Origin of the sequence: Stappia sp. TSB10GB4 (assembly GCF_900185745.1) — a bacterium.
Taxonomy (GTDB): Bacteria; Pseudomonadota; Alphaproteobacteria; order Rhizobiales; family Stappiaceae; genus Stappia.
The window spans coordinates 54,230-169,187 of sequence record NZ_FYAV01000044.1 but is presented as its reverse complement, the minus strand read 5'-3'; the positions used below and the strand labels follow the sequence as shown (position 1 = coordinate 169,187).

Annotated in this window: 99 protein-coding genes and 1 pseudogene (2 of these 100 cut by a window edge); 41 read left to right on the top strand and 59 right to left on the bottom strand. The window is 65.1% G+C overall.

The annotated features are described in order from the left end of the window. On the top strand, window positions 1-508 hold the 3' end of the coding sequence (locus TSB10GB4_RS10160) for a 4-oxalomesaconate tautomerase (RefSeq protein ID WP_186395651.1). It extends 557 nt beyond the left edge of the window; the window shows 508 of its 1,065 coding nt (coding positions 558-1,065); its start codon lies off the left edge, out of view; its stop codon occupies window positions 506-508. An 81-nt stretch (window positions 509-589) separates the two neighbouring features. Here the strand turns inward: TSB10GB4_RS10160 and TSB10GB4_RS10155 are convergent, their stop codons facing one another. Genes TSB10GB4_RS10155 through TSB10GB4_RS10140 form a run of 4 tightly spaced genes read right to left on the bottom strand, consistent with a single transcriptional unit; the run spans window position 590 to window position 5,027 of the window. After that, window positions 590-1,450 carry an amidohydrolase gene (locus TSB10GB4_RS10155; protein WP_186395650.1) on the bottom strand — a complete coding sequence of 287 codons (861 nt, stop codon included), beginning with the start codon at window positions 1,448-1,450 and terminating at the stop codon, window positions 590-592. Beyond that, window positions 1,451-3,388: a TRAP transporter fused permease subunit gene (locus tag TSB10GB4_RS10150; protein WP_208984654.1), complete on the bottom strand. Its 1,938-nt coding sequence runs from the start codon at window positions 3,386-3,388 to the stop codon at window positions 1,451-1,453. 31 nt (window positions 3,389-3,419) lie between these two features. Beyond that, window positions 3,420-4,346, bottom strand: a complete 927-nt coding sequence (locus TSB10GB4_RS10145) for a TAXI family TRAP transporter solute-binding subunit (RefSeq protein ID WP_186395648.1) — start codon at window positions 4,344-4,346, stop codon at window positions 3,420-3,422. Between the two features lie 27 nt (window positions 4,347-4,373). Next, a complete protein-coding gene (locus tag TSB10GB4_RS10140; RefSeq protein ID WP_186395693.1) occupies window positions 4,374-5,027 on the bottom strand; it encodes a TetR/AcrR family transcriptional regulator in 654 nt (217 codons plus the stop codon). A gap of 125 nt (window positions 5,028-5,152) precedes the next feature. Between TSB10GB4_RS10140 and TSB10GB4_RS10135 the strand changes: the two genes are divergently transcribed. Continuing rightward, window positions 5,153-5,884 carry a transporter substrate-binding domain-containing protein gene (locus TSB10GB4_RS10135; RefSeq protein WP_186395647.1) on the top strand — a complete coding sequence of 244 codons (732 nt, stop codon included), beginning with the start codon at window positions 5,153-5,155 and terminating at the stop codon, window positions 5,882-5,884. 117 nt (window positions 5,885-6,001) lie between these two features. On the opposite strand, the gene TSB10GB4_RS10130 is transcribed toward TSB10GB4_RS10135, so the two are convergent. From TSB10GB4_RS10130 to TSB10GB4_RS10110, 5 genes are all read right to left on the bottom strand, one after another. Next, a complete protein-coding gene (locus tag TSB10GB4_RS10130) occupies window positions 6,002-6,796 on the bottom strand; it encodes a cyclase family protein (protein ID WP_186395646.1) in 795 nt (264 codons plus the stop codon). Then, a complete protein-coding gene (locus TSB10GB4_RS10125; protein ID WP_371328888.1) occupies window positions 6,793-7,953 on the bottom strand; it encodes an SDR family NAD(P)-dependent oxidoreductase in 1,161 nt (386 codons plus the stop codon). The genes TSB10GB4_RS10130 and TSB10GB4_RS10125 overlap by 4 nt, the downstream gene beginning before the upstream one ends. Window positions 7,954-8,045: 92 nt before the next feature. Beyond that, a complete protein-coding gene (locus TSB10GB4_RS10120; protein ID WP_186395644.1) occupies window positions 8,046-9,227 on the bottom strand; it encodes a thiolase family protein in 1,182 nt (393 codons plus the stop codon). 9 nt (window positions 9,228-9,236) lie between these two features. Further along, entirely contained in the window at window positions 9,237-9,668 is a 432-nt protein-coding gene (locus TSB10GB4_RS10115; protein ID WP_186395643.1) for an organic hydroperoxide resistance protein, read from the bottom strand. Next, complete coding sequence (locus tag TSB10GB4_RS10110) at window positions 9,665-10,477, bottom strand: aspartate/glutamate racemase family protein (RefSeq protein ID WP_186395642.1); 813 nt, start codon at window positions 10,475-10,477, stop codon at window positions 9,665-9,667. The genes TSB10GB4_RS10115 and TSB10GB4_RS10110 overlap by 4 nt, the downstream gene beginning before the upstream one ends. A 274-nt stretch (window positions 10,478-10,751) precedes the next feature. Here TSB10GB4_RS10110 and dctP point away from each other — a divergent pair, with 274 nt between their 5' ends. The 11 genes from dctP to TSB10GB4_RS10055 all read left to right on the top strand — a co-directional run bounded on the left by dctP (window position 10,752) and on the right by TSB10GB4_RS10055 (window position 22,237). Then, window positions 10,752-11,744 carry a TRAP transporter substrate-binding protein DctP gene (dctP, locus tag TSB10GB4_RS10105; protein WP_244570878.1) on the top strand — a complete coding sequence of 331 codons (993 nt, stop codon included), beginning with the start codon at window positions 10,752-10,754 and terminating at the stop codon, window positions 11,742-11,744. 162 nt (window positions 11,745-11,906) lie between these two features. Continuing rightward, entirely contained in the window at window positions 11,907-12,869 is a 963-nt protein-coding gene (locus tag TSB10GB4_RS10100) for a C4-dicarboxylate ABC transporter substrate-binding protein (RefSeq protein ID WP_208984652.1), read from the top strand. A gap of 89 nt (window positions 12,870-12,958) precedes the next feature. Then, window positions 12,959-13,456: a TRAP transporter small permease gene (locus TSB10GB4_RS10095; RefSeq protein ID WP_186395639.1), complete on the top strand. Its 498-nt coding sequence runs from the start codon at window positions 12,959-12,961 to the stop codon at window positions 13,454-13,456. Between the two features lie 4 nt (window positions 13,457-13,460). Continuing rightward, window positions 13,461-14,777: a TRAP transporter large permease gene (locus tag TSB10GB4_RS10090; protein ID WP_186395692.1), complete on the top strand. Its 1,317-nt coding sequence runs from the start codon at window positions 13,461-13,463 to the stop codon at window positions 14,775-14,777. Between the two features lie 77 nt (window positions 14,778-14,854). Continuing rightward, a complete protein-coding gene (locus TSB10GB4_RS10085) occupies window positions 14,855-16,489 on the top strand; it encodes an ATP-dependent acyl-CoA ligase (protein WP_186395638.1) in 1,635 nt (544 codons plus the stop codon). Between the two features lie 138 nt (window positions 16,490-16,627). Beyond that, window positions 16,628-18,277, top strand: a complete 1,650-nt coding sequence (locus TSB10GB4_RS10080; protein WP_186395691.1) for an AMP-binding protein — start codon at window positions 16,628-16,630, stop codon at window positions 18,275-18,277. Beyond that, on the top strand, window positions 18,274-19,509 hold the full coding sequence (locus TSB10GB4_RS10075; RefSeq protein ID WP_208984650.1) for an acyl-CoA dehydrogenase family protein: 1,236 nt from the start codon (window positions 18,274-18,276) through the stop codon (window positions 19,507-19,509). The genes TSB10GB4_RS10080 and TSB10GB4_RS10075 overlap by 4 nt, the downstream gene beginning before the upstream one ends. 14 nt (window positions 19,510-19,523) lie before the next feature. After that, entirely contained in the window at window positions 19,524-19,892 is a 369-nt protein-coding gene (locus TSB10GB4_RS10070; protein WP_186386023.1) for a hypothetical protein, read from the top strand. A gap of 71 nt (window positions 19,893-19,963) precedes the next feature. Then, entirely contained in the window at window positions 19,964-20,719 is a 756-nt protein-coding gene (locus tag TSB10GB4_RS10065) for an SDR family NAD(P)-dependent oxidoreductase (RefSeq protein WP_208984648.1), read from the top strand. A gap of 39 nt (window positions 20,720-20,758) precedes the next feature. Next, window positions 20,759-21,268, top strand: a complete 510-nt coding sequence (locus TSB10GB4_RS10060) for a flavin reductase (protein ID WP_186386025.1) — start codon at window positions 20,759-20,761, stop codon at window positions 21,266-21,268. Window positions 21,269-21,442: 174 nt separating this feature from the next. Beyond that, window positions 21,443-22,237, top strand: a complete 795-nt coding sequence (locus TSB10GB4_RS10055; protein ID WP_186395636.1) for a cyclase family protein — start codon at window positions 21,443-21,445, stop codon at window positions 22,235-22,237. Between the two features lie 51 nt (window positions 22,238-22,288). On the opposite strand, the gene TSB10GB4_RS10050 is transcribed toward TSB10GB4_RS10055, so the two are convergent. From TSB10GB4_RS10050 to TSB10GB4_RS10030, 5 genes are all read right to left on the bottom strand, one after another. Continuing rightward, window positions 22,289-22,789, bottom strand: coding sequence for a MarR family winged helix-turn-helix transcriptional regulator (locus TSB10GB4_RS10050; RefSeq protein WP_244570877.1), 501 nt, complete (start codon window positions 22,787-22,789; stop codon window positions 22,289-22,291). After that, a complete protein-coding gene (locus TSB10GB4_RS10045) occupies window positions 22,782-23,261 on the bottom strand; it encodes a MarR family winged helix-turn-helix transcriptional regulator (RefSeq protein ID WP_186386028.1) in 480 nt (159 codons plus the stop codon). The genes TSB10GB4_RS10050 and TSB10GB4_RS10045 overlap by 8 nt, the downstream gene beginning before the upstream one ends. A gap of 85 nt (window positions 23,262-23,346) precedes the next feature. Further along, complete coding sequence (locus TSB10GB4_RS10040; protein ID WP_186395635.1) at window positions 23,347-23,826, bottom strand: thioesterase family protein; 480 nt, start codon at window positions 23,824-23,826, stop codon at window positions 23,347-23,349. Then, window positions 23,823-25,382: an indolepyruvate oxidoreductase subunit beta family protein gene (locus TSB10GB4_RS10035; protein WP_186395634.1), complete on the bottom strand. Its 1,560-nt coding sequence runs from the start codon at window positions 25,380-25,382 to the stop codon at window positions 23,823-23,825. The genes TSB10GB4_RS10040 and TSB10GB4_RS10035 overlap by 4 nt, the downstream gene beginning before the upstream one ends. Next, window positions 25,379-27,541 carry an indolepyruvate ferredoxin oxidoreductase subunit alpha gene (locus TSB10GB4_RS10030; protein ID WP_186395633.1) on the bottom strand — a complete coding sequence of 721 codons (2,163 nt, stop codon included), beginning with the start codon at window positions 27,539-27,541 and terminating at the stop codon, window positions 25,379-25,381. The genes TSB10GB4_RS10035 and TSB10GB4_RS10030 overlap by 4 nt, the downstream gene beginning before the upstream one ends. 244 nt (window positions 27,542-27,785) lie before the next feature. On the opposite strand from TSB10GB4_RS10030, the gene TSB10GB4_RS10025 reads away from it, so the two are divergent. The 10 genes from TSB10GB4_RS10025 to TSB10GB4_RS09980 all read left to right on the top strand — a co-directional run bounded on the left by TSB10GB4_RS10025 (window position 27,786) and on the right by TSB10GB4_RS09980 (window position 41,888). Beyond that, window positions 27,786-29,300 carry an aldehyde dehydrogenase gene (locus tag TSB10GB4_RS10025; protein ID WP_186395632.1) on the top strand — a complete coding sequence of 505 codons (1,515 nt, stop codon included), beginning with the start codon at window positions 27,786-27,788 and terminating at the stop codon, window positions 29,298-29,300. A 43-nt stretch (window positions 29,301-29,343) separates the two neighbouring features. Further along, window positions 29,344-30,714: an aminotransferase class III-fold pyridoxal phosphate-dependent enzyme gene (locus tag TSB10GB4_RS10020; protein ID WP_186395631.1), complete on the top strand. Its 1,371-nt coding sequence runs from the start codon at window positions 29,344-29,346 to the stop codon at window positions 30,712-30,714. 170 nt (window positions 30,715-30,884) lie between these two features. Beyond that, a complete protein-coding gene (locus TSB10GB4_RS10015) occupies window positions 30,885-31,979 on the top strand; it encodes an NAD/NADP-dependent octopine/nopaline dehydrogenase family protein (RefSeq protein ID WP_186395630.1) in 1,095 nt (364 codons plus the stop codon). Window positions 31,980-32,038: 59 nt separating this feature from the next. Next, window positions 32,039-32,983 (top strand): 3-hydroxybutyryl-CoA dehydrogenase, encoded by a 945-nt coding sequence (locus TSB10GB4_RS10010; RefSeq protein WP_244570881.1) that lies wholly within the window; start codon window positions 32,039-32,041, stop codon window positions 32,981-32,983. Between the two features lie 194 nt (window positions 32,984-33,177). Further along, entirely contained in the window at window positions 33,178-34,626 is a 1,449-nt protein-coding gene (locus TSB10GB4_RS10005) for an APC family permease (RefSeq protein ID WP_186395628.1), read from the top strand. Window positions 34,627-34,778: 152 nt separating this feature from the next. Continuing rightward, complete coding sequence (locus TSB10GB4_RS10000) at window positions 34,779-36,452, top strand: aldehyde dehydrogenase (protein ID WP_208984646.1); 1,674 nt, start codon at window positions 34,779-34,781, stop codon at window positions 36,450-36,452. 33 nt (window positions 36,453-36,485) lie between these two features. Then, window positions 36,486-38,012, top strand: a complete 1,527-nt coding sequence (locus TSB10GB4_RS09995; RefSeq protein ID WP_186395627.1) for an ABC transporter substrate-binding protein — start codon at window positions 36,486-36,488, stop codon at window positions 38,010-38,012. A 99-nt stretch (window positions 38,013-38,111) separates the two neighbouring features. After that, entirely contained in the window at window positions 38,112-39,191 is a 1,080-nt protein-coding gene (locus TSB10GB4_RS09990) for an ABC transporter permease (RefSeq protein WP_371328887.1), read from the top strand. 3 nt (window positions 39,192-39,194) lie between these two features. Continuing rightward, window positions 39,195-40,046 (top strand): ABC transporter permease, encoded by an 852-nt coding sequence (locus tag TSB10GB4_RS09985; protein WP_186395626.1) that lies wholly within the window; start codon window positions 39,195-39,197, stop codon window positions 40,044-40,046. Between the two features lie 3 nt (window positions 40,047-40,049). Next, window positions 40,050-41,888, top strand: coding sequence for an ABC transporter ATP-binding protein (locus TSB10GB4_RS09980; RefSeq protein ID WP_186395625.1), 1,839 nt, complete (start codon window positions 40,050-40,052; stop codon window positions 41,886-41,888). Window positions 41,889-41,933: 45 nt separating this feature from the next. Here the strand turns inward: TSB10GB4_RS09980 and TSB10GB4_RS09975 are convergent, their stop codons facing one another. The 3 genes from TSB10GB4_RS09975 to TSB10GB4_RS09965 form a co-directional block, all read right to left on the bottom strand. Continuing rightward, entirely contained in the window at window positions 41,934-43,226 is a 1,293-nt protein-coding gene (locus tag TSB10GB4_RS09975) for an FAD-binding oxidoreductase (RefSeq protein WP_186395624.1), read from the bottom strand. Window positions 43,227-43,300: 74 nt separating this feature from the next. Beyond that, entirely contained in the window at window positions 43,301-43,723 is a 423-nt protein-coding gene (locus tag TSB10GB4_RS09970) for a RidA family protein (protein ID WP_186395623.1), read from the bottom strand. 100 nt (window positions 43,724-43,823) lie between these two features. After that, window positions 43,824-44,963, bottom strand: coding sequence for a tyramine oxidase subunit B (locus TSB10GB4_RS09965; protein WP_186395622.1), 1,140 nt, complete (start codon window positions 44,961-44,963; stop codon window positions 43,824-43,826). Window positions 44,964-45,184: 221 nt separating this feature from the next. Between TSB10GB4_RS09965 and TSB10GB4_RS09960 the strand changes: the two genes are divergently transcribed. Then, window positions 45,185-46,246: an AraC family transcriptional regulator gene (locus tag TSB10GB4_RS09960; RefSeq protein WP_186395621.1), complete on the top strand. Its 1,062-nt coding sequence runs from the start codon at window positions 45,185-45,187 to the stop codon at window positions 46,244-46,246. 84 nt (window positions 46,247-46,330) lie between these two features. On the opposite strand, the gene TSB10GB4_RS09955 is transcribed toward TSB10GB4_RS09960, so the two are convergent. Further along, window positions 46,331-47,824 (bottom strand): MFS transporter, encoded by a 1,494-nt coding sequence (locus TSB10GB4_RS09955; RefSeq protein WP_186395620.1) that lies wholly within the window; start codon window positions 47,822-47,824, stop codon window positions 46,331-46,333. 100 nt (window positions 47,825-47,924) lie between these two features. Here TSB10GB4_RS09955 and TSB10GB4_RS09950 point away from each other — a divergent pair, with 100 nt between their 5' ends. Then, complete coding sequence (locus TSB10GB4_RS09950; protein WP_186395619.1) at window positions 47,925-48,479, top strand: TetR/AcrR family transcriptional regulator; 555 nt, start codon at window positions 47,925-47,927, stop codon at window positions 48,477-48,479. 30 nt (window positions 48,480-48,509) lie between these two features. On the opposite strand, the gene TSB10GB4_RS09945 is transcribed toward TSB10GB4_RS09950, so the two are convergent. The 4 genes from TSB10GB4_RS09945 to TSB10GB4_RS09930 all read right to left on the bottom strand — a co-directional run bounded on the left by TSB10GB4_RS09945 (window position 48,510) and on the right by TSB10GB4_RS09930 (window position 52,466). Further along, on the bottom strand, window positions 48,510-49,793 hold the full coding sequence (locus tag TSB10GB4_RS09945; protein ID WP_186395618.1) for a TRAP transporter large permease: 1,284 nt from the start codon (window positions 49,791-49,793) through the stop codon (window positions 48,510-48,512). Continuing rightward, window positions 49,790-50,260, bottom strand: coding sequence for a TRAP transporter small permease (locus TSB10GB4_RS09940; RefSeq protein ID WP_186395617.1), 471 nt, complete (start codon window positions 50,258-50,260; stop codon window positions 49,790-49,792). The genes TSB10GB4_RS09945 and TSB10GB4_RS09940 overlap by 4 nt, the downstream gene beginning before the upstream one ends. A gap of 138 nt (window positions 50,261-50,398) precedes the next feature. Beyond that, complete coding sequence (locus tag TSB10GB4_RS09935) at window positions 50,399-51,391, bottom strand: TRAP transporter substrate-binding protein (protein WP_186395616.1); 993 nt, start codon at window positions 51,389-51,391, stop codon at window positions 50,399-50,401. Window positions 51,392-51,716: 325 nt separating this feature from the next. Further along, window positions 51,717-52,466 carry a GntR family transcriptional regulator gene (locus TSB10GB4_RS09930; RefSeq protein WP_244570876.1) on the bottom strand — a complete coding sequence of 250 codons (750 nt, stop codon included), beginning with the start codon at window positions 52,464-52,466 and terminating at the stop codon, window positions 51,717-51,719. Window positions 52,467-52,586: 120 nt separating this feature from the next. Here TSB10GB4_RS09930 and TSB10GB4_RS09925 point away from each other — a divergent pair, with 120 nt between their 5' ends. The 4 genes from TSB10GB4_RS09925 to TSB10GB4_RS09910 all read left to right on the top strand — a co-directional run bounded on the left by TSB10GB4_RS09925 (window position 52,587) and on the right by TSB10GB4_RS09910 (window position 56,611). After that, window positions 52,587-53,711, top strand: a complete 1,125-nt coding sequence (locus TSB10GB4_RS09925) for a cupin domain-containing protein (RefSeq protein WP_186386051.1) — start codon at window positions 52,587-52,589, stop codon at window positions 53,709-53,711. 14 nt (window positions 53,712-53,725) lie between these two features. Then, entirely contained in the window at window positions 53,726-54,637 is a 912-nt protein-coding gene (locus TSB10GB4_RS09920; RefSeq protein WP_186395615.1) for a fumarylacetoacetate hydrolase family protein, read from the top strand. A gap of 187 nt (window positions 54,638-54,824) precedes the next feature. After that, window positions 54,825-55,856: a carbon-nitrogen hydrolase family protein gene (locus TSB10GB4_RS09915; protein WP_186395614.1), complete on the top strand. Its 1,032-nt coding sequence runs from the start codon at window positions 54,825-54,827 to the stop codon at window positions 55,854-55,856. Continuing rightward, a complete protein-coding gene (locus TSB10GB4_RS09910; RefSeq protein WP_305849840.1) occupies window positions 55,853-56,611 on the top strand; it encodes an Asp/Glu racemase in 759 nt (252 codons plus the stop codon). The genes TSB10GB4_RS09915 and TSB10GB4_RS09910 overlap by 4 nt, the downstream gene beginning before the upstream one ends. 130 nt (window positions 56,612-56,741) lie before the next feature. Here TSB10GB4_RS09910 and TSB10GB4_RS09905 read toward each other — a convergent pair whose 3' ends face one another. The 11 genes from TSB10GB4_RS09905 to TSB10GB4_RS09855 form a co-directional block, all read right to left on the bottom strand. Continuing rightward, the gene (locus TSB10GB4_RS09905) at window positions 56,742-57,167 is read right to left on the bottom strand and encodes a MarR family winged helix-turn-helix transcriptional regulator (protein WP_186395613.1); all 426 of its coding nucleotides are present in this window, start codon (window positions 57,165-57,167) and stop codon (window positions 56,742-56,744) included. 78 nt (window positions 57,168-57,245) lie between these two features. Next, window positions 57,246-57,704 (bottom strand): nucleoside deaminase, encoded by a 459-nt coding sequence (locus TSB10GB4_RS09900; RefSeq protein WP_244570875.1) that lies wholly within the window; start codon window positions 57,702-57,704, stop codon window positions 57,246-57,248. Window positions 57,705-57,759: 55 nt separating this feature from the next. Further along, window positions 57,760-58,134, bottom strand: a complete 375-nt coding sequence (locus tag TSB10GB4_RS09895) for a multidrug efflux SMR transporter (RefSeq protein WP_186395611.1) — start codon at window positions 58,132-58,134, stop codon at window positions 57,760-57,762. A gap of 54 nt (window positions 58,135-58,188) precedes the next feature. Then, on the bottom strand, window positions 58,189-58,509 hold the full coding sequence (locus tag TSB10GB4_RS09890) for a multidrug efflux SMR transporter (protein WP_186386056.1): 321 nt from the start codon (window positions 58,507-58,509) through the stop codon (window positions 58,189-58,191). A gap of 2 nt (window positions 58,510-58,511) precedes the next feature. Next, window positions 58,512-59,147, bottom strand: a complete 636-nt coding sequence (locus TSB10GB4_RS09885; RefSeq protein ID WP_186395610.1) for a DsbA family protein — start codon at window positions 59,145-59,147, stop codon at window positions 58,512-58,514. Window positions 59,148-59,721: 574 nt separating this feature from the next. Further along, the gene (gene glp, locus TSB10GB4_RS09880) at window positions 59,722-61,116 is read right to left on the bottom strand and encodes a gephyrin-like molybdotransferase Glp (RefSeq protein ID WP_244570874.1); all 1,395 of its coding nucleotides are present in this window, start codon (window positions 61,114-61,116) and stop codon (window positions 59,722-59,724) included. Continuing rightward, complete coding sequence (locus TSB10GB4_RS09875; RefSeq protein ID WP_186386059.1) at window positions 61,035-63,500, bottom strand: arsenate reductase (azurin) large subunit; 2,466 nt, start codon at window positions 63,498-63,500, stop codon at window positions 61,035-61,037. Before TSB10GB4_RS09875 ends, glp begins: the two co-directional genes overlap by 82 nt. Before the next feature lie 14 nt (window positions 63,501-63,514). After that, window positions 63,515-64,033 (bottom strand): arsenate reductase (azurin) small subunit, encoded by a 519-nt coding sequence (locus TSB10GB4_RS09870; RefSeq protein ID WP_186395609.1) that lies wholly within the window; start codon window positions 64,031-64,033, stop codon window positions 63,515-63,517. Between the two features lie 162 nt (window positions 64,034-64,195). Further along, window positions 64,196-65,443: a sigma-54 dependent transcriptional regulator gene (locus TSB10GB4_RS09865; protein ID WP_186395684.1), complete on the bottom strand. Its 1,248-nt coding sequence runs from the start codon at window positions 65,441-65,443 to the stop codon at window positions 64,196-64,198. Further along, window positions 65,430-66,860: an ATP-binding protein gene (locus tag TSB10GB4_RS09860; RefSeq protein ID WP_186395608.1), complete on the bottom strand. Its 1,431-nt coding sequence runs from the start codon at window positions 66,858-66,860 to the stop codon at window positions 65,430-65,432. The genes TSB10GB4_RS09865 and TSB10GB4_RS09860 overlap by 14 nt, the downstream gene beginning before the upstream one ends. 3 nt (window positions 66,861-66,863) lie before the next feature. Continuing rightward, the gene (locus TSB10GB4_RS09855; RefSeq protein ID WP_186395607.1) at window positions 66,864-67,712 is read right to left on the bottom strand and encodes a PhnD/SsuA/transferrin family substrate-binding protein; all 849 of its coding nucleotides are present in this window, start codon (window positions 67,710-67,712) and stop codon (window positions 66,864-66,866) included. 560 nt (window positions 67,713-68,272) lie between these two features. On the opposite strand from TSB10GB4_RS09855, the gene TSB10GB4_RS09850 reads away from it, so the two are divergent. The 4 genes from TSB10GB4_RS09850 to TSB10GB4_RS09835 all read left to right on the top strand — a co-directional run bounded on the left by TSB10GB4_RS09850 (window position 68,273) and on the right by TSB10GB4_RS09835 (window position 73,138). Further along, on the top strand, window positions 68,273-69,178 hold the full coding sequence (locus tag TSB10GB4_RS09850; RefSeq protein ID WP_371328885.1) for a Tat pathway signal protein: 906 nt from the start codon (window positions 68,273-68,275) through the stop codon (window positions 69,176-69,178). Between the two features lie 237 nt (window positions 69,179-69,415). After that, the gene (locus tag TSB10GB4_RS09845; RefSeq protein WP_186386064.1) at window positions 69,416-69,619 is read left to right on the top strand and encodes a hypothetical protein; all 204 of its coding nucleotides are present in this window, start codon (window positions 69,416-69,418) and stop codon (window positions 69,617-69,619) included. 68 nt (window positions 69,620-69,687) lie between these two features. Then, window positions 69,688-70,962 (top strand): ATP-grasp domain-containing protein, encoded by a 1,275-nt coding sequence (locus TSB10GB4_RS09840; RefSeq protein ID WP_186386065.1) that lies wholly within the window; start codon window positions 69,688-69,690, stop codon window positions 70,960-70,962. Window positions 70,963-70,975: 13 nt separating this feature from the next. Continuing rightward, a complete protein-coding gene (locus TSB10GB4_RS09835; protein ID WP_186395605.1) occupies window positions 70,976-73,138 on the top strand; it encodes a hypothetical protein in 2,163 nt (720 codons plus the stop codon). 11 nt (window positions 73,139-73,149) lie between these two features. Here the strand turns inward: TSB10GB4_RS09835 and TSB10GB4_RS09830 are convergent, their stop codons facing one another. The 10 genes from TSB10GB4_RS09830 to TSB10GB4_RS09785 all read right to left on the bottom strand — a co-directional run bounded on the left by TSB10GB4_RS09830 (window position 73,150) and on the right by TSB10GB4_RS09785 (window position 84,415). After that, window positions 73,150-73,380, bottom strand: coding sequence for a hypothetical protein (locus tag TSB10GB4_RS09830; RefSeq protein ID WP_208984636.1), 231 nt, complete (start codon window positions 73,378-73,380; stop codon window positions 73,150-73,152). Window positions 73,381-73,674: 294 nt separating this feature from the next. Further along, complete coding sequence (locus TSB10GB4_RS09825) at window positions 73,675-74,577, bottom strand: alpha/beta fold hydrolase (RefSeq protein ID WP_208984634.1); 903 nt, start codon at window positions 74,575-74,577, stop codon at window positions 73,675-73,677. Between the two features lie 8 nt (window positions 74,578-74,585). Further along, a complete protein-coding gene (locus TSB10GB4_RS09820) occupies window positions 74,586-76,328 on the bottom strand; it encodes an alpha/beta fold hydrolase (protein WP_186395603.1) in 1,743 nt (580 codons plus the stop codon). Next, entirely contained in the window at window positions 76,321-77,100 is a 780-nt protein-coding gene (locus TSB10GB4_RS09815; RefSeq protein ID WP_208984625.1) for a GNAT family N-acetyltransferase, read from the bottom strand. The genes TSB10GB4_RS09820 and TSB10GB4_RS09815 overlap by 8 nt, the downstream gene beginning before the upstream one ends. Then, the gene (locus TSB10GB4_RS09810; protein WP_186395601.1) at window positions 77,093-78,193 is read right to left on the bottom strand and encodes a M14 family metallopeptidase; all 1,101 of its coding nucleotides are present in this window, start codon (window positions 78,191-78,193) and stop codon (window positions 77,093-77,095) included. The genes TSB10GB4_RS09815 and TSB10GB4_RS09810 overlap by 8 nt, the downstream gene beginning before the upstream one ends. 1 nt (window position 78,194) lies before the next feature. Next, window positions 78,195-79,481, bottom strand: a complete 1,287-nt coding sequence (locus TSB10GB4_RS09805; protein WP_186386072.1) for an HgcAB-like fusion protein — start codon at window positions 79,479-79,481, stop codon at window positions 78,195-78,197. Then, a complete protein-coding gene (gene cpaM, locus TSB10GB4_RS09800; protein WP_186395600.1) occupies window positions 79,474-80,136 on the bottom strand; it encodes a corrinoid protein-associated methyltransferase CpaM in 663 nt (220 codons plus the stop codon). Before cpaM ends, TSB10GB4_RS09805 begins: the two co-directional genes overlap by 8 nt. 71 nt (window positions 80,137-80,207) lie before the next feature. Beyond that, window positions 80,208-81,644 (bottom strand): AmmeMemoRadiSam system radical SAM enzyme, encoded by a 1,437-nt coding sequence (amrS, locus tag TSB10GB4_RS09795; RefSeq protein ID WP_186395599.1) that lies wholly within the window; start codon window positions 81,642-81,644, stop codon window positions 80,208-80,210. Window positions 81,645-81,684: 40 nt separating this feature from the next. After that, the gene (locus TSB10GB4_RS09790; RefSeq protein WP_186395598.1) at window positions 81,685-82,992 is read right to left on the bottom strand and encodes a coproporphyrinogen-III oxidase family protein; all 1,308 of its coding nucleotides are present in this window, start codon (window positions 82,990-82,992) and stop codon (window positions 81,685-81,687) included. A gap of 46 nt (window positions 82,993-83,038) precedes the next feature. Next, window positions 83,039-84,415 (bottom strand): radical SAM/SPASM domain-containing protein, encoded by a 1,377-nt coding sequence (locus TSB10GB4_RS09785; protein ID WP_186395597.1) that lies wholly within the window; start codon window positions 84,413-84,415, stop codon window positions 83,039-83,041. A gap of 448 nt (window positions 84,416-84,863) precedes the next feature. Here TSB10GB4_RS09785 and TSB10GB4_RS09780 point away from each other — a divergent pair, with 448 nt between their 5' ends. Then, window positions 84,864-85,733, top strand: coding sequence for a DMT family transporter (locus TSB10GB4_RS09780; protein WP_208984623.1), 870 nt, complete (start codon window positions 84,864-84,866; stop codon window positions 85,731-85,733). 13 nt (window positions 85,734-85,746) lie between these two features. Here the strand turns inward: TSB10GB4_RS09780 and TSB10GB4_RS09775 are convergent, their stop codons facing one another. The 3 genes from TSB10GB4_RS09775 to TSB10GB4_RS09765 all read right to left on the bottom strand — a co-directional run bounded on the left by TSB10GB4_RS09775 (window position 85,747) and on the right by TSB10GB4_RS09765 (window position 91,070). Next, window positions 85,747-88,848, bottom strand: a complete 3,102-nt coding sequence (locus tag TSB10GB4_RS09775) for an efflux RND transporter permease subunit (RefSeq protein ID WP_186395595.1) — start codon at window positions 88,846-88,848, stop codon at window positions 85,747-85,749. A 10-nt stretch (window positions 88,849-88,858) separates the two neighbouring features. After that, on the bottom strand, window positions 88,859-90,022 hold the full coding sequence (locus TSB10GB4_RS09770; protein ID WP_186395594.1) for an efflux RND transporter periplasmic adaptor subunit: 1,164 nt from the start codon (window positions 90,020-90,022) through the stop codon (window positions 88,859-88,861). An 85-nt stretch (window positions 90,023-90,107) separates the two neighbouring features. Beyond that, window positions 90,108-91,070 (bottom strand): zinc-binding alcohol dehydrogenase family protein, encoded by a 963-nt coding sequence (locus TSB10GB4_RS09765; RefSeq protein WP_186395593.1) that lies wholly within the window; start codon window positions 91,068-91,070, stop codon window positions 90,108-90,110. 90 nt (window positions 91,071-91,160) lie between these two features. Here TSB10GB4_RS09765 and TSB10GB4_RS09760 point away from each other — a divergent pair, with 90 nt between their 5' ends. Beyond that, the gene (locus tag TSB10GB4_RS09760) at window positions 91,161-91,604 is read left to right on the top strand and encodes a MarR family winged helix-turn-helix transcriptional regulator (protein WP_186395592.1); all 444 of its coding nucleotides are present in this window, start codon (window positions 91,161-91,163) and stop codon (window positions 91,602-91,604) included. Window positions 91,605-91,619: 15 nt separating this feature from the next. Here the strand turns inward: TSB10GB4_RS09760 and TSB10GB4_RS09755 are convergent, their stop codons facing one another. After that, entirely contained in the window at window positions 91,620-92,561 is a 942-nt protein-coding gene (locus TSB10GB4_RS09755; protein WP_186395591.1) for a LysR family transcriptional regulator, read from the bottom strand. 127 nt (window positions 92,562-92,688) lie between these two features. On the opposite strand from TSB10GB4_RS09755, the gene TSB10GB4_RS09750 reads away from it, so the two are divergent. The 3 genes and pseudogenes from TSB10GB4_RS09750 to TSB10GB4_RS09740 all read left to right on the top strand — a co-directional run. Next, complete coding sequence (locus TSB10GB4_RS09750; protein WP_186395590.1) at window positions 92,689-93,234, top strand: carboxymuconolactone decarboxylase family protein; 546 nt, start codon at window positions 92,689-92,691, stop codon at window positions 93,232-93,234. A 66-nt stretch (window positions 93,235-93,300) separates the two neighbouring features. Continuing rightward, complete coding sequence (locus TSB10GB4_RS09745; RefSeq protein ID WP_186395589.1) at window positions 93,301-93,786, top strand: nuclear transport factor 2 family protein; 486 nt, start codon at window positions 93,301-93,303, stop codon at window positions 93,784-93,786. Window positions 93,787-93,814: 28 nt separating this feature from the next. Beyond that, window positions 93,815-94,195, top strand: a pseudogene (locus TSB10GB4_RS09740) (pyridoxamine 5'-phosphate oxidase family protein); the annotation flags it as partial. A gap of 382 nt (window positions 94,196-94,577) precedes the next feature. On the opposite strand, the gene sigJ reads toward TSB10GB4_RS09740, so the two are convergent. From sigJ to TSB10GB4_RS09725, 3 genes are all read right to left on the bottom strand, one after another. Continuing rightward, window positions 94,578-95,465 carry an RNA polymerase sigma factor SigJ gene (gene sigJ / locus TSB10GB4_RS09735; protein WP_186395588.1) on the bottom strand — a complete coding sequence of 296 codons (888 nt, stop codon included), beginning with the start codon at window positions 95,463-95,465 and terminating at the stop codon, window positions 94,578-94,580. Beyond that, on the bottom strand, window positions 95,455-95,916 hold the full coding sequence (locus TSB10GB4_RS09730) for a carboxymuconolactone decarboxylase family protein (RefSeq protein WP_186395587.1): 462 nt from the start codon (window positions 95,914-95,916) through the stop codon (window positions 95,455-95,457). The genes sigJ and TSB10GB4_RS09730 overlap by 11 nt, the downstream gene beginning before the upstream one ends. 289 nt (window positions 95,917-96,205) lie before the next feature. Next, on the bottom strand, window positions 96,206-96,592 hold the full coding sequence (locus TSB10GB4_RS09725) for a cytochrome b/b6 domain-containing protein (protein WP_186395586.1): 387 nt from the start codon (window positions 96,590-96,592) through the stop codon (window positions 96,206-96,208). Between the two features lie 850 nt (window positions 96,593-97,442). Here TSB10GB4_RS09725 and TSB10GB4_RS09720 point away from each other — a divergent pair. Next, on the top strand, window positions 97,443-99,620 hold the full coding sequence (locus TSB10GB4_RS09720) for a P-loop NTPase fold protein (protein WP_186395585.1): 2,178 nt from the start codon (window positions 97,443-97,445) through the stop codon (window positions 99,618-99,620). A 243-nt stretch (window positions 99,621-99,863) separates the two neighbouring features. Here the strand turns inward: TSB10GB4_RS09720 and TSB10GB4_RS09715 are convergent, their stop codons facing one another. Next, window positions 99,864-101,045 (bottom strand): MFS transporter, encoded by a 1,182-nt coding sequence (locus TSB10GB4_RS09715; protein ID WP_186395584.1) that lies wholly within the window; start codon window positions 101,043-101,045, stop codon window positions 99,864-99,866. On the opposite strand from TSB10GB4_RS09715, the gene TSB10GB4_RS09710 reads away from it, so the two are divergent. Beyond that, window positions 101,016-102,014, top strand: coding sequence for a LysR substrate-binding domain-containing protein (locus tag TSB10GB4_RS09710; protein ID WP_244570873.1), 999 nt, complete (start codon window positions 101,016-101,018; stop codon window positions 102,012-102,014). The genes TSB10GB4_RS09715 and TSB10GB4_RS09710 overlap by 30 nt on opposite strands. Window positions 102,015-102,362: 348 nt before the next feature. Beyond that, entirely contained in the window at window positions 102,363-102,869 is a 507-nt protein-coding gene (locus TSB10GB4_RS09705) for a ClbS/DfsB family four-helix bundle protein (protein WP_186395583.1), read from the top strand. Window positions 102,870-103,336: 467 nt separating this feature from the next. Here TSB10GB4_RS09705 and mgtA read toward each other — a convergent pair whose 3' ends face one another. The 8 genes from mgtA to kdpB form a co-directional block, all read right to left on the bottom strand. Then, entirely contained in the window at window positions 103,337-105,880 is a 2,544-nt protein-coding gene (gene mgtA, locus TSB10GB4_RS09700) for a magnesium-translocating P-type ATPase (protein WP_186395582.1), read from the bottom strand. A 29-nt stretch (window positions 105,881-105,909) separates the two neighbouring features. After that, a complete protein-coding gene (locus TSB10GB4_RS09695) occupies window positions 105,910-106,611 on the bottom strand; it encodes a VIT family protein (RefSeq protein ID WP_186395581.1) in 702 nt (233 codons plus the stop codon). Window positions 106,612-106,801: 190 nt separating this feature from the next. Continuing rightward, a complete protein-coding gene (locus TSB10GB4_RS09690; protein ID WP_244570872.1) occupies window positions 106,802-107,260 on the bottom strand; it encodes a PTS sugar transporter subunit IIA in 459 nt (152 codons plus the stop codon). A 58-nt stretch (window positions 107,261-107,318) separates the two neighbouring features. Continuing rightward, a complete protein-coding gene (locus TSB10GB4_RS09685) occupies window positions 107,319-108,011 on the bottom strand; it encodes a response regulator transcription factor (RefSeq protein WP_186395580.1) in 693 nt (230 codons plus the stop codon). Then, entirely contained in the window at window positions 108,011-110,728 is a 2,718-nt protein-coding gene (locus TSB10GB4_RS09680) for a sensor histidine kinase KdpD (protein WP_186395579.1), read from the bottom strand. Before TSB10GB4_RS09680 ends, TSB10GB4_RS09685 begins: the two co-directional genes overlap by 1 nt. 54 nt (window positions 110,729-110,782) lie before the next feature. After that, a complete protein-coding gene (locus tag TSB10GB4_RS09675) occupies window positions 110,783-111,334 on the bottom strand; it encodes a potassium-transporting ATPase subunit C (RefSeq protein WP_186395578.1) in 552 nt (183 codons plus the stop codon). Window positions 111,335-111,350: 16 nt separating this feature from the next. Beyond that, on the bottom strand, window positions 111,351-113,033 hold the full coding sequence (gene kdpA, locus TSB10GB4_RS09670) for a potassium-transporting ATPase subunit KdpA (protein WP_186395577.1): 1,683 nt from the start codon (window positions 113,031-113,033) through the stop codon (window positions 111,351-111,353). 125 nt (window positions 113,034-113,158) lie between these two features. Continuing rightward, window positions 113,159-114,958, bottom strand: the 3' portion of a protein-coding gene (kdpB, locus tag TSB10GB4_RS09665) for a potassium-transporting ATPase subunit KdpB (RefSeq protein WP_186395576.1). 273 nt of this gene lie beyond the right edge of the window; only the last 1,800 of its 2,073 coding nucleotides appear in the window; its start codon lies off the right edge, out of view — the gene reads right to left on this strand; it ends in the stop codon at window positions 113,159-113,161.

Below are 114,958 nucleotides of genomic sequence, written 5' to 3'. Positions count from 1 at the left end.
CGAGGGCATAGCCTGCACCTTGATCGACAACGGCATGCCCGTTGTCGTCCTCAGGGCCGAGCATCTGGGCATCAGCGGCTACGAGACGCGCGAAGAGCTGGAGGCGAACGCGGATCTGCGCGCCCGTCTGGAGCGTATCCGCCTTGCCGCCGGCCCGCTGATGAACCTCGGCGACGTTGCCGAGAAAAGCGTGCCGAAGATGACGATGGTCGCCCGGCCGAGCAACGGCGGTACGATCATGACGCGGACCTTCATCCCCCACCGCTGCCATGCCTCGATCGGCGTGTTCGGCGCGCTCAGCGTGGCGACCGCCTGCCTCCTGCCGGGTTCGCCGGCACACGCCCTGGCCTCGATCCCCGAAGGAGACCGCAAGGCGTTGCGCGTGGAGCACCCGACCGGACAGTTGGAGATCGTCGCCGCCATGGACGAGACCAGCGGTGAGATCCGCGAGGCGGCCTTCGTGCGCACCGCGCGCAAGCTGTTCGACGGCCGGGTCTTTCCACGCTGACCTACTGGAGAGGGAGAGGACGGACGCGGCGGTGCTTTCCGTCTTCTCCCGCTTTTTGCCTCCTCGCGGGTCTTGCAGCCGTCAGGACCAGTACAGCCGCGTCGGATTGTCCACCAGAAGCGCCTGAAGCTGCGCGGGTTTTGGCGCGATGATCTGCAGAAGATCGACCAGCGCGCCGTCGTCCGGCATGTCCTTCTTGATGTTGGGGTGCGGCCAGTCCGTGCCCCAGAGAACGCGGGCGGGAAAGCTCTCCACCAGAAGCTGCCCGTATCGTGCCGCGTCGTGGAAGGGCGGTCCGGTGCGCGAGACGCGCTCGGAGCCGCAAACCTTCACCCAGAAGCGTTCGTCTTCCATCAGGTCGAGGAGAAGCCGGAAGGCAGGCTGGTCGACACCCGCGCTGGCGTCGATCCGTCCCATGTGATCCACGACCATCGGCAGGTCGAGCGTCTTCAGGAACGGCGCCAGTTCTTTCAGTCTGTGCGCGTCGAAATGGACGACAGCATGCCAGCCGAGCGGGACGACCTTGGCGACGATCGCCCGGATCGCGGCAAGATCGGCGGGAGCGCCGAGATGAGCCACGAAGTTGAAGCGAACGCCCCTCACGCCGCCCTCGTGCAGTTCCTGCAGGTCTTCCTCCGTAACGTCACGCTCGACCATCGCGACGCCGCGATAGCGGCCGCCGGCCGCGGCGATGGCGTCCAGCATCGCGCGGTTGTCGGTGCCATGGCAACTCGCTTGCACCAGCACCGACCGCTCGATCCCGAGATGTCGATGGAGGGCGAAAAGCGTCTCCTTCGGCGCGTCGATGGGAGTGTAGGTCCGCGACGGGGCAAACGGGAAGCGGGCCGCCGGGCCGAACACGTGGCAATGGGCGTCGCAGCTCCCGGCGGGCAGCACGATTTCGGGCTTCTTCGGATTTTGGTGAAACGGCAAAGCAGTCATTTATGGTCTCTGGTTGCGGGGAAGCCGAGGGTCGGGCCTGGCCGCGGTGTTTGCGCTCCTGAAGACGGCGCCGACGAGCACCGCGAGCCCGACCGCGCGAGCGGCCAGGGTGAGCGCGTCGGTGGCGTCGACTGCCGTCGGCCATGCGACCAGAAGGGCACCTGCGGCGAAAGCGATCCTTTCGAGCCCGCTCAGGGGCCGCACGAGCCAGCCCGCGAACGCCACCGAGAGGCCGGCGATTGCGAGGGTGGCGAGCACGATCGAAATGGCGATTTGCATGCCGGTGCCGGTCATCAGGAGGCCGGGCATGGTCACGAAAGCAAAGGGCACCAGCAGCTTCACGAAGCCGAGGCGCATGGATTCCACCGCTGTGGCATTCGCGTCGGCGCCGGCGATGCTTGCCGCCGCATAGGCCGCAAGCGCCACTGGCGGTGTGATTGCCGAGACCAGCCCGAAATAGAAGATGAACATATGCGCCACGATCGGCGGCAGTCCGAGCCGCGTGAGCGCGGGTGCCACGAGGACAGCCAGAAGCAGATAGGCCGCCGATGTGGGCAGGCCCATGCCGAGCACGAAGGAGGCAAGCGCTGTCAGCAGCAGGATCGCCCACAGATTCGCCCCGCCCAACTCGACGATGAGGCTTGAGAGCATCAGGCCCATTCCGGTCAGGTTGAGCACCCCGATGACCACGCCTGCGGCGGCGACCGCCGCAACGATGGGGAGGGTTGCGGTCAGCGTGTTGCGGCAGACCAGGGCGAGGTCCAGCGGCCCCATCCGTGTCTCCTTGCGCCACGGGCTGATCAAAAGGGCGAAGGCAAGGCAGTGGACGGCCGCCTGGGTGGGCGTCATGCCGCGCATGAGCAACACGACGAGAGCGATCAGCGGCAGGAGGAGATATCCGCGCCGCGCCAGCGTCTCCCACAGAAACCGCCACCCGCCGGACGTGTCGCGCTCCAGCCCCAGCCGGCCGGCTTCCAGCCGGACCGCGATCAGGAGAGCGAGAACGTAGAGCAGGCCCGGCACCAGCGCTGCAAGGGCGATCTGCTGGTAGGGCACGCCGATCATTTCGGCCATGAGGAAGGCCGCCGCTCCCATGATCGGCGGCAGGATCTGTCCCGCCGATGAGGCGGCCGCCTCGATCGCGCCGGCGAGCGTCGGCGAATAGCCGACGCGCTTCATGAGCGGGATGGTGAAGGTGCCGGTGGTGACCACATTGGCCACCGCGCTGCCGTTGATGGTGCCGAGCATCGCGCTCGAGAGTGCGGCAGACAGACCGGGGCCGCCCTGCACGCGCCCGGTCACGCCACGCGCGATGTCGACGAATACCTCGCCGGTGCCCATCTTCATCAACAGCGTGCCGAGCAGTGCGAACAGGAAGATGTATTCCACCGCCACACCCATGGGCACGCCGAAGACGCCTTCGGTGGACAGGAACAGCGTGGAGGCGAGGCGCGAGATGTCATAGCCGCCATGGCCGTATTTGCCGGGAATGAGATACCCGAAATAGGCATAGGCAAGGGAGACGGCGGACAGCACCACCAGTGCCCGACCGAGGGTGAGGCGCACGAGGACGATCACGACGAGAAGCAGCGTGAGAAAGATGATCTCGTCCGTGCGGGTCGCGATCGCCCCGCGCATGATGATGTCCAGATAGGAATGCCAGAGATAGGGGCCCGGCAGGAGGGCCCCGGCCGCCAGCACATAGCATGCGATGCGGCGATAGCCGGGGCGCATGCGCAGCGCCGCCCCGGCAAGTCCCGCCGCCGCCACACCCGAAAAGAACAGGGAGCGCAGGAGCAGTGCCGTTATGCCGCCGAAATAGGCGCCATAGACGACAAGGCCGGTGACCGCCAGCGCAAGCAGCGTGTAGACGATCGAGACCATTCCCGCTTCCCGCTTGCCGGTCAGATACCACGGCACCCGGAGCTTGCTCATCATGTCGGCCATCGCAGGATAAAACCGGCCGGGACTAGCGGCGTTCATCGAAGTAGCGCTGCGCGCCCGGGTGAAGCGGGATCGGCGTGTTCGGCGCCGTTTCAAGCGCGATGGCGGCCGCCTGCGGGTGCACCTGCGCCAGGGTGTCGAGATGATCGAAGACCGCCTTCGTGATGCTGTAGATCGTCTCTTCCGGCACGCTCTCGCTGGTGAAGAGGGTCGCGGGGTCGTTGATGGCGATCACCGGCGCGTCCTGGCCGCTATAGGTGCCGGCGGGGATCTCATAGGGCTGGTAGAAAGGGTAGCGTGCGACAAGATCTGCCAGCCTCTCGGTTTCCACGGAGATCAGCCGCATGTCACGCTGGGCGGCGAGATCGATGAGAGCCGCGGTCGGGGCCCCGGCGAGCACCACCGTGGCATCGAGCGTGCCGTTCAGGAGGGCGCTGGTGCCTTCGGTGTAGGAAAGGAACTGTGCGGTGCCCGCGTCGAAGACGCCGTAGGCTTCCAGGATGCGCTGGGCGAGAACGGCGGCATTTGATCCGGGAGGGCCGAGATTGATCCGCTTGCCGGCAAGGCCTTCGATCGTTGCGATGCCGGACCCTGCGGTGGTCGCGATCTGCAGAACCGCCGGATAGAGATAGGCCATGGCGGAGACCGGCAGCGCCTGCTCGAAGGGGCCTTCGCCGACGGAGGCTTCGTAGAGCGTGGAGGACGAGGAGAAGCCGAACGTCATCTGGCCGGCGGCGACCCGGCGGATGTTTTCCACCGATGCGCCGGTAACCTCGGCGCGCGCGGTGGTGCCTGTCATGTTCTGGTTGAGCAGATCCGCCACGCCGGCTCCGATCACGTAGAAGAGCCCGCCGGTGCCTCCGGTGCCGATGGAGATGCGTTCTTGCGCCACCGCCGGACCGGCAATTGCAGCGGCAAGTCCCGCCGCAAGCACTGTCTTGAGAAAATCCATGAAACCCTCCCTTGCTGTGTGATGTTCTTATTCGGTCGCCTGACGCGTCTCCTCAGCCAGGCCCCGGAAGCTCGCATAGCTTGCGCCGACGAGTTGATTGATCGCCGCCTCGTGGTCGCTGCCGTCGACCTCTCCGTCGGAAAGCCGAGTCACGCGCTCCGGATTGATGAGGGCGTAGTAGAGGCCGCCGAGCAGGAACTGGCTGCGCCAGACGAGCCCCTCGTGCGACGCACCCGGCACGCATTCGCCGATCGCCTCCAGAAAGGTCCGGCTCATCGCATCGAAGGCGTTGGCGATGATTGCGCGCGCATCCTCATTGCCTTCGGCGGACAGGACGGCGCGCATGCGGGTGAACTCGGCTCCTCCGCCGTCGTGATCGGAGGACGAGGAATAGGCCGGCACGATGTAGGCCCTGAGGATCGCCATCAGGCGTTCGTCCGGATTCTGGACGCGCCTTGCTTCTCCGAGCAGTTCCAGGCGGCGGCGGTTCATCGGCGCGGTGTGGCGATCGTAAATCTCGCGCAGGAGATTCGCCTTGGAGCCGAAATGATAGGTGAGGCTTCCCACGTTCACGCCGGCGGCCTTGGCAATCTCCCGCATGGAAACGGCGTTGTAGCCATTGCGGGAGAACAGCTTCACCGCAGCTTCCAGCAGCGCCTCTCGGATGTTTCCCTGTCGCATCTTCAATCTGACTTCTTGACCAAATTTCTTATACAAATGTACAAATAGAATGTTCGAGTCAACAGCCATTCCGATGGCGCATGGCTCCTGCTGACACAAACCCAATCCGCACGGGGCCTTTGCTCATGACCGAGACCGCTGCCACAGCCGCCATAGCCCGCGAAATCGCGCCAAAAGGTCGCCTGCGCGTCGCGCTCAACCATGGCAACGTCGTCCTGGTGCAGCGCGGCGGTGCGGATGGGGAGGCGCGCGGGATTACGGTTGACCTTGCGCGCGCATTGGCCGGTCGGCTCGGCCTCGACGTCGAATTCGTCCATTTTCCGCGCGCGGGCGACGTGACGGACAACGCTGGTGCCGATATCTGGGACGTGTGCTTTCTGGCCGTCGATCCCCAGCGGGCGGAGCAAATCGCCTTCAGCGCGCCTTATGTCGTGATCGAAGGGTGCTACCTCGTTCCAGACGGGTCGGTCGCGGCAACGGCGGCGGACGTCGACCGGCTGGGACTACGGATCGGCGCGGTGCGGGGCAGTGCCTATGCGCTGCACCTGGCGCGCATCGCTAAGGGCGCGCAGATCGTTGCATTCCAGGACTTCACCGAGGCGGCCGAGGCGCTGGCGGACGGTTCGATCGACGGCTTGGCCGGTGTGAGACAGGCCATGGAGCAGCATGCAGCGTCCACTCCCGGGCACCGGCTGCTTGAGCCTCCTTTCATGGAGATCAGGCAGGCCATGGGCGTTGTGGCGGGGCGCCCGAACGCGGCGGAATTCGTTCGCCAGTTCATTGACGAGATGCGCGCGAGCGGCCGCGTCGCCGAGGCGGCGAAGCGGCACGGCATCGAGGGCGTGACCTTGCCATGAGCCTGCGGCTTCAGCTTTTGCTCCGCGTGCCTGGAGCAGGCGCAGTCGCGGCAGGACCTTCACGACCAAGGGCTTGTGATGTGCGGCCGCGACCGACCGCCAAGGCACGTCAGAGTGTCAGCCGTTCGACCTTTCCCCACTGACGAGAGCGAGCACGCGCAGCGGGCTGCCCGACCCGTTCAGGATCTTGAGTGGCGCAGTGATCAGGGTCGCGCCGGTTGGCGGCAACTGATCGAGGTTGCGCAGGCATTGCAACCCGTATCGACCGGCACCGTGCAGGAAGTGGTGCGCCGGATGGGGCGGATTGAAATGCGCGGCCTGGCCGGCATCGGTGCCGATGGTCTCGGTGCCGAAGCCGAGGATGCCGCGCTCCTCCACCAGCCATTGCATGACCTGCGGGTCGGGCCCTGGCGTATGCGCACCATCCGCTCTCAGATTGGCATAGTCTTTCGCGCTGCGCTTGGACCAGTCAGTGCGCAGCAGTACCCAGCTTCCCCTGGCGACCTGGCCGTGAACCCGCTCCCAGGCCTCCACGGCTGCTCGCGTCAGCAGGAAGTCCGGGTCGGCCGCCGCCTCGCGCGAGCAGTCGATGACGCAGGCCGGCGCGATCATGTGCTCCACGGGAAGCGTATCGACGGCATTGTTTGGCAGGGTCCTGCCCGTGTGCCAGTGGATCGGCGCATCGAAATGGGTCCCGGTATGCTCGCTCAAGGTAATGTTGTTCCAGTACCATCCCGGCCCGTCCGCGTCGTAGCGGGATATCTGCTGGATGCGCAAGGGAGAGGCCTGTCCGAACTCGGGCGGCAGCACGATCACCGGAAACTCCGGCGACAGCGTGAAGGTGAGATCGACGAGGCGCAGCGATCCCGCTGCGATGGCCGCCGCAATGTCGTGTGGCGTGAAATCGGTCATTGTCCTGCCTGTCCGTTGCCCTGACGCGCCAACTCGTGTTCCAGTGCCTTGGGGTTGGCCTGCAACCTGCGCCGGACATCCTCCGCAACGTCCCCGACGAACACATCCTCGATGCCCCTGTCCAGGGCCGACACGATCGCCTTGGCGAGGGTCTGCGGTGCGACCTTGGGCGGCGGCACGGTCTGGAACCATTCGGTGTCGAGCGGCCCCGTGAAGAGGTTGATGACGCGGATCCCGCCGGGTCGCAGCTCCGCGCGCAGGCAGTGCGACAACGACAGGCAGGCGGCTTCCACCGCGCTGAAGGTGCCGTAGGCGGGCCAGTTGGCGAGAGCGTAGACGGAGAACAGGTTTACCCATGCGACGGCACTGTCGACACCGTCCGCCCCCCTGCCGCGCATCGCTGGACCGAAGGTCTGCGCCAGATGCACGAGGCCCAGATAGTTGTGCTCGATCTCGCTGCGGATCGTTCCGGTGCCGCGCCGGTCGAGGAGACCGCCGGGGCGGGCATATTCGGCGGTGTTGACAAGAATGTCGACCTTGCCGCCGATATCGGCGGCGAGATCCCGCACAGATCGTTCGTCGGTCACGTCAAGCGGGACGATCTCGCAGGATTGCGGCAACGCCTCGCCATCGAAGGGCTTCCATGGCTCCGCGATGCCAACATGCACCGTCGCTCCCGCGGCCGCCAGGGCCGCCGCGGTCGCCTGGCCAACCGCGGTGCGTCCGTCCGTCACCAGCGCGCGGCGAAATTTCGGGGAAGCCGTCATCTCCCGCCATTGCGGGTCGTCCGCCGCGTCGGGGGAAGCGTTGGCCGGCCTTGCGAATGCGGCGGCAAGGCCCGCCTTGTCCAGTTGCAGGGACATCGTCACCCGGTGTCCTTCCCCGCAACCGGTATGAAGGTGCGCCAACACGACGGGACCGCAGTCGAGCTTGACCAGGGCGACGCGCCAGGGCGCGCGTTCCCTGAAATAGACATCGGCAGGGACGCGCACCGTCGTCTCGGAAACGACGAGACCGCCCGTCGGGGCGTCCTCCAGCGCAAGCTCGACCGACAGGCAGACGGGACAGGCGTCGTGGGCGGGGTAACAGAACGTGCCACAGTCCCGGCAGCGCTGCAGGGCGAAACGTCCTTCGGCAGCGGCCTTGGTCAGCAGCATCCCGGACCGGCTGCGGATGACCGGGGGGAGTGCCTGGCGTCTCGTGCGCTGCAAAGGGGTCCTGCGCGCGGGTTTCTGCAACGGTTCCACCATCACGACTCTCCCGCAAGGATCACCGCCCCGGAGGAGAGGCCGCGATCGTAGTTTATCATGCCAAAACCGGATGCGAGGCCAACCCGCGCACCCGGCACCTGTGTCGGTCCGGCGGTGCCGAGCACCTGGCGCACCGCTTCGGTGACCCCGAGATAGGCGCCGGCCGCGCCGGCTTGCCCGGCCGAGAGCTGGCCGCCGGAGGTGTTGTGCGGAAACGTGCCGTCGATGGTCAGATCGTGTTGCTGCACGAAAGCGGCGCCCTCCCCCTTCCTGCAGAATCCGAGGTCTTCCAGTTGCATCATCACGATGACCGGATAGTCGTCATATGTCTGCACGAAGTCCATGCGATCCGGCCCAACGCCGGCCATCGCATAGAGGTCGTCGATGTCGGCGACCCAGCCGCCATGGTTCTGGACCATGTCGTCGAGACGGGCATTGTGCCGTTCGATGGAGCCGAGGATGCGCGCGCGCTTCACGCCGACGGATGCTGCGGTTTCCTCGCGCATGACCAGAAAGGCTTCCGCGCCGGCACAGGGCATGACGCAGTCGTAGAGATGGATCGGATCGGCAATGGGCCGGGCCGCCATGTACTGCTCCAGGGTCAGCGGTGTCTTCATCAAGGCATTCGGGTTGCGCAGGGCATTGGCGCGCTGCGCCACGGCGATGCGCCCGAGATCCTCGCGGCGGACACCGAAGCGGTTCATGTAATGGCGGGCGATCAGCGCGAAGCTCGCGTTGGCCCCGCCGGCGCCATAGGGATAGACGGCGTCCTGCGAGAAGCGAGAGAAGTGCTCCAAGGTGCGACGGAACGAGTCCACGTGGTTGGTATCGCCGCCGACACAGGCGACCACGTCGCAATCGCGCGCCTGCACCGCGCGGGCCGCTCGGCGCAGCGCCGCGATGGCGCTCGCCCCGCCAAGCGGTATGTGGTCGAGCCAGCGCACGCTGAGACCGAGATGCTGGGTCAGGCCGATGGCGGTGTCCGGGCCGACGGTGAAGCTCGACAGGCAGAAGCCGTCGAACTCGCGCGCGGAAATGCCGGAGGTTTCGGCCAAGGCACGCAGAGCGCGGGCTATCCACCAATGTGCGCTTTCTATCGAATAGCGCTCATAGGGGATCGTCACCGGCGCGGCGATCACCACTCCGTCATAGGGCGTTCTGGGGGAAGCGGGTTTGGGCATTGCAGCAGGTTACCCGTTGGCGATCGTCAGGACGACGTCGATGTTTCCGCGCGTTGCTTTCGAGAAGGGGCAACGCTCATGCGCGCCGGTCACCAGCCTTGCCGCGGTGTCATGGCCAACACCCGGCATCGCGACCACGAGTTCGACAGCGAACATGTAGCCGCCATCGACGGCGCCGACCCCCACCTTTGCCGTCACGGCCGCATCGGCCGGGACCGCGACCTTGTCGAGCCGTCCGACGAGTTTGATCGCGCTGAGGAAGCAGGCGGCATAGCCGGCAGCAAAGAGCTGTTCCGGATTGGTGCCGGCGCCGCCTGGTCCGCCGAACTCTGCGGGTATGGAGAGGGAGACATCAAGACGCCCGTCGCTGCTGGCGGCACGACCATCGCGCCCTCCGCTGGCCGTGGCCTCGGTGGCATAAACGATCTTCCCGGGCGTCATTTCTGGGAATCCTCTCGAAGGGAACGGGCAGGCGTACCTTGCGCGACAAGTTGGCGGAAGTCGTGCCTGGCGCGGTCGCCGGCAAGGCTGAAGCTCGGTCCACGGCTCGGCTCGATGCCGCTGTGCGCCCGGAGCTGCCCCCACATCTCCGCCGATTTGAGGGCCACCGCCGCGCAGTTGAGAACGGGTGCGTGGCCGATCTTGAAATTGCGTTCACCCCCGACCAGCAGGCCGGGCAGCACGCCGGCGGGCACGATCACATCGGCGCCGCGCTCCACCATCGTCCGGGCGCAGGCGGAGAACTGCGCCAGCAGCCGCTCCCTGGCAAGGTCGTCGCCGGCGAAGCAACGGTCGAAATCCTCCGGTCGGCACCCCAGGCCCGCAACGTGCTGGATCCGGCCCGCAAGGCCGTATCGTTCCGCCTGTTCGAGATGCCAGACCTCGAATGCCGGATCCAGCGTCACCAGCCCCAGGCGCCGGCCAAGCTGCGATGCAGCCAGGAGCGTGGCTTCGCCGACCCCGACCACCGGGATCCTCAGGGCCGATCGGAGCTCGTAGAGGCCAGGGTCCTGGAAATGTCCCATGACATAAGCATCGAAGCCGTCGGCTTCCGCGCCGAGGCCGGCGTCCACGGCCTGTATGGCGCAACGAAACTCCGACAGGCGGCCGAAATCTCGGTCGGGAGGGGACAAGCCGAAGACGTCGACCCGCGTGCCGGGCGCCGCGATGTCGTTGAGAAAGGTTCGAAGCGTGTCCAGGTAGGACGCACCGACCGCCTCGTCGACGAAGCTCTGCCAGAAAATGCGCATCTAGCCTCCGCTCGCCAGCAAGGCGCCTCTTTGCGGCCGTTCGCCGCTCGCGAGCCGGGGTGACGTCCCGTGCCGACCTCGCTCCAAACCGTGGTGCACGCCTGCCCTCCCGCTGCGATCGGTAGCCATAAAATTATGCATCAACATAGATTGACATATAAATCATATTGCGCCTTACTGTCAATGCGCGGCAAGGGAAAACAGATAGATGCCCGGCCGCGAAGCTCGAGGAACCAGGGGGAGCTAGGTGATGAGGAACAGTCGGTTTTCCTGCATGCTGCTGGGAGTGACAGCACTTGCCGGTGTCTTTGGATCGGGGGCGCTGACAAGCGCGATGGCCGCCGACAAGATCCGGGCGATCGTCGCTCTTCCGCTACAGATTTCAGACAATGTCGATTTCTTCGAGTACATCAAGCTCATCAACGAGCGCGGCAAGGGCATCGTTGAGATCGAGGTCGTCGGCGGTCCCGAGGTCATCCCGCAGGACCAGCAGGCGGATGCTGTCCGAAGGGGCATCGTTGACATGCGATATGGCCCGGCCACCCACAATCTGGGGGCCATGCCCGAAGCCGATGCTTTCGTCGGCTCGACGATTACGGCGGCGGAGGCTCGCGACAATGGCGGCTTCGACGTCATGCGGGATGCGTTCAGGAAGCGACTCGGCGTCGAGTTCCTCGCGCTCCTGAAGAGCGGGGTCGAGTTCCGCATCTATGTCACCCAGGAGCCGGCGCGAACCGAGGACGGCGGTGTCGACCTTGCCGGCTATCGCCTCCGCTCGATGCCGGTTTACCGCGCCTTCTTCGAGTCCCTCGGCGCGGTCCCGATCTCCGTGCCGATCGCCGATGTCTATACCGGACTGGAACGCAACACGTTCGAGGGGCTGGGCGCTGCGGCCACCGCCGTTCTCGATTTCTCCTGGGAAAACTACCTCAAGTACCAGATCGAGCCCGGTTTTCTGCAGACCGACCTCGTCGTTCTGATGAACCCCGACAAGTGGGAGAAGCTGTCTCCGGAAGCCCGGCAGATCATCGAGGAAACGTCGATCGAATACGAAAAGACGTCGAACGAGAACGTGGCGGCGGCCATCACCGACGTCGATCGGCGGGCGGCTGAACTCGGCATCCGGAAGGTGACCCTCGAGGGCGAGGCGCGGCAGAAGTTCCTGGATGCCGCATATGGCGCCACATGGGACCGTCTGAAGGCGTCGGGCTCGGAATTCCACGATGCGCTGCGGGCCACGTATTTCCGGCCAGAGAAGCTCCAATAGCCAGACCGGGTGACGCCCGCCACAGGCGGGCCGGCCATAGGGGGCGGCGGCCATAGGGCCGGCCGCATCACTCAGGTGCAAGCAGGAGGAACTCGAATGAAGACGTGTCTTGAAGCCATTCTCTCCCATCTCGGCTCAGGGTTCGGCAAGGCGCTTGCCGTCGTGCCTGCCACGATGATGGTCCTTTCCGGCGTGAATGCCCATGCCGAGCAGCAATTGCGAGCGATCGCGGTATTCCCGCCCTCGGAAAACACGACCGAGGCCTACCGGGAGTTCATCGATCTGGTGAACGAACGGGGCAAGGGCATCGTCCAGATCGAATTCGTCGGAGGTCCGGAAGTCATTCCGGCAATGCAGCAGTTCGATGCCGTACGCCGCGGCGCGGTCGACATGACCTATGCCCCTGCGAGCTACAGCATGGGCACCGTCCCGGAAGCCGGAGCGCTGGTCGGCGCCACGGTGTCGCCGCAGACAGCCCGTGACAACGGCGGCTTCGAGCTCCTGCAGGGCATCTTCCAGGAGCGGCTGGGCGTGGAGCTCCTCGGCAGGCTGGCCCCGGCAGCCAACTTCCACCTGTTCCTTGTCGAGGAGCCGAAGCGCACCGACGACGGCGGCGTCGACTTGTCCGGACTGCGGATCCGCTCCGGGCCGCTCTTCAACGCCTTCTTCGAGGATCGGGGCGCGGTCCCGATCGTCGTTCCCGTGCCGGACATCTACACCGGTCTGGAGCGCCGCACATTCGATGCTCTGGGATACTCGATGCCGGCCGTGAAAGGCTTCTCCTGGGAGCGGTTTCTCAAATACCGGATCGATCCCGGCTTCTTCCAGACCGATCTCGTGATCGTCATGAACCCGACCAAGTGGGCAGGTCTCAGCGAGGAGGCGCGGCAACTCCTCAGCGAGGTCGCTCTCGAATACGAGCAGAAGTCCCATCGCGATGTCCAGGTCCTTTCCGACCGGATCAAGCACGAGTTGGAAACCGCAGACGGGGTCAAGACCATCACCCTGGAAGGCGAGGGGGCGCGGCGGTATCTCGACTCGGCCTACGGCTCGATTTGGGCGCAGTTGGAAGCCTCGGGAAGCACGTATTACGAAGCCCTCCGCGCCAAGTTGTACGACCGCTGATGAGCCGACGCGGCCGGGGGACGCGCCCCGGCCAGCGCCCGTGTCACCCTAGCTTCCATATCCTTTCCGGGTTTCTCAACGAGGACCAGATGCATATCCGTCACGTCTATGATTGGCTGATCGTCGGGCTGGCGACACTCGCCGGCATCACCCTGGTCTTCGTCACCGGCTCCATCATTGTCGACGTGATGCTGCGCAACCTCGGTTTCTCGCCGATGCGCTGGACCAGCGCGGTCGTGGAATATGCGCTGCTGTTCGTGACCATGGCCGGGGCCCCCTGGCTGGTGCGAACGAATGGCCATGTCGCAATCACGTCTTTCGTGGCGTTGCTGCCCGAGCGCCCGCGCCGGATCGTTGCCAGGGCAGGGCTGCTGTTGTCGATCGCCGTGCTGTCCACCCTGTCCTGGAGAGCGAGCCTGCTGACCATGGAGACGTTCGCCTCCGGGACGGTGGATGTCAGGTCGATCAATATTCCGAGCTGGGTCCTCTACGCGATGCTGGCCGGCGGCTTCTGCCTGATGGCACTGGAGTTTCTCCGTCTGCTGCTGCGCGGAGAGACGTTCACCGGCGCATCGGGGGCTCATTGACATGATGCCCTGGTACGAAGCTGCTTTTCTCCTGATGGGCGGGCTGGTCGCGCTGATGCTCTTGGGCGTGCCGGTGGCCGTGGCTTTCCTTGCGATCAACGTCGTCGGCGTCGTCGTCTTCATGGGCGGGCTGGTCGGAATCGACCAACTGATCGCCAACTCGACATCCGCCGTCACGAATTTCACCCTGGTTCCGGTGCCCCTGTTCGTGTTGATGGGCGAGTTGCTGTTCCATACCGGGCTGGCCCTGCGCGTCTTCGATGCTTTCGACAAGTGCTTCGGCGGCATCCGCGGGCGGCTGTGCTACCTCTCGGTGGGCGGCGGCACGGTTTTTGCCACCCTTTCCGGATCGTCTATGGCCAACGCGGCGATGCTCGGCACCTCGCTGATGCCGGAGATGATCAAGCGCGGCTACAAGCGGTACATCATCATCGGACCGATCATGGCCGTCGGCGGGCTGGCGATGATCATCCCTCCCTCCTCGCTGGCCGTCCTGCTGGGGTCCCTCGCCCGTATCGATGTCGGCGCGCTGCTGATCGCCGGCCTGATCCCGGGGTTGCTGCTGGCCGTCATGATCGTCGCCATGATCCGGTTCCTGATCGCCATCGATCCAGAGGCAGCGCCGGGCTATGTCGCGGAACGCGCACCTGTCGGCGAAATCCTCAAGGCGCTGCTGCGCGACGTGGCGCCGATGGGGCTGGTCGTCTTCGCGGTGATCGGCATGATCCTGCTCGGGTGGGCCACCCCGACGGAGTCGGCCGCGTTCGGCACCTTGTCCGTTGTCGTGCTGGCGGCGCTCTACCGTCAACTGGCCTGGGACTCGGTCCTCAAGTCGTTGCGGGGCACGATAGCGGTCTCGGTCATGATGCTGGTGATCATTGTCGGCTCGACGACCTTCTCGCAGGTGCTGGCCTTCTCGGGCGCTTCGGCGGGGCTGATTGCCAATGCCACCAGCATGGATCTCGCCCCCTATGTGATGCTGGCGGCAATGTTCCTGGTCCTGATCGTGCTGGGGATGTTCATGGATCCGCTCTCGATCATGATGCTGACGCTGCCGATCTACATGCCGCTGGTGACGCTTTACGGCTTCGATCCGGTCTGGTTCGGGGTCGTCCTGCTCCTTGGCCTCGAACTCGGGTTGATCACGCCGCCCTTCGGTCTCCTTCTCTTCGTGATGGTCGGCGTCAGCCCTCCAGGCACCACCGTGGCGCAAGTGTCACTTGCGGCCCTTCCGTTCATCGCATGCATCCTGCTGCTGGTCCTCCTGCTCATGTTCTTCCCGGAACTGGCGCTTTGGCTGCCAAACCTCATGCGCTCTTAGAGGAGAGAGTCAGACATCGAGAAAGCCTGGCTGCGGCGCACATGCACAGGATCTGAAATCTGGAAACGGGAACCGACATGGACGAGACCCAAACGCCCTCCCGCGCCGCCAGTGCCGGGGACAGATACGCCCGGATCGCGGCGGCCTTCGCGCCGGCGGACCGGACGCTGCCGACAATCCTGCAACGTCAGGCCGAAGGCTATGCGGACCGGGTCCTGTTCAAGTCGGGTCCGACGCAGTGGACCTATGCCGAGACGGCGGCGACGGCCGCGCGCTGGGCGCAGAGGCTTGCGAACGCCGGCGTCACCGCCGGCGACCGGGTGGCGATCATCTGCGGCAATCGGCCGGAGTTTCTGCAGATCTATCTGGGATGCGGGTGGCTTGGTGCGGTGGCGACGCCGATCAACACGGCCTTTCGCGGCGCGCAGCTCGCGCATGTGCTCGGCAATGCCCTGCCGAAGCTTCTCGTGGTCGAGGTCGTGCACCGCCCCATTCTGGAGACGGTGTCCGACGAAGTGATCCCGGCGATGGTCTGGGACATCGGCGCCGAAGGTGTGCGGGGCCAGGACGGGACTGTGCTGGTGGACGATCCCGGCGACCCGACGCTGCCTGCACCAGCCCTCGGTCCGGGCGACACCGTGGCGATCCTCTACACGTCGGGCACCACCGGGCCGTCGAAAGGGGTGTGCTGTCCGCAGGCCCAGATGTTCTGGTGGGGCATCTATTCGGCGCGCGCGCTCGGCATCCAGGAAGGGGACGTCCTGTTGACGACGCTTCCCATCTTTCACACCAACGCCCTCAATGCCTTCTACCAGGCCCTGCTCAACGGCTGCACCTATGTCCTGGAGCCGAAATTCTCCGCGTCCGGCTTCTGGAGGAGCCTTCGCGAAAACCAGGCGACGGTGACCTATCTGCTCGGTGCGATGGCGGCGATCCTGCTGTCCCGGCCCGAAGCGCCCGAGGATCGGCAGCACCAGGTCCGCGTCGCGCTGGGGGGTGGGGTTCCCGAGCGTTTCCACGCAACCTTTCTGGAGCGCTTCGGCGTGCCGCTGGTGGATGGCTACGGGTCGACGGAAACCAATTTCGTCTTCGCCAGCCCTGTTCCGTCCGATCATCCCGGCAGCATGGGCTATCTGATGGACGGGGCCGAGGCCCGTATCGTCGATGGCAACGACGCGCCTTTGCCTGACGGGGAGGCCGGCGAACTGCTGCTGCGCCCGGTCGAGCCCTTCTCCTTCGCGACCGGCTATTTCAACATGCCGGACAAGACCGTGGAGGCGTGGCGCAATTTCTGGTTCCACACCGGAGACCGGGTGGTGCGTGAGCCGGATGGTCCCTATCGCTTCATCGACAGGGTCAAGGACGCCATCCGCCGGCGCGGTGAGAATGTCTCCTCATGGGAGGTGGAACAGGTCCTCTCGGGTCACCCCCTGGTGGCGGCGAGTGCGGTGTTTGCGGTGCCGTCGGAGTTTGGGGAAGACGAGGTGGCGGCCGCGCTGCAGCCGAAACAGGGCGCCGTCATCGATCCGGTCGAGATCATGCGATTTTGCGAAGACAGGCTGGCCTATTTCGCGGTGCCGCGCTTCCTGCGGTTCCTGTCCGAGATGCCGCTGACCGAAAACGGCAAGATCAGGAAGGTCGCCCTGCGCGAGCAGGGCGTAACCCCCGATATGTGGGACCGCGAGAAGGCGGGCTACCGGTTGCGGCGATAGCCCGGCCGGGCCTGAACGCACGCCAGCCCGCCAGCACGGAGCCAGCGATGCCTTCAGGCCGCGGAGCGCCCGTTGACAAAAAATTGTAAATGACTAAACATATGCTAACTCATATTTGCAGAGAGGCAAATGGCTACCATGAGCGCGCAGGGGCACGGCAGCGTCGAGGATCTGCATTCCGAACTGGCATGGGATGCGTCGGTCTTCTCGCGTTTCCAGGCGACCGCGCTTGCCAAGGGTGAGGCCGCCTTCCTGAAGGTTCTGGATGAGCCGGCGGGCGGGGATCGCGTCGCGGCGGGCGTCGTCAGCTATGCGGTCATGCTGCAACGGGTGGAAGCGTGGAAAGCCGCCTTCCGCCAGCAAGGCTACGGACGCGGGCACCGGGTGGGGCTGCTGCTGAAGAACCGGCCGGATTTTCTGGAGGCCTGGTTCGCGCTCAACGCGCTCGGCGTCTCGGTGGTGCCGATCAACTCCTATCTTCGCGGGAGCGAACTCGAGTATATCGTCGCCCATTCCGAGATGACGGCCGCGCTCGTCCTTCCGGAGCGCTCGGCGGAGGTCGTGTCTGCCTCGGTGGCAAGCGGGCGGCCGATCCCGGTGTTCTCGCCCGGTGAACAGGTCCCCGCCCCCTTCGACGGTCCGCGCGACCAGGGTGAGGGCGATGCCGCGAGCGAGTGCGCCCTGCTCTATACCTCCGGCACCACCGGTCGCCCCAAGGGCTGCGTGCTGACCAACGAGTACTTTCTCTATTCCGGAGACTGGTACCGCGATATCGGCGGGACGATGGCCCTGCGGGAGGGCGACCGCATGCTTACCCCGCTCCCCGTATACCACATGAACGCCATGGCGGTTTCGGTGATGGCCATGGTGACTGTCGGCGGCTGTCTGATCCTGCTCGATCGCTTTCGGCCCACCACCTGGTGGGATCATGTCCGCGAGACCCGGGCGACATGTCTGCATTATCTGGGGGTGATGCCCTCGATGCTGATGGGGGCGCCGGCCTCGCCGCGCGACCGGGATCACTGCGTTCGCTTCGGTTTCGGAGCCGGGGTCGACAAGCAGCTTCACGGTCCGTTCGAAGAACGGTTCGGCTTTCCGCTGGTCGAGGCCTGGGCCATGACCGAAACCGGGAGCGGCGGCGCCATCTGCGCCAATCGCGAGCCGCGCAAGATCGGAACGAGTTGCTTCGGCCGCCCCTCGGCTGACGTGGAGGTGCGCATCGTCGATGAGGCCGGAAACGACGTCGAATGCGATCTGCCCGGCGAACTGCTCGTGCGGCGGGCTGGCCCGAACCCCCGCTTCGGCTTTTTCCGCGACTACCTCAAGGACCCGCAGGCGACCGACGAGGCATGGGCAGGCGGGTGGTTCCACACCGGAGATGTGGTGTCGCGCGACCGCGATGGCGACCTGCACTTCGTCGACCGCAAGAAGAACGTCATCCGCCGGTCGGGCGAGAACATCGCCGCGGTGGAAGTGGAGACCGTCCTCAATGAGCACCCGCTGATCCGCCAATCCGGAGTGACGGCGACGCCCGATCCGGTGCGCGGCGATGAGGTGGCGGCGCTGATCGTCCTGGAGCGGCCAGGGCTGGAGCCCGAGGACCTCGTCCGCTGGGGGCTGGAGCGGATGGCCTACTACAAGGTGCCCGGCTGGATCGCGTTCGTCGATGCGCTGCCGCTGACGGCAACCGAGAAGATCCAGCGCGCCGGGTTGAAAGCCCAGGTCGAGGAACTGATGGCCAAGGGTGCCCTGCAGGACATGCGGCATCTCAAGAAGCAGCAGCTTTGACGCGCAGGATGGCGACGAGCCGGGTCAGGCCGGCGGCCAGCATGCCGCCTCGACGCGGAACGCGAAATTCAGGAGGAGATCCGATGAACAAACCCCTCGCCAAGGACGTGGCGCGACCCGTTGTCCTCTCGGAGGTTCTGGGTGAAATTCGTGCCCGGCGCGACGAGTTCGAGAGGCTGACCTATGTTCCGCGCGACATGGTCGAAAAGCTCCAGAAGCTTGGCGTCTACCGGGCCTTCGTTCCCAAGCAGCTTGGCGGCGACGAGCTGGATCCGGCGTCCTTCTGCCGGCTTATCGAGACGATCTCGGCCGCGGATGCCTCGGTCGGATGGGTTGCAAGCTTCGGCGTGTCGGCGGTCTATCTGGGAGCCTTGCCGCCTGCGACCTACGAGGCGATCTACGGCAAGGACCCCGACACCGTGTTTGCCGGCTCGATCTTTCCGCCGCAGCCGGCAGAAGAAGTCGAAGGCGGATTCGAGGTGCAGGGGCGCTGGCCCTACTGCTCCGGCTGCATGGGCGCATCGCTGATCGGCGCGGGCATTCGCGTCGAGGGAAGCAGTTCGTCAGGTCTCCCGCGCATGGCGGTCATGCCGCGCGAGAAGGTCTCGATCAAGCACACCTGGGACTCCATTGGCCTGACTGCGACCGGCAGCCACGACATCGTGGCGGACTGCGTGGTGGTACCGGAGGAGTGGACCTTCGTCCGCGGCGGCAAGGCGCAGCGCGACGAGCCGATCTTCCGATATCCGTCGATGGCGCTGGCAGCGCAGGTGCTCGCGGTCGTCGGGCTTGGAACCGCGCGTGAAGCCCTCGACTGGATCCATCGCGAGGCAACCGAGAAGCCGGCGATCACGGGGGCGCCCCCGATCGGCGCCCGGCCCTATATCCAGAACGATCTCGGCAAGGCCGAGGCAAGGCTGCGTAGCGCGCGCAGCTTCTTCTACGACGCGATCGAAGAGGCGTGGGAAGACGTCGTCGCCGGTCGGGAGCTCGATCGCGGCACCCATGTCCGCCTGCGTCTGAGCGCCACCGAGGCGGCGCATGCGGGCGCGGAAGCGACCCGAATGGCGTTCGTGATGGCCGGAACCGAGGCCCTTCGCAAGGGACATCTCGTATCGCGTTGCATGATCGACGCGGCTGCCGTGGCGCAGCATGCCTTCCTCGGTGCCGGCACCTGGACCTCCGCCGGCGCGGCGTTGCTCAGCCAGTCGACACCCCCAGGCTATCCTTAAGGAGACCAATCAGGATGACCGACCAGAAACCCATCCGCGTGCTGTTCTGCATTGCCGTCCAGCAGACCTTTTTCGAGTTGCCGTTCTCCGAGATCGGTCCTGTCTGGAAGGCGTTCGGCTCGATGATGAAGGGGATCTCCGAACTGCCCGGGGTCACGATCCTCGGCATGCTCGATGATGACGAAACCATGGTCGGCACGTCGCCGGCCGGCTTCCCCTGGACCGCCTATATCATGGCCGACGTGCCGGACCGGGAGACCGTGCGACAGGCCTGCAACCTGTTCCGCACGACCCCGGTCGGCGACACCGACTATCGGCTCTGGAAATATTGTCGTGTCGAGGCCCGGATGGGCCGGGCCCTCGAAGTGCCCGCCAATCTGTGACCGGACGGCGCTGGAATCACGATCCACATCTTGCAGGGAGCGTCGCGGGGCGGCGGGGTATCGCTATGGCAATGTCTTCTCCTGATCGGCCGCAGGTTGCCATCGTTACCGGAGCCGCTGCCGGGTTCGGAGCCGTGGTCGCGCGCACGTTCCATGCTGCGGGCAATCGCGTCGTCATCAGCGATGTCGATGCGGATGCCGCGTTCCGGCTGGCGAGCGAACTGGATCCTGACGGCGAAACCGCCGTTGCCATGCGGCTGGACATCCGCCGGCCGCAGGAGTTCCAGCAGGTGCTGGACGAGACGGTCGCGCGCTGGGGCACCGTCGAGGTTCTGGTCAACAATGCGGCCGTGACCAAAGCCCGGCCGCTGCTGGAGATCGACCCGGCCGAGTTCAACGAGGTGATGGCGATCAATGCCGGCGGCGTCTTTGCCGGCAGCCAGGTTTTCGGCCGCTATTTCAAGTCGAGGGGCTACGGCCGCATCGTCAATCTGGCCTCGCTGGCGGGGCAGAATGGCGGCACGGCGACCGGTGCGCATTACGCCGCCTCCAAGGGCGCGATCCTGACATTGACCAAGGTCTTCGCGCGGGATCTCGCGCCCTTCGGTGTCACCGTCAATGCCGTCGCGCCGGGGCCGATGGATACACCGCTGGTGCATGCCCTCGTTCCGGACGAGAAGATGCCGAGCCTGCTTGCCGGCATTCCGGTCGGCCGGCTGGGCGATCCGGAGTTCGTCGCGCTGATGATACTGCTGCTCGCGTCCCCTCAGGCGGCCTCCGTGACCGGTGCCTGCTGGGACGTCAATTGCGGCCTTTTCATGCGGTGACATCAGGCAGGCGCACAGCCTCACCGAAAGGAAGAGACCATGGAAGCGGATGCCGATACCTTCCGACAGGGCATGAGCTGCCTCGGGGCGGCCGTCAACCTGATCACCTCCGATGGGCCCGAAGGGCGCCATGGCATGACGGCATCGGCTGTCTGTTCGATCACGGACAGCCCTCCGACGCTGCTCGTCTGCGTCAACCAGAAGAACCGCTCGCACGACGTTTTCAACGGCAACGGCAACTTGTGTGTGAACGTGCTCGCCAGCCGCCACATCGAACTGTCGAATGCCTTTGCCGGGCGTACCGATCAGGACCGGTTCGCAACGGGGGCCTGGTCCACGCTGGCAACCGGCGCGCCGGTGCTGGAAGATGCCGTGGTCGCCTTCGACTGCAGGATCGTCGAACGGCGGGCCATCGGCAGCCATTCGGTGTTCTATGCGAGGGTGGTGGGAATGCTGATCTCGTCGGCGCCGGCCGAGACACTGATCTGGTTCGACCGCAAGTATCATTCCCTGACTGCGGAAGAGCCGGCTGCGCGGAAACCCGTGTAGGCGCCTCGCAGGCCGGCAAAGCCGACGCTCTCGGGCGTTGGTTGACACTGGAAGTGTATTCATAAGACTATGTATTGCCATGGAAACCATCGGGATCTGCCTTGGGGGCGGATCCGGTCCTGCACGGGCCGACCGATGATGGGGTGTCATCTGGCACTGTGGAGGACCGATCGCATGAGCGCAGCTTCGGGTGAGATTTTGCTGTCCCTCGTCGGGGCGATCGCCGGCGGGTCGATCAAGGTGGTGGACCTGACGAACACGCTCAGTCCGGACTTCCCCGTCATCGCGCTGCCACCGGAATTCGGCCAGTGCCAGCCGTTCCGTATGGAAACCGTGTCGCGCTATGACGAGAATGGGCCGGCCTGGTACTGGAACAATTTCTCGATGAACGAGCACACGGGCACCCACTTCGATGCGCCGGCGCATTGGATCTCGGGGAAGGACGTGGCGAACGGTACCGTCGATACGGTCGCGCCGGAAAACTTCGTCGCCCCCGCGGTCGTCATCGACATTTCCCGTCAGGCGGCGGCCGATGCCGATTTCGTGCTGACGCGCGCCTTCCTGGAGGATTGGGAGCGCACACATGGTCCCATTCCCGCTCGCCACTGGATCCTGCTGCGCACGGATTGGCACAAGCGGGTGGGGACGCCCGACTATCTGAATCTCAAGGACGACGGCGCGCATTCTCCCGGGCCGGACGCGGAGGCGGTGACGTTTCTAGTGAAGGAGCGCGACTGCATCGGTCTCGGCGTCGAAACCGTGGGAACGGATGCCGGCCAGGGGTTCGGGTTCGAACCGCCCCTGCCGGCGCATACGATCCTGCACGGCAACGGCCGCTTCGGCCTGCAATGCCTGCGCAATCTCGACCAGCTCCCGACATTCGGGGCGGTGATCGTCGCCGCCCCGCTCAAGATCGAAGGAGGGTCGGGGAGTCCGCTCAGGGTGATCGCGCTGACCGCCGGGCGGTGAGCCCGGTGGTGGGACCACGCGGCTTCGCCTCACTGGCGACCGCGAACCGGCTCAGGACGCGGCTTCGCCGAGATTGCGGATCATCGTCTTCAGCGTGTTGACGCAGGTTTTCAGGTCTTTCTCCGGAATCCCGGCGATCAGGCGTTGATGGTTGCAAACCATGAGCGGCCAAAGCGTGTGGAGAAGGCTCCGCCCCTTGTCGGTCAGGACAATTTCGCGGCGGCGAAGGTCCTTCTCCGAAATCTGCCGCTGAACCAGCCCGTCCGCGACCATCAAATCGATTGTCCTGCTGGCATTCGACTGTTCGATAACGGCATAGGCGGCAATCTCGTTGACGGTCAGTGTCGGGTGCATATTGAGAACGGAAAGGGTCCGCAGCACGGTACTGTTAATCCCGTGCTCGTTGAGATCCCGGTTCTGATCGAGATTCCAACGGTTCGTCACCAGGTTCAGCAAGTACGGAATGTAATTGCGCAACTCCTCTACAGTGCTGAAAGGCTCCGATGTGCTCGCGCCCGACATGTCTTTGCTGGCGCGTCCGGCCTTAGTCATTTCGGCGTCCCTGTATGCCTGAAGACAGCAATCTGAGTGTCGTAAGCGCCTTTTCCAACTCTGGCAACGGCACCTCGGCGAAACAGCGCGCTAGCGTCTCGGCGTGAAGGGCATTAGCCCTGTCGAAAAGCTCTTTGCCTTTCGGGGTGAAGTGCACGATGAAGGACCGTCGATCTTCCTGCGACATGGTCTTGGTGATGAGCCCGTCCGCAAGCAGGCGCCGGACCAGCCCGGAAACGTTGCCGCTCGTGACCTTGAGATTGGCTGAGATCTGCCCGAGGCTGATGCCGGCAGGATAGCGCTCGATCTGCGCCAGAAACTCGAATTTGGCGACAGAAATGCCGAATTGAGCGCTCAAGGCGCCATTCAATTTCGAGAAAATCTCGCTTTCCAGCGAAAGCACCGACAACCAGATCCGTGTTTCAACTCTGCTCCTGTCCAGACCCTTGCCCTCGCTGATAGTCTTGCCCACTGCGACCCTCGCATCTGTCGGGAGGTTCCGGTTCAATGCCGCCCGAATTCGGCTCCGGCATCACGTGCGATTCCGGTCCCTTACTTCATGATTTTGCATAAATAAGCAAGGCGGCACGCAGGTCTTCCGGGATCGCGGTCGGGCGATGGTTGTCAAGGCTCGTCGTGACAACCGTAAAACGTCCTCTCAGGGCCTCTTTCTCTCCGTTGAAAGCATGAAGCAACAGGTTGAAAGAGGATGTCCCCACCCGCTCGACGTCGATGGCCACGTCGAGCGTCGTGCCCATCCGGCAGGGCGCGAAGAAATCCGCATGCGCATTCACATATCCAAGACCGACGCGCCGCGCACCGATGATTTCGTAATAGTCGATGCCGAGCGCATGCTCATACCACTTCTCGATGACGACATTGAAGATGTCGAAGAACTTCGGCGTGTAGACGATGCCTGCCGGGTCGCAGTGTCCGAACCGGATTTTCGTTGCGGTCGACCAAAGTCCGTTTTTGAGGTCTTTGAGAAGAAGCGGGATCGGCCGGGAGGCGACCGGAGTTTCGAGGGGCTTGTTCATAGGAATGACTTTATGGTTGCTATCGTGCCGTCCAGTTGCTTCTGGGACGCGTCCCGGATCGCGGCTTCTCGCAGGCGTCGCGCCCAGTCTGCAGCGTCCGCGCGTCCCTCCAGGAGGGCGATCGTGGCCACGACCTTGTCGAATTTCGAGAGGCCGCGGGTATGGGTGTCGGAGTAGCCCTTGACGAGGCGCCGGCATTGGAGAACTTCCACGCCGAGCTGGTAATTGTTCGCCAGTGCGCGGGTGGCGGCTGCGAGCCAGGCATCCCGGTGCGCCGTCTCGACCTCATGGCGCAACGACCGGCGCCGGAGCCAGCGCAGGCTGCTCACGAGGTAGAGCATCAGGAACCAGCGCAAGGTGTAGGTCCTGACCCGTCGCCCCTTGCTGATCCGCCGGTCGAGCCAGGCGAAGAGGCGCGGTCGCGCTTCGATCCAGCGACCGAGCCGGGCGGGCAGGAGGCCGTTCACTTCCTCCATGCGCGGATGCATGAACTCGGTCGTCTGGAGCACCTGACCCTCCCGCAGGCCCATCTCCCGTTCGATGCGCGCTCGCCGTTGCGCGCGTGTCTTCAGGTCCGCCACGCGAATGACGTCGTCATAGGCCATGGCATTTGCCAGATACTTGGCCGCGGTCACCGTGAAGAGATGGCCCTCGCCGGCTCCCCCCGCCTCCGCGTCGGCGGCGTGCAGCCGATCGAGCAGGTCGAGATACTCGCGCCCATAGTCGAGGTCCTGATAGTCGACGACCTTGCGCAGGCCAGCTTCGGCCATCGCATGGGCGGCGTCCGGCAGGGTCTCGCGCAGGCGGGTCAGCAAAGGGAGGAAACGAGGGTCGACAGTGGCGGCCTCCGCAGGCGGCCCCTCGGGTTGCTCACCCGTCTGCGCAGGCGCCGCGCCCGAGTTGGCGCGGGTATATGCTGCCTCGAAGGTGCGGATGCTCGCTTCCACGCCTCGGCCGCCTTCGCGGATGACGGTCAGGTAATCGTCCTGGCCGAAGGGCAGGATATCGGCACCGGCAAGCGCACCGAACATCGCCGCCGAGATGACGCTGCCGTTCCTGACGGCCAGGGCGTCCATGTCGAACACGATCTCGCGCCGTGCCGTCACGCCGATCGCTTGCGAGACAGCGGACTTGTCGGCAATCCCCTCGCCGGGGGCCATTTTCTCGGTGATGGCCAGCGAGCGATGGTTGGAGGCGATCAGCGTGGTCCGGTCGGGCGTGACGATTCCTCGCAGGATCGACCGGCCCGCTTCCATGAACTCCGACGCGAGCACCACATCGACATCCCCGGGCGTCGGCATCTGGGCAAGGATGGGCCTGCGTCCGTCGAGCGGCGGCATCATCTCGACATAGTAGATAGTGGCCCCGGTCCGCTGCGCCACACCCGGTACGGATGTCGACTGGGCAACCCAGCCCTGGTTCTCGGCCAGTTTCACAATCCAGTCGGTGAGCACACCACCGCCCTGCCCGCCCATCGCCACGATGGCGATGGAGATCGGACGCTCCGTCGCCGGGCCGGCCGCCGGAAGCGTCAGCTTGACTGTGTCGTCTTTCATGTGCTGGCCGCGCTGAACTGGATACGGCGCATGGTGCGCCTCCTTTGCAGGGCCCCGATGACTGCCATGGTCAGGCTCGCCTTGAACTTGTCCCAGCGGGTCGGGTTGTGGATCACGTCGGCGCGGAAGAAGGAGGGACAGAGCACGGCAGCCTCCGCCACCTCCCCGCAATTGCCGCAGGCGACGCAGGAATTGTCGATCGAGGCGACGGGGTCGTCGCGCAGCGGGTCGTCCAACTGTTTGACCGACAGCGATGGGCAGCCCGAGAGCCGTATGCAAGCATGGTCTCCCGTGCACACATCCTCATCGACACCGAAACGCTCCTTGACCACGCGCTGGCCGCCCTTGATGGCCTTGGCGATCTGCGGCTTCACCCGGCGCTGCTTGTTGAGCATGCATTCCGACGAGGCGACGATGATCTTCGGACCTTCCTCCTTGGTGGTGAGCGCCTCCTTCAACGTGTCGCGCATCTTGGTGACGTCATAGGTCCGGTCGATCTGGCGCACCCATTTGGCGCCGATGCCGTGCAGCGCCTCGACAATGGAGTTGTTGGTGCTCCGATTTGCGTTTTGGGCGCGCGAGGAGAGAATGTCCTGGCCGCCGGTCGCGGAGGAATAGTAGTTGTCGACGATGACGAAAACGCCGTCGTGCTTGTTGAAGACGGCGTTGCCGATGCCACTGGTCAACCCGTTATGCCAGAAGCCGCCGTCGCCCATTATCGCGATCGAGCGCTTGTCGGCCTTGACGTTGAAGGCCGAGGTCGAGGCCGGGCCAAGGCCGAATCCCATCGTGGTCGCGCCGAGGTCGAAGGGCGGCAGGATCGAGAACAGATGGCAGCCGATGTCGGCCGAGACATGGTGCGTTCCCAGTTCCTCTTCCACCAGCTTCATGGAGGCGAAGATCGGTCGCTCGGGACAGCCGGTGCACAGGCCGGGTGGGCGCGGTGGTACGACGGTCTGCAGGCGCTGCACCTCGGGCAGGGCGAGCACTGGCTTCGGGTCGGGCAGGGGCGGGCGGTTGCCGAGAAGGTGCGGGTTGTTGGTTGCCAAGAACGTCTCGATCCCCTGCATCAGCACCTGGGCGGTGTAGTCGCCGCCCATCGGCAGGACATCCTTGCCGGAAACCCGCGTGTTGATGTCGCGTCGCCGCAGCACGGTATTGATGGCCTGCTCCAGGTATTCGGGCTGACCTTCTTCGACCATCAGCACCGCATCCTTGTCACGACAGAATTCGGCGACCTCCGTGTCGATGACCGGATAGGTGACGTTCATGACGTAGAGCGGAACCTTGGTGTTTCCGTAGGCATCCGAAAGTCCGAGATACTGAAGTGCGCGGATGACGCTGTTGTACATCCCGCCCTGCATCAGGATGCCGATCTTCCCTTCGCTCGGGCCCATCCACTCGTTCAGCTTGTTGTCGCGCACGAAGTCGATGGCGGCGGGCAGGCGCTTGTGGATCTTCTCCTGCTCGTGCTCGTAGGCCGCCGGCGGCAGAACGATGCGGCTGAGATCCCGCTTGGGATTGTTGAGGGCGTCTTTCAGCGTGAAGACCGGCTTGACGTTGCCCTTGGCGACGAAACTGCCATGCATGTGGCAGGTTCGCACCCGCACCTCCAGCATCACCGGCGTGTTGGAGGCTTCCGAGAGCTGGAAGCCCTTCTCGATCAGGTCGACGATACAGGTATGGTCGGGACGCGGGTCGAGCAGCCACATCTGCGACTTCATGGCGAAGGCGTGCGTACGCTCCTGCATGATCGACGATCCCTCGCCGTAGTCCTCGCCGATGATGATCATCGCGCCGCCGGTGACCCCGCCGGACGACAGATTGGCCAGCGCGTCGGAGGCGACATTGGTGCCGACGGTCGACTTCCATGCCACGGCCCCGCGCAACGGATACATCACCGAGGCGGACAGCATCGCGGCCGCCGTCGCCTCGTTGGCGGAACTCTGGAAGATGACGTCGAGCTCGTCGAGCACGTCCTTGGCATCGGCCAGCACGTCCATCAGGTGCGAAATGGGCGAGCCCTGGTAGCCGCCGACATAGGACACGCCGGACTGCAGCAGGGCCTTGGTGATGGCGAGGATTCCTTCGCCGCTGAATATTTCCCCATCCGACAGGCGCAGATCCTCGACCTCGCGAGCAAATGAGCGTTCAGCCATAGCTGGAGTCTCCCTATAATAGTATGCAGCAGCATAGATTTATCAGTTAAGTATGTCAACGCGCCACACCGCCTGACCATCCGCCGCGGGACCGATGCTGCTGCCGGTGTCTCCGTCAATCGCCCTCTCGGGGCACCGTAGCTGAGCCCCGCTTGCAATCCAACCATAATATGATGTAGCATAATCTTATAAGTGAAATAAAAATTGCGGCGCTGAGGGGCGCCAATCATGGAGGGAGTGCGACATGCGCATCGCGCAGCCAGACAAGCCGGTTGAGGAAATTTCGCCCGCCGTTCGCTCGTTCATCGGGTCCGACATCCGCATGGTCGTCGGCAGGCACCGCGAGCGTGCCGCCTCGGGTGAGAGCATCACGGTCTACGATCCGGCGACCGGGCGGGAGCTTGCCTGCGTACCCCGCGGCGGGGCCGAGGATGTCGACCGTGCGGTCCGGGCCGCGCGCGCCGCGCTCGACGGGGAATGGTCGACCATGCTCGCCGCCCAACGCCAGCGCCTGATGCTGAAGCTCGCCGATCTGATCGAGGAAAACGGCGAGGAACTGGCGCAGCTCGAGACGCTCAACAACGGCAAGTCGGTCATGCTGTCGCGCCTCATAGAGGTGGGCGCGTCGGCGGAATATGTGCGCTACATGGCCGGCTGGGCCACCAAGATCACCGGCTCGACCATCGATGTGTCGATCGCCGTACCGCCCGGCGCGCGATACCAAGCGTATACCCGCAAGGAGCCGGTCGGTGTGGTTGCCGCGATCACCCCGTGGAATTTCCCGCTCAACATGGCCTGCTGGAAGATCGCACCGGCACTCGCCTGCGGCTGCACGGTGGTGCTGAAGCCGGCCGAGGAAACGCCGCTGACCGCCATTCGTCTTGCCGAACTGTGCCTTGAGGCCGGCTTTCCGGAAGGTGTCGTCAATGTGGTGACTGGCACGGGAGAGGAAGCGGGGGCTGCGCTCGTCGCCCATCCCGGTGTCAACAAGATCGCCTTCACCGGGTCCACCGAAACCGGCAAGCTGATCGGCGCCCGCGCCATGCAGGATGTGAAGCGCGTCACGCTCGAACTCGGCGGCAAGGCGCCGATGATCATGTTCGACGACATGGATCTCGATCAGCTTGGCATTGCGGCCGGGATCGGCGCCTTTTTCAATGTCGGGCAGACCTGCTGCGCCGGGTCTCGCATCTATGCGCAGAAAGGCATCTATGATCGGGTCGTGGAGACCTTCGCCGGCATTGCTGCCTCGCTGCCGATGGGCTCGGGTCTTGATCCGGCAAACCAGATCAACCCGCTGGTGTCGGCCCGGCACCGCGCGCATGTCAGCGCCTGCATCTCGCGTGCCCTCGAGCAAGGTGCAAGGCCCGTGGTCGCGGCCGAAGCGTATGACGGCGATGGCTATTTCGTCCGGCCCGAGATTTTCACGAATGTCGACCAGTCCATGGCGATCATGCAGGACGAAGTGTTCGGTCCCGTCGTCACCGTGACGCCGTTCGAGGAGCCGGAGGAGGCGATCCGTCTTGCCAACGACACCCGCTATGGGCTCGGCGCCTCGATCTGGACCACCAACCTCAACAAGGTTCTGCGCCACGTACCGAAGATCCAGGCCGGAACGGTCTGGGTAAACACCCATAATCTTCCCGACCAGAACATGCCGTTCGGCGGCGTCAAGCAGTCGGGTCTCGGCCGGGAGCACGGGAGTGCCGCGCTCGACGCTTATCTCGAGACCAAATCCGTCTGCATCGCAGTCGGCTGAAGCAGAAAGCCGGGCCGAGCCGGCGCTGAAGGAGGGCAACACCATGCTGGACAGGCGCGACAATTTCCTTCGTGAGCACAACACGAAGCACCAACTGCACCCGATGATCCACCCGCTGCTTTCGCGCGAGCACCCGCCCCAGATCATCACCGATGGCGACGGGGTCCATGTCACCGATATCGATGGCAAGACCTATGTGGACGGCATTGGCGGTCTGTGGAACGTCAATGTCGGTCACAATCGCAAGGAGGTGAAGGACGCGATCATCGCCCAGATGGACCGCATCAGCTACTACTCCTCCTTCGCCGGTACCACGACCGGCCCCTCAATCGAGCTGTCTGCGAAGATCATTGGGATGGCAGCCGAGGAGGACGCAGACAAGGTTCTGTTCTCGGCGAACGGGTCTGACGCGGTCGAGACGGCGCTGAAACTGGCGCGGCAGTACTGGCGGCTCGTCGGCGAGCCGCTGCGCAGCAAGTTCATTTCGCTCAAGCAGGGGTATCACGGGGTCCATTTCGGCGGCGTTTCCGTCAACGGCAGCACCTATTACCGCTCGTCCTACGAACCGCTGCTGCCGGGGTGCTTCCAGATCGATACCCCCTGGCCCTACCGCAATGCCTGGACACAGGATCCGGAGGAACTTGCCGGCATCGTCGCCACGCTTCTCGAGCGCGAAATCCTGCATCAGGGACCGCACACGGTCGCTGCCTTCATTGCCGAGCCGGTGCAGGGTGCCGGTGGCGTCATCGTTCCGCCGGCGAGCTTCTGGCCGAAGGTGCGCGAGGTGCTCGACCGCTACGGCGTTCTGTTGATTTCCGACGAGGTGGTCACGGGGTTCGGGCGCAGCGGATCGATGTTCGGCGCGCGGGGCTGGGGTGTGAAGCCGGATATCATGTGCCTGGCCAAGGGTCTGTCCGCCGGCTACATCCCGCTCGGTGCCACCGTGCTCAACAAGCGCGTCGCGTCCGCCTGGTATCAGGGCGTCACGCCCGAAGGCTTCATCATGCACGGCTATACCGCGACGGGGCATCCGCTCGCCTGTGCCGCCGGCATCGCCGCGCTGGAGATCGTGGAGCGTGAGGACCTGCCGGCCAACGCGGCGGTGCAGGGCAAGCGCCTGCTCGACGGGCTCCAGCACCTGCCCGGCCTGTCATCGATCGTCGGCGAGGTGCGCGGCAAGGGCCTGATGGTCGGCATCGACCTTGTCGCCGACAAGAAGACCCGTCAGCCCCTGGATCCGGGGACGGGCTTCGGCGAGGCGGTGGCTGCCTTCGCGCGCGAGGAGGGCGTGATCGTGCGGCCTGCCGGCGCCACGATCATCATGTCACCACCGCTCGTCATGGCTGCCGAGCATGTCGACAAGATTGTTGATGCGCTCACCATGGCCTTTACACGGTTTGAAAAGCTGAAATAGCCGGCGATCGGGAGCGCCGGGGCGGAAACCCGGCCGATCCCTCGATGGTCCATCGGTATCGGCGCGGCCCAGGATTGGTGCCGGCACCTTGCCGTGCAGCGGGCGTGTGTCTTGCGGTCAGGACGCCTGGCTCACCACAGATCTCGAAAATCCAGGGAGGAACCTTGTCTATGCGGATTGCAGTACTGGGAGGCGGCAACGGGTCGCTCGCCGCCGCGGCGGATTTCGCACTGGCCGGACACGACGTCGTCCTGTGGCGGCGCAATGCGGAGGACGTGGCGCGCCACCTTTCTCTAAACAACATTATCGCCCTGCGTGACGGCAAGGGACGGCGGGAGGCGGTCCTTGCCGAGGTGACCGACCGGATGGGCGACGCGCTCGCCGGGGCGGAACTGATCTTCTGTCCGGTCCCCGCCACGGCGCACGAAGCGCTCGCGCCTGTACTGGCTCCGCATCTGCGGCCGGGCCAGGTCGTCTACATGCCACCCGGTACGCTCGGTTCGCTGATCTTCGCCGGTGCGGCGCAGGCGGCCGGCACGGCGGACGGGGTTGCCTTTGCCGAGTCGGGCACTTTGCCCTGGCTGGTGCGCAAGCATGGCTTTGCGGAGATTGTCGTCAGCGCTCGCGGCACGCGGCTCCCGACCGGTGTGTTTCCACGCTCCGGGATGGATCGGGCGCTGAACGTGATCGGGCAGGCCTTTCCCGGTGCGATAGAGCCCTGCGGCGACGTTCTGTCGGCGGCACTGATGAATGCCGGCCCCATCATCCACCCACCGGTGATCACCATGAATGCCGGACCGCTCGAACATTTCGACGCATGGGACATCCACAACGAGGGTACACAGCCCTCGATCCGCCGGGTGACGGACGCGCTCGACGCGGAGCGGATCGCGGTGCGGGAGGCGCTCGGCTATCGGGCTCCGCATTTCCCGCTCGCCGACCACTACAGCGACGAGGGCGAGGAGTGGATGTATGGGCGGAAGTCTCATCACGAACTGAAGGAGTCGGGCGACTGGCGGGAGAAGATCGTGCTCACCGAGCATCGCTACATGATGGAGGATGTCCGCCTCGGCCTTTCCCTCCTGGTGTCGATCGCCGATCTGGCCGGTGTCGCCGTGCCGATCGCGGCAGGCCTGCTGGCGATCGGCTCGGCGGTGTGCGGCGAGGATTTCGCCCGCAACGGGCGTCCGCTCTCCAGCGTGGGGCTCGGCGGATACTCGCGCGAGGACATCGCGGCGTTTCTTGAGCGGGGGTATTCGGCATGAGCGGCAATGTCACCGGCGCGAGCCCGCGCGAGAAGGTCGTCGCCCTTGGCGCCGGCCGCATGGGCAGGGGGATTGCCATCGTCTTCGCCTATGCGGGCCATCCGGTCACGCTGATCGACTTCAAGGAGCGGCCGGCGGAGGAATTCGCGGCTCTCGCCGAGGAGGCGCGCGGAGAAATTCTCGAGACGCTCCTGTTGCTGAAGGACCTCGGCCTGTTCGAAGGGAGCGGAGCGGCCGAACGCATCGCCGGCCGCGTCACCGTGTTGCCGAAGTCGGCGGCGGGGGAGGCGCTGGGCGAGGTAGACCTCGTCTTCGAAGGGTTTCCCGAAGTCCTGGAGCTCAAGCGGGAGGCGCTTCGCGAGGCCTCGCGCCTGTGTTCGCCCGAGACGATCATCGCCTCCACGACCTCGACCATCCTGGTCGACGATCTGTCGCCGGCGGTCGAGGAGCCGGCGCGTTTTCTCAACGCGCACTGGCTCAACCCCGCCTTCATCGTGCCCCTGGTCGAGCTGTCGCCCGGCAAGGCGACATCGGATGCGGTCACACAGCGCCTCGTGGCTCTGCTCGAACAGATCGGAAAGGTACCGGTGCTGTGTGCGTCGACCCCCGGCTATATCGTCCCGCGCATCCAGGGTATCGCGATGAACGAGGCGGCGCGTCTGGTGGAGCAAGGCGTTGCCTCTGTCGAGGATGTCGAGAAGGCGGTGAAATATGGCTTCGGCTTCCGCTTCTCGGTGCTAGGGCTGCTGGAGTTCATCGATTGGGGTGGCGGCGACATCCTTTATCACACCAGCCGCTACCTGTCGGGGGCGCTCAACGATGAGCGCTATGCGTCGCCGCCGATCATCGAACGCAACATGGCGACGGGCCGGATCGGCCTGAAGACCGAGGCAGGCTTCCTCGATTACCGGGCCATGGACGTTGCGAAGTACCGGGAGGAGCGCCTGGCCGCGTTCATCGATCGCCTCCGCCATCTGGAACTGGCCAAGCCGCCGGTGCTCTGAAAAGCCTGTGTGGCCGCGAGGATGCGCGCCGTTGGGGAGCGCATCCGGTCGCATCGTCAAGGCGGGCTCAACGTCTCCGCGATCGGCAGCAACTGAACCTATGCTCGGTACGTCGGAACCGATCACACGGCATAAAGTTTGACAAATAAGAATATGTAAGATCATGTAATATAGTTGACAGAGGAGGGGAACCCATGACGTCCAAAACTGCTGCAGGTCAGGCAGAGGTGTTGGCCAGAAACTCGCTCGGACTGGCGCATATCGTCTTCTTCGTCGTTGCCGCCGCCGCACCGCTCACCGCGGTTGTGGGGGCCACTCCGGTGGCTTTCGCATTCGGCAACGGGCCCGGCGTCGCCGGCGCCTTCCTTCTTGCTGGTGTGATGTATCTGCTGTTCAGCGTTGGCTTCACGGCGATGAGCCGCCATGTGCGGGGGGCGGGAGCGTTTTACACCTACATCGTCCAAGGGTTGGGAAGGCCCGTCGGCGTCGGCGCGGCGATGATCATCCTGTTGGCCTATAACGCGGTACAGCTCGGCATCTATGCGCTTTTCGGCGTCTTTGTCGCGGCTGCGCTGGAGCCGCTCGGCATCGATCTGCCCTGGTGGGTCTCCTCGATCGCCGGCATCGCCATCGTGACGGCGCTGGGACGGCGCAACATCGCCTTCAGCGGCCGCGTGCTGGGATTGTGCCTGGTTGCCGAGGTTCTGATCCTGCTGCTCCTGGGCGTGGGCATCCTGTTGCGTGGCGGCGGTCCGGAGGGGCTGAGCCTCGATGTCTTCGCGCCGTCGACGGTGTTCACGGCCGGGCTGGGAGCAACGCTCGTCTTCGTCATCGGCTCCTATATCGGCTTCGAGGCCACGGCGATCTTCGCGGAAGAGGCGAAGGAGCCGCGCCGCACGATCCCGCGCGCAACCTATGCGGCAGTCGGGCTGATCACGGTCTTCTATGCGTTCTCGACCTGGGCCATCGCGCAATACTACGGGCCTTCCCAGGTGGCGGCGGCGGCCCAGTCCGGCCTCGAGGAGTTCTATTTCACCGCCTCCGCCGACATTCTCGGGCCCTGGTCGGTGCCGACCATGAGCATCCTGCTGATCGTCAGCCTGTTTGCCTGCGTGCTGTCGTTCCACAACACGATCAGCCGTTATTTCTTTGCCCTCGGCAGGGAGGGAGTGCTCGCCTCGGCGCTGTCGCGGGTGCATCCCCTCCACCGGTCTCCTCATGTCGCGGGCCTTGCGCAGAGCGGCCTTGTCGGGTCGGTTCTGCTGATCATGGCGTTGGCGGGGCTCGACCCCTATGGGGTCATCTTCTCATTGATGTCGGTGATCACCGTGCTCGGGGTCCTGACCGTGCAGGCCCTAGTCAGCCTGGCGGTGATCCAGTTCTTCCGCACTCTGCCAGCGGGCGAGCGTCCGGGGGTGTTCGCCGCGCTCTTCGCCCCCGCCCTCAGCGTCCTGTGCCTGGGTGGCGCGGTGGGTCTGGTGATCAGCAACATCGAGTTCCTGTCGGGCACGGAAAGCCCCATCGTGCAGACGTTCCCCCTTCTCATAGCCGTGGTGGGCATCGGTGGCGCCCTCTTTGCCAACTGGCTCAGGAGCAACCGTCCCGTGCTCTATGCGAGATTGGGCAGGGCGCTCGAGCAGTAGTCCGGCAGGATCCTCCGCGTTCCCGTGGAGCGGCGCGGTCCACGGCCCTTCTCCCCTAGCCGGGCGTGGGCCTCCTCCCGGACGGCAGCCCGGCGTGACCCCTCATGCCGGGCTGTTCTTTTTGCCAATGGCGCTTGGCCGAAACGGCATAGTTGGCGGTCGAAACCGAAATGGACCTCCCGTCTGGCGATGACCTAGGCTTCCTAGATAACAGGAAGGGGAACGAAGAGAGTGTCTGTGATTGTCTTGCCGGATGCGGCAGCCCTCGCCGAATGTCCGTCGTTCCTGCGCGTTTCGCTGCGCGGCGATCTGTTCGGGAGCACTGCTCGATGATTGCCGCCGTGCGGGCCGAGGGGCTCTTGGCGAAGATCCCTTGCGGGAAACTGTTCATCGGCGGACAGTGGCGCGAGGCTGGCGACCGGACACAGATCCCCGTGATCGATCCCGCCAGCGAGCGTGTCATCGCCCATATTCCGGCGGCCACCGCGCAGGACGTCGATGAGGCCGTCGAGGCCGCCCATGCCGTCTTCACCGATCGCAGATGGCGGCGCATGCGACCACTTGACAGAGGGCGGCTGCTCGAACGCCTTGCCATGCTGATCGAGCAGGAGGCCGACGAACTCGCTGCCCTGGAGACGCTCGACAACGGCAAGCCGCTTTGGGTCTCGCGCAACATCGACATGCGCTTTGCCGTCGACGCGCTTCGCTACTATGCGGGCTGGGCGTCGAAGATCACCGGCGAGGTCATCACGCCGTCGCCGTTGGTCGACGACGGCGGCATCTATCGCACCTATACCGAGCGTGTGCCGGTCGGAGTGGTGGCCGGGATCACGCCCTGGAACTTTCCACTCGGCCAGGCCATCCAGAAGCTGGCCCCCGCGATCGCCTTCGGCTGCACGGTGGTGCTCAAGCCTTCGGAAATGACCTCGCTGACAAGCCTCCGTCTCGCACAGCTTATCGAGGAGGCGGAGTTTCCGGCCGGCTCGGTGAGCATCGTCACGGGCTTCGGTCACGAAGCGGGCGCCGCCCTGGTGCGTCACCCCAGGGTCCGCAAGATCGCCTTCACGGGGTCGACCGCAACTGGTCAGGCCATTCTTCTGGAGGCGACACGCAGCCTCAAGCGGGTCACCCTGGAGCTTGGCGGCAAGTCGCCGACGATCGTCCTCGCCGACGCCGACCTTGAGGGCGCGATCGAGGGAGCGGCGAATGCGATCTTCGCCAATTCCGGCCAGGTCTGTACGGCCGGGTCCCGGCTGCTGATTGCGGCACCGGTGTTCGAAGAGGTGGTGAAAGGGGTGGCGGAGCGCGCCGGGCGGCTCCGGCTCGGCAGCGGGTTCGATGCCTCGACGGATCTCGGGCCGCTCGTCTCGGCAGCCCAATGCGAGAAGGTCTCGGCCATCGTTTCAGCCGCGATCGACGGCGGTGCCGAGGTCAGGGCCGGCGGTCACAGCCCTGCGGGCGCCGGCTATTTCTTTCGCCCGACCGTCCTGACCCGGCCGGATCCGGCCTGTGCAGCGGCGACCGAGGAGATTTTCGGGCCGGTCGTCGTCGCCATGCCGTTCTCCGACCGCGGCGAAGCCGTTGCTCTTGCCAATGCCACGCCATTCGGCCTCGGAGCGTCGATCTGGACGCGCGACCTCGACGCCGCGCATCTGCTGGCCGAGGATATCGAAGCCGGCACGATCTGGCTCAACACGCATAACGTGCTGGATGTCGCGGTTCCTTTTGGCGGCATGAAGATGTCGGGCCTCGGCCGGGAGTTCGGCAGCGAAGTCGTGCACGCCTACACCGAAGTCAAATCCGTATCGATGCGATTGCGGCCCTGACCGCCGGACACTGCCAGCCAGAGGAGAGCGACAATGAAGGACATCGACAGACGCTTGTTCATGAAACTGGCCGGGGTTGCCGGCGGCGCGTTGCTTATGCGACCTGATTTCGCGCTTGCCGGCGACATCGATACGGTCTCCATCGCCTGGATGACCGATCCGGTGACCTGGGACCCGAACCAGCGGCTGGCGCCAGATCCGCAGACCGTTCTCAAGATGCTGTTCGACCAGCCGCTGAACCAGACGGCCGACCTTGAACTGGTACCCAACGTGGTCACGCAGTGGAAGCTTGCGGACGATGCGCGCAGCCTTCAAGTCGTGCTTCGGGACGACGTCACCTTCTCGGACGGGACCCCGCTGACGGCCGAGGACTTCCGCTTCACCTTCTTCGAGCGCCTTCAGCGCGGCGACGAGATCGACCTTATTGTCGGCTTCGGTGTCGTGTCGGACATCGAAGTGGTCTCGCCGGTGGAGGCCATCATGCGGTTCAAGGATCCGTTCCCGACGGCGCCGCAATGGCTCGGTTTCAGCGCAAGCTACATCGTCTCCAAGGCATATGCCGAAAAGGTGGGGGTCGAGGGCATGCAGACGGCACCGATGGGATCGGGGCCCTATGTGCTCAAGGAATATCGGCGCGACAGCCGCATCGTGTTTGTCCGTCGGGATGATTACTGGGGAGACCTGCCCTCGGTCCGGCAGATCACCTTCGAGATCATCCCCGATCCCACCGCGCGCCTGGCGGCGCTGGAGTCCGGGACGGTCGACATCGCGCTGGAACTGTCGATTCGCGATGTGAAGCGGCTGCAGCAGGGCACCGCGTTCAACGCCATCGCGAACCCGATCGCGCGGATCATCTATGTCACCGTGCGGGCGGACGGGGCCTTCGCCGACCACAATGTCCGTCTGGCGGCGCACAAGGCGATCGACAAGGCGACGCTCAGCCGGGCCTTCTTCGGCGGCGACGCCGTGACCATCGACGTTCCGACGATCCCCGGCATGCCGGGCAATCCGCGCGACTTCGCCTTCGCCTACGATCCGGAAGGGGCGGTGGAACTGCTGGCTGCCTCCGGTCATGGTCCCGACAAGCCGGTCAAGCTTGGCTTCGCGACGACGAACGGTCAGTTTCCGGGCGACTACGATCTGGCTCGCGCCATCGTGACGATGTGGAGGAAGGTCGGCATCGAGGCCAGCCTGACCGTGATCACCGAGGCACAATGGTACGAGCTCAACGCCACCGGCAAACTGCCCGACGCCTCGCTGTTCGTCTGGGAAAACGGGACCGGTGATCCGGAGCTGTTCGCCGGCCATATGTTCAATCAGGATCTGCCATTCTCCACCTATCGGACCGAGGAGGTGACGGCCCGGGTCCAACCCCTGTTCTCGGAGCCGGACTACGAGACGCGCATCCGGGGCTATGAGGACCTGAACGCGTATCTGGTCGAGGAAGGAGCCATCATCCCGCTTCTTCAGGCCATTCAGACCATCGGCTTCCGGAAGGGCCTCAACTTCAAGCCATGGTCGAACGGCCTGGTGCTGCCGGGGGCCATCACGCCGGCCTAGGTCGCCATGCGTCTATCAAGACGCACAAAAGGCCATCCGGCTGTTTGACTCTCCGTATCGTGCTTTCCGAAAACCGAGTTCGGTTTTCGGGCCGATGCTGTGGCAGCTTCAGAGGGATCCGCGCGGGGAACGGTCCCGCGCATCACGCCGGAGGGGGGCGTCGAGGTGTTCAGGGCACTGCTATGGGTGGTCGCAAGGCGGTTGGCGGCGATCATGCCGGTATTCGCCGTCGTTTCGATGCTCGTCTTCCTGGCGCTCAGGGTGCTGCCGGTGGATCCGGCGCAGATGTCGCTTCCGCCATCGGCGACGATCGAACAGGTCGAGGCCAAGCGGATCGAGATGGGTCTGACCAAACCGGTCTGGGAGCAATACGCGGTCTGGCTCGGCAGCGCGGTACGCGGCGATTTCGGCGAGTCCGCCCAATATCGCATGCCGACCTCGACGCTCGTTCTCCAGCGCCTTCCGGCCACCATCGAGCTTGCGACATGTGCTCTGGCCTTCGCCATCGTCTTCGGCGTTGCCATGGGGCTGCTGATCTTCGCCGCGCGCGGGACGGTTCTTGCATCGGCCGGCATGGTCGTCACCTCGGTGATCATGGCCCTGCCGGACTTCCTGCTGGCACTGTTGTTCATCCTGTTGCTGGGCGTGTTGATGCCGCTGTTCCCGGTGAACGGCAGGCTCGCTCCGGGACTGTCGGTTCCCGACCTCACCGGCTTCCTGCTCGTCGACACTCTGGCCGCGGGGGAGCCGCGGCTGTTCCTCAACGCCCTGTCCCACATGGCGCTCCCCGTGCTGGCGCTGGGGCTGGCCTTTTCGCCGGCCATCATCCGCGTCCTGCATTCCAGCCTCGTCGCTACCTATCAGCAGAGCTACATCCGGCAGGCGCGGCTACGCGGGCTCAGCGACCGCAGCATCCTGTTCGGGCAAGCGCTGAAGAATGCCATCCTGCCGGTCGTCGTGCTGGTCGGCACGCAGTTCGGCGGCCTGTTTGGCGGCACGTTGCTGGTCGAACTGATCTTCTCCTATCCCGGCCTCGGCAACCTGATGCTGAGAGCCATGCAGACGGTCGACCTCAACGTCATCATGGCGGTTGCCCTCATCTATTGCGCGACCACCCTGATCTTCAATTCGCTTGCCGATGCCGGCGTCTATCTCCTCAATCCCAGGCTGAGAAGCTGAGCGATGCATGGTTTCGCCCGATATGCGGACATCCGGCTGATCCTGAGCGGAGGGGCGGTCTCGGCCCTCCTTCTGATGGCGCTGCTTGCACCATGGATCGCACCCCATGAGCCGAACGACCAGGATCTGCTGAGCATCCTGATGCCGCCGGTTTTCGCCGGCGGGTCGGCGGAGCACCTGCTGGGGACCGACAGCCTCGGCCGCGATATCCTGTCGCGACTGATCCATGGCGCGCGCACCGCCATGACCGTCGCGATCTTCGCGTCCTGCGGCGCCATGCTCCTTGGCAGTGTCCTTGCCTGCATCGCGGGCTATTTCGGCGGCAGGATCGACTGGGCAATCTCGCGGCTGGTCGAGATCTGGTTGTCCTTCCCGCCGGTCGTTCTGTCGATGCTGCTGATCGTCGGGCTCGGCATCGGCACGGACAAGGTGATCCTCGCGATCATCCTCGTCGACTGGACCCGCTTCTGCCGGGTCCTGCGCACCGAAGTTCAGGTGACGCGGCGACAGGACTATGTCGCCTATGCGCGCCTTGCCGGCTTCTCCCACGGACGCATCATCCTCCGGGAAGTGCTGCCCGGCGTGCTGCCGATGATCGTCACGCTGTTCAGCCTGCAGATGGGGATCTCGGTCGTCGTGGAAGCGATCCTGTCCTTCGTCAGCATGGGCGTTCCCGCCGACGTGCCCGCCTGGGGCCAGATGATCGCGGATGCACGCATCGATATCTACTCGGCGCCCTGGGGGCTCGCTTTGCCGATCCTGATGATCTTCGTCACGGTCCTGAGCTTCAACGCGCTGGGCGACAGCCTCAATCGTGTCCTTGATCCCCGCTCCTCAGCCAGACGGCCGGTTTAAGTGATGAAACAGCAGAATGTGCTTGAGATCAGCGGGCTCGACGTCTCGCTTCCCACCGGCGATCGGATCCTGAGCGGGGTCGACCTGGCGATCGGCGGCGGCAGGATCCTTGGTGTTATCGGCGAGTCCGGAGCGGGCAAGTCGATGATCGGCGCCTGCATTGCCGACACGCTGCCGGGCGCACTGGCTGTGTCCGCCGGATCGATCGAGTTCGACGGCCTTCCGCTGGGCAGCATGACGCGGGCGACGCGGCGCGACCTGCTGGGACGCGACATCGGGTTCATTCCCCAGGAGCCCATGACGGCGCTCAATCCCGCCCTGACGATCGGGCAGCAGTTCGGCGGTCATCTTGCCCGGATCGGCTTCAGATGGCCGAAGGAGCGCAAGGAGCGGACCATCCAGCTTCTGGAGGACGTACATCTTCCCCGGTCGAGGGAGTTGCTTTCGCACTACCCGCACCAGCTCTCCGGCGGCATGCTGCAACGTGTCCTCATCGCCATGGCATTCGCGTCCAATCCGAAGCTGGTCGTGGCCGACGAGCCGACGACCGCGCTCGACGTCACGATCCAGGCGCGGGTGGCCGAGCTCATCGCGAGAATGGTCGAGACCCATGGGGCGTCGGTTCTCTTCATCACCCACGATCTGTGTCTGGCGGGTGATCTATGCGACGAGGTCGCGGTGCTTTACGCCGGCCGTATCGTGGAAAGCGGTGCGGCGGAAACCATCATCGGCAGTCCTACGCACCCCTATTCGCGCTGCCTCAGTCTCGCAACCCCCACCCTCTCGGGGCCGCCGAGGCCGTTGCTGACCCTGCCGGGAACCATGCCGAGCGCGTTGGAGCGAAGCGTCATGGCGGGCTGCGAACTCGCCCCGCGCTGCCCGGTCGCCGAGATGAGGTGCCACACGGACAAGCCGTTGCTTGCCAGCACCACCACCGGCCATCGCAGCGCCTGTCACTTTCCCGAGCGCGTCTCCGCCATCCAGGCTCCGGCCGAAGGGCCTCAGGCCGCGGCACGGGAGCCCGGGCCCGACGTCGTGCTGCGTGCCGAAGGATTGGCGAAAACCTATATTGCTCGCGACTGGATTGGGCGCATGCGCCGGGTCGAGGCGCTTCGGGGCCTCGACTTCGAGGTGCGCGAAGGCGAGTTCGTCGGCGTGGTCGGGGAGAGTGGTTCGGGCAAGAGCACGCTGACCAAGCTGATCCTCGGTCTCGAGGACGTGACGACCGGGTGGCTCGATGTGGCCGGGTTTGCAGGAACGGACCGCTCTGCCGCCACCTTGCGGGCGCTGCGCGACCAAGTGCAGCTCGTGTTCCAGGACCCACAGTCGGCGCTCAATCCGCGGCGCAGCGTCGGCAGCCTTGTCACGCAAAGCCTCGAGGCGCGCGCGGACCGGCCGTTGCGGGCGGCCCGCAGCGCCATCGCCAGGGATCTGCTCGCCAAGGTGCTGTTGCCGCCGGACGTCATCGATCGCTTTCCCGACCAGCTTTCCGGTGGCCAGAAGCAGCGGGTCAACATCGCCCGAGCGCTGTGTTCCAACCCGCGGCTGCTGGTCGCCGACGAGATCGTGTCCGGCCTCGACGTGTCGGTTCAGGCGCAGATCCTCGAACTGCTGAAGGCGCTTCGCGAAGAGGCCGCGATTTCGTTGCTGCTGATTTCCCACGACCTTGCGGTCGTTCGGCACATCTGTGACCGGACGGTGGTGATGTTCAGGGGAGAGATCGTCGAGCAGGGGCCGGTCGAGGAGGTGTTCGGCAACCCAAGGCACGACTATACCCGTGCGCTTGTCGCCGCCGCGCAAGGGGGGACCTCCCTGCGCAAGACCATGTCCCAAAGCCAGTAAAGGCTGGTCGCGAGTGGCTTTCCGCGGCTCCGGCCCGATCCGCGCTCAGAACCGGTCGAACCGATAGGGGTCTGGGTCGACGATCGGCGATGCGCCGGTGACGAGGTCGGCGGCAAGCTGGCCGGCTGCCGGAGATGTGCCGAAGCCGTGGCCGGAGAAGCCGGAGGCTATGGTCAGGCCGGGAAGGGCGGCGACCGGCGAGATCACCGGCAGCGAGTCCGGAGTGACATCGATCATGCCGGCCCAGGCCTGGCGGATGACGACATCCTTGAAGATCGGCCAGGCCAGCGCAAGGTTGCGCAGCGCCTCGGCATTGAGCGCGTCGTTCACGGGCGGATCGAGTGTTCGCACCAACTCGAAGGGCGAGGCCCGGTCGCCACTCCAGCGGCGGCCGAGCGACAGATCGCGTAGCAGGTCTCGGCCGAGCGAGATCCGCACATTCTTCCATTGCGCTCGCAAGGTCGACAGGTAGCGATGGCCGATCAGCAGGTGGTCGAGCATCAGCGGGGCGACCAGCGCGCCGCGCTGGGTGATCGTGTAGCCGCCGTCATGGCGCTTGCGGAACGAGAAGTCCGGGGCGCCGACGGCGATCTCCGTCGGCCCGTCCATGGGGGCTGTGCGCGCGACCGAGGCGACCAGCGGCAGAGCCGGCAGCGACAGGCCGAGATTGCCGAGAAACCGGCGCGACCATACCCCGCCCGCCAGCAGCACCTGGTCGCAGCGGATCTCGCCGCGCTCCGTGACCACGCCGCACACCCGCCCCGCCGCCGTGGAGAGCGTGCGCACGGCGCAGTCTTCGACGATGACGGCGCCCTTTGTCAGGGCCGCGCGGGCGACCGCGCTGGAGGCGAGCGTGGGTTCGGCGCGCCCGTCGGAGGGGGTATGAATGCCGCCGACCCAGCGACCCGCGCCACCGGGGACAAGCCGATCGATCTCCGCCGGGGCGAGCAGGCGGGAATCGAGGTCGAGGTCCCGGACTGACGCCAGCCAGTTGCGGTGCCCCGCCATTTCGGCTTCGGTTCGGGCGAGATACATGATGCCAGCCCGCCGGTAGCCGATATCGGCGCCGAGCCGCTCGGGCATCGTCGCCCAAAGCCGGTCCGATTCGAGAGAGAGCGGGATGTCGGCCCTGTCGCGGCCCATCTTCCGGATCCAGCCGAGGTTTCGCGAGGATTGCTCCCCGGCGATGCGGCCCTTTTCCAGCACCGTCACCGGCACCCCGCGCTCGGCGAGCGTCAAGGCGGCGGTCAGGCCGACAATGCCGCCGCCGATGATGGCGACGGTCGTTGCGGCAGGGAGTTCGGCAGAGGTGTGGACGGGGAGGATGAGGGGAGCCACGGCTCTTTTCCTTGGTTTCGGGGCGCCGGGTCAGCGCGGGCAGGACGCGGTGCGGCAGTGGTCGGCAAGCCGGCTCACAGCGAGATCTTCATCATCCTGGCGTTGGCGGTGGCTGCGCCGCGATAGGCCGTTACCTCGATCTCGACCCGATATTCGGGCGCGCCGAGTGCCGGGCAGGTCATGGTGAGGGTCGGATCGATCCTGCGCATCTTCTCGCCATAGGCGGCCATGACGGTTTCGACATCCTGCGGAAACTGGACGAAGACGCGCGCCGCCACGACGTCGGCAAGGCTTGCGTCGACCGCCGCAAGGGCCGTCTCGATATTGGCCAGAACCTGGAGCGTCTGCGCGGTGAGGTCCTCCGGGATCGTCTTGGTGCGGGGATTGCGGCCGGCGGTGTTGGAAACGAAGATCAGATTGTCGACGGCAACGAGGCGCGAATAGCTGCCGTGTTCCTCGAACTTCGAGCCGGTTTTGACTTTGACGATGTCTGGCATGACGGGATCCCGGTGAGGGTGACGATGACGGCCAGTCCACGGGCCGGCGGGGAAGGGAGGCGGTGAAAGGGCAGCGCCGCGGGTTGCGACGGCGAGGGGGTCAGCGCAGGGCCGGCTCGTCCCACAGGGTAAGCCGGGTGCCGATGCCCAGTTCCAGCGCCTTGCGGTAGACGACGGTGCCCCAGGCGACGTCCTCGACCGGCATGCCGCCGACCGACATGATGATGATCTCGTCGTCATCGCGCCGGCCGGGCGCCTCGCCGGCGACGATCTCGCCGAGGTCCTCGAGCTGGTCGCGGTCGATCCTGCCTTCGGCGGCAAGGTCGAGGAAGCGGATGCCGACCGCCGGGACCAAGGCATGGACGGGCTTCGGGTTCTCCTCATACCAGGCGTCGTACAGGCCGGTATTGTCGAGCACCTTGCGGATCTCCGGGGCTTCCATGCCGGCATCGATGTTGCACAGGGCCGGCATGGACAGGAACGTGCCGGGGCGCACCCATTCGCGCCGCACCGTCGGATAGGTGGAGGGGTCGCCGGTGGCCCCCGAGCCGCAGAAGGTGACGATGTCGCAGTCCCGCACGACGTCTTCGATCTCGTCCACCACCTCGACGTTGGCGATCTGGGGATAGGTTTTGCCCAGCCAGGCGAGGAAGGCCTCGAGATTGGCGCGGCCGCGGCCCTTGATCTTGACGGTGTCGATGCCGGGACAGACCGCCATGAAGGCCGACAAAGAAGTCTTTCCCATGACGCCGGGGCCGAGGAGCCCGACCACCCGGGACTCGGGCCGGGCCAGATGGCGGGCGCCGACGCCGGGAACGGCGCCGGTCCGATAGGCCGACAGAAGATTGGCGGACATGAAGGCGAGCGGCGCCCCCGTGTCCGGATCATTGAGCACGAAGGTCAGGATCGAGCGCGGCAATCCCCTCGCCCTGTTCTCGATGTTCGAGCCGTACCACTTCATGCCGGTGGTCCGGAACCGTCCGCCCAGATAGGCGGGCATGGCCATGAACCGGCGGTCGGCGGTCGCCTTGGGCATGTCCGGAAAGGGAGATGTCTCGGGAAACAGCACGATCGCGCCATGCGAGTTGTTGTTCGCGCCCGCCATGCGATAGTCGCCATGGTGCAGCAGGCGGAACATCTCCTCCATCGTGTCGACGCAGGCGGCCATGTCGGTGACGCCGGCGCGGATCATGTCGGGCTCGGACAGGTAAATGAAGTCAATCCTGGGGGAGGCGGTCATCTTGCTCGGCATCTTTCGTGACGGGTGAGCGAAAGGTGCCGCTGGTCCCGTCCAAGGTAAATTGCCGGGACGGTTGAAGCCTTTGCAAAACCGGCCAAGGTCGGGATCCGGGCCGGCCCTTGCGCCGTGCCGTCCGATCGGCGCTGAAGGGGCGATCGTTATTTTACAAAAACAGTCGAGTTTGCTAAAAAGAAAGACAATCCAGATCCGGGACTATCCCTATGGCTGACGTTTCTCCTCATCGCCCCACTTCGGCCAAGGATGAGAATGCGACGATCCGTTCTCTGTTTCTGGCAGCGCTGTTCAACGCCCTGCCCGACAGGACGGACGAACTCGGCCCTTTGCTCGACGCACATGGCGTCTTCGGATCGCAGGTCACTCACCCCTACCAGCAACTGCCGCTGCATCGTTATGTGTCGCTGCTCGAAAGCGCGGCGGCGACGTTCTCGCAGCCCTTTCTGGGGCTGGAGATGGGGGCTCGCTTCGGCCTGACGGAGTTGGGGCCGTTTCACGCCCTGCTCAGTGCCTCGCGGGATCTGCGCGATGCGCTGGCCACCTTTGCCCGGTTCCAGAGCCGCTGGCAGACACAGACGCTGCTGTCGGTGGACCGGTGGGCGGATGCGACGAGTTACGGCTACCGCATCGACAATCCGGCCATCTGGCCGCGCCGTCAGGACGCCGAGTTCACCATCGCGGGTCTGATGACGCTGGTGAAGCAACTCACGACGGCGACCTGGTCGCCGGTGGAAGTGCATTTCGAACATTCAGTGGCGAGCCGGGAGAAGCAGCTTCAAGCCTTCTTCCGGGCGCCGGTTCTGGGCAACCAGCCGTCCAATGGGCTCGTCATCCTCGACGAGGATCTGGACCGGCCGTTTCCCCGATCTGCGCGTTCTGCCGATGACGGGCTGAAGAGCATTCTGGAAACCCATCTGCTCGACCTGATCCGCCCCGAAACGGTCGCGGGTAAGAGCATTGCCAAACGGGCGGAGGAGATCATCGCGCGGCGTCTTGGGCAGGCCTCGGTCGACTGCGACGTGATCGCTGCCGATCTCAATATGTCGGTACGCTCCCTCCGCCGCCGATTGGTTGAGGAGGGCACGTCGTTCCGGCGCGTGTTGCAGGAAACGCGGCAGGCGAGGGCCGAGGCGCTGCTGGAGGACAGCGGGATGCCGTTGGCCGCCGCGGCGCAGGTTCTCGGTTATGCGGACACGGCGACGTTCTCGCGAGCCTTCAAGCAGTGGACGGGGGCGGCGCCGCGGCGCTACGGCAAGAAGGCGCCGTGAGGCGGGCGTGCCGTCCAGGGTGCCGGACCGGGCCTTCGCTTCCGGCACCTGGAACACGCCCGCGCCCCGCCCCAGTCCCCGCGCTCAGGCCCGCCCGGTTCTGGCACCATGCCGTGCGACCATCGCGATTGCAATGGAAACGGCAAACATCAGCGCCATTGCGGCTCCCATTACGGCAAGGAAGGCGCTGTCGAAAGCCGCATGCGCCCGGCTGACGAGCAGGGTGGCGAGACCTTCGGGCAGCGCTTGCGCCGCGAGCAGCGCCCCGTCGATACCGTTCTGTGCCAGATCCGGAACGGCAACGCTGGCCGGCAGGCGGAACGAGGCCGCATAGACCGCCGACATTAGGCTGCCGAGAATGGCGATGCCGAAGGCGCCGCCGAGTTCGTAGGACACTTCCTCGACCGAGGCGACCATGCCCGCCCTGTCGGGGGGCGCGCTGAGCAGCATGGCGCTGGAGGCGGCGGTCATCGCTGCGCCGATGCCCAGGCCGATCATGATGAAGGCACCGATCCGGATCGAGAGCCCGGACTGGTAGCCGACGAGATAGGCGAGAACGCCGGCCGCCGCGAGGGCGAGGGACGACCACAGAACGCGTTCGGTGCCCACGCGCGGCAGCACCAGCCCGGCCAGCGGCCCGGCGACGAAGGCTGCGAGCGGGATCGGCAGGATGGCAAGTCCCGCCTGCAGGGGCGACAGGCCGACGACGAGCTGGAGCCGCTGGCTGACGGCCAGTTCCGTACCCATGAGCGCGGCCGAGGCGACGAAGGCGGCGGCGACGGCCGAGGCAAAGGTGCGGTTGCGAAACAGGGCAAAGTCGAGCATCGGCGTGCTGGAGGAGCCCTGACGGCGCACGAAGGCGACCGCGAACACCAGCCCGACAGCCACGGCGAGGATGGCCGTCGCAGGGGACGGCTCCGCCTTGCCGGCCTCCTTGATGGCGAGGGTCAACCCAACCAGGGCGATCATGATCTGGGCCGAGGCCAGAAGGTCGAACGGACGGTCCGGATTGCCGCGACTTTGCGGAAGCGCGACCAGGGCAAGCCCCAGCGCAAGCAGGACGATCGGCACGTTGATGAGAAACACCGAGCCCCACCAGAAATATTCCAGCAGCAGGCCGCCGACCACCGGCCCCAGGGCCGCGCCGCCCGAGGCAATGGCGGCCCAGACGCCGATGGCGACGGACCGCTCTTGCGGATCCTCGAAGGTGTGGCGGATGATGGCGAGCGTTGCCGGCATCATCATGGCGGCACCGATGGCGAGGGCGACGCGCGCCGCGATCAGCATCGTCGGGGTGGAGGAAAACGCGGCGGCCAGGGAGGCGCTGCCGAACACGACGAGGCCCGTGACGAACAGTCTCTTGTAGCCGAACCGATCCCCCAGCGCGCCCATGCCGGGCAGCAGCCCCGCGACGGTCAGCGCGTAGGCGTTGACGATCCACAGCTTCTCGCTCGGCGATGCGTGCAGATCGTGGGTGAGGCTCGGCAGGGCGAGATAGAGCACCGTCATGTCGATGACGATGAGCAGAAGGGCACTGGACAGCACGCCAAGGACCAACCAGCGGAGATGCGATTGCATGGAATTCACCATCAGGGTTCGCGCCCGGTCTTTCCAAGCGGCTGGACCGGGATCAGACGCCCTTATATAAATACATACGTATTGAATGAAAAGGGGTGACATGGGCCGAAAGAAGACAATCGACCGCGAGGCGCTGCTGGATGTGGCTGAGGAGATCGTGACGACGAAGGGCGCCGCGGCTTTGACCATTGATGCCGTCGCCAAGGCAGCCGGCATCACCAAGGGCGGTGTCCAGTACAGTTTCGGCACGAAGGACGCCCTGATCGACGCGATGCTGGACCGCTGGGCGAAGAGCTATGCCGAGGAGTTCGCCAGGATCGCCGGCTCAGGTCCCGACGCGCTGACGGCGATGCGCGCCCATGTCGAGGCGACGCGGCGCTCCGATGCGGCGTCCAATGCCAAGGCGGCCAGCCTTCTGGCGGCGTTGCAGCAGACGCCGGAGCACCTTGCCTCGACCCGCCGCTGGTATCGCGAGCGGCTCGCCATGCTCGATCCCGCGACCGGTGAGGGCCGGCGCGCCAGGCTGGCCTTCCTTGCCACGGAAGGGGCGTTCGCATTGCGGTTCTTCGGCCTGATGGACATGGACGAGGGCGAGTGGGAGGACGTCATGAAGGACATTGCGGAAAGCCTCGGCCCCCAAGGCGAGCGGTCATAGGCCCGCAGTCGCCCGTTGCGCTTGCGCAGCTCATCTGAAGGCGGAGGTCAGGACAGGCGCCAGGATGGTGCACAGCGTGACGAAGAATGCGATCCCGAGAAAGGGCAGGATTTCACGTACCAGGGCACCGAGCTTCACATTCGCCGCGGCTGAGGCGATGAACAGTCCGGCCCCGACGGGAGGGGTCAACAGGCCGATCGACAAGGTGAGACACACCATGACGCCGAACTGGATCGGGTCGATGCCATAGACGGTGACCGCGATGGGCAACAGGATGGGCACCAGGACGATCAGCGCCGCCACACCGTCGAGGAAGAAGCCGATGATCGTCAGGAACAGGAACGTCAGCAGCAGGAAGGCGATCGGATCCGAGGTGATCCCCTGAAGCAGCAGCGCGATGGTCTGCGGCACCATGTTGAAGGTCAGGACCCATCCGAACACCTTGGCGGCGGCGATCAGGAACAGCACCATGGCGGTGTTCCCGGCCGTTCGTACCAAGGCTTGCCGGAGGCTCGCGAAGGTCAGCTTGCGAAAGTAGAGCGAGCCGACCAGCAGCGTGAAGACCACCGCGATGGCGGCGGATTCCGTCGGCGTGAACACGCCGAAGGCGATGCCCCCGACGATGATGCCGGGAATCGAGAGGGTAACGAGCAGATCGAGGACGACGCGCCCGCGCGCGGGCTCCCCGGCTTGGTTCCCGGTGGCCGTATCCGGCCTGGCCGGACTGCCACCGTCCCGGCGCGGCACGCGGATCGAGATCCACAGGCACAGCAGGAAGAACATCAGCAGGCCTGGCAGGATTCCGGCCATGAACACGTCGGCGACGGAAACCTGGGCCACCACGCCGTAGATGATGAAGATCATCGAGGGGGGAATGAGAGGGGCGATCAGACCGGCCGAGGCCGTCAAGGCGGCGGCGAAACCGCGCTTGTATCCGTCATCCTCCATCGCCGGCACCATCACGCGGCTCATCACCGCGATCTGCGCCGTCGCCGAGCCCATGATCGAAGCGAGCATCAGGTTGGCGATGAGCGAGACATAGGCCAGGGAGTTGGGCAGTCGCCGCAGCGATGTCCGGGCGGCGGAAATCAGGCGCTGCGTCAGCCCGCCCTCGTTCATCACCTCTCCCAGCAGGATGAACAGCGGAATGGCAAGCAGGTCGAAGATCTCCAGCGAGGAGAACAGCACCTGGGGCAGGGCGTTGAGCAACCGCCAATTGCCTTCGGCGGCCATGAAGATGAACGCCGAGCCGATCAGCACGAAGGCGATCGGCAGTCCGATCAGCAGGAACAGGGCAAAGGAAATCGCGGTCATCTGGCGGTGTCCCTGGCGGTGTCGAGGACGAGAATCTCGACGATGTGGGACAGGGTGTGCAGCAGCGAGAGCCCGCAGAACAGCGGGATGATGGCGAGGAACGGCCGTTTCGGCATGTTCAGCGTCAGGGCCTGCTCGAAGGCGACAGCCGGTCCGTTGAACCATTTCCAGGCCGCGTAGAGCATCCCGGCCAGCATGGCGAAGACCAGGATCTCCACGACGAGGCGGATCGCGCGGACAAGCCGCGGCGGCAGCGCGTCGACCAGCGACACCCGGACCAGGTCGCCCCGGCCGATCGACGCCGCAGCCGCCAGAAAGGCCATCCAGATGAGGATGTAGACCGCCAGTTCCTCGGCGAAGAACAGCGGCGCGTTCAGGACATACCGTCCGAACACGTTGACCGACAGGATGAGCGTGAACGCCACGATCAGGACGCAGGCCGCGAAGGTTTCCACGGACTGCAGCAAAAGGCTTGTTCTTCGGAGCGTGATGGCGAAGCGATGCATCTTGCTGGCGCGGTCCTGCTCTTGGATCGGTAGGGGCTGGCCCGGCTCGGACCGCTCGATGGGCGCCTGTCTCGCGTCAGGCGCCCATGAGGCGCACGGTTACTGCGCCCGCAATCCCCGCACCTGCTCCTGGAACCGCTTGACCACGTCGATGTCGCCGAACTCCTTCTGGAAGGCGGCGTTGGCCTCGGAGAAGGTCTCTTCCAGGCCCTCCGGCTCCGACACGTCGATGGCGGCAAGCAGACGCTCGCGGTTCTGCACCTCGCGGGCGACCTGTTCCTGCTTGGCCCATTCGAGGACCTCGTCGAGGACGCGCGAAAAGGCTGCCTGGTGCTCCGCCGACAGATCTTCCCAGGCTTCCTGGCCCATCAGCACAGCCAGCGGCCACGCCATATGGTTGGTCAGGGTGAGCTGCTTGCCCACGTCCTGCAGGCTGAAGCCGGTGAGCGCGTCGAGATCGATGTCGACCCCGTCGAGCAGTCCGGACTGGAGCGACTGATAGACGTCGGTGAGGCTGACAGGGGTCGGAATCGCCCCGAGCGCCTGATACCAGATCTGCGTCGCCCGGAACGGCGTGATGCGGATCTTCTGGTTGCGCAGGTCGGCGACGGCGGTGATGGGCTGGCTGCGCATCAGGATATGCCGCTGGCCGGCAAAGACATAGCCCTTGCCGAGGATCCCCAGTTCGCCGAGGCTCTCCAGCATCTCCTTCGCGGCCTCGGTGTCCGCCGCCCGCACGGCCATCTCCACGTTATCGATGAGGAACGGGGTGAACCAGGCGTTGAACGTTGGCTGGCGGGCGGTGACGGCCGCGACCGACGGCCACGTCATGTCCAGCAGTCCGCTCTGCATCTGCTGCAGCATGTCCGCCTCGGAGCCGAGCTGGCCGCTGGGGAACACGCTGACCGTGAGCTGGCCGCCGGTTTCCTCGGCGATCTTCTCGGCAAAGCGATTGGCGGCCAGGGTCACCACGTGGCTCGGCGGCGTGATCAGCCCGAGACGCAGGTCCCGCGCTTCGGCGGCGCCATTGGAAAACGAGGCTACGGCAAGGGCGATGCCCGCCAGTGCCGACGACAAGACGCGACAGTTCATGATGCTTCCCCTCTGTGTGTGGACGCGGGCCTGCCGGATCTGGTTGCAGACAGCCGCGACGCCTTTCTTTCGAAAAAGAGAGCACCTTTACAATTATCGGTCAAGACGCAAGATGATGGACTGTGATCGAAATTTTTACAATCTTACGATCTGAATTTGCCGGGCGCGGCCCCGCGAAAAGGACGCAATTCGAGGCGCGTCGCGCCGTCAACGGTTTCGGCGTGGCGGGGGTCTCAATCCGGGAGAGAGGCGTCGGCCAGGGCGCCCCCGATGGTTCTCGAGCATCGGGGGCGTGCCTGCGTCTGCTGCCGGCCGGTCGGGATGGTCAGGCGACGGCGGCGCCACTGCGGGACATGGACACTTCGATCAGTTCCGATGTCTTGCGATAGTGCGCGGCCAGCAATTCGGCGGCCTCGTCGGCGCGCCGCGCCAGCGAGGCATCCATGATCTCGCGATGTTCCCTGGGAATGTTGCGGCTGGTGGCTGGATTCTTGCCACTCAAGGCCGGAAGCCGGTAGCGCTGGGTTTCCGTGTAGAGCTGGTCGGCAAGGGCAATCAGCCGACGCGAGCGGCAGGAGGCGATGAGTGCGCGGTGGAAATCCTTGTGGCGGCTTTCCAGGGCAGAGATATCGTCGTCGCCGCCGTCTCCGGCGCGTTGCTCCATCCTTCGCACCTGAAGGTCGAGCGCGTGAAAGGTGGACACGACCGTGGCTTCCCAGTCGTCGTCGCCGTGCTGGATCGAGCGCCTGAGAGCCTCGCACTCGATCAGGATGCGCGTTTCGGTGGCGTCCCACATCTCCTCGACCGAAACCGGGGCAACGGAAAAGCCGCGCAGTGCTGCGGTGACGACAAGGCGCTCGGTCTGGAGGCGGTTGAGCGCCTCACGCAAGGGCGAGAAACTCAGGCCGTAGCGCTGCTTGAGCAATTCCAGGCGCAAGGGCTGGCCCGGCGAAAAGACATTTTGCACGATGTCGTCCCGCAGCCGACGATAGGCCACCTCGGCGAGCGTCTCCGCTCCGCCCTGGGCCGCCGCGGCTGCACCGCTCTTCGCTTTGGTCACATCTTCCGTGCGCACCTTGGCTGTCTCCTCATGATTTGTCCTTCTGATTTACATCAGTTCGCCGGAAATCGCAAAGGCCTATTGATTTCGAAAATCAAGCGTGTCATGTAATATCCAGCACAACAGGAGACCCTTATGACCAAGGCAAGGGAGAACTATCGCGAGGATGTTGCCGGGCGCGCCAATGTGGAGGACACGCCCGAACTCCTGGCCTATTACAACGATCTGGAGCGTCTCGACGCCGGCGCCCTGTGGACCGTTGCCAACAAGATCGAGCCGTGGCAGCCGAAATCCGCGTCGGTTCCCGTCCTGTGGCGCTACCGCGACCTGCGCGACCACGTGCTGCGCTCCGTCGACCTGGTCACGCCCGAGAAGGCCGGCCGCCGGGTGATCTATCTGAACAATCCGGGCCGCCAGGATGTCGCCGCCGCCGTCGGCTGGCTCTATTCCGGCCTGCAGGTCATGCATCCGGGCGAGACTGCCTCGGCGCATGCGCATTCCGCCTCCGCGCTGCGTTTCATCATGGAAGGGGCGGGCGCCTACACGATCGTCGACGGTCACAAGATGACGCTTGGCGCCAACGACTTCGTGCTCACCCCCAACGGCACCTGGCACGAGCATGGCGTTGCCGAGGACGGTGCCCCCTGCATCTGGCAGGACGGGCTCGACATCCCGCTCGTCAATGCGCTGGAAGCGAATTTCTACGCCGTGCATGAGGATCTGCGGCAGGTCGTCGGCTATCCGGTCAACGATTCCACGGCGATCTGGGCCAATCCCGGCCTCCAGCCGGTCGGCACCGACTGGGGCAAGCCCTATTCGCCGCTGTTGAAGTTCGAGTGGGGCCCGACCTACGAGGCGCTGCAGCGCTATTCCAGGGTGACGGACGGATCGCCCTATGACGGCGTCCTGATGAACTATGTCAATCCGCTGACCGGCGGTCCGGTGATGCAGACCATCGGCGCCTCGATGCAGTTGCTGCGGCCGGGCGAGCGCACGAAGGCGCACCGCCACACCGGCAGCTTCATCTACCAGGTCGCCAAGGGGAAGGGCTATTCGATCATCGATGGGAAGCGTTTCGACTGGCAGGAGCGGGATATCTTCTGCGTTCCGTCCTGGGCCTGGCATGAGCATGGCAACGCCTCGGAGAGCGAGGACGCCTGCCTCTTCACCTTCAACGACCTGCCGGTGATGCAGTCGCTCGGCCTCTATCGCGAAGAGGCCTTTGGCGACAATGACGGCCAGCAGCCGCTTGTAGCCTGAGGAGCGCCGATCCCATGCGTCTTGTCACGTATCGCAGCAGCATCGAGGCGGAGGCCCGCCTCGGTGTCCTTGACGGAAATCTGGTGATCGATGTCGAGAGGATCGGCCTGCGGGCCGGTTTGCCTCTGCCGTCGAAAATGCTCGACTTCATCGACCTTGGCCCGGTGGCGGTTTCGGACCTGCGGTCAATCATCGAGGACAGCCGGACAGGGTTCCGAACCGGCGTCACGCTGCCGCTGGGCAATGTCAGGCTGCTGGCGCCGATCCCGCGACCCCGCAAGAACATCTTCGGAATCGGGCTCAACTATGTCGAGCATGTCGCCGAATCGGCGCGCACGCTCGACACCTCGAAGGACCTGCCGAAGCAGCCGATCCTCTTCTCCAAGCCGCCGACGACGGTTATCGGGCCCGGTGAGGCGGTGCAGCACGACGCAAGGATCACCCAGCAACTGGACTGGGAGGTGGAACTGGCGGTGGTGATGGGGCGGACGGCCAGCCGTGTGTCCGAGGACGAAGCGCTCGCCCATGTCTTCGGCTACAGCGTGATGATCGACATCAGTGCTCGCGACAATCGCCGGGCAGGCCAATGGATCTATTCCAAGGGCCAGGACACGTATGCCCCCTTCGGCCCGTGCATCGTCACGGCCGACGAGATCGGCGATCCCCATGTGCTGGATCTGTGGCTGACGGTCAACGGCGAGACGAAGCAGAAGTCCAACACGCGCCACATGCTGTTCAAGGTGCCGGCATTGATCGCCGACATCAGCGCGGCGATTGCACTGGAACCCGGCGACATCATCGCGTCGGGAACGCCGGATGGCGTGGGCGCCGGCCGGGATCCGCAGGAATGGCTATGGCCCGGCGATGTCATCGAGGCCGGCGTCGAGGGTATCGGCACGCTGCGCCACCCGGTCGTCGCGATCTGATCCAGACAGGACGGGCAAGTCGTCAAAACGGTACGGCTTGCCGCCGCGGGCCGCGCTTCCATGGTCCGTGACACGTCAATGCCGGCGGGGTGTCGTCGACGACGGTGTCCTGTCGGCGGCAAGTGCGCGCGGCCCCGCTAGACCCGTCGCGGCCTGACGCGACCCCATCTCACCCGGAGGGAGTGGCATGCTCGATCTGCCCAAATTCAAGGCTGCCGCAGTCCAGGCGGCTCCCGTCTTCCTCGATACCGAAGCGACCGTGGCGAAGGTCTGCGGCCTGATCCGGGAGGCGGCCGAGGCCGGCGCCCGGCTCGTCGCCTTCCCCGAGGTCTTCATCGCCGGCTATCCCTACTGGAACTGGATCATGAACCCGGTGGAGGGAAGCCCCTGGTTCGAGCGGCTGGTACGCTCGGCCATCGAGATCCCGGGACCGGAAATCGCCGAGATCGCGCAGGCGGCCGCCCGCCACCGGATCAATGTGGTGGTCGGCGCGAACGAGCGCAGCCGGCACGGCATCGGCACGATCTACAATACCGTCATTACCATTTCGGACGAAGGCCTTGTGCTCGGGCGCCATCGCAAGCTGGTGCCGACATGGGCCGAGAAGCTGACATGGGCTCCGGGCGATGCATCGGCCCTGCGCGTGCATGACACCAGCGTCGGTCCGCTCGGTTGCCTTGCCTGCGGCGAGAACACCAACACGCTGGCGCGCTTCGCGCTGCTTGCCCAGGGCGAGCTGGTGCATGTCGCCAATTACATCTCCCTGCCGGTTGCGCCTCCCGACTACGACATGGCCGAGGCGATCAAGGTGCGCGCGGCCGCGCACAGCTTCGAGGGCAAGGTGTTCACCGTTGTCTCGTGCTCGACCGTCTCGCAGGAGATCATCGATGCGATGGCGGCCTCGCATCCGCAGGCGCGCGACCTGCTTGCGCGGAAAAACAGCGCCTTTTCCGGTGTTCTGGGGCCGGATGGCCGGATGGTCGGCGAGCCGCTGATCGACGAGGAAGGCATCGTCTATGCCGAGATCGACCTGTCCCGCTGCATCCAGCCCCGGCAGATGCACGACATCACCGGCCACTACAACCGGTTCGACATTTTCGACCTGCGGGTGAATCGGCGGCCGCTCCAGCCGGCGCGCTTCGACGACTTTGCAGCGGCGGCGGCCGAGGCATCCCTCGCGGATCCCGCCACAGACACAGGACCGGAGACCGAGAAATGAGTGCCAACCGGATCGTGCGTGTGGGGCAGATCGTCCCCTCCTCGAACACGACGATGGAAACCGAGATCCCGGCGATCTTGCGCGCCCGCGAGGCAAGCCATCCCGAGCGTTTCACCTTTCATTCGAGCCGCATGCGCATGAAGAAGGTGACCAGGGAGGAGCTTGCGGCGATGGACGGCGACAGCGAACGCTGTGCGCTGGAGCTGTCGGACGCGCGCGTCGACGTCCTTGGCTATGCCTGTCTTGTCGCCATCATGAGCATGGGGTTGGGCTATCACCGGGTCTCGGAGGAGCGGCTGCACCGCCGGACCGAGGAGAACGGCGCGCCGGCGCCCGTCGTCACCAGCGCCGGTGCCCTGGTCGACGGGCTGCATGCCATCGGCGCGAAGAAGGTCTCGATCCTGGCGCCCTATATGAAGCCTCTGACCAAGCTGGTCATCGACTATATCGAGAATGAAGGCATCGAGGTCGTCGACAGCATCTCGCTGGAAATCCCGGACAATCTCGAGGTCGGGCGGCAGGATCCGCTGGCGCCGGTGGAGATCACCAAGCGACTGAAAACCGACAGCGTCGATGCCGTCATTGCGTCGGCCTGCGTGCAGATGCCGTCGCTGGCTGCGATCCAGATCATCGAGGATCGCGTCGGCATGCCGGTCATCTCCTCGTCGGTGGCGACCACCTACATGATGCTGAAGCGGCTCGGCCTGAGCACCCGGGTCCCCGGTTATGGCGCGCTGCTGTCGGGGGCCTACTGAGTGACACGTCTGACACAACTGTCCCTCCCAACGAGAGGGCGGGAAAGTCGGCAGTTCGCAAAACGGCTCGGATGCAATGCCGCGCGTTTCTGCGTTCAGGAGAAACCCTCAGGGAAGGCGTCGGTCCGCGTCACGGCGATGGCTTGGCAGCCTTGCGATCGACCGCTTCAAGCAGGGCATCGGCGCCGTTGCGTAGCAGAGCCTCCTCAAGGGTCTTCTCATAGTCCGCCCGAGCGGCCTTGAGACGATCGGCGCCTGGCTTGGTGAGGACTGCGTAGACGCCTCGCTTGTCGTCCGGACACAGATCCCGGACAGCCAAGTCAGCACGGCTCAAGCGTTCGAGCATGCGAGAAACCGAGCTTTGATTGAGACCCAAATGCGCGGCCAATTCCTGCATCCGGAGTTCGCTGTTCGAGGCTCTCGACAGAGCATCCAGTGCTCGGAACTCCGACAATCCGAGACTGTGCTTTGCCTGCAGGACTCTGCTCAGGTCTGCCTCGACGCTGTCCACGATATCGAGCAACTTGTGCCAGGAGATGGATTTCGAATGGGGCATCGCTGCATCTGCATCCTTGGACGGCGAACAGGCGGGCACCTACATGTATGGCCATGCAGATGCCCGCGCAAGGCTCACCTATCTGCCGGCCGCTCGGCGGGAGCCGCGCTGATAGGCCTCGAACGGCGCCAGCCTGTCAGGTACCACCAGTTCGCGGGCACGAGGTGACGCCCACGTCCGAGGATCGGTTTCCAGCAGACGATATGATCCACGGTAGTCAAACCCATGATCAGCCGCCGCGTGTCTGTCGACAGCGTAGTAAATATGCGAGATCCCGGCATAGAGGGCACTGAGATAGCACATAGCGCATGGTTCTCCGGAAGCCAAAAGCGTGGCGCCCTGCAGATGCGGCGTTCTTCCAGATCGGCAGGCATTGCGGATAGCCTCGACTTCAGCGTGGGCTGTTGGATCGTGACACTCGATGACGCGATTGACGCCACGACCGAGTATCTCGCCAGTCTCGCCGACAATCAGGGCGGTGAACGGGATGCCGCCGCTGGCTACGTGCTTGAGGGAGAAAGCCACTGTTTCGGCCATCAGCGGAAGCATGCGAGCGGAGGGGGGCTGGACCATATCGATGTTCTCCTGCCGTTCACGAGCCTGGAGCTTGAAGTTTGGGACTGTCGGCCAGCTTCAACCAAACGACCCCTGCGATGATGACCGCGAGCCAGAGGCTCTGAAACCAGGTGAGAGTCTGGTCGAACACGACGCTGCCGAAAAGGACGGCTCCAATCGAGCCGATCCCTGCCCAGACGGCATAGCCAATGCCCACATCGATCTCTCGCAGGGCCGCACTCAAAAAATACAGGGTAAGAAGAAAGAACACGATGGCGGCCGCGGACCAGCCCAGCCTCGTGAAAGCTGCACTGCCTCCGACGCTTATCGCATAGCCGACCTCGAACAGGCTGGCCAGGAGCAGCATCACCCAGGCGCTTGTGGATTTGCGGGCTTCTTGGACAATTGTCATAGCGTTTGGTTTCCTTTGTGAAGCAAGCCGGTTTCGTTGTTTCAGGTGCAGCGCCTACGCTGCGCCGCTCAAGCGCAGGCCAACAACCCCGCCGATGACCAGCGCGATGCCGAGAGCTTTTTTCCAGCTCAGGGTTTGGCCGAAGAACAACGCGCCCAGAACGACGATCCCGACGCCCGAGATTGAGGTCCACATGGCGTAGCCCACGCCGACGTCGAATGTCAGAAGCGCAAGACTGAGAAAGAGGGTCGCCAAAGCGCCGCTCGCAAGCGTAGCTGCGGTCCAGCCGGGGTGGGTGAAGCCTTTCGCGTTTCCGGCCGAAATTGCGACAGCGATCTCGAAAATGACGGCGATCCCGAGATACAACCAGGGCATGCTTACTCTCCAATGCTGATGAGGGGATGGGACTGTTTGGGGCCGGCGTCGGCTTCGAACTGATCGAGCGCCGCCTCAAGTTGCGCCATGGGCGGAGTCCCTCGGAAGATCTGATCGCCGACGACAATGGTGGGAACCGAGCGGATCCCCATGTCTTCCTTGGCATGGCGCAGCGCTTCGCGGTGACGTGCTCTGTACGTACCGTCCTTCAGCGCAAGACGAGCCGCTTCCGCGTCGATTCCGACGTCCGCAGCCAGCCCCACCAGGACTTGCGGATCACCGATATTGCGGTCTTCCTGGAAAAAGGCCTGCAGAACACGCAAGGAATAGGCGTGATCACGCCCTTGATCCTGCGCCATCGCCAGCAACTCGAATGCCTTGGCTGTCCTCGGCTGCGGGGAGATCGAGGGCAGCTTGATTGGCACCCCAAGCTGCTCAGCGAGCGGATATACCGACCGGGCCCAGATTGAAGGCAGGTAAGGGTCTTCTGGCTTCAGGGTCGGCACTGGCGCCGGCCTCAGTTCGAAGGCGTGCCAGCTCAGGCCAATGTTGCGGCCCGCTGTTGCCCGTGACACGACTTTCTCGGCCAGCAGGCAGAACGGGCACACATAGTCCGAATAGACGACAACGGATTTCATATGCACCTCACTTATCTTGCATGCACATGCATGTAGATTGGAGTGAGGCGCTCGTCAAGGTGCATGTGCATGCATGTAGATGCGTAGAGGCCGTGATTTGCTCGATTACGCCGGCGCCGTCGGGGTATCGCCCAGCGATGAGTCGCGTTCGAAACGAGGTGCGCAGATGGAAGGGCGACTCAGCCGCGGCTAGATCACGTTGGAAAAGCGGGCAGCGTGAAGCGCCCGCGCTCCGGGGGCAGGGCGCCGAGATTCTGGTCACCCGGGTCTGAAGTTCGTCACCTTTGGCGGCCTGCTCTATGTGACCTCCAGATTTAAAAGGAAAACGAGTAAGTCAATGGTTCTATTGTTGTTTTTGACTTTGAAAGACGCTCTGACGGTCGCTGCCAAAGCGAGGCATGATTCAAACTCGCCACACCAGAGGTTGGGCTGTGCGAAAGCGCGCGAAGCGGCGACGGCATCTCCGGCTCCGCACCCTGGGTTGTCACGCCCGGACCTGTGGCGATCTGGGGTCGATCTGGGTCCGACCGGTCTCGCCTCCGATCAGGCGAGCCAGCGCGGACCTCGCCCCCGGTCAAGGGCAGAGCAGCATCACGGGCAAGGGCATGCCGGGGTGGACGGCGTCGACGTCGGGCGGGATCACGGCGATCCCCATCGCCCGGGCCATGGGCGACAAGGCGGCTGACGCGCCCGGGCCCAACCGATCGAGGATCGGGCGTCCCATCGGGTCGCGCTCGGTCCAGACGACCGGCACATATTCCCGTCGCCCTGTCGAGCGGCGATACCGGAACCCTGCGATGGCCGGCAGCCAGTTGTCCGGCTCCTCCAGCAGTCCGGCGACCCGGCGCAGGGCCGGTTGGGCGATCTGGCTGAAGGTGATCGCGGCCGCATAGGGGTTGCCGGGAAGCCCGACATACAGCGCCGCGCCCAGCCGGCCCACGGTCAGCGGCTTGCCGGGGCGGATGGCAACCTTGAGCACGTCCAGTTCCGCCGCTTCGGCGCGCAGCGCGTCGAGGATGTGATCCTCCTCGCCGGCCGACACGCCGCCGGAGGAGATCACGACGTCATGCCCCTGCGCGGCGTCGCGGATCGCGGCGCGGATACAGGCGGGATCGTCCGGCAGAATGCCGAGATCGGACAGTGCAACCCAGGATAGCCCGGCCAGGGTGGCGCGCAGAAGCACGCGGTTGGAATTGTAGATCTGTCCCGGCCCAAGCGCCCGGCCCGGCTCGGCCAGTTCGTTGCCGGTCGACAGAATGGCCACGCGCACCTTGGGCCGAACAGCGACCTCCGCCACGCCGCTGCCTGCCAGAAGGGCAAGGCGGGGCGGGCTCAGGGCTACTCCTGCGTCAAGCGCGGGCGCCCCATGTGCCATATCCTCGCCCTGGCGGCGGATGTTCTGCCCGGCCCGGGGACGCTGCGTCAGCGTCACGCTGTCGCCCACGCGCGAGACCTGTTCCTGGATCACGACGGCATCGGCTTCCAGCGGGATCGGCGCACCGGTGAAGATGCGCGCCGCCGAACCTTGCGGCAGGATCAGCCGGCGGCCGTCGCCGGCGGCAATGCGCGCGGAGACCGGCAGGTGCCAGGGACCATCGCCCGTCAGGTCGGAAAGGCGGATGGCATAGCCGTCCATGGCCGAGTTGTCGAAGGGCGGCAAGGCCAAGACGGCCAGGACCGGCGCCGCCAGCACGCGGCCTGCGGCCTGGTCGAGGTGAAGCGTTTCGGCGCCCGCCACAGGCGTTGCGACCGCAACGGCACGCAGCCGCGCAGCATCGACCGAGAGCGCCGACCCGGGCCTGCCGGCCGAACAGGAAGCTGCCGTTCCCATCTGCACCCCCTGCGCAGGGACCCGCCCCGGCGGCGGGGCGGGTCCGTTGGCTTGAATCAAAGCATGATCTCGTGAGACTTGAACGAGATGTTGCGGGTCTGCGCCGTGGCGTCCGCGATCTTGCGGATCGTGCCCCAACAGTGCTTGTAGTCCGGCAACACCAGTTCGTTGACCCCCGGATTGACCACGTTGCCCTGGCTTCCCGCCGGCGAGCCGAAGACCATCGCCACCGTGTTCCGCTTGAGCGTCGGCATCGGATAGGCCATGCCCTGCGTCACCCCGTTGTCGTTGACGATTTCCAGAAGATCGCCGGGATTAAGGCCCAAGTCCACCATGTCTTCGGGATGCATCTCGACGAAAGGATGTGGGTAGCGGTCCTGGACGAAGTCGTTCTCCTGATCGAGGAACTGGTTCTGCCAGAAGATGTTGGCGCGAACGTTGTTGATCCAGAAGCGGTGCGCGGCCTGTTCGCGCGCCTTGCCGGGCGCCTGCCAGCCGCGCCAGCCGGCGGCGCAGAACAGCGCTTTTCCGTCCTCGCGCCCGTGGCGGGTGAAACGGCCATCGGTGTATAGGCGCGTGGTGCCGATCAGTTGGCCATCTTCATAGCCTATGACCGGCTCCTGCACGCCGTTGTTGCCCATGGCCCGCAGGCGCTCATAGGTCACCTCCGGATTGCCCTGGTGGTAGCCGTCCATGAAGGCGTCTTCTTCGGTTGCCCAGTCGAAACCCTTGAACTGGTCGGCATAGGCCGCGTGTCCCATCTCGCGCAGCACCCGTTCCATGGCTTGCGCGATGCCGGCGGCGATCAGGCAGTCGGGTCTCGAATTGCCGTAGGGGTCCATGTATTTCTCGGACAGCCGCAGGCGCCGCTCGCCGTTCATCGAGGTGAGGTTCATCTCGTTGGCTTCGCAGGCCGGCAGGATCACATGAGCATTCTGGCCGATCTGGCTGTGGATGATGTCCACGTCCACCACGAAGAGCCCGCCGGCGTTCAGCGCCGAGACGATCGCGTCGACCACCTGTTCGCGCGTGCCTCCGGCGGCGGCGTCGATGGCATCCTTCACCATGTCGGATCGGCGCTTGTGCACCCGCTTGAATTCCGAAGCGTTCAGCGTGGTCTTGTAATGGTCGCAGGCCCAGATGTGGTGCACCTTGCCGAGGCCGCGGATGAGGAACTGGTCGACATACTCGGCCGGGCGGCCCACATGTGCGTCGCCGGGACGGTAGTAGCCTTCCTGGTGACCGCCCAGACGGCAGACACCGCCGCCCTCGCGGCCGACATTGCCGGTTGCGAGCGCGATGTTCACCAGCGCACCGATGGTGCGATAGTTGTCGTTGCCCCAGATGATGCCCTTCTCGTAGGCCGTCACGCAATTGCGGCGGCTGCCGTCGTCATGCGGCTTGGCGATCCACTCGGCGGCCTTGGCGATGTCGGCGGCCGGAACGCCGCAGATCTCGGCGGCCTGATCGAGCGAGGTGCGACAGGTCAGCATCGCCGTTTCGAGGCTGCCGAGCGCGGCGGGGTGCGCCGGATCCTCGGGCACCGCCACCCCGTCCTGAAAGGTCGAATTGGCGATGAACTCCTTGTCGGTCCAGCCGTTGTCGACGATATGGGTCAGGATGGCGTTGAACAGCGCCATGTCCGTGCCTTCCCTGATCGCCAGGTGCAGCACGTTCTCGGGGCCTGCGAACTGCTCGGACGAGGCAATCGTCAGAGTGCGGCGCGGATCGACGACGACCATCTTCGCACCGTTCTGCAGACCCTTGACCATGTGGTTGAGGTAGAGGTTGGTCTGCGTTTCCATCGAGTTGGCACCGACGATGAAGATCGTGTCGGTCACCTGATAGTCCTCGTAGGCGTAGTTCAGCTCGTCCACGCCCATGTCGCGGCTGGAATGGACCTCGGAATTGTAGGCCGGCCGGTTGTGGATGCGACAGTTCTTCACCTTCATGCTCTGGAAGTAGAGCTTTCCGGTGCCCCAGGTGTTCTCGTAGCCGCCGGCACTGCCGCCGTGGTCGAACATCGAGACGACCAGATCGTCCTCCGACCCTTGCGCCACCACCCGCGCCGTGACCCGTGCCACCAGGTCGAGCGCATCGTTCCAGCTTGTCGGCTGCCAGGTGCCGTTGCGCCAGACCATCGGGTCGGACAGGCGCTGCTGCTGTGTGCCCATGACCTTCGACGGCCGGTTCTCCGCCATTCGCGCGCCGCGGATCGACCCCAGGCCCGAATTGACCACACAGCCGCTGTCGGGCTTGACCACCAGATGCACGTCGCGACCGTTCTGGCGCACCACGTTGTACATCGACGGCGCGAACCAGGCCTCGGTTTCCATGTGCTGCTGTTCGCTCAGGTCGACGCCGAACTTGTTTTCGCCAGGCGCCGTTCCGCCCTGACGGTTCATCGGCCAGGTGTAGGCCTTGTAGCCGCAGCCGACGATGCAGTAGTGGCAGGTGACGTTGAATTCCTGCGCATCTGCGGGGATGATCGGCAGGCGGTCGATCTGTCTCTTGTAAGCCATCGTTTTCCCTCCCCCTACAGCACGTTCGACAGGCGGCCGTAGATCAGGTCGTCCACGCCGTCGGCATAGATGTCTCCCTTGTCGTCGACGCGCAGCAGGAATTGCGGCAGGTTCTGCGTGGCATGACCCCAGATCTGCTGTCCGCCCGCCTCGCAGTCGAAGCGCGAGTGATGGCCGGGGCAGTTGAGCGTCTTGTCCGTGGCCGAATAGCTCAGCAGCCAGCCCTTGTGCGGACACAGCACCGAGAAGGCCACGATGTCGCCATCCGGTCCGACGCCGCCGTCCACGGCCTGGCCCAGCTTGAGCAGAACGCCAGGGCTGTCCGGATCGGGATAGGCGACATCCAGCGGCGTGTTCACCGCCAGATCGGCGATATTGGCGAGACGGTTTGCCGGGTAATCGACGCGGGCAAGGGCGCGTGCCTTTGCCTGTTCCGGTGTTGCCACCACCGCGGCCACCGCGCCCGCCGTCGCCAGCGCGCCCCCTTTCAGAAACTGTCGACGCCCAACGTCGACCAATCGGTTGCACTTCATTGGCTGGCTCCTCCCAAGCTCTCCAAAGTCGAAATACGGCAACATGCTATTTCGCGGGTCCAGGGCGGACAACGGCGTGCGAGGTCCTGCTGCAGTGCAGCTAAGGACTGAATTTCAAAGAGAAAATTTCGTGTTCGGAAATCCGGACATGCCGCAGTGGGATCACAGGCCGGACAGGCCCAACCTCTGCATCTTTTCCCACAAGGTTGTGCGGGAGATGCGCAACAGCCGCGCCGCCTCGCCGATCTGACCGCCGGTACGGTCGAGGGCGGTGATGATCTGCACCCGCTCGGCAGCCTCGCGCGCCTGCGCAAGCGACAGGAACTCCCCCGGCCCGGCCTGATGCTCCGGGAACAGGTCGGAGGGCTGCAGCAGCGACCCTGTCGCCATGGCGAGCCCCCGCAGCAATCTGGTGCGAAGCTCGCGCCCGCCCCCCGGCCAATCGTGGGTCCGCACGGCCTCTTCGCACAGGGTGCTGATTCCTTCGACCTGGGGTGCCTGGCGAGGGCCGAGCTTGCGGAACAACTGATGCAGAAGCCAGATCGCATCCTGCGGCCGTGTCCCGAGGGGCGGTATCGGAATTTCGTTCTGCGCCAGCCGCAGGAACAGCTCGGCACTGAAGCGACCGTCCTGAATAAGAGCCTCCAGATCGGTGCCGCAGGCCGCGATCAGCCGCGCCTCGCCTCCCTGGTCGAGCCGGTCGAGCAGCCGGGACTGGACCTCGGCGCCCATCCTGCCGACGGCCTGCAGGAACAATGTACCGTCTCGTACGGTGCCGAAGCCGCTCGCCGATCCGAATAGCGCCGCATCCGCATCGGCCTCGCGGACGAGATCGACGGTGACGAACGGCGTGACGCGGCGGTCCGACAGGTCGTGAATGCGCCGCGCGACAAGGTCCTTACCCGTTCCCGGACCGCCGCGGATCAGGACGGGCTGGCCGTTCGCCGCGGCTTTGTCGATCAAAGCCTCGATCTGCCGCGCCGCCGAAGACACCCCCAGCAAGGGTGGGAAGTCGTCGGTCGGCGACGGGCTCTTCCGATTGCCGACAAGCAGCCCAAGCCGCTCGAGGAACACCGACATGTCGAACGGTTTGGTCACGTAGTCCGCGGCACCCGCCTTCATCAGACGAACCGCCTGGCTGATGCCGCCCTGGCCGGTGATGAAGAGAAACGGCGGCGGCGTGCTGGTGCGGGCCAGCGTGGCGAACAGTTCCTCGCCCGACCCGTCCGGCAGAGCGATGTCGCAGACCACCGCGTCGATCGGCGCGTTCGGGGTCCGGATGGCTCCCAGTGCCCGCACCATCTGCTTGAGCCAGAGCACTCTTGCGCCTTCGAGCTCCAGACGCTGCACCAACGAGCCGCCCATGATGGAATCGTCCTCGACGAGAACGATCCGTCTATTCCGCAGCATCGCCAGCCTCCGTCGCGAAGGGCAGTGCGACCGTGATGCAGGTGACGCCCTCGACCCGCGCAAGATCGATCCTCCCGTTCAGTTGCCTGGCGAGGTCGCGCAAGAGGCGCAGGCCCACGCCGCCGCCTTGAGGCACCGGGCCGTCTGCAAGCAGCCGCTCGCGTGCGGCCTGGGACAGTTCGGGGCCGGTGTTGGTGATCTGCAGGACAAGCTCCCGGTTGAGTGGCAACACGGCCAGCCCGACGCGTCCCGCGGTTCCTGCGGCCGTGCAGGCGTTCAGCAGCAGGTTGAGCACGATCTGCCGAACCGGCACCGCGCAAAGGCCGTGCGCCGTCGGCGCGGGCATGTCCACGGACCAGTCGAGCGTAAGCCCCATGCGTGACACTTCGGGCTGGATCAGGAGCTTGAGATCCTCGAAGTCCTCGCGGGTCAACGGCAGGTCCTGACGATCGAGGCGGTTCTGGTCGAGCGTCGCGCGCGTCACATCGCGCAGATGGCGCAGGCCTCGGTCCAGCAGGTCGGCAGCCTTGCGGACCACCTCGGGCCGGTCGGGATAGTTGCGGATCGTATCGGTGGCGTTCAGCAGGCCGCCGAGCGGGTTGTTGATCTCATGCGCAAGCGAAGAGGACAGGCGACCAAGGGCCACGAACCGCTCCCGCTCGGCAAGCCGCCGTTCGGTTTCGGCCTTGGCGGCGACGGCGGCCACCATGGCATTGTAGGTGTGGGCCAGCCGCGCCGTTTCGCCGTCGCCACGTGGGATCTGCGAGACCGGAATGGGGTGGGGCTCGCCCGGCGTCTCGGTCATCTGATAGGCGAGTGTCGCCACCGGGCGCAGCATCCGTCGCAGGACGACAAAGCCTGCCAGCGCCAGCAGGCTGACGATAAGAGCGTTGCCGAGGATCAGGAAGACGAGCGCCTGCCGCCGTTCCGCCTGAAGGTCGGAGACGTCCAGCTCGGTTGCGATCTGGCCGACCATGCGCCCTTGGTAGACCAGCGGTGCCAGCAGGTTGAGAACGGGGGCGGTATCGTCTATCGACAGATGGTCGAGGGCCACCGCATTTCGGACCAGATCTGCGATATCGCTGTCGATGGGCACGCGCCGAGGGTCGGTCGCCGCCAGAACGCGGCCGCGCTCGTCCGCCACGGCGGTCAGAATCATCCTGCGTCCCTCGGCCCCCTTCGAGGCCCGGTCCAGCGTGTCATAGACCTCCCAGACATCCTTCCGCAGAACATGCGACCCCAACGCCACCGTCAGCCCCTCGACATGCATCTGCGCCAGTTCCTGGATCCGTGCGTCCTGCACCCGGGCCAGCGACCGCAGGACCACTTGCGAGGCCTGTGTCCCGGCAAGGATCATCATCGCCGCCGCCAGCAGCGGCAGCTTTATCGACATCGGCAGGGAGGCGAGCTGCTTCATTCGTCACGGTCCCAGATCGCGCATGCGATCGGCAATTCCGTCATAGAGATCGTCGGTCGCCCGCTGAAAACCGTCGAGATGCAGCGCGGCGAGCGCCTGACGGCCGTCGGCCCGCTCGACCAGGCCCAGCAAGGCATCTTGCAGTGCGCGAACCGGCTCGGAGGTCAGATTGTCGCGCCTCGCGCAGACCGGAGGGAAGCCCAGCCATTCCGACCGCGCAACCACCCGCGTTCGTTCGGTCAGCGCCGGCTCGATGACGGCCAGAGCCTCCCAGACATAGCCATCGACGCTCCCCGACCTGACAAGTCCGTCCGCCACGGCCCGCACCACGTTGCGATGACCGAACGTGAAGACCGACCTGCTGAAGAAGGTCTCCACCCGGTCCCCGAGGCGCCGCAGATCGGTTGCGGTGACGAGATAGCCCGAGTTTGAATCCGGATCGGAGAAGGCGTGCAAGCCGCCGCGCAGCTCGCTCAGGCCCGTCGCCGGATCGTCGGCCCCGACGATCAGGTAGGATTGGTATCTCGGGCCGCCGCGCCACACCGGCACGGCGACAAGTTCCAGCGCATCGGCATGTTGCAGATAGGGATAGCCGCAGAGCCAGGCCGCATCGATCGTCCGGTCCAGAAGCAGGCCGGTGACTTCCTGGTAGGTGCGCCGCTGAAACAGTTCGATCTCGCGGTTCATGCCGCTTGCAAGGGCGCGGCGCAGGCCCTCAATCACGACTGCATCGTTATCCAGAAAGACCGGCGTCAATCCCAGACGCAAAACCGGCTGTGCCCGTGCCGGCCTCGCAATCAAGGCAGCCGTTCCTGCGCCGATCAGGAAGCGGCGTGTCATTGGATGGGTCATGATCCCGGCCCCTCCCTTTGGCCAAGATACATAGCGCGCGACCGGATCGGGTGCCTCTACGCTTGTATCGTATTCTTTTTCGCTGTTCCAAAGGCAAAGCAGCGGGAAGCCGTGCCGTGGTTCGCGTGTCCCCCAAAGCGGTCCGCCGAAATGGTGTGCCGAGGACGCCGGCGGTAGGGACGTCTCCTCCCGCGCCAGAGAGGCACGAACTGCCGAAAGCCATGCGACATCCGGATGGATCGAGCAGCGCCTCGCCGACATGAGGTTGATCGGGGTCAAGCCATCCGGTCTTGCATCTGCTATCGTTGGTCGAACGGGAGGCGGGGATGCGCAGAAGGGGCTTTCTTGTCGGGGCGGGTGCGGCGCTTCTCCTTGGTGGCCTGGGGGCCTATGGGTGGCGGTCGGCCGTCGGTTCGCTCTCAGACTATGCCCGTCATGTCGGCGGCCTGCGTGCGCCGCTGCCGGCCGATCCGACCGACAGGGATCTCGTCCGCTACGCGGCGCTTGCCGCCAATGGCCACAACACGCAGCCCTGGCGGTTCCGCCTTGCGGAGGGCGCCATGGATATCCTGCCGGATTTTTCGCGCACCACCCACATCGTCGATCCCGACGACCATCATCTTTTCGTCAGTCTCGGCTGCGCGACCGAAAACCTCGCCATCGCGGCGGCGGCGGCGGGGCGGCCGGGCGAGGCGCGGATTGATCCCGAAGGTTTCGTCCACTTTGCCTATTCGGCGGGTCCGTCGCGATCCGACCCCTTGTTTGCCGCCATCCCTCGGCGGCAGTCGACCCGCAGCGAATATGACGGCCGCGCCATTGCCGCCGCCGATCTCGAGACGCTGCGCAAGGCTGCCGAGGAGCCTGGAGTCCGCCTCGTGCTGCTGACCGAGCGGGCTCGGATTGACCAGGTGCGGGACATCGTCATCGCCGGCAACACGGCCCAGATGCAGGATCCGGCGTTCATGGCGGAGTTGAAACAGTGGCTGCGCTTCAATCCCCGGAGCGCAATCGAAGCGGGCGACGGTCTGTTTGCGGCCGCGAGCGGCAATCCCGTGCTGCCCGACAGCCTCGGGCGACTTGCCTTCGACACGGTCTTCACCGCAGCGGGTGAGGGCGACAAATATGCCCGGCAGATCGACAGTTCGGCCGGCATCGCCGTCTTCCTTGGCGAGCGCGAGGACAAGGCGCACTGGATCGCCGTCGGGCGCGCCTGCCAGCGGTTCGCCCTGGCGGCAACGGCGCTGGGCCTCAAGCACGCTTTCGTCAATCAGCCGGTCGAAGTGGCGCCGCTGCGCTCCGACCTCGCGGCATTGGTGGGGGAGCCGGGGGTGAGGCCTGACATCGTGATGCGGTTCGGCTACGGACGGGACCTGCCGTTCTCGCCCCGCCGTCCGGTGGATGATGTCCTGGTTGCGGCGTCCGACGCCCAGGCTCCCGACGGGACTGCTCCTCGGCGAACCGCGTAGATCCGACCGAAAGCGTCGCCGCTCGCGGCCGATGAGGCACCGCGCTGTCCGGCCCGTTTTCCCGCAAATCGCCCTGCCCTCCCGCAACCCGTTGCCGGCCGAGCGCTTTCCGCTCGGGATCGGTCGAGTGAATTGGTACCAAGATATCAATGTACCTCAATACAACTTTAAGGTATCCTTCCTTGGGTCCCGGCAACCCGGCCGCGACCGGATTTCAAGGAGGAAAAGGAGACCATTATGTCTGCCAAGGTTTCGTCGGCTACCCATGACAAGCTCAAGGCGCATGTCGGCCCGATCCATGACGAGATCGGCAAGCTGACGCTTGAGATCGACCGCATCCGCAGCGAGCGTGCGATCCTTCAGGCCATGGCCGTCACCGAACTGGACGGCATGGGCCTGTCCAGGGACGCGGTCGGCAGCCTCGCCGCCGCCTGCTGGTAAGCTCCGGCGCAGGGCAGCCGCTGCCCTGCGCCCCCGCTGCCCTGCGCCCCCGACAGCGAGCCTTCTCGATGACCAGACATTTCTCAGAAGCGGGTCAGCGTCATATCGTCATTGTCGACCCGGTCGCCCACTTCTTCAACTACATCCCCGCCGCGCGCGACCTGGGCTACGGCGCCATCGTTCTCAGTTCCAATCCTGATGTCTGCCGGGCCGAGGAGGCGGGTCACCGCCGCATGGACGACGCCTATGCCGCGAACAGCGCCCTGACGGCCTTTGTCCCTTACACCGCCGACGATCTCGACTCGGCCCTGTCCGCGCTGGCTCCCTGGCGCGGCGCCATCGCCGGTGTCATCGCCGGCGACGAGGTCACCGTGCCCGCCGCCGCCGCGCTGGGGCGTAGACTCGGCTTCGACTATGCCCCTGCCGAGGATGCCGCCTGCCAGCAGATCAAGTCTCGCATGAAGCAGCGTCTCGTCGCCCGCGGGGTGCCCACGCCCCGCTTCGTCGTGGTCGAAACGCGCGAGGACGCCATCGCCGCCTGGCACGCCTTCGGCGGCGACTGCATGATGAAGATGGTCGACTACGCCATGAGTTACGGCATTTCCCGGGTCCGCTCGCCGGATGAGCTGAGCGAGGCCTGGGACCGCATCGCCGCCCGCCGCGCGGCGCTCGATCATGACTTCGCCACCCAGAGCAGCGTGGTGATGGAGGAATTCGTCTCCGGCCGCGAATTCTCGGTCGAGGGCTACGAGCAGGATGGCCGTATCGAGGTGCTGAACTTCTGCGAGAAGCTCTCGCATGAGAATTTCATGGTGATCGGCCATTACGTCCCGGCCCGCACCAGCGCCGGCGAGGCCGAGGCGCTGCGCCGCATCGCCGCCGACTGCGTCCGCGCTCTCGGCATCCGCAACAGCGTCTTTCATGCCGAGGTGCACATGCGGGGCGATCAGCCCTTCCTGATCGAATGCGCTGCCCGGCCGCCGGGGCAATATTCGGTCGGGGTGATGAAACGGGTCTACGGATTCGAACTGATGCGCATCGCCCTGCAATTGGCCTGCGGTGAAAAGGTCACCGTGCGCGCCTGCCCGCCGCGCAAATGGAGCGCGATCATGGCGCTTTACTCCGACGAGACCGGCATCGTGCGCAGCACCCGGTCGCTGGACGAGTTGCGCGCGCGTCCCGAATGCTACGCGCTGAAATGCAGCGTCAAGGCAGGCGACGCCGTTCTCCGGCTGGAAACCTTCCGCGATGTGCTGGGCCTGGCGCTGCTGGAAGCGCCCGACCCCCAGGCGATCCGGGAGGTCTATGACTGGGCCCGCGCCTCGGTGCGCTTTCCGGTCTGATGGGGGAGGGACCATGGACGCACTGACCCTGCTGCCCTGCCCGGATGGGCCTCGTTTCGCTGCCGCGGTGCGCGCCGCCGCGCTCGCCGGCGATCTGCACAGCATCCCGATCTCGGGCACGGCCCGCGACGCCCGGGCGCTGGCTGCGCTCTATCCCGACCTGCCGATCCGCATCGCGCCCGCCCCCCCGCCGTCCGCCCCTCCATTCGACAGCGCGTCTGGTCTGGCGGTCGATCTGCTGAGCGACCTCTGGCAGATGGGCACGGCCGGAACCCTGGCGGTCGCCGATCCGGGGCCGGACAGCCTGCCCGCGCTGGCCTATGCGGTGCTGACCGGCCGCCGCGTCGTCGCCCTGCCCGCGCCGCTGGACCCCTTCGCCGCCCTGTGCGGCTCGGGCACGGCCTTGATCGCAACCCCGGCCGAGGCACTGGACAAGGCCTTCATCGCCCGCCTGCTCGACTGGCAAACCACCGACCCCGAGGCTCCCGACCGCCTTGGCCTGCTGACCGGACGCGACGCAGCGCAAACCGCACGGATCGTCGCCCGTCTTCTGATCCTGCGCGCCTGCCACGCCGCCGGTCACGTGCTGCCCGCTCCCGCCGACAAGGGACCGGCCGAGTTCCTGCTGATCGGCGCGCATGGCAACGAGATGCATCTCGGCTACGGCGAGGAGGACGTGCTGTGCGGGCGCCGGCACGCCCTGCCGCCGCAGCCGGAGGGGCGTTTCGATTGCGGCCGCGCCTGCCAGATCGAGAACCGCCGCGCCGCGCAGTCGCTCGACGCCAACACCGTCCTGCTCATGAGCTGCGACGGCTTCACCCCCAGCCAGGGGCTTGCGCCGCGGGATTTCTCGGTCCTTTTCGGCCTGCTCGACGGGCGTCCGGCGGCGGTGCTGGCGCCGTTCAAGCACGTGCAGGCCAATGCGCCGCTGCTCATCCTCATCGAGGCGCTGGCGCGCAGCGCCGCGCCGCTGGGCGAAATCGCCCACACCCTCAACCGCATCGGCAACACGGGCATGCTGCCTGATCCGGCCTTCCTGGTGCTGGGCGATCCCGACCTGTGCACTGTGCCGCCGCTGGCGCGGGACACACAAGGGGCCGAGACCACCTCCACCCCGCGCGGCACCGTCCTGCGGATCACCCCCGCGCCGCAGGCGCATGCGGTGACGCTCCCGCTGCCCCGGCCTGCGGGCGACACGCCGCTGGCCGTGCTGCCGATGACCCCGGCCCTGCGCGCGTCCGGCCATTTCTTCGCCCTTGCGCCCACCCCCGGCGAGGGGATCGAGGTGACGGTCTTTCGCGACGGCGCGCTCGACCCCGGTCCGCTGGAGGTTGCCCTGGTGCCGGCCGCGCCGCTCGACAGCCGGGTGCTGGCGACCGGGCGCGGCGCCCTCTCGCGCCTGCGCCTCATTGCCCATGTCTTCGGGTCGTCCCCGGCGATGGACACGGCCGGCAAGGACATCGCCGACCTGATGCATCGGATCGCCGCCTTTCCCCGCCCGATTGAGCAGTTGGACGCACTGCCCCTGGCGCTGGCCGCGCCGGCTCTGATGCAGGCCCGCCTCGACGCGCTGCGCCGCGCCGCGGCGCTGCGGATTGCCGACCATCTGGGCGAGGCACGGGTGTGGATGTCGCAGGACCATGCCGCGCTCTACCCGGATCTGCGCCGGGCCGGGCCCGAGGGCGACGGCCCCTGCCCGCATTGCGGCACGCAGGCCTTTGCCTGGCGCTACCGCGACCCGGTGGCCGAGCATCCCGCGCGTGACGTGACGATCTGCCATCGCTGCGGCATCACCGCGGACCTGCCGCTCGCCGCCGCCTTGCGCGTCTCCATGTCGACCCTGCCGGAAGTACGCGGGTCCGCTCTGGAGGTCTCCGTCCGCATCGACAACACCGGCCCGGAGGCCGCGGCGCTCTCGCTGTTCCTGCAGCTCAACGAATGGCGCAAACTGGGCGTCGGCGGCCTGGCCGAGCCGGTCGAACTGTCGGTTTGGCCTGGCGAAACGCTGCGGCATGGCGTTGCCCTGACCCTGCCGCCGCAGATGCAGGACGATATCGTCTCATTGCAACTGTTCATGGTGGACGCAGGTCTCGGACTGCATTTCCTCAGTCAGAAGACCCTGCTGAACCTGACCGCGCAGCCTGCCCGTCGCCGCGCGGTGGAAGCTGCGGAATGAGGGGTAGGGCCTCATTCCTCCATGGTGTGGGCGTCGTCGGCATTCAGATCCAGATGGTAGACCTCGCGCATGGTGCGGATGAACTGCAAGGTCTCCTCGTTGAAGGCGGGCCGGTTCTCCAGGCTGTGCAGGATCATTCCCTCCAGCAGGTCGCTCAGACTGATCTCCTTGTGATAGGCAAGGGATTTCAGGACCTTGAGGATCCGCTTCTCGATGCGAACGCCCGTCTGAACTCTTTCCACGTGTTTACCCGACCTGGCCGCCATCTCGCACCTCTCTTCCGACCGCATGGTTCTACTGGGTAAAAGAGCACCGGGGCAACGTCAAATCGGGAAAGGCGCAGGCGGGACAACCGCTTGAAGGCGGGAGAGCTTCCGGCGTGTACGCCGCCGTGTCCCATGATGGGTCCTGGATGATCCGAGAGGCATGGCGACCGTCCATACGCACGGGCTGGCGTCGCCTGTCATCGTCCGCGACGATCTCATCTGAGGAGCGGGGAGCCGTCGGGCGATCGCCCTGAAGGTCGGCAGCGGTCCTCAGCCGGGAGCCAGTGTCAGGAAGCGTCGGAACAGGCTGGCGACACGGTCGGGAAACTCCTCATGCGGCAGGTGGCCCGCCTCGGGCAGGATCACCGACCAGCAGTCGCCGAGCCGCGCCTGGATACCCAGGGACTTGTTCACCGGCAGCACCTTGTCGCCGGCGCCCCAGACCGACAGCACCGGCTTGCGCAACTCCGGCAGCCGTGCCTGCAGATCCTTCTCGTGGAACTGTTTCAGCGTCTGCAGAAACGCATCTGCCGCCCCGGGCTCCAGCAACTGGCGATAATAGAAGTCCACCATCGCCTCATCGGGCATATGTGCCGTGTAGGAGGCCCGCATCTTCGACCGGAAGATCCGCGGCCCGATGCCCTCGCGCAGGATGGCGCTGCGCATGGCATGCCGCACCAGGCCGATCCGCGCCGCCCGTTCCACCGAATGGGTGCCCCCGGCGATGCCGACGCTGTTGATCAGCAGCAGCCGGTCCACCAGTTCAGGCGCGTTCAGCGCCAGCACCGTCGCCACCGCCGCGCCAAAGGAACTGCCCGCCACATGCAGCCGCGCCAGACCCAGGGCGGCGCAGAGCTCTGCCACCCTGGCGCTGGTCGCATCCAGGCTGTAGTCGCCGAACGCCTTGCCCGAGTGCCCGAACCCCGGCATGTCGATCGCCAGCACCCGGTGATCCCGCGCCAGGTCAAAGAACAGGTCCTGCCAGGTGGTCATCGATAGCGGAATGCCGTGCAGGAACAGGATCGTCTCCGGTCCATCGCCCGCCAGCGCATAGCGGATCGGCCCGCCCGCCACCGTCTGCAGGCGGGCAAGGGGGCTCATGCGGTCTTCGAAGTCCAGCATGGTGAGGGGAACGGGCCGCGGCTCGTGGCCGGCAAGGGCGTGCGGTTTCATGGTCGTGGTCATTCGCCCGCCCCCGCCAGCGCCGTCCGGGCGAAGACCGCCAGCAAGGCATTGTAGTCGTCCGCCCGCTCCCAGGTCAGGAAATGCCCGGCCTCGGGCAGAATGACCGGAGTGACGCCGCCGAGGGCCGCTGCCAGCGCCCGCGCGTGCTCCGGTCCGACCAGCCGGTCCCCGCCGCCATGGATGATCTGCACCGGGCAGGCGATCCCCGCCGGGTCGGCCAGCGGGACGAAGCGGTTCGCCACCAGCGTCTGGCGGCAGAATGCATCCGCATGCTGCTCGTTCACCCGGTAGAAGGTCTTCAGCTTGTACAGTTCGTCGGCGTTGCGGCTGCGATAACCCGCGCCGAACAGCCAGTCGATGCTGTCGTCGAACACCGCCGCCATGCCCGACTGCCGCGCCAGCCGCCGCCAGCCCTCGGTCGTGTCGAGAATGACCTCGTCCGCCGCCAGATAGGCGGAACACAGGCTGATGCCGGCCACCCGCTCCGGCGCCATCAGCGCTGCCTGCAGGGCGATCAGCCCGCCCAGGGCGCAGCCCGCCAGCACCACGCGGTCGAGATCCAGATGCGCCACCAGTTCCAGCACATCGGCGGCCATCGTCGCGCAGTCAGCACTCTCCGGCAGGGGGGAACTGCGCCCGATGCCGCGATTGTCCAGCGTGATCACCCGGAACTCTCCCGCCAGACGCGACGCCTGCCGGGCCCAGAAGCTGGTGTCGCCCCCCACCGGCCCGATCAGCAGCACGGGTGGCCCCTTGCCCTGGCTGCGGTAGCAGAGCGTGCCGCCGTCGCGCAGTTCCAGCGTCGCGGCGCGCACCTTGCGATAGAAATGGTCGAAGATGTTCACCACCAGCGAGCTTTTGTCGTCGATTCCCTCGATCACGTCGGTCGGGTCATAGGCGGGCATGCCGCCATCGAGATAGACCGCTTCGTGCCGCCAGGTGCAGGGGTCGTATTGCAGCGTGTGGGGAATGACGCGCGGCTTGTGCCGCCCCAGCAGGATCAGCACGATCTCGCTCGCCACCAGCGAGGCCGCGAGCACGCAGGCCGAGGCCAGCGACGGTCCCGATCCTTGCATGAAATCCGTGTTCGAGTTCTGCTTCGAGACGTCGTAGTAGCTGATATGCGCCAGCTTCGGCACGAGGCCGCAGGCATAGCGCAACTGCTTCTCCATCGGCGGCTGCGCGTCGGAAATGCCGCAATAGGCCTCCATCGTCATGCCCGCCGGATCGAAGATCTGCAGGCAGGCGCTGAACCCCACGGGCGAGCCCATCAGGACGTAGAGCCCGCGCGCGCGGGCCGCACGGTGAAAGGTCAGGTGATCGTCGATCCGGTAGAAGTCGATGGCATCGATACAGATATCCACCCCGGCGAACACCGCCTCGGCGATCTCCTCGGTGAAATAGTCGCGGAACAGCGTGACCCGCGCGTCCGGGTTGATGTCGAGGATCGCCTCGCGCAGCACTTCCACCTTGTCGCGTCCGTCGTTCGAGACGGTGGCGCCGAACTGCCGGTTGATATTGGCAAGCTCGAACCTGTCGGGATCGACGATGTGGAACCCGCCCACGCCCATCCGTGCCAGCGTCGACAGGCAGTTGGAGCCGATCCCGCCCGCGCCGACCACCAGCACCGTCGCCCGCGCCAGCGCCGCCTGTTCCGCCTCCGTCAGGATGCCGATGTTGCGCTTGAAGGAGTCGGCATAGACCGATCCGGCGCCCTGAAGTGGATTGCCGTCATGCATTGGCCGCCTCCTTGAGCAGGTGCGAAAACCGCTTGCGGTATCTGCCGACCCGCCCCAGCGCCCCGGCCACCGTCGTGCCCGCCACATTGACGAAGACATCGCCGGCCGGAACATCGAGGATCGTGTCGAACAGCGTGTTGATGCGCGCGTCGGCCACATAGGGCAGGCTGCGATAGAAGAAGTCGCACTCGCCGCGCAGCGTCAGGGTTCGCGCGTCGAGCGGCAGGTGCGGGTCGTATTTTTCCACCACCTGCCGGGCGATCCGCACCACCTCCTCGGGCGGTTGGCCGACGCCGTCCGGATACACCGGAGCGAGGTGCGACATCAGGCTGTAGACCAGCGGGCTTTGCGAGATCGAGGTGAAATAGACCGCGTCCCGCGCCGGCCGTCCCACCAGCGCGTGATCCGCCAGAAGCACGAGGAGCAGCGCCATCAGCCCGGAATTGCGCAGTTCCGGCATGACGTTGACGCTGCACAGGTGCAGCACGTGCACGCCCGCCCGCCCTGACGGCACGGTCGTATCCACCCCGGCGGTGCCGATCAGCATGCCGTTTCGGAAGATCAGCACCATGGCGGAGGCGTTGTAGAACGGCTCGATCTTGAAATGCCGCCGCATGTGGTCGAGGTGGGTCTCGTCCCAGCCCCGCGCGAAGGTTGCCAGCCTGAGCAGGTCCGGTTCCAGTGCCGCCAGTTCCGCCCGATGGCGATCGGTGCGGTCGAGGATGACCAACTCATGCTCGAGAAACGTCATGCGGCGTGCGGTCTCAAACATCGGCGTAGGCCCTTGTGGTGAGGAAATGCAGCGCCCGCGCGATCAAGGTCCCGGCCTCGCGCACATAGGTGCCGCGCCACGCAGCGTCCTGCGGACAGAAGGCGCGCAGCATCTGCGCCCGCGCCCTTGCGACGCAGCGCGCATCATCCGGGAAGTGCACCAGCGCACTGTTGGCCGCGCGCAGCGCCAGCAGCGTCCGCGCCGCCGGCCCGGTGCCCAGTTCGAAGGTGACGCCGCAGGCGCCCTCCAGCCCGAAAGCCGTCTTCAGCCCCCGGATCACATCGCCCCGCGCCGGATACACCGCCTGCTCGCCGGCATGTCCGTCGCTGACCGGCATGCCGAAGATCTCCCGCATGGGCAGCAGCGACGGACCATTGGCGAGCAGGCTCGGCACCTTGTAGTCGCCGATGCCCGAATGCAGGTCGAACAGGATCGTCCGGTCGGGCCGCGAGCCGGCCAAGAGCGGGCCCAGCGCCGCGTTCAGCGCCTGCAGTTCCGGCGCCAGCGCCGCTCCGCCATAGAACACCGCCTGCGGGTCGAAGTACTGCCCGCCCGCCAGCGTCTCCTTGACCTGGCGCATTCCGCCTCGCGCGATCACGCTGGCGACAAAGACCGCGAACCACGCCGCATCGGGCAGGCGCGACAGGGCGCGGCTGCTGAACAGCCGCCCGATGGCGCGGGCCTGCGGCCCGACATCGGCCAGTGCGGCATGGTCCGAAAGGTAATTGCGGTTCAGATCGACATTGTCGGCATTGGTGCGCCGAAACGCGCGGATGCCGCCGGGGTTGATGCCATGCACCAGGATCACCCGCACCGGCCCGTCATGGTCCGCCAGCCGCCGGACCAGCGCCACCTGCGCGGCGCTGCCGCAATGCCCCTCGATCCCGTGCAGCCCGCTCAGCACCACCAGCGTGCAGGCCGCGTCCCCGGGGCCGCACAGCGCCACCCGCAGGCTGTCGCCGCTATCGCCGATCAGGTGATCATGGAGCTCCAGCCCACAGGCGCTGCAGGCCGCGTCGAACATCGCCCGCGCGCCCTCGACGTCTGCGGCATAGAGCCGCGACGCCTCGCCGTCATCGATGGCGGCGGCCATGTCAGTAGGAGGCCTCGGCACGGTTTGCATCGTCGATCTTGGGCTCGGGGTTGCGAAGGGCAGGGCGGCGCTGCACGGTGCGCACCGGCCGCACGCCGTCCGCCGCCAGGGCCTGCTCGTCGACCACCAGCGTCTGCCCCTGGAATTTCAGCGGCGCGCCGATCCAGCGCGTTTCCGCCTCCAGATGCTGCCAGTCGCGGGTCATGATGGTTTCCAGCCCGGCGATGCTCTTCACGTCGCCTTTCCACTCCTGCGAGGTGTTGTAGAAGGCGTCGTCATGGCAGGCCTTCACGCAGGCAAGACACTCGATGCACTGGTCGGGGCGCACCGACACCGCCGGCCCTTTCGCCAGCCGCGCCAGCACGCCCTTCGGACAGACATAGATGCAGTCGTAGCAGGAGGTGCATTTCACCGGATCGATGATCGGCTCGAAATGGCTGCGATAGTCGCCCTTCTTCAGCCAGCGCTTCGGCGTGGTCTTGTAGATCGTCGAACTGCCGCAGCCGTCGAGCGAGATCAGCAGCACGATGGCCGTGAGCGTCGCGGCCCACAGTCCGACCTCTTCCGCCGGCATCCGCGTGTACCATGCCACGCCCGCCAGCCCGGCCAGCGACACGCCCAGATGCGTCAGCGTCTTCGCCCAGCGGCGCTCTTCGGGGAGAATGTCCCAGAAGGCGAACCAGGTCAGGTGCAGCAGGAAGATCAACCCCATCGAGATCAGCGCATACTGCGGATAGAAGAAGGCCACCGGGAACAGCGTCATGCAGTAGACCAGCGCCGTCGACAGTGCCTGTTCCATCCGGTCGAGAAAACCGAACTGCGCCAGCGTCATCGGCTCGGAGCGGCGGTAGTTGGCGCGGATATAGGCGGGAAGGTCGTCGAGATGCGTCGGCCCCCAGGCCAGCTTGAACCCCGTCTGCCGCGTCACTTCCTCCGCGTCGATGCCGGGCGCGGCATAGGGCGGCGCGATGATCCGCCGCCCGGCCACCACGTCCTTCAGCCCGGTGACGTTGATCGCGTCGATCACGTCATATTCGTTGTATTCGTTCATTCCGGCGGCGCACCAGACGTTCGAGCCCTTGGAATTCGCCACCAGCAGGTAGCAGTCGAAGGGGGCGAGCACCTTCATCAGCCGGTGCACCGTCAGCGTGTAGTTGCCGCTCAGGAACACCGGGCTGTTGGCATCGGGATTGCCGATGCGGCGCAGTCCCAGCGCGCAGGGAAAGTTGAAATGCCGGAAGAAGACGTGGAACGTCTCGTAGAGCTTGGTCGTGATCCACTCAAACATGGCGCTTCACACCTTCTATCAACTGGAAGGTGGACATGGGCCAGGTCTTCTTCTCGGTGATCTCGAAGCCCGCCGCCTCGATGACGCCCTTGAGGTCCTTCACCGGAAAGAAGGCCCGCCGCAGGATGGCGAATTGCGGTACCCACATCAGCGTCATGACCACCCGGAACAGCACCCGCGAGACCCTGCCCTCGGGCCAGACCTCGTCGGCGATCAGCATCTTGCCGCCCGGTTTCAGGATCTCGTGGCATTCACGGAAGATGTGTTCGAGGTAGGGCTTCGACAGTTCCCCCACCACCATGGTGGAGACGATCACGTCCAGGCTGTTCGGCGCGAAATGCTTCTTCAGGTTGGTGACGCTGTCCTTGATGATGGTGAAGCGGTCCTCGCGCCCTGCCTTCGCGATGTTGCGGCGGCACTCCTTCAGCATGCTTTCGGAAATGTCCATGCCGGTCACGGCCGCGCCGTGCTCGATGCATTTCAGTCCCAGCGAGCCGGTGCCGCAGCCGATGTCCAGCACCTGGTCGCCCTGCTTCATCCGGCTGGCGATGGTGTTCTTGATCCGGTCGATCTTGCCGCCGGTCAGCAGCTTGACCGAGACGTCGTAGCGCTCCGGTGCGTATTCGACCCACACCATCCAACTGTACATCAGCATCGTGACCTCCCTTCCGTTACGTGCCGGACTGTCGGCTCGCCGCCTGCGCGGATGGCGGACAGGGGGCGGGTTCAGGCGCGCGCCATCGCGTCCATGCGCTCCTCGCGGTAGCCCGCGATCTCGCGTTCCAGGCTCTCGGATGTCGGGAAATGCGCCCGGTCCAGCACCGGATAGAAGTGCAGAACGGCCCCTTTCGGCAGCGTCACTCGCACGCCGGTCTCGTCGTCGGTCTGCCGTGAGGCGATGATCCGCCGCAGCACGCCGCCGGTGGCAAAGCTCTGCACCGGTACCGCGTCCGTGCCGATCCGCTCCAGTTGCAGCGCGCAGACGGTCTGCGCGTCATGTGTGACCTCGATGTGGACGGAGTTCGCCTCCGCGTTCCACAGGAAGTCCTTGCTGCAATGCGTGTCGGGCGAGGTGGGCAGCGCGACCTCCGCAGCGCGCCCCTTGAGTGCCTGCCGCACGTCGTTCGGCGTGCCGCACTGGGTGCAGCATCCGGCCTCGTCCAGCGCCACCGCTTCGGCCTTCAGCCCGTAGCGGCGCACTGTGCGCGTGCCGCAGCCCGGACAATGGGTGTCCGACACGCCATCGCGGAACATGTTGCCGCAATAGACATAGCGAATGCCCGCCTCCATCGCCATCTCGCGGGCTTTCAGCACGATCGCCTCCGGCGTGCGCCTCACGCTGGTGTAGAGATAGGCCGGGTGGAAGGCGACGTAGTGCAACGGCACCCGGTCGCCGACATGCTCCAGCACCCAGGTATTGGTCTTGGCGATCTCCTCCTCGGTATCGTTGCGCCCGGTGATCAGCAACTGGCTCAACTCCAGATGCCGCCCCGAGGCATGCACCTTGCGGATCATGTCCAGCACCGGTTGCAGATGCGTGCCGCCCGTGAACTTGCGATAGAACTTCTCATCCATCGACTTCAGCGAGATGCTGAAGATGTCGATACAGTCGATCAGTTCGTCCACCGCGCCGGATTCGATGTAGAACGCCGACTTGTAGAGTGTGATGATCCCCGCCGACTGGGCAAGCCGCGACGTCTCCACCACGAATTCGTGCCAGACGACAGGGTCGTTGTAGGTCCAGGAAATCACCTCGATCCCCAGCATCTCGCAGGTGGCGACGATCTGTTCGGGTGTGTAGCGGCGCACATCCGCCTGATCCAGGTGGCGCACCTGCGATGTCCGCCAGTTCTGACAGAAGTCGCAGGACATCATGCAGCCGATATTGCCCAGCGACAGGATCTTCGCTCCGGGTCGGAAGTGGTTCACCGCCTCGGTCTCGATGTATTCCATCGTCGCCTCGACAGACTTGCCGTAGTTGAACGTGTACAGCTCGCCGCCGATATTGCCGCGCACACCGCAGCGCCCGAGGTGCCCCTCGGCGATCTTGCAGTGACGCGGGCTCAGGTTGCACACCACCATCGAACTGCCGTTGCCGGCCTTCTCCCAATGGGTCGCGGGATAGGCGTCCCGCATCCAGGACACGTCTTGATCGATTTTCATGCCGGCCTCCAAACTGATGCGACGGGAAAAGCGAAAGGGATCAATCGAGGATCAACTCGGACAGGCCGAACTTGACCTCTCCCGGCTTGGCGGGGGCGAGGTCTTCCTCGACATAGAAGCGTTCCCAGACAGCGTTCGAATAGAGTTGCCCCTTGCGGGTCAACCGCACTTCCTCGCCGTCGTCGGTCAGGTAGCCTTCGGCCTCCAGTGCCCGCAGCACGTCGCCATAGACCAGGTCCATGGACACGCCGAACCGCGCCTGGAAATCGGTCTTGAAGACGTTGCCCACCTTCAGCCCGCGGATCATCACCCGGCGCATCTCCTGCTCCTTGCTCAGATGCGTCGAGAAATCGAGGATCGGCTCTCCGGCGTTGATCCGGTCGATATACTGTCGGATATTGGTGATGTTTGTGTACATGAACTGATGAATTGCCGATTTCGACGAGACGCCGAAGCCGATCATCGGCCATGTTCGCCAGTAATAATCAAGGAAGCGGCAGTAATGATTCGCCCGCGCCGGGTGGTAATAGCCCGAGGTGCTGCCGGTGACGTAGCCCGCCTGCTCCAGCAGGTCGAAGGCCCGCACCGCCATTGCCTTCTCTTCCTCGATCAGCGGCAGCTTCTGCCCCTTCTTGAGGATCCAGTTATGGTAGGCGGTGTTCTCCCAGACCTCCAGCGGATAGACCGTGATGCAGGACATCTCCAGGTCGATGGCGCGGGCGACGGAGTCTTCCCAGATCTCGGGCGTCAGCCCGATCAAGGGATAGATCAGGTCGACATTGACATGGGTGAAGCCCGAATTGCGGATCGCCGTCACCGCGCGGTCGATATCGCGAAGGTCGTGCGGCCGGTTGGTCTGCCGCAGGATGCCCTCGTCGAAGCTCTGGATGCCGATCGAGAACCGGTTGAAGCCTGCCTCGAACAGCGCGTCGATCTTGTCCTGGTCGACGCTGCGCGGATCGAATTCCACCGCGACCTCGGCGCCGTCGGCCACCTCGAACGTGTCGCGACAGGCCTGAAGGATGCGGATCAACTGGTCCGCCGTCAGCAGTCCCGGCGTGCCGCCGCCGAAATAGATCGCCTCGATGCGGAACCTCGGGAATACCGGGTTGGCGGGAAACGCCTCGATCTCCTTGATCAGCGCCTGGACATAGGCCTCGCGCAGATCGTCCTTCGAGTTCACCATCACGGTGTAGTCGCAGAAGTGGCATTTAGTCGAACAGAACGGGATATGGATGTAGATCGATGCATCCTGCTTGCGAAAGAAATTGCCGAAATCCGTGTAGGTGTAGTTGAACGGATAGGTGTGGATGTTGCGGCGGATGTATTTGTCCTGCTGGATGTTCATCTGATCTTCCTGTCAGGCTGTTCCGGGTCTGGATGAGCGGGGCATGTCAGGTCAGCGGTGTCAGGCACTGCAGGCCGGGGGGCGCGGATCGATGCGCTGCGCGTCCGGTCTTCAGCGTCGGACGTCCGCAGGAGACGAAAAGGTCGCTGAGCACGGATCTGTCCCGCCCGCGCAACTCCGGCCCGGCGCGCCCGATGGTCTCGATGGCGGCGTCGACCAGACGGAACTGGAAGCGGCAACTGCGCGGATCCGGGCGGTTCATGTCGCCGCTGCGGACGAAATTCTCCTGCTTGCAGCCGCCGCTGCACAGGTAGCGGATCGCGCAGTCCGCACACACCGGCGTGTCGTTGATCGACGTCCGCCACCGCTCGGTCGTCGCCGCGTCGACGCCTTCGGAGAAGCTGCCGCTGCGAAAGTCGACCTCGCCCACCAGCCGGTGACAGGGCATCACGGACTGGTCCGGCGAAAAGGTGAAATACTTGCGTCCGCCGGAACAATGTCCGTTCGCCACTTCTCCCAGCAGGATCATGCGGATGATCGTTTCGATCTCCAGCACGCCCTTGAAGCGGTTGTCGTCCGAGAACAGCGTCAGATAGGCCCGCGCGAGGTCGCGATATTCCGCGTCCACCTTGTCGTCGCACAGCGCGTCGATCTCGTCCCGGCTGCGGCCGGCGAACGTGTCCGCGAACACCGGCTTGAGAAAGCTGTCGCCGACCACGGCGGGCAGGATCTGGAACCAGTCGAAGATGTTCTCGCCGTGCAGTTCCCGTACATCCGCGACGAGCGAGGAACCGGGGAACGGCACATAGGTCATGCGTGCCACCAGCGTGATGGCCTCGGACCGCTGGCGCACGCGGCGACAGTTGGCGATGATCTGCTCGAAGGAGCCTCGCCCGGCCAGGTTCGGACGGTTGCGGTCATGCGTCGCCGCGCCGCCGTCGATGGACACCGACACGGTGAAGCCGAAGCGCTCGAACAGGCTCAGTTCCCGCTCGCTCAGCCGCGTCGTCAGATTGGTCGAGATGCGGTAGTGAAAGCGGATGCCGCTGTCTGCGGCCAGCGCGATTGAGCGCTCGCACAGCGTCTCGATGGCGTCGAAGTTCATCATCGGCTCGCCGCCGAAGAACTCCAGCCGCATCGCGTCCCCGGCGCCGGCATTCTCCGCGATGAAGCTCAGGATCGCATCCAGATCCGTGTCCGTATTCAGCTTTCCCTTGATCCGCCCGTAGTCGCCCCCTTCCGCGAAGCAGTATGTGCACCCCAGATTGCAGACCGACGTCAGGTTGATGTTCAGAGCCAGGTTCGCGCCATCCAGCGGCGAGGCGCGCTCCAACCGATCCCGGTTGAGCGACGTCAGATGGCCCGCCGTCCGCAACTGCTCCAGATCCCTGGCGACCCGCTCCGCCAGCCCGGGGGAAAGCACCTCGGGGTCCCTGCGGTCTTCCGGGGGCGTCCCTTTTATTTCATAGAGTTGGTGCGTTTCCGCATGCAGGATCCAGGCTTTTGCCGCCGCCTGGACGATGTGGAAATCCGGTGTGTCAGGGCGTTGGTCACGCATCCGTTTCTCGCTCCGCGTCGAACTACGGTTAACACCTCTTAATATCGGTACTTTGGTACCAAGCTCAGTGCAAGCACAATCTTTGGGCGAGTTAACCTATGGTAAAACAATCTTAGCGAGTTTTTACGAGGCGGCGGGAGGACCTGCCCCGACTGGGAATTTCGGCTGCTGACGGCAAGTGCAGGGCCGGCCACGCCAAATCGCGAAACCCGGCACAGCGTCGGCGCGTGGCGACATGCAATTCGGCTTGAAGTTTGAATATCCCGGAGTTAGGTACCAATATACCAAACTACCAAAAGCCGAAAGAAGCTCCGTGTCGATCCGCGCTCTCTCCTCCTCCGGCGTCTCCTGGGCGCTGCTTGCCGCCCTGCTCTACACTCTTGCCGCCGCTGCGGCGAAGGTGCTGGTGGGTGACTTCCACGTTCTCGAGATCCTGTTCTTCCGGCAGATCGTCGTGCTGCTGTCGACCCTGCCCGAGATGCGGCGCAGCTTTCCGCAAGCGCTTTACACCAGTCGTCCCGGCCTGCATGCCATCCGCCTGGTCGGCGCCTTTCTCGCGCTGTCCTGCGGCATCTGGGCCGTGGCCGTGCTGCCGCTCGCCACGGCGACGACCCTCGGCTTCTCGCAGGTCTTCTTCGTCGCGCTGCTGGCCCGGTTTTTTCTCGGCGAAACTGTCGGGCCGAAAACGTTTGCCGCCATCGCGCTGGGCTTTGCCGGCGTGCTGGTCGTCATGCGTCCCGGCGGGGAGGGCCTGTCGCTGCTCCATGCCGCGATCCCGCTCCTCGGCGGCGTCGGCGGTGCCATGGCGGTGATCAGCGTGCGCCGGCTGGCGCAGACCGAGAGCACCGCCACGCTGCTGCTCTACCAGTCGCTGTTTGTCGGGCTGCTCAGCGGCCTGCCGCTGGTCGTCCTCTGGGTGACGCCCGACCTGCCGCAACTGCTTCTGCTGTTCGGCATCGGCATTCTCGCGACGCTTGGCCAGTGGTGCGGCGTTCAGGCGCTGCGTCTCGCCGAGGCCAGCGTCGTCGGCACCCTGGACTACATCAAGCTCGTCTATGCCGAACTGCTGGGCATCCTGGCCTTCGACGAGCGCTCCGATCGGCAGACGGTCTTCGGCGCGGCGCTGATCGTGCTCGCGGCCTATGCCACGGTGCGCCTGCGCCCGCGCCCGCGCGGTCGCTGAGGGCAGGCCCGGATCACGGTGACCTCGCCGGTGCTTCGGTGGAGCCCGGCGGCGGAGGCGCGTTTGCGGCAGTCGGCCGCCGTCTCTGCGTGACGAGGCGAACGAGGTCGTCGACCAGTTCGTAAAGCACGGGGATCACCAGCAGGCTCAGGAAGGTCGAGGTGATCAGGCCGCCGATCACGACGATGGCCATGGGGGCGCGGAAGCTGGGATCGGCGCCGAAGCCCAGCGCGATGGGCATCATCCCGGCGCCCATCGCCAGGGTCGTCATGACGATCGGCCGGGCGCGCTTGCGGCAGGCGTCGAGCAGCGCATCCAGCCGCGACAGTCCGCGCTCGCGCTGCGCCACCAGGGCATATTCCACCAGCAGGATCGAGTTCTTGGTGGCGATGCCCATCAGCATGATCATCCCGATCATCGCCGGCATGCTGAGATGGGTGGCGGTCGCCACCAGGGCCAGCAGGGCCCCCGGGATCGACAGCACCAGCGCCCCGAGGATCGTCACCGGTTGCGCCCAGGCGCGGAACAACAGCACCAGAACGATGTAGATGCAGGCGATGCCCGTGCCCATCGCCAGTTGGAAGCCGTGCCCCAACTCGTTCGAAGTTTCCGCCGGGCCGATCTCGCTCTTCGTCAGGCCCGGCGGTAGCTGCGTCAGGCTGGGCAGGGCCGCGACCCGCGCCTGCACCTCGCCCAGCGCCCGCCCGTTGAGGTCGACCTCGAAGGTCACGTTGCGCAGGCGGTCCAGTCGGTTGATCTGGGCCGGACCGCTGGCGATCTCGATCTCGGCCACGTCGCGCAGCGGCACCGCGCCGCGCGCCGCCGGCACGGTGAGCTGGCGCAGCAGATCGAGGTCGGCTGCGGCCGCCTCGGGCAGGCGGACGACGACCGGCACCTGGCGCCGCCCGAGGTTCAGCTTCGGCAGGAACTGGTCGTAGTCGCCCTGGGTCGCCACGCGGATCGTCTCGGCGATGACCTCGGTGTTGACCCCCAGATCCGCCGCGCGCGCGGTGTCCGGGCGCAGGATCAGCTCGGGCCGTTGCAGGCTCAGGCTGCTGACCACCTGGCCGATGCCGTCCAGGCCGCGCAGGTCCCGCTCGACCCTGGCCGCATGCCCGGCCAGCAGATCGCTGTCCTCGCCCGAGAGCACCATTGCATAGGTCTCGCCCGCCACCAGCGCGATGCGGGCGCCGGCCACCTCCTGCAGGCCGTCGCGCAGGTCGCGCTCGATGTCCTGCTGGGTCAGGCCGGGACGGTCCTTGCGCGGCGTCAGGTTGACGGTCAGGGTCGCCATGCGTGCTTCGGCCACTCCGCCGGCGGGGTTGTCGGAGGCGTTGCCGCTGCCGATGGCGGTGAACACGCTCCTCACCTGCGGGTGCTTCGCCACCGCGCGGCGCGCCTCTTCGGCGGTCGCGAGCGTCCGGCCGTAGGGGCTGCCGGGTGGCAGTTCGACGGTGATGCGGATCTGGCTGAGGTCGCCGGCCGGCAGGAAGTCGGTCTTTATGGCGCCCGATGCCAGCGGCAGGGCGCAGGCCAGGCCGAAGAGGCCGACGAGCGCCAGCGTCGCCCCCTTGTGCGTGAAGGCCCAGCGCGCCGCCTTCAGATAGGCGGGGATCCAGAAGGGCTCGGCATGCGGCCGGCTGGGCGGCTTCAGCAGATAGGCGGCCATCATCGGCGTCAGCATCCGCGCCACGGCCAGCGAGAAGAACACGGCGACCGATGAGGTCCAGCCGAACTGTACGAAGAACTTTCCCGCAAGTCCCGGCATGAAGGCCGTCGGCAGGAAGACCGCGATCAGGGTGAAGGTGGTGGCGATGACCGGCAGGCCGATCTCGTCGGCTGCCTCGCGCGCGGCGACCAGCGGCTCCTTTCCCTGTGCCATATGGCGCACGATGTTCTCGATCTCGACGATGGCGTCGTCCACCAGGACGCCCACGACCAGCGACAGCGACAACAGGGTGACGATGTTCAGCGTGAAGCCCATCCACTGCATGAACAGGAAGGTGGGCAGGATCGACAGCGGCAGCGCCACCGCGCTGATAAGGGTGGCGCGCAGGTCGCGCAGGAACAGCCCCACCACCACGACCGCCAGCACGGCGCCCTCGATCAGCAGCGACAGGCTGCCCTCGAAGTTCTCCACGACCGGGTCGATGGCATTGAACGCCTCGACAAGGTCGATGTCCGGATGCTCCTGCTGCAGCGCGTCGACCGCCTTGCGCACGCCGCGGGCGACCTCGATGTCGCCGGCGCCGGTGGTGCGCAGGATCTCGAAACCGACCACGGGCCGGCCGTCCAGGAAGGCGCCGCTGCGGCGCTCGGCCTGGGTGTCGGCGACCGCGGCCACCTGATCGAGACGGATCACCCGGCCGTCGGGCAGCGGAATGTCCATCGCGGCCAGTTCGGCCGCTGAGGAGGCTTCGACCACCGTCCGCAAGCTCTGTTCGCCGCCGCCGAGCCTGGCGCGTCCGCCGGGAGCCTCGAGCTGCACCCTGGCGAGCCGGCGCGAGACGTCGGCCGCGCTCAGGCGCAGGGCGAGGAGCCGGTCCGGGTCGAGCTCCACCCGCACTTCGCGCGTCACGCCGCCCACGCGCGTCACCGCTCCGACACCGGGCACGGCCAGCAGGCGCCGGGTGACCCGGTCGTCCACGAACCAGGACAGAGCCTCCTCGTCCCGGCGCGAGGATGCCACCGTGTAGGTCAGGATCGGATCGTTCTTGAACTCGATCTTGCGGATGACGGGCTCGCGGAGCGCGGCGGGCAGGTCGCCCCGCACGCGGGCCACGGCGGCGCGGGTGTCGTCGAGGGCCTCCTGCGGCGGCTTGTCCAGGCGGAACTCGGCCGAAACCGTGGCCACCCCGTCCTGCACCACGGTGTGCAGATGCCGCAGCCCCTTCATGGCGGCCATGGCGTTTTCCAGTTTGAGCGCCACTTCGGTTTCCATCTGCGCCGGGGCCATCCCCGGCAGGCTGGCGGTGACCGTGATCATGGGCAGGTCCACGTCCGGGAAGTTCTGCACCCTGGCGCTGTGAAAGGCGAAGAGGCCTGCCAGCGTCAGCATGGCGAACAGCAGGACGGCCGGAACGGGGTTTCGGATCGACCAGGCGGAGACGTTCATGGTGCCCTCCTTACCGCAGCGCCGGGAGGGGCGCGCCGCCCGCCGCCACGACGACGCGCACCGTCAGGCCGTCGGAGAGGAAGCCGACGCCGGCTTCGACGACCGGCATGCCGGGCTCCAGCCCGGCGCGGATCTCGATCCGCCCGCCGCGCCGCGCGCCGACCGTCACCTTCTGCTGCCGCGCCCTGCCGTCCTCGATGCCGAAGACATAGCTGAACCCGTCGCGCAGCAGGACGGCGGTGTCGGGCAGGGTCATCACCTCCCGCAGGTCCAGCAGGATGTCGCCGCGGGCGAAGAGGCCGGCGCGCAGCACGGCGGAAGGCTCCAGATCGACATACACGATGCCGCTGCGCGTCAGCGGATCGACCTGGGGAGAGACCCGGCGCACGCGTCCTTCGGCCGTCTCGCCGCCACTGAGGGCGAGGCGGACACTCTGGCCGGGTGCCAGCCGGGCCAGATCGGGGCCCGGCAGTTCGGCCCGCCATTCCAGCCGGCCCTGCCGTTGCAGGCGCAGGATCTCCTGTCCCGCGTGCACGAGCGCCCCTTCCACGGCGGCCACGGCACTGATCACCCCGTCGTCCGGAGCGCGCACGTCGGTGAAGTCCAGTCGCAGTTGGTCGGCCTGCACCCGTGCGCGGGCGGCCTCGAGCCGCGCTTCGGCCATTTCAGCCGCGGCGACAGCCTGTTCGAAGGCCCGGATCGCGAGGGTCTCGCGCTGGTGCAAGGTCCGGGCGCGTTCGGCGGCACGGGCCGCCTCGGCGTCGGCGGCGCTGGCCTCGCGCAGGGCCGCGCGGCTGGCCTTCAGCTCCGCCCTCAGCGTGCCGGTGGCGAGCCGGGCCAGAAGCTGCCCCCTGGTCACCCGGTTTCCGGTCTCGACCAGCAGTTCCGACAGGCGCAGCCCGCCGATCTCCGCTCCGATGACGACCTCCTGCCAGGCGGCGATGCTGCCGACAGCGGGCAGGGTCTGGGGCCACCGTTCGCGCGCGGCGGAGGTCAAGCTGACCGACAGGGCCGAGGGGGCGGCGGGAGGAGGCTCGGAAGAGGTCGCGCCGCGCACGAGCGATGGCCATGGCAGCCCGATGGTCAACAGGACGGCCACCAGGACGGCCAACAGGGCGGTCAGCCCGATGGCCGGCCCGAGGAGCAGTGTCAGGGAAGACCGGCGACGGCTCATGCGCACCTCTTTCGGCTGAGCCCCGTCCGGCCGCAGCCGAAGCGAAGGGGCGAGGCGGTGAGATTTCCCTCCTCCCGGCGGCCGGTCATGGGGTGAAGACGATGCGGGTGTTGCCCGGATCGGGACGCGACCAGGTTCGTTCGACCTGGTTAAGCGGGACGGCCCGCGCGTCCACGCGGAAGGTGCCGCGGGCGATCTCCCTCGCCAGCCTCGGCAGCTCGCGCAGGATGGCGCGGCCCGACACGGCCCCGTGTCCGCTGCCGAGGACGCGAAGATCCGCCCGGCGCAGGAGGGTGCCCGGGATCGGCGCGATCTCGCCGGCCATCGAGCCGACGTGGATCCAGGTCAGCGGCAGGTTCCGGCTTTCCCGTTGCGCCAGCATGGACTCCATGCAGCGCACGGCGCTCTCGCCCCAGATGAAGTCCAGCACCACATCCGTCTCGCAAGCGGCGGCACCCAGCCGCTCGTCGCCCAGCAGGATGGTTCCGGTGGCGCCCAGCGCCGGCAACTCCGCCAGCCTGGCCGCGTTGCGGCCCACGGCGAAAATCTGCGAGGCGCCCAGATGCCGGGCGATCTGCACCGCCAGCCGCCCCGAGCTTCCGGTCGCGCCCAGGATCAGCACCCGCCAGCCGCGTTGGAACGGCAGGCGCCAGCGAAAGCCCGGCGCCCGGCAGCGCAGCGCGATCCACGACGCCATGGCCGGGTTCATCGCCGCCGCGATGGCGACCGGATCGCAGCCATCCGGCAGTTCGATGCTGTGGCTGCGCTCGATCACGGTCCGCTCGGCCATCGTTCCGATTCGGCCGTGCTCTTGCACGAAATAGCGCAGCTTGCCGTCGGGACCGCGCCCGACCCCATCGATGCCGGGGACCTGAGGCAGTTCGGCGGTGCTGGAGTAATGCAGTCCGGCGGCGCGGCCCCGCGTCACATGGTGCAGGCCGGCCGCCAGCACGTCGATCGGCATGTCTGTCGGCGCGCGGGCCTCCGGATCGGCGAAGTCGCCATATCGCGGTGGTTGATCGAAAGCGGTGATGACGGCAGCTTTCACGGGGTCCTTCCTTTCGGGCGTAAACATGATTAAATTCGCATTACGAATTAATATGGTTCGCAATACGAACAATGTCAAGATGGAGCTGCGATGCAGACGCAAGACGAGACGCCCCCCGCATCCGGCGACGGGCTGGCCGATGCCCTGATGACGACCGCCTTCGTGATAATGGCCGTCGTCAACCGGATCGCCGCCGAGCACGACCTTTCTCAGTCGCTGCTTCGGGTTCTGGGCATCCTGCGGGACCGCCGTCCGCGGATGGCCGAGCTCGCCGACTATCTCGGGCTGGAGAAACAGACGATGTCGGGCCTGGTCTCTCGGGCGGAGAAGCGCGGACTGGTCGCCCGCGCGCCGAATGCCGAGGACGGACGGGCAACCGATGTCTTCCTGACGCGCGAGGGGGCCGAACTGGTCGACCGACTGCATGACGAGGGGCAAGCCGCCCTGGCCCCGATCCTCGACAGGCTCGAGGCGCCCGATCGACAGCACCTCGAGGATCTTCTCCGCCGTCTGGTCGGCGGCCGGCAAGGCTGACGGGTTGCGGCGCGGTCAGGAGGGGCCCGTCGGCGGCGCGCCGTCCGGGGTCTCCCATGCCAGCCGGTCGAGGACGCCCTTCAGCCGAGGCGCCGCGAAATCGAGAAACGCCCGGATCTTGGGAGCAACGAGCCGCACATGCGGATAGACCAGGTGAACCGGTTGCGGCGGCAAGGTGAAAGCCTGCAGTATCGGAACCAGCGTGCCGTCGCGGATCTGCTCGCACACCATGTAGGACAGGGCTATCGTGATGCCATGCCCCATCGCGGCGGCCTGTATCGCCGGGGTCGCGTCGTTGATTTCGAACGTCGGTTGCACAGACACGCTCCCGGTTTTCTGCCCGTTCCGGAAGCGCCATTCGCGGTTCGGCATCAGGCCCGTGAAGGCGATCACCGAGTGGTGCCGCAGGTCCGCCGGCGATGCGGGGACCCCGCGCCTTGCAAGATAATCCGGGCTCGCGACCAGGATCCGATGGACCGAGCCGATCCGCTTGGCGATCAGGGTCGAGTCCGGCAGGTGTCCGATCCGCACCGCGATGTCGACCCCTTCCTCGACGAGGTTCACGACACGATCGAGCAGGAGAACGGACGCCGTCACCCGCGGGTACTGTCCGAGGAAGCCGCAGACGACCGGCGCCAAGGCGGATCGGCCGAAGGTCACCGACGCCGTGATGTTGAGGTGGCCCCGCGGCAGGGCGGTTTCGCCCACCGCCTCCTTCTCGGCAGTGTCGAGATCGGCGAGGACGCGCCGTGCGCTCTCGAGGAAGCGCTGCCCGACATCGGTGATGGTCAGGCTGCGTGTGGTGCGGTTGAAGACGCGGGCGCCGAGCCGCTCCTCAAGTGCGGAGATGGCGCGGGTGACCGCCGGTGGCGACAGGCGCAGCCGCGCTCCGGCCTTGACGAAGCTGCCCGCGTCGGCCACCGCGATGAACACCTCGAGCTCATGCAGCCGGTCCACTTATTATTCCTCCTTGAGGAATAAAATATTTCATAAAGCGAGCATTCTTTCAATCGATGCCATGAACCAGATTGGGCGGACGCAGTGCCCGGAGCACCGCATCCTCAACCGTACAAGGACTGACTTCATGGCTCGTGTTGCCGTTATCGATCCCCAAACCGCCACCGGCGAGGCCAAGCAGCTTCTGGACGCCGTCCAGTCCGGTCTTGGCATGGTTCCGAACTTCATCCGCGTGCTGGCGAACTCGCCGGTCGCTCTCAACGCCTTCCTGGGTCTCCATGGAATCGCCGGCGCCGGCGTGCTCGACGAACGGACGCGCGAACGCATCGCGCTGGCTGTCGCCGAGCAGAATGCCTGCCAGTACTGCGTTTCGGCGCATACCGCGATCGGCCGCAAGGTCGGCCTCGACAATAACGAGATGCTCGCCAACCGGAGGGGCCGGTCCTCGGATGCCAAGGCGGAGGCCGCGCTGATCTTCGCGCGCGCCCTTGTCGAGCACACCGGTCAGGTCAGCAAGGCCGAGTTCGAGGCCGTGCGCGCGGCGGGTCACTCCGACGCCGAGATCATCGAGATCATCACGCATGTGGCGATGAACATCTTCACCAACCTGCTCGGCAAGGCGACTGAGGTCGAAATCGACTTTCCGAAGGTCGAACTGAACACGGCCGCCTGACGGCGCGAAGGCATCCGGGCGCAGCTTCGGCTGCGCCTTTTCCCTCTGAACCGAAGGAGACACCCCATGACCGAAACGACGCAGCCCGGCGTCCGCCACCCCTTGCCGCCCTTCACGCGCGAGACCGCCGTCCGGAAAGCGCGGATGGCCGAGGACGCCTGGAACAGCCGCGACCCGGAGCGGGTGTCGCTCGCCTATACGCAGGACAGCGGTTGGCGCAACCGTGCCGAGTTCCCGGCCGGCCGCGCCGAGATCGTCGCCTTCCTGCAGCGCAAATGGGCGCGGGAACTGGACTATCGCCTGATCAAGGAGCTCTGGGCCTTCGCCGAGAACCGGATCGCGGTGCGGTTTGCCTACGAATGGCGGGACGATGCCGGAAACTGGTTTCGCAGCCACGGCAACGAGAACTGGGAGTTCGACGAGCACGGCCTGATGCGGCTGCGCTTCGCCAGCATCAACGACCAGCCGATCCGCGACGCCGACCGCAAGTTCCACTGGCCGCAGGGGCCTCGCCCCGCGGATCATCCGGGCCTTTCGGACCTCGGCCTGTGACGCCGGCGCGAGACCGCAGGAGGACACTATGCCCCATCATTTCGCGCAGATCGCCTTCACGCCGACGGTGAAGAAGGTGCAGGAGGCGTTGGGAAGCCGGTCCTCCTATGCCCGCATGGAAAGCGCGCCGGAGGCCGTCAACCAGCGGCTCACTCCGGCGGAAGCCGGCTTCATCGCGGCGCGCGATTCGCTCTACATGGCGAGTGTCGGCGAGACGGGCTGGCCCTATATCCAGCATCGCGGCGGGCCGGCCGGCTTCGTGCGCGTGCTCGACGAACGCACGATCGGCTTCGCGGATTTCCGCGGCAACCGCCAGTATGTCAGCGTCGGCAACCTGACGAGCGACGACCGGGTGTCGCTGTTCTTCATGGACTACCCGAACAGGACGCGACTGAAGCTCTTCGGGCGGGCGACACTCGTTGGCCTCGACGACGAGGCGACCCTGTCGCGCCTCGAAATGCCGGACTATCGGGCCCGTGTCGAACGGGGGCTCCTCGTCACGGTGGAGGGGTTCGACTGGAATTGTCCTCAACATATCACCGAGCGCCATACGCTGGAGGACATGCGCGCGATGACCGCGCCGCTGGTGGCCCGGATCGCCGAACTCGAGGCGGCCCTGGCCCGGCACGCGGAAGCAGGGCATTCGGATGGGCGCGCGCCTCGCAAACTCCACAAGCCCGCGCGAACCCCGCCAACGCCCGGTGCCGGACCTCGGCGAGCGGATCATCCGACCGGCCGACCCGTCGGCCATGGGTCAGGCGCCGGGTCAGGCGCGCCGCGCGGGCGTCGGGTCAGGCGCGCCGCGCGGGCGGCAGATGCCTCAGCTTCTCCGGGTTGCGGACGATCCAGATCGCCCGGATATGCCGGCCCACGATGTCGAGCGCGGTGGTCTGAAGGACGCCGTTCGGCTCGACGGAGACGAAGCCGGGCGCGCCGTTGATCGTGCGAAACACGGGGGTCGGCGGCATCTCGGGCGCCTTGCGCGCCAGGCCGACGAAGAAGCCGACCGCCCGCCGTTTCCCCTTCAGGACGTTGATCGCCGCCAGAACCTTGCCGCCGCCATCGGTGTGGACCTCGATCTCCTCGCTGAACAGGGCGAGCAACGCCTGCATATCCCCCTCGCGGCTCGCCCGCCAGAAAGCCGCGACCATCCGTGCGGCCTCCTCGCTGGCGGGCGTATCGACCGGCTCGGCGCCGGCCAGCTTCCGGCGCGCGCGCGACACCAGTTGGCGGCAGGTGGCCGGGGAGCGGCGGACGATCTCGGAGATGTCCTCGAAATCGAAGTCGAACGCATCGCGCAGGATGAAGGCGGCGCGCATCTCTGGCGACAGATGGTGGAGGGTCAGAACGAGCGCGATCCTGACATCTTCGGTCAGCATCCATTGCTGTTCGGCGCTCGCTGCCGTGTCCTGCACCAGAGGATCGGGCAGCCAGGCGCCGATATAATTCTCGCGCCGGATCCGCGCCGAGCCGAGGTGGTCGAGACAGAGCCGCATCGTGGTGGCGCTAAGCCACCGCGGGGCACAGGCGATCTCCGCCAGGTCCTGTCGGGAGAACCGCAGCCAGGCCTCCTGCAGGATATCCTCCGTTTCGGCCACCGAGCCGGTCATCCGATAGGCCAGCGCCGCCAGCCGGCGGCGCTGGCGCTGGAAGACGACGATGTGTGCTTCAGGCGGCATCGGCCGCCGCGCGTCTTGGATGGACCGAGCGGAAGGCGACCGCGAAGCGGTTCCACGCATTGATCGTGTTGACGATCAGCGTCAGTTCCACCCGCTCGCGGGGGGCGAAGGCGGCCGCCAGGTCCTCGTAGTCGCCGTCCGGCACGCCGCTGGCCTCGATCCTCGTCAGCGCCTCCGCCCAGCGCAGCGCCGCCCTTTCGCGAGTGTCGAAGGCCGGGCTTTCGCGCCAAGCCGCGAGAACGTCTAGCTTTTCCTGCGAGACGCCGGCGTCCAGCGCCGCGGGCGCATGCATGTGCAGGCAATAGGCACAGCCGTTGATCTGCGAGACCCGCATCTTCACCAGCAGGCGCAGGGCGGGCGAGATGCTCAGCGCGCTCGCCGCCTCCTCGAGCGCCAGCATCGGTTTCAGCACGTCGGGGGCAATCCGGAAATAGTCGAGACGGGCCGTCATGGGGAACTCCCTTGCGTTGATGTCGCTCCCTAGACGATTGACGCCCGCCCGGTGTGACACACATGCGCAAAAAAATCTGCTCCCGTGGCCGGGCGCGGGGCTCCGCGGATCCCGGCCCTCCTGTCCCCGCATCCGGCCTTTGCGGATTTCGAGACGGATTTTGCAAAATTCCGTCTCGACATCGCGAAAATTCGGCGCGCGCCTCGCAAACTCCGCAAGCCGCCATCGGACAGGCAACGGCTCCGCCAACGCCCTGCGGCGCAGGCCGGCTCGGAGCCGGCAGGGCGAGTTATTCCCGCAGCCGCTCCGGCTCGTCGGCGCGCAGATAGGCCTCCTGCTCGGGCGTCAGGACGATCCGGTCGAAGCCGGTCACCATCGGGCGCACATGGCGCAGGAAGCCATGGCCGATGGTCAGCAGATAGACGTGGATGATCACGAAGGTGAAGATCGCGAAGCCGGCGAGGATGTGGAGGTTGGCGACAATCGTCATCCAGAAGCCGCCCGGGTCCCAGTGGCCCCACAGCGCGTGCAGCAGATAGATCAGCCCGGTCGACCAGATGGCCGGGAACAGCACCACTTTCAGCGCCAGATAGCTGAGCGCCTGCAAGGGGTTGTGCTTGCGCGTGAAGATCTTCCGATAGGGGTGCTCCTCGCCCCGGAACACCCCCCCAGGCATAGAAGCGGGCAACCGTGAGGAGCCCGCCGAAGCTCGGCCAGAACTGTTTCCAGGCGCCGGTGGTGAACAGCCAGAAGGTCGCGAAGGCCCACAGCAGCAGCGGCGCCGCGCCGATCCGCCGCACCGGCCTCCCCAGCCTGTCGGGCGGGACCATCGCCATCCTCTCCCCCGCAGATGGAATGCGCTATATTCAGAAAACAAGATATTATCCGCGCCCCCGCGTCAACGCGATCGGCGGCCCGGGGCGAAAGGGTCGCACCATGGGCTGTGGGCGGCGTCTCGGGCCGGGCGCCGGGCCGGGCCTCGGGCGTCTGGCGGTGGGAAGCGGGCCTCGGCCCCGCCGTCACGGGCGTTCGGAGATCGTGTCCGAGCGCACCGCCCTGGTCAACAGGGAGGCGCAGGACGCGCGCAGGACCTTGGGGCAGGATGCGTTGCCGGACGCCGGAACATCCGGCCGCGGCCGGCCGGGAGACGGCTTTTATCAGAGCAAGGGGCGGGGAGGCGAAGGTCGCCCCCGGCCCACGCCGCCGGGGCCGCGTGGGCGAGGCAAAACGGCGGAGCAAGACCATGGCGGAGACCTGCGCTTGCGCCGGAGCCCTCCGGGTCGCGAGCCGCGAGCGGCGGGAAGGGGGAAGCGGACAGGCGGGTTTGGGGCGCGCGGACAAGAAAGCTATCCTTCATCTTGTAAGCCGGTTCGGCGACAATGCGCCCCATGCCGACCGTTCCAACTGGGCAGCGCAATGCCAAGTGCAGACACCAATCAAGCGACCTCTGATTTGCGGCTAGAGAGCAAGGGCACTATTCTTAGATCAGATGCCGTATTATTGGGGCAGCAATGACAAAAAGAAGCGTGCTGGGTGACGACCTGCCGAAGCAGAATCCATGGGTTCAGGATAGGCTCAATTATGCTCCGTTCGCCTCGCGCATAACCAAGGTCATCACCTCTTTGACCGCGCCGAACGGCTATGTGATCGGAATTCACGGGCAATGGGGAACGGGTAAATCGACCGCTATCAATTTCATTCTCGCCTACCTGAACAAGCACAATGCGGAGCATGAAGACGATCAGGTTATCCACATCGACTTCCGTCCCTGGATCGTATCCGGCCATCAGGATCTGATAACCGTCTTCTTCAAGATCCTATCCGAACGCTTGGGTCCGAGAGACAGCAAGTGGGTCCGTTTCTGGCGCCGAACACTTCGGTTCATGCACGGGACTACGGACAACCTCGTCGACGCTGCGGCGACAGTGGCATTGACCGTTGACCCCACCGGCACTGCCTCTGGATTCGGGTCGAATGTCGCCAAGAAGTCGGTCAATGCTTTGCTTGGACGCTTCCTGGAGGACCCGTCGCTGCAGACCGCCTACGAAAGTCTGAAGGACCAGCTTAGTCGAAGCGGTAAGCGTTTCCTCGTTACAATAGACGATATTGACCGTCTCGATGACGACAACGTGCGGGCCATCATGCAGATGGTCAAAAGTATTGGCCGGTTACCAAATGTCGTCTATCTCTTGTCGTATGATAGGGACATCGTGTGGGACGCCCTGGATCGGAAGGTAAACCGCATCGGTCCAAGGTTCGCAGAAAAAATCGTCCAGCAGGAAATCGAACTCCCCATACCATCTCGGAACGCTCTTCTGGCGATCCTCAACGAAGAGATTTCATTTCTGACCGTCGACACTCCCGCCACCACGCGCTGGCACTACCTTGTTCGTGACGGCATCAATCGGTGGATAAGATCTCCCCGTGACATTGTGCGCCTGTCGAATGCGGCCAAGTTTTCTTGGCCGGCCATGGAGGGTGAGATCGATCCCCAAGATCTTCTGGCGATGGAGGGTATTCGTCTGTTCGACCAAGCAGCATTTTCTTGGATCCGAGACAATCGCGACTTTATTTTTACAGAGGGCCGTTTTTTCATGTCGAACGACGACGTGAAAATTGAAGCCGCTGAAGATCTGAAGGCCCGGATCCCCGATGGTTGCCGTTCGCAGGTAATGCGCATTTTGACGATCCTTTTTCCTCAGGCTGGCAAATGGTTCGAAGGCAAGGGGCACTATAGTGACGAAAGCTTCATTGAGACCACCCGTAGAAGAGGAGTAGGGAGCGCAGCCGGATACGACACGTATTTCGGTTTGCATCCGTCATCCGATGCTATCCCCAAGGCAGTGGTCAACGAACTCATGTCTAAGCTCGACAGCGCCGATGATTGCGAACGCATCATCCGGGCTTATCTGGGTCGGACCAACAGTCGTGGCGAGTTAATGGTTGCAAAGCTGCTTGATGAGCTGCGTGTACAATTCCGACATCCCCATGCAGCAATGCCTCAGCAGGGCCTGCTGGATGCTCTGTTCAGGGTCGGCGAGGAGATTATCTCCATCGATCGCGATGCCGGTATGTTCGAGCTTTCACCGAGATCGCAGTTGATGTTTCTCGTCAGAAATATGCTTGAGCAGTGGGGCGTAGAAGCAGCAGGCGAGCATCTTGTTGAGGCTTTCGGCAAGGCCGATTCTGCTATGTTCCTCGCCGAACAGTTCACGGATCGTGGTCGGGAACTCCAGATCTTCAAATCGAGCTCGACTGAGCCTCCGACAATCGACGCCGAGGCATTCGCCAAACTTGGCAAAACGCTGGTGGGTAAAATCAAGCAGGGAGAAGTCGAGAGAACTCTCGAGAAATCTGCCTATTACTTCAATATAGTTCGTGCTTGGGCATATCTATTAGGTGCTGACCAACCGAAGCAGTGGCTCGCCAGAGGCATGCTCGAAAGCGCCGATTTCATGGCGAAAGCTGCGCGTGGTTTGGTCAGTTACAGCCTCGGCACGCCTGTTCGTCGCTACACGATGCGCGACAACCCAGATCGAAATCTTTTTGACCTTGACGTGCTTTTGGAGGCTGGTCGAAAGCACTTGGCGGAAACAGACCTGACAGATGACCAACGCAGCATTATCACCGCTATCCTCCGAGGGGCCGAGCACCTTAAGCAGGGCAGGTCGCCCACAGTGGATGACTTGGAGCGCAATGATTAGTTCAGTTCAATCTGATTAGCTGCGTCGGTTCATATCCAGCGTTAAACCAGTTTGTCTGCTTGCCCTAGTCTACAGTGTCTATCCTCGACAGCCTGTCACCAAAAATACGATATGCTGGTTGAGGCCCGACTACTTTCGAAAGCTAGAGATCCTGGGCGGAACGCCCGCATCGGCGTCGCCTGCTGCCATCGCGCTCCTCCTGGCATGTCATGGCCGGGCCGGACGCCGTTTCCGGCACCATTATCAGTCCACGACCTGGGATTGCCGCGACAGGAGCAAGGCCAAAGCCGCCGAGACTGCGCCGAAGGCGCATGTGCCGGTCCAGCCCCAGGCGGCATAGGCCGCACCGCCGATGCCCGCTCCGACCGCGCCCCCGAGCAGCATGGTCGCCATGAACACGGTGTTGAGCCGGCTGCGGGCGGTCGGATCGAGCGCATAGACGCGCGCCTGGTTGGCAACCTGCGAGGACTGCACGGCAAGGTCCAGAACCAGAATGCCGACAACGAGGCCAAGGAGGGAGCCCTGCCAAAGCCCGAAGATGGCGAAGGCGAGCAACACGAAACCCGCGCCGATCGAGACCACCACGGCCGGCCCGCGCTTGTCCGCAAAGCCCCCGGCGATCGGCGCGGCGAGCGCGCCGGCAACGCCGACAAGCGCCAGCAGACCGACCGCCGTTCCGCCAAGCCGATAGGGCGGATCGGACAGCAGCAGCGCCAGCGTCGACCAGAAGCCGATGAACGCCGCGAAGATCAGGAACTGCACCGCAACCGCGCGCCGGAGAACGCCATGCGTGCGCACCAGCGTCCATAGGGACCCGAGCAGGCGCGGATAGCTCAAGTCGGTTGTTGGCGGCACACGGGGCAGCCAGAGCGCCAGCGCCGCGCCGATGGCGATCATCAGCACTGCCGCGAACCAGAACACGACAGGCCAGCCCCAGGCGTCCGAGATCGTGCCGCTGATCGTACGGGCAAGCAGGATGCCGATCAGGATGCCGCCCGTCACCGTGCCGAGAATGCGCCCGCGCTCCGCAGGCGGAGCCAGATGCACGGCAAGCGGGACGATCTGTTGCGCCACCGTGGCGAACAGGCCAACGGCGAGGCTGGCCACCGCGAGCCACACAAAGCCGGGCGAGACGGCCGCGCCGATGAGAGCCGCCACCAGAGCGCCCGTGGTCACAAGAATAAGCGACTTGCGCTCCAACCGGTCGCCGAGCGGCGCGAGGAACAGCACGCCGATCGCGTTGCCCGCCTGTGTCAGCACCGGCACGATGGCGGCAGCCCCGGCCGCCAGCCCGAAATCCGTCGTCAGATGGCCGAGGAAGGCCTGGTTGTAGTAGCTGTTTGCGACGGCCGCGCCAGCGCCGACCGCAAGGAGGCGGACCAGGGCGGCGGACAGGTGATCGGATCGGGGAAGGTTGGTTTGCATGCGCGGCAGACATACATTTCGGCCTTGCCCACACAAATGATATCTCTTGCCGAACGATTGAGCTCAGCTAAACTGAAGATCATGACGCTGCCCGTTTCCCTTGGTGCGCTGCGCACCTTCGTCGAGGTCGGCCGGCACGGCAGCATCAAGCGCGCCGCGCAGGAGTTGAACGTGACGCCGGGGGCCGTCAGCCAGCAGGTCAAGGCGCTGGAAGCGCGCTTCGGCGTCCGGCTTCTCGAGCGCGGCAACCGCGAGGTGAAGCTATCCGCGCATGGCCTGCGCCTTTTCGGCAAGGTCGCTCCGGGCTTCGAGCAGATCGACGCCGCCGTGCAACTGTTCGAGGATCGTCGGCCAGGCCCGCGTTCGCTGGTCGTCAGCACCACGCCGTCCTTTGCCGCGTGCTGGCTCACGCCGCGCCTTGGCCGCTTCGCCGCGCAGCATCCGGAGGTCGAGCTCCGGATCGAGACCTCGGTGCAGCTCGCCGACATGACGACCGGGGGAGTGGACGTCGCGATACGGCACGGCTCCGGCGATTATCCCGGCCTCGATGCCGCTTTGCTGTTTGCCCCCCGCCTCATTGCAGTCGGCAGCCCGTCGCTCTTGATCGACGGCCCTCTGACCGAACCGGCCGACTGCCTTCGTTATCCGCTTCTGCAGGATCGCGACCGCGCGGACTGGCCGGCCTGGTTTGAGGCGCATGGCGTCGGGCCGGCCCGCAATGCGACGAAGGGGCCGAGCTATGCCGACGACGCCCTGCTGATCCAGGGCGTCATTGCCGGCCAGGGCCTTGCCGTCGTGCGGGATGTTTATGCCGCCCGCGATCTGGAGGCCGGGAGCATCATGCTGGCGATCGACGCGCCCATTCGGGCGAAGGCGGGATATTTCGCCGTTGTGCAGCCGGGCAGGATGACCGTGCCGAAGATCGCGGCATTCCGCCGGTGGATCATGCGCGAGGCCGGTGTCGCATAGATCCCGCGACCGGCCGAAAGGCCGCCCCCGCGAAAGGCGTCGAGCGAAGCGAGACTGCCGTGAGCTGAGACAATGGTGGAGCATCGCGCAGACATTTCGAACCCGCAGGGTTCGCAAGGCCAAGGGCCGTCCGAGCTCGTGCGAGGCCCCGACTGGAGCGAAGCCCAAAGGGCGACAGCGCGAAGTCAGATAATGGCGGGCCGTGGCCAATGAAGATTAGAACGACGCCTGCGCTTCGCCCTTTTAATGCCGCACGCTTACGCCGTTTTGAGCAACGGCGGGAATCTTGCCGATCAACGGATATGGCCAGTTCTTTTCAAAGATCGATGCTTACAGAGGAAGGAAGACATGGCTGTTCCTGCCACCAAGACGGAACTACTGGCGGCCATTACGATGACGTTCGAGCGGCTGATCGCGGATTTGGCGAAGGTTCAGCCCAACCGTGCACGTAAGGTCACGATGAAGGGCCATGCTGAAGGGACCATGATGAGCCCGGCGGATCTGGTCGCCTATCTGATCGGATGGAACGAACTGGTTCTGAAATGGCTGGACCGCGACGACCGGGGCGAACCGGTCGATTACCCCGAAGCGGGCTTCCAATGGAACCAACTCGGCCTGCTGGCTCGGAAGTTCTACGCCGATTACAGCGCGATGGAATGGCACGACCTGCTCGCCCGTCTGGAGGATGCGAAGGCAGGACTGATCGCGACGATCACGGCCCGATCCGATGAAGAACTCTATGGCGGCGCCTGGTACGGGAAATGGACCAAGGGCCGCATGATCCAGCTCAACACCTCGTCCGCTTACACCAATGCCCGAGCCCGGATTAGGACCTGGCAGAAGGCGCAGGGCTGAAGGTGCGGTTCTTGGCGGAGGGGGACCGGCAAGCACTGGCCGACGGCACGTGAGAGGCGGCATTCGCACAGCTATCGCGCGGAAATTTCACTACAGCGCATAATTAGCAGTGAATGGCGGAGGGAGAGGATCTGGAATCCAACGTTCTCTGCCTTGGCTGGGCATGCGCTGAGTCTTCTGCGGGGGGATCAGCTGGCCGTGGGGTCGGTGGGGAGCTTGATCGCGCCGTTTGATCTCTTCCAGAATCTTGCCGTGGATGGCACGGTAGCCGCACGCGTTCGCGTGTGCCAGGTGCCATTCGATCCGCTGATCAAGTGTAGGGTTCTTCGGCATCGGTGCGCCCGGTGCCATGTCGCGTTGATCTTGCCTATGGGCCGACTCCTACCCACGTTAGGCACCAGACTACGATGTATCGGCGTGAACGCCCACAGTTCTTAAGCGAAAAGAACTACCCATCTTCGCGGCTCTCAAGTCGATCGAAAGTACCACGTCTTCGTCACCTCAGTGGCTACGATGTATCCGGCGACGATCACAACCACGGCGGCGAGTTCCGTCGCCGATAACGGCACGAAGCCGAAAAGTGTACTCAGTTCACCAAGAAAGGGGATTGCGAAAGTCGCGACGGCCACAGCGAGGGTCGACCACAGGAGCAAGCGGCTCGGCCGGCTGTGAAAGGCGGGCTTGCGGGTGCGCAGGACCAGAACCACCGCCAGTTCGGTCATGAGTGAGATCATGAACCACGAGGTCTGGAACACCGCCTGGCCTGCCTGAAAGGCGTAGAGCAGGACGCCGAAGGTCAGCAGATCGAAAATCGAACTGATCAGCCCGAATACGATCATGAATTTCTGGATGTCCTTGACGTTCCACCGCTGGGGACGAAGCACCCGCTCCGGATCGACATTGTCGCTGGAGATCGCGAGCGAGGGCAGATCGGAGAGGAGGTTGTTCAGCAGGATCTGTTTGGCCGCCAGCGGCAGGAACGGCAACAGCGGCGTCGCCAGCGCCATGCTGATCATGTTGCCGAAATTGGCACTGGTCGTGATGGAGATGTATTTGAGCGTGTTGGCAAAGGTCCGCCTGCCGTCCTCGACACCCTGGCGCAGCACGTCCAGATCGCGGCTCAGCAGAATGATGTCGGCGCTCTCGCGCGCAACATCGACCGCCTCCTCGACCGAAATGCCGACATCGGCGGCGTGGAGAGCCGGCGCGTCATTGATCCCGTCTCCCATATAGCCGACGGAATGGCCGGTGCGCTGCAGGGCGCGGACGATGCGTTCCTTTTGCTGGGGGTCGATCTCGACGAAGAGATCGGTGCGCGGCGCGAGGTGCCACAGCGCTTCATCCTTCAGCGTCGCCAACTCCTCACCGGTCAGCATCGACGTCGCGTCCAGCCCTACGGCTTCGGCCATGTGGGCGGTGACGTGGCGGTTGTCGCCGCTGATCACCTTGATCGTGATGCCGAGCTGGGCGAGATCGCGGATCGTCCGTTTCGCTGCCGGCTTTGGTGGATCGAGGAAGACCAGAAAGCCGCGAAAGACCATGTCGCGCTCGTCCTCACGGTCGTAATCGGCCTGCGCGACGACGCTGCGGGTGGCGAGGGCCAGCACACGAAATCCCTGTTCGCCCTTTGCCTTAAACACTGCCTCCAACTCTGCCCTGGCGGCATCGTCCAGAGGCGCCCTCGCGCCGTCGCGGTCCACTCCCGTGCAGATGTCGAGCACGTTGGCGAACGCCCCCTTGGTGACGAACAGATGCTGGGCCGGTGCGGTATCTTCGGCCACGACGATCGTCAGCCGACGTCTCATGAAATCGTAGGGGATCTCGTCGATCTTGGTCAGACCACCAGTCGTCAAGCTGGCAGCCTCCCCCGCTGCCACGATCGCGGTGTCGAGCGGGTTCTCGATCCCGGTCTCGAAAGCCGCGTTAAGGAAGGCGAGCCGCCGAACCTCGTCGGAGGGACGGCTGGCGGTGTCCAGAACCTCGCTCAGCACGATGGTGCCCTCGGTCAGCGTGCCGGTCTTGTCGGTGCACAGGATGTCCATGCTGCCGAGGTTCTCGATGGCGTCGAGCCGCCGCACGATGACACCTCGCTTGCTCATGGCGCGTGCGCCGGCAGAGAGCGTCACGCTGATGATCGCCGGCAGGAGCTCTGGCGACAATCCGACCGCCAGTGCCACCGCGAACAGCAACGATTCGATCACCGGGCGGTCGAGCAGCAGGTTCACCGTCAACACAAACAGGACGATGACCACCATCACGCGGATGAGCAGATAACCGAACTGGCGCACGCCGCGGGCGAAGTCGGTCTCGGGCTGGCGAGCCCGTAGCCGGGCCGCGATCGCGCCGAACTCGGTGCGCCGTCCCGTCTTGACCGCGAGTACCTTGGCCGTGCCGCTGCGCACCGACGCGCCGAGAAACACGCAATTGGTCCGCTCCGTGATCGGCGCGTCCGCCCGGACAGTCCCCGGGCGTTTTTCGACTGGGAAGGATTCGCCGGTCATGCTCGCCTCGGTGACGAGAAAGTCAGCGGCTTCGATGATTACGCCGTCGGCGGGAATGAGATTGCCGGCTGACAGCAAGACGATGTCACCGGGCACGATCATGCTGACCGGGATCTCTTGCTCCGCCTCGTCGCGGATAACGCGGCAGGTCAGGGCAAGGCGCTTCTTCAACTCTTCAACAGCGGTCGAGGCCCGGTACTCCTGAAAAAAGCTCAGAAGCGCGCTGCCAATGACGATAGCCAGAATGATTCCAGCATCGATCCATTGCTGGAGCGCCAGCGAAATCGCCGCGGCGAATGCGAGGATGAGAACGAGCGGGCTTTGGAACTGACGGAGCAGGAGGCGCAGGGCGCTCAGTTGCGCCGCATCTTCGACGCTGTTGGGTCCGACAATAGTAAGTTGGGCCGCGGCTTGATCGGACGTCAGCCCGCCAAGGCTCGCGCCGATGGAAGCCGCTAATGCGGTCTGGTCCTGGCTCCAGTATGGAGCATCACCTTTTGCCTCGCCCATATACGGTTCCAGTCACCCAAAGCATGCAATCACACCACCGTACCGAAAATCGCCCCGATGCCCGCCGTCAGTGCCATCGCCAGAGCGCCCCAGAAGGTGACCCGCAGTGTTGCCCTTCCGATATTGGCGCCGCCAGCGCGCGCGCCGACAGCGCCGAGCAGCGCCAGAAACACGAGAGATGCGATCGAGACGCCCGCCACCAGCAATGAACGCGGCATCAGCAGGACCATGGCGAGCGGCATTGCGGCGCCAACCGCGAAAGTGGCTGCCGAGGTCAACGCCGCCTGGATTGGTCTAGCCGTGGTCACCTCCGAGATGCCGAGTTCGTCCCGTGCATGCGCACCCAACGCGTCTTTAGCCATCAGTTGGTCTGCGACCTGGTGGGCGAGTTCGGCCTCGACGCCGCGATCAATGTAGATGCGAGCCAGTTCCTCACGCTCGAACTCAGGCTGGCCCGCAAGCTCCGCACGTTCACGCGAAAGATCGGCCTGTTCGGTGTCTGACTGGGAGCTGACCGAGACGTACTCGCCCGCCGCCATTGACATGGCCCCGGCGACAAGGCCGGCAACCCCCGCGATCAGCACATCGGAGGTCGCGGCCGAAGCTGCCGCAACGCCGACGATCAGGCTGGCCGTCGAGACGATCCCATCATTGGCGCCGAGCACAGCCGCGCGCAGCCAGCCGATGCGGGAAACGAGATGGCTTTCCGGGTGGCGGTGAAGACGGGACACGGCTCATGCTTTCTTTGGCGAATTGTCATACGTTTTCGTAGGGTTCGCGAATGACCCCGATGCCCGCGATCCGTCCTAAGTTATGGACTGCCTGAGGTTAGAATATGTCGCTTGCCTCGCGGTGGCTGGCTCCTGAGTTCGCTGACGCGGCATGGCCGGATGCCGGCATCATCCTCGGTATAGAACGCTGCTATAGCTCAGCGTTCATCTGAATAAATGCTTCGTAGACGTGCTCCGAGTCGGTCGCGGACCTCATTGCCTTCACTATCTCGGACGACCTGAGTTGGCGTGTAATTGTCGACAGCAGTTTCAAATGCCGGTTCTGCTCGCCGGGCGGTGTGAGGATCAGGCAGACGAGGTCCACCGGATGTTCGTCGATCGCCTCGAATGCAACCGGTCGGCCCAGTCTGACAAGGAGCGTGAACGGCGAAACTATCCCGTTGACCGGCGCATGGGGAATCGCGATGCCGGCTCCGATTCCAGTCGACCCAAGGTTCTCCCGGCCTTGCAGCGCGGCGAGAACGTCATCCTCGTTGATGCCCAGAATGCCGGCCGCCTTGTTGGACAAGAACTGAAGCAGCTTTGTCTTTGATGAAGAAGCTACGTTGATGAGCACATCATCCCGCTTCATGACCTCAGAGATCTTCATACGTTCACTCGCTTCTACTCCCGCGCACTCGACAGTGTGCCGCGCTCTCTCATTGATATCATTCGGCTTCTCGCAGCCGGTAACCGACCCCCGTTTCCGTGGTGATGTATTGTGGTTCATTGGGGCTCGGCTCGATCTTCTGGCGCAGTTGTCGGACGTAGACGCGAAGGTACTGGACGTCGGTCGATCCAGCCCAGACATGATTGAGCAGATGCTGATGCGTGATGACCTTGCCCGCATGCTGAACGAGGACACGAAGGATGTCGTATTCCTTCGGCGAGAGTTTCACCTCCTTCTCGGCCATTCTGACAATCCGCTTGACGAGATCGACGGACAGATCGCCGGTCTGGAAGATCGGACGTTCACCCTGCTCTTGCAGTTTGTGGCGAAGGGCGACGCGGATGCGCGCGACCAGTTCCTTTGTTCCGAAAGGCTTTGTGACATAATCGTCAGCGCCGAGTTCCAGGGCCCTTACGATGCCGGGCTCGTCCGTACGGCTGGACAGGATGATGATCGGGAGATCGAGCAATTCGTTGCGCCACTTCGCCAGGAGTTCATGCCCTTGCAGGTCGGGTAAACCCAGGTCGAGGAGGATCAGGTCGGGCTGTCCACTTTCCACCTTCTCCATCGCGTCCCTGGCGTTGGTCGCTTCGACGATCGCGTAGCCTTCGGCGGTGAGACCGACTCGCAGCAGTTTCCGAATTGGTGGCTCATCATCGACCACAAGTATTTTTACGGAGGAATGTGTCATCACAACTCTTCCAGTCTTGGCGCGTCGTTCATGACCGGCATGCGGATGGTGAAAACGGCGCCGCTGCGATCCGTCCTGTTGTCGGCCATGATCGTTCCGCCCATCGCCTCGACAAAACCCTTGCAGATCGACAGACCCAGCCCTGTTCCGGCAAGGACATGATCTCGCTTGCGGGCGCGGTAGAAGCTGTCGAAAATCCGCTCAAGATCAGCTGCGGAGATGCCCGGTCCTTCGTCGAGGATCTGGATGGTCATCCACCGCCCGTCATCCCACGCGCGAATCTGGATCGTTGTATCTGGGGGGGCGTACTTGGCGGCGTTGTCGAACAGGTTGAACAGAACCTGCTCGAACAGCACTGGGTCGACCTTGAGCATCGGCAAGCTGGACGGAATGCTCGTGACTGTCTTGTGCCGCGACATGATTTTGCTTGCCCGGCGCAGCGCCGCGCCGACAAGGTCGTCCAGATACTGGATTGATGCGTTGGGCGCCATCGCTCCGGTCTCGATCCTGGACATGTCCAGAAGATTGGCGATGAACCTGTTGAGGCGTTCGGATTCGTCAACGACTGTTGCGAGCAGGTCGGTGCGATCAGCCTCCGACATTGCGCTAGCATAGTCCCTTAGAGTGCCCGCCGCGCCAAGAATGGACGCAAGCGGTGTCTTGAGATCGTGCGAGATAGAGGAGAGCAGCGCCGAGCGGAGCTTGTCGGCCTCGGCCGCCAGCTTGGCCTTGTCGACGTCGGCAACGAGCTGAATGCGTTCGATGGCAAGCGCCGCCTGGTCGGCCAGCGCATCGAACAGGCGCTGCTGCTCGGGTGTGAGCAACAGGCCTTCCTTGTCATTGTCCAGTCCAACGACGCCGACTGGCGTGCTTCCGGTAATCAACGGCAGATAGAGGCGCTTGGCGCCGGGCAGCGTGTCGGCTCCGCGGCCGGCAGGTCGGTTGTGCTCCCAAGCCCACCGCGCAGCGGCTATATCGGCGTCGACAAGCGTATCGTCAGGTGGATAGCCAGCTCTCACTGCGACCGTGCCGTTCTCAGGAAGCAGGATGACGACCCGCACATTCAGCATCGACGCCATCTGGTAAGCCGTAGCCCACAGCACGTCTTCCAGCGCGCCGGCCCCAGCAAGCTTGCGGCTGAACGAAAAGAGGGCCTCGGTCGCGCGCGCTCTTGCCTTGGCCGCCACAGCCTGCGCCTGCGCCTGCGCAGCGACATTCGATACGATGACTGCGACGATCGCGAAGAAGACGACCGCAATGATCTCTCTCGGACGAGAAATGAAAAATGTATAGTAAGGATCGGTGAAGAAAAAATTGTAGGCGAGAGCCGATACCATGCTCGCATAAAGAGACGGCCAGAGCCCATAACGAACAGACACGGCGACCACGGCCGTAATAAACACAAGGGCGATAGGCTCAACTCCTATCCATGGCCAAAGCAGCTTACCGATTACGCTCGCGACGGATACGATCAGCGTGGAATTCGCATAAACTCTCCATTCGAACTTCGGTCGATGAAAGGCGACTGCTACAGAACTTCTGGAAATGCTGGCGTCAGTGTCCGTTTCCCCGGCTACAACGTGGACACTGATGTTACCGGCCCGGCGCACAAGCTCGTGCACCACCGAACCATGCCAGATCTCGAACCAACGTGATCGTCTACTCTTTCCGATGACGATATGGGTGATGTTATTTGTTTGCGCGTAGGCGATGATGTCCTCGGCGACACGACGATTTCCGCCGGGGATAGTAATCGCATCACCCTCAAGGCTCTGGGCCAACCGTAGAACTGCGGCAACGCGATCCCGCTCATCGTCGGCCAGTTGCAGATGCCGCCGACCCTCGACATAAAGCGCCGTCCATGGTGCGTGCAGCCGATCGGCCAAACGCTTGGCATAGCGAACCAGACCCGCAGAGCGCCGATCATCGCTGATGCACACTAGAATGCGTTCGCCTGCGGGCCAGGGTCCCTTGATGGCGCCGGCACGCATTTCTGACAACAACTGCTGATCGACCCGCTGCGCCGTTCGTCGCAATGCGATTTCACGCAGAGCGGTGAGATTGCCCGGAGAAAAGTAATTCTCTATTGCACGCTTGGCTGTCTTGGGAAGGTAGACCTTGCCTTCCTTTAGGCGCTTGATCAGATCACTCGGGGTCAGGTCGACGATCTCGACGTCGTTAGCCCTATCTATGATCGAATCCGGAACCGTTTCACGAACCCGGATGCGGGTGATCTGCGCGACCACGTCATTGAGACTTTCGACATGCTGGATGTTGAGAGTCGTGTAAACATCGATGCCCCGGTCCAGGATTTCGAGGACGTCGAGATAGCGTTTGGGGTGACGGCTGCCGGGGGCGTTGGTATGAGCCAGTTCGTCGACCAGCACGAGCTGCGGACGTCGCTCAAGTACGGCGTCGAGGTCCATTTCTTCTAGATGCTGCCCCTTGTACGAAACCTTCGCTCGCGGGATGATTTCGAAGCCTTGAAGCAGCGCCTCGGTCTCTTCGCGTCCGTGCGTCTCCACCACGCCAATGACGACGTCGTCACCATCGCTCTTCCGGGCGCGGCCAGACATCAGCATCTCGTAGGTCTTGCCGACGCCGGGAGCCGCGCCCAGAAATATCTTGAGACGGCCTCGCGTCTCCTGCATCGCCTTTTCGAGCAGGGCTTCTGGCGAAGGTCGCAAGCTGTCGTCTCTAAGATCGTCAGAACTCATCTTCACATCTCGGTACATCTGGCGTCATACATCTGGAACGGCGCTTCACCGCTCTTACAACCTGTCGAGCGCGAGGTTGAGCTCGAGGACGTTGACAATGCGGTCTCGTGTCAGAATACCGCCCGGCGTGAACGCGGCGCTGCGGACCAAGGCTTCAATTCGGGACCGGTCGATGCTGCGGGCCTCAGCGACCCGAACGACCTGATACAGAGCACCCGCTTCGGAGATATGTGGGTCTAGCCCTGCGCCAGATGCCGCAGCGAGATCAGCAGGCAGGAGATTCCCGGGGGTAGCGCCATAGCGCTCCACCATATCCCGCCCCCGGTCTGCGACATCTGTGCTTGTCGGAGACCAATTGCTGCCGCCAGCGCCAGCGCCATCATAGTCCACGGCCGAGGGCCGGGGCCAGAAATATTCAGGTCGGGTAAACGCTTGCGCTACCTGACGGCTTCCGATGACCGTGCCGTCCTCGCTCGTGAAGAGCGAGCCATTGGCCGTATGCGGCGAGATTGCCTGCGCCAATGCCCAAACGGCGGTGGCATAGCCGGCGACGCAGATCAGCATCGTCGCCGCCGCAATTCGTATGCTTGCAAGAAAAGATTGCATGGTTCGGGTCTCCGGATCAGTTCATGAACATGACGTGCTCAGCAATCGGCCCGAGCGTCGCTGCTGGGAAGAAGGTGAGCGCGCCAATGACGACGATGGTCGACGCAAGCATGGTGGCAAAGACGCCGCCCTCGACGCTGAGGGTCCCTGCCGACTCCGCGCTGCGGCGCTTGGCCGAGAGAGAACCGACGATGGCCAGCGGCAGGATGATCGGGATGAACCGCGCGAGCAGCATCACGATAGCTGTTGCGATGTTCCAGGGCACGGTGTCATCCCCAAGACCCTCGAAGCCGGAGCCGTTGTTGGCGCTGGCGGAAGAGAACTCGTAGAGGATCTCGCTGAAACCGTGCGGGCCGACATTGTTGAGAGTGTCTGCGCCCCACGGCGTCGCCGCGAAAATCGCCGTGCCGCCCAGGATGAACAGGCCGTGGGCGAGCAGCGCAAACAGGGCGAGCTTGACTTCTCGTGCCTCGACGCGCCAGCCGAGATACTCAGGCGTGCGGCCGATCATCATGCCTGCCAGGAAGACGCCGACTACAATGTAGAGGAACATGTTGATCATGCCGACGCCGACGCCGCCGAAGGTTGCATTGAGCCACATTCCGACCATTGGCATCAGGCCGGTCATCGGATTGAGGCTATCGTGCATGGAGCCGACCGACCCGTTGGAGGTCGAGGTGGTCAGCACGGACCAGAGAGGCCCGCCGGTCGCTCCGAACCGCAGTTCCTTTCCTTCGAGATTGCCGACATTCTGCTCTATCGGCAGGTTGGCGAAGGCCTGGGTGGGAGCAGCCTCGAAGTAGACCGCACCGGTGATCTTGACAGCGATGAAGGCAAGCATCACCGCAAAGATCACTGCGGAGTGACGCATCCGGCCGATGATCCGGCCAAACATCCACACGCACGCCATCGGGATCAGGATGATGGCGACCATTTCGATCATGTTGGTCCAGAAGGTCGGGTTCTCCAGCGGATGTGTCGAGTTGGGGCCGAAGAAGCCACCCCCATTGGTGCCAAGCTGCTTGATCGAGACGAAGGCCGCAACGGGGCCGCGGGCGATCGTCTGCTGCACGCTTTCGAGCGTCGTCACGACGGCCGCGCCATCGAACGTCATCGGCACACCACCCAGGACCAGCAGGATGGCGAACACAAAGGCGACCGGAAGCAGGACGAGGAAGGACGCGCGCTGTACGTCAACGAAGAAGTTGCCGAGCGGGCGGCCGGCCAGTCCACGGGCCAAGGCCGCGAGCGCGGCGACACCGGTGGCAGCCGACACGAACTGGAGCCACATCAGACCGCCGAGCTGAGATAAGTAACTGAGAGAAACCTCACCCGAATAGTGCTGGAGATTGGTGTTCGTGGTGAAGGAGGCCGCCGTGTTGAAGATCAGGTCGGCGTGCAGCGCCTCCTTGCCATCCGGATTCAACGGCAGATGCTGTTGGAGCGCCAGAATGCCGTACACGATCACGAACATGACCACATTGAAGGCCAACATGGCGAGTATGTAACGCTTCCAGTCCTGATCCTGCGTCGCCAGGGGGCCGCCGACTGCCCGGAAGGCACGGTTCTTCCAACCGGCAATTCCGGAGGATGGATCGTTCGGGTCCATCGCCCATTTCATGTAACGGCCGAGCGGCCATGAGAGGAGCGCCGTGCCTCCAACGATGAGAACGACCAAGAGAATGGATTGGGTCAGCATCGAACTGTCTCCGACATCGCTGGAAGGTCAGGCCCGATCAATGGCGTGAGTCATCACGAGCAAGAGCCCGAAGACCGCCAGACCGAGTACGAGATAGAGAAGGGTCATGTCCTGAACTCCTGTGATCAAGCGAGGCCAATGGCCGTGATGGCCACGTCGATCACCTTGATGCCGATGAAGGGTGCGATGAGGCCGCCGAGACCGTAAATGAGAAGGTTGCGCTTCAGGAGTCTGTCCGCGCCGATCGCCTTGTAGGCGACGCCTTTGAGCGAGAGCGGAATAAGCGCAATGATGATGAGCGCGTTGAAGATGATCGCCGACAGGATGGCGCTTTGCGGAGTCGCCAGACCCATGATGTTGAGAGCGCTCAGTTGCGGATAGAGCGCGATGAACATCGCCGGCACGATGGCGAAATATTTGGCAACGTCGTTGGCGATGGAGAAGGTGGTCAGCGCGCCGCGTGTCATCAGGAGCTGCTTGCCGATCTCGACGATCTCGATGAGCTTCGTCGGATCGGAATCGAGATCGACCATGTTGCCGGCTTCGCGCGCAGCGACCGTTCCTGTGTTCATCGCGACGCCGACATCAGCCTGAGCAAGTGCCGGTGCGTCGTTGGTGCCGTCGCCGCACATGGCGACGAGCTTGCCCTTGGCCTGTTCCTCACGGATCAGGGTGAGTTTGTTTTCCGGGGTTGCCTCAGCGAGGAAATCGTCGACGCCGGCTTCTGCGGCGATTGCGGCCGCGGTCATCGGGTTGTCGCCGGTGATCATGACCGTACGGATGCCCATCCTGCGTAGCTCGGCGAAGCGTTCGCGAATGCCGCCCTTGACGATGTCTTTCAGGTGCAGGACGCCGAGAAGCCTGCCGTCCTTGACGACGGCCAGAGGCGTCCCTCCAGTCTTCGCTATGTCGTTCGCAATTGCCTCCAACTCACGTTTGCTATCCGCAGTCGTGCGGGTAGAACCGTTCGCGGCGGAGATCTGCTCGATGTACTTTAGGACGGCGTCAACCGCACCCTTGCGGATCGAGGAGCCGTCGAAGTCGACGCCACTCATTCGGCTTTGGGCTGTGAACGGCACGAACGTAGCGTTGAGAGACCGCATGTCGCGACCGCGGATTCCGTACTTCTCCTTGGCCAGCACGACGATCGATCGGCCCTCTGGCGTCTCGTCGGCGAGCGAAGCCAGTTGCGCCGCATCCGCCAGTTCCTGTTCGGTGACGCCCTTGACGGCACGGAATTCCGTGGCCTGCCGATTGCCGAGGGTAATCGTGCCGGTCTTGTCGAGAAGCAATGTGTCGATGTCACCGGCCGCCTCGACGGCGCGGCCAGACATTGCGAGCACGTTGAAGCGCACGAGGCGATCCATGCCGGCGATGCCGATCGCCGACAGCAGCGCGCCGATCGTGGTCGGGATCAGCGTAACGAACAGCGCCACCAGAACGATCACCGGAATGGAGCCGCCGGCATAGGCGGCGAAGGCGGGGATGGTTGCGGTCGCGAGGACGAAGATCAGGGTCAACCCGGCGAGCAGGACGTTCAACGCGATTTCGTTGGGCGTCTTCTGGCGCTCTGCCCCCTCGACCAGCGAAATCATGCGGTCGATGAAAGTCGATCCAGCGGCAGCCGTGATCTTCACCTTGATCCAGTCGGAGAGAACCTGCGTTCCGCCGGTCACGGCCGAGCGGTCGCCGCCCGACTCGCGGATCACGGGCGCGGATTCACCGGTTATGGCCGCCTCGTTGACGGAGGCGATTCCCTCGATGATCTCGCCGTCCGACGGGATGATGTCGCCAGCCTCAACCAATACCACATCACCCACCTTCAGACTCGTGCCTGGCACCAGCTTGACGCTGTCGCTGCTGCCATTGCTCAGCAGCTTGGCCTGCGTCTCGGTACGCGAGCGCCGAAGCGAATCTGCCTGCGC

Bases quoted from the DNA above. Each gene is read 5' to 3' on its own strand.
- sigJ (WP_186395588.1), bottom strand. From the start codon at position 95,465: ATGCCGCCTGAAGCACACATCGTCGTCTTCCAGCGCCAGCGCCGCCGG.
- TSB10GB4_RS09790 (WP_186395598.1), bottom strand. From the start codon at position 82,992: ATGAACATCCAGCAGGACAAATACATCCGCCGCAACATCCACACCTAT.
- TSB10GB4_RS10020 (WP_186395631.1), top strand. From the start codon at position 29,344: ATGCTGGACAGGCGCGACAATTTCCTTCGTGAGCACAACACGAAGCAC.
- TSB10GB4_RS09815 (WP_208984625.1), bottom strand. From the start codon at position 77,100: ATGTTTGAGACCGCACGCCGCATGACGTTTCTCGAGCATGAGTTGGTC.
- TSB10GB4_RS09980 (WP_186395625.1), top strand. From the start codon at position 40,050: ATGAAACAGCAGAATGTGCTTGAGATCAGCGGGCTCGACGTCTCGCTT.
- TSB10GB4_RS09730 (WP_186395587.1), bottom strand. From the start codon at position 95,916: ATGACGGCCCGTCTCGACTATTTCCGGATTGCCCCCGACGTGCTGAAA.
- TSB10GB4_RS09850 (WP_371328885.1), top strand. From the start codon at position 68,273: ATGGATATCCTGCCGGATTTTTCGCGCACCACCCACATCGTCGATCCC.
- TSB10GB4_RS09925 (WP_186386051.1), top strand. From the start codon at position 52,587: ATGACCAAGGCAAGGGAGAACTATCGCGAGGATGTTGCCGGGCGCGCC.
- cpaM (WP_186395600.1), bottom strand. From the start codon at position 80,136: ATGCTGATGTACAGTTGGATGGTGTGGGTCGAATACGCACCGGAGCGC.
- TSB10GB4_RS10015 (WP_186395630.1), top strand. From the start codon at position 30,885: ATGCGGATTGCAGTACTGGGAGGCGGCAACGGGTCGCTCGCCGCCGCG.
- TSB10GB4_RS10130 (WP_186395646.1), bottom strand. From the start codon at position 6,796: ATGACCGATTTCACGCCACACGACATTGCGGCGGCCATCGCAGCGGGA.
- amrS (WP_186395599.1), bottom strand. From the start codon at position 81,644: ATGAAAATCGATCAAGACGTGTCCTGGATGCGGGACGCCTATCCCGCG.
- TSB10GB4_RS09825 (WP_208984634.1), bottom strand. From the start codon at position 74,577: ATGAAACCGCACGCCCTTGCCGGCCACGAGCCGCGGCCCGTTCCCCTC.
- TSB10GB4_RS10110 (WP_186395642.1), bottom strand. From the start codon at position 10,477: ATGCGCATTTTCTGGCAGAGCTTCGTCGACGAGGCGGTCGGTGCGTCC.
- TSB10GB4_RS09915 (WP_186395614.1), top strand. From the start codon at position 54,825: ATGCTCGATCTGCCCAAATTCAAGGCTGCCGCAGTCCAGGCGGCTCCC.
- TSB10GB4_RS09885 (WP_186395610.1), bottom strand. From the start codon at position 59,147: ATGAAATCCGTTGTCGTCTATTCGGACTATGTGTGCCCGTTCTGCCTG.
- TSB10GB4_RS10085 (WP_186395638.1), top strand. From the start codon at position 14,855: ATGGACGAGACCCAAACGCCCTCCCGCGCCGCCAGTGCCGGGGACAGA.
- TSB10GB4_RS09905 (WP_186395613.1), bottom strand. From the start codon at position 57,167: ATGCCCCATTCGAAATCCATCTCCTGGCACAAGTTGCTCGATATCGTG.
- TSB10GB4_RS09890 (WP_186386056.1), bottom strand. From the start codon at position 58,509: ATGCCCTGGTTGTATCTCGGGATCGCCGTCATTTTCGAGATCGCTGTC.
- TSB10GB4_RS09835 (WP_186395605.1), top strand. From the start codon at position 70,976: ATGGACGCACTGACCCTGCTGCCCTGCCCGGATGGGCCTCGTTTCGCT.
- TSB10GB4_RS10150 (WP_208984654.1), bottom strand. From the start codon at position 3,388: ATGATGAGCAAGCTCCGGGTGCCGTGGTATCTGACCGGCAAGCGGGAA.
- TSB10GB4_RS09770 (WP_186395594.1), bottom strand. From the start codon at position 90,022: ATGAGCCGTCGCCGGTCTTCCCTGACACTGCTCCTCGGGCCGGCCATC.
- TSB10GB4_RS10135 (WP_186395647.1), top strand. From the start codon at position 5,153: ATGACCGAGACCGCTGCCACAGCCGCCATAGCCCGCGAAATCGCGCCA.
- TSB10GB4_RS09875 (WP_186386059.1), bottom strand. From the start codon at position 63,500: ATGGCTTACAAGAGACAGATCGACCGCCTGCCGATCATCCCCGCAGAT.
- TSB10GB4_RS10125 (WP_371328888.1), bottom strand. From the start codon at position 7,953: ATGCTGCTGACCAAGGCCGCTGCCGAAGGACGTTTCGCCCTGCAGCGC.
- kdpA (WP_186395577.1), bottom strand. From the start codon at position 113,033: ATGCTGACCCAATCCATTCTCTTGGTCGTTCTCATCGTTGGAGGCACG.
- TSB10GB4_RS09675 (WP_186395578.1), bottom strand. From the start codon at position 111,334: ATGCAATCTTTTCTTGCAAGCATACGAATTGCGGCGGCGACGATGCTG.
- TSB10GB4_RS10025 (WP_186395632.1), top strand. From the start codon at position 27,786: ATGCGCATCGCGCAGCCAGACAAGCCGGTTGAGGAAATTTCGCCCGCC.
- TSB10GB4_RS09855 (WP_186395607.1), bottom strand. From the start codon at position 67,712: ATGACCCATCCAATGACACGCCGCTTCCTGATCGGCGCAGGAACGGCT.
- TSB10GB4_RS09680 (WP_186395579.1), bottom strand. From the start codon at position 110,728: ATGAGTTCTGACGATCTTAGAGACGACAGCTTGCGACCTTCGCCAGAA.
- TSB10GB4_RS10070 (WP_186386023.1), top strand. From the start codon at position 19,524: ATGACCGACCAGAAACCCATCCGCGTGCTGTTCTGCATTGCCGTCCAG.
- TSB10GB4_RS10010 (WP_244570881.1), top strand. From the start codon at position 32,039: ATGGGCAGGGGGATTGCCATCGTCTTCGCCTATGCGGGCCATCCGGTC.
- TSB10GB4_RS09970 (WP_186395623.1), bottom strand. From the start codon at position 43,723: ATGCCAGACATCGTCAAAGTCAAAACCGGCTCGAAGTTCGAGGAACAC.
- TSB10GB4_RS10005 (WP_186395628.1), top strand. From the start codon at position 33,178: ATGACGTCCAAAACTGCTGCAGGTCAGGCAGAGGTGTTGGCCAGAAAC.
- TSB10GB4_RS09935 (WP_186395616.1), bottom strand. From the start codon at position 51,391: ATGAACTGTCGCGTCTTGTCGTCGGCACTGGCGGGCATCGCCCTTGCC.
- TSB10GB4_RS09750 (WP_186395590.1), top strand. From the start codon at position 92,689: ATGGCTCGTGTTGCCGTTATCGATCCCCAAACCGCCACCGGCGAGGCC.
- TSB10GB4_RS09900 (WP_244570875.1), bottom strand. From the start codon at position 57,704: ATGGCCGAAACAGTGGCTTTCTCCCTCAAGCACGTAGCCAGCGGCGGC.
- TSB10GB4_RS09820 (WP_186395603.1), bottom strand. From the start codon at position 76,328: ATGCATGACGGCAATCCACTTCAGGGCGCCGGATCGGTCTATGCCGAC.
- TSB10GB4_RS09955 (WP_186395620.1), bottom strand. From the start codon at position 47,824: ATGCAATCGCATCTCCGCTGGTTGGTCCTTGGCGTGCTGTCCAGTGCC.
- TSB10GB4_RS09945 (WP_186395618.1), bottom strand. From the start codon at position 49,793: ATGACCGCGATTTCCTTTGCCCTGTTCCTGCTGATCGGACTGCCGATC.
- TSB10GB4_RS09865 (WP_186395684.1), bottom strand. From the start codon at position 65,443: ATGCTGCGGAATAGACGGATCGTTCTCGTCGAGGACGATTCCATCATG.
- TSB10GB4_RS09840 (WP_186386065.1), top strand. From the start codon at position 69,688: ATGACCAGACATTTCTCAGAAGCGGGTCAGCGTCATATCGTCATTGTC.
- TSB10GB4_RS09895 (WP_186395611.1), bottom strand. From the start codon at position 58,134: ATGACAATTGTCCAAGAAGCCCGCAAATCCACAAGCGCCTGGGTGATG.
- TSB10GB4_RS10120 (WP_186395644.1), bottom strand. From the start codon at position 9,227: ATGCCCAAACCCGCTTCCCCCAGAACGCCCTATGACGGAGTGGTGATC.
- TSB10GB4_RS10055 (WP_186395636.1), top strand. From the start codon at position 21,443: ATGAGCGCAGCTTCGGGTGAGATTTTGCTGTCCCTCGTCGGGGCGATC.
- TSB10GB4_RS10080 (WP_186395691.1), top strand. From the start codon at position 16,628: ATGAGCGCGCAGGGGCACGGCAGCGTCGAGGATCTGCATTCCGAACTG.
- TSB10GB4_RS09745 (WP_186395589.1), top strand. From the start codon at position 93,301: ATGACCGAAACGACGCAGCCCGGCGTCCGCCACCCCTTGCCGCCCTTC.
- mgtA (WP_186395582.1), bottom strand. From the start codon at position 105,880: ATGGGCGAGGCAAAAGGTGATGCTCCATACTGGAGCCAGGACCAGACC.
- TSB10GB4_RS09995 (WP_186395627.1), top strand. From the start codon at position 36,486: ATGAAGGACATCGACAGACGCTTGTTCATGAAACTGGCCGGGGTTGCC.
- TSB10GB4_RS09760 (WP_186395592.1), top strand. From the start codon at position 91,161: ATGCAGACGCAAGACGAGACGCCCCCCGCATCCGGCGACGGGCTGGCC.
- TSB10GB4_RS10140 (WP_186395693.1), bottom strand. From the start codon at position 5,027: ATGCGACAGGGAAACATCCGAGAGGCGCTGCTGGAAGCTGCGGTGAAG.
- TSB10GB4_RS10060 (WP_186386025.1), top strand. From the start codon at position 20,759: ATGGAAGCGGATGCCGATACCTTCCGACAGGGCATGAGCTGCCTCGGG.
- TSB10GB4_RS09685 (WP_186395580.1), bottom strand. From the start codon at position 108,011: ATGACACATTCCTCCGTAAAAATACTTGTGGTCGATGATGAGCCACCA.
- TSB10GB4_RS10040 (WP_186395635.1), bottom strand. From the start codon at position 23,826: ATGAACAAGCCCCTCGAAACTCCGGTCGCCTCCCGGCCGATCCCGCTT.
- TSB10GB4_RS10050 (WP_244570877.1), bottom strand. From the start codon at position 22,789: ATGACTAAGGCCGGACGCGCCAGCAAAGACATGTCGGGCGCGAGCACA.
- TSB10GB4_RS09690 (WP_244570872.1), bottom strand. From the start codon at position 107,260: ATGAAGATCTCTGAGGTCATGAAGCGGGATGATGTGCTCATCAACGTA.
- TSB10GB4_RS09775 (WP_186395595.1), bottom strand. From the start codon at position 88,848: ATGAACGTCTCCGCCTGGTCGATCCGAAACCCCGTTCCGGCCGTCCTG.
- TSB10GB4_RS10035 (WP_186395634.1), bottom strand. From the start codon at position 25,382: ATGAAAGACGACACAGTCAAGCTGACGCTTCCGGCGGCCGGCCCGGCG.
- TSB10GB4_RS09910 (WP_305849840.1), top strand. From the start codon at position 55,853: ATGAGTGCCAACCGGATCGTGCGTGTGGGGCAGATCGTCCCCTCCTCG.
- TSB10GB4_RS10145 (WP_186395648.1), bottom strand. From the start codon at position 4,346: ATGGATTTTCTCAAGACAGTGCTTGCGGCGGGACTTGCCGCTGCAATT.
- TSB10GB4_RS09810 (WP_186395601.1), bottom strand. From the start codon at position 78,193: ATGGCCGCCGCCATCGATGACGGCGAGGCGTCGCGGCTCTATGCCGCA.
- TSB10GB4_RS10030 (WP_186395633.1), bottom strand. From the start codon at position 27,541: ATGGCTGAACGCTCATTTGCTCGCGAGGTCGAGGATCTGCGCCTGTCG.
- TSB10GB4_RS09725 (WP_186395586.1), bottom strand. From the start codon at position 96,592: ATGCCTGGGGGGGTGTTCCGGGGCGAGGAGCACCCCTATCGGAAGATC.
- TSB10GB4_RS10095 (WP_186395639.1), top strand. From the start codon at position 12,959: ATGCATATCCGTCACGTCTATGATTGGCTGATCGTCGGGCTGGCGACA.
- dctP (WP_244570878.1), top strand. From the start codon at position 10,752: ATGCTGCTGGGAGTGACAGCACTTGCCGGTGTCTTTGGATCGGGGGCG.
- TSB10GB4_RS09860 (WP_186395608.1), bottom strand. From the start codon at position 66,860: ATGAAGCAGCTCGCCTCCCTGCCGATGTCGATAAAGCTGCCGCTGCTG.
- TSB10GB4_RS10115 (WP_186395643.1), bottom strand. From the start codon at position 9,668: ATGACGCCCGGGAAGATCGTTTATGCCACCGAGGCCACGGCCAGCGGA.
- TSB10GB4_RS10155 (WP_186395650.1), bottom strand. From the start codon at position 1,450: ATGACTGCTTTGCCGTTTCACCAAAATCCGAAGAAGCCCGAAATCGTG.
- TSB10GB4_RS10065 (WP_208984648.1), top strand. From the start codon at position 19,964: ATGTCTTCTCCTGATCGGCCGCAGGTTGCCATCGTTACCGGAGCCGCT.
- TSB10GB4_RS09960 (WP_186395621.1), top strand. From the start codon at position 45,185: ATGGCTGACGTTTCTCCTCATCGCCCCACTTCGGCCAAGGATGAGAAT.
- TSB10GB4_RS09950 (WP_186395619.1), top strand. From the start codon at position 47,925: ATGGGCCGAAAGAAGACAATCGACCGCGAGGCGCTGCTGGATGTGGCT.
- TSB10GB4_RS09705 (WP_186395583.1), top strand. From the start codon at position 102,363: ATGGCTGTTCCTGCCACCAAGACGGAACTACTGGCGGCCATTACGATG.
- TSB10GB4_RS09805 (WP_186386072.1), bottom strand. From the start codon at position 79,481: ATGTTTGAGTGGATCACGACCAAGCTCTACGAGACGTTCCACGTCTTC.
- TSB10GB4_RS10090 (WP_186395692.1), top strand. From the start codon at position 13,461: ATGCCCTGGTACGAAGCTGCTTTTCTCCTGATGGGCGGGCTGGTCGCG.
- TSB10GB4_RS09845 (WP_186386064.1), top strand. From the start codon at position 69,416: ATGTCTGCCAAGGTTTCGTCGGCTACCCATGACAAGCTCAAGGCGCAT.
- TSB10GB4_RS09920 (WP_186395615.1), top strand. From the start codon at position 53,726: ATGCGTCTTGTCACGTATCGCAGCAGCATCGAGGCGGAGGCCCGCCTC.
- TSB10GB4_RS09870 (WP_186395609.1), bottom strand. From the start codon at position 64,033: ATGAAGTGCAACCGATTGGTCGACGTTGGGCGTCGACAGTTTCTGAAA.
- TSB10GB4_RS09985 (WP_186395626.1), top strand. From the start codon at position 39,195: ATGCATGGTTTCGCCCGATATGCGGACATCCGGCTGATCCTGAGCGGA.
- TSB10GB4_RS09965 (WP_186395622.1), bottom strand. From the start codon at position 44,963: ATGACCGCCTCCCCCAGGATTGACTTCATTTACCTGTCCGAGCCCGAC.
- TSB10GB4_RS09715 (WP_186395584.1), bottom strand. From the start codon at position 101,045: ATGCAAACCAACCTTCCCCGATCCGATCACCTGTCCGCCGCCCTGGTC.